This is a genomic window from Endozoicomonas sp. OPT23 (genome assembly GCF_009653635.1).
In the GTDB taxonomy this organism is placed as follows: Bacteria; Pseudomonadota; Gammaproteobacteria; order Pseudomonadales; family Endozoicomonadaceae; genus Endozoicomonas_A.
This window is the reverse complement of sequence record NZ_PPFD01000003.1, coordinates 346,029-461,371: the sequence shown is the minus strand read 5'-3', so window position 1 is coordinate 461,371 and position 115,343 is coordinate 346,029. Positions and strand designations below refer to the sequence as shown.

Sequence of the window (115,343 nt, the reverse complement as noted above, 5' to 3'; positions counted from 1 at the left end):
TTCCGTAAGGAAATGATGCACATCGGTCGTGCTGTCAATCAGTTTGTTACTCGCTATGAAGTGGCTGAATGGAACTCGGAGATGAAAGAGAATTTCGCTTCAGAGTTGTCAGGCATTGGTGAGGTACTGGTCAGAAGGATCGAACACGAAGAGCAGTCACTCTATCCGCTCTACCTTCCTGAGGAAGCTTATGCCTGATTAGCTGTGCTAATCTGCTGTATCCGGCAAACAATAATATTACAAAATGAAAATAATAATTGCTCCTGATTCATATAAGGAGTCTCTTACAGCGATTCAGGTCGCTGACTGTATTGAGCAGGGTTTTCGTCAAGTACTTCCTGATGCTCACTATTTAAAGCTGCCCCTTGCCGATGGAGGTGAGGGCACTGTAGACGCCTTTCTCTATGCCTTGAAGGGAGAAGAACGGTACTCTGTGGTGGCTAATCCTCTCGGTGAACCCGTCGTTGCCAAATGGGGGCTGGTAGATAACGGCCATACCGCAGTTATTGAGATGGCTTCTGCCTCTGGCTTGCAACTGATTCCTCCCCATAGACGAGACATTGCCAGAGCAACCACCTTTGGCACAGGGCAGCTGTTAAAAGAAGCCGTTGAAGCAGGCGTACGAAAAATTATTCTTGGTCTGGGCGGGAGCGCAACCAATGACGGTGGTGCCGGAATGGTTCAGGCGCTGGGTGGTAAACTGCTGAATTATCAGGGGCAGGAACTGGAGCCTGGTGGTGACGCGCTGTCCAATATCGGTCGAATTGATCTTTCCGGCATTGATCCTCGTTTAAAGAAAATTAAATTGATACTGGCTTGCGATGTAAATAGCCCGCTGTGTGGTGTCGATGGAGCCAGTCATGTATTTGGCCCCCAAAAAGGCGCATCAGAAGTGCAGGTTGCAGCGTTGGATGAGGCTTTAGACAGTTTCTGTCGAGTCAGCAGTGAATTGAAACCTGAGATCAATCCTGATTTTCCTGGCATGGGTGCAGCAGGAGGCTCTCCAATAGGACTGTCGTTACTGTTTGATTATGAAATCAGGCCTGGCATTAAAATGCTGCTGGAAACTGTTCAGGCAAAAAGGATGTTTAAATCTGCAGATTTTGTCATTACAGGTGAAGGGCGAATGGATGCCCAGACACTTTCCGGAAAAGCTCCCATCGGCGTTGCCAGGTTGGCACGGTCTGTTCATACCCCTGTGCTGGGTATTGCTGGTTCATTTGGACAGGGGGTAGAAGCATTGCAGGACAGTTTCCTGGGGTTGTACGCCACCGTGTCGGACTCTGTGCCTTTATCTGTGGCTTTGATGCATGCAGAGAAGAATCTGGTGCAGACTTCGGCCAGTGTCGCATCTGCGATCAAACTGGGTTTCGATACCGGTACACCAGCAAATACTTAGGTGTACCGGAAGGTTGAATTCAGCCTTAAAGGCACTATTTATTATTTTGTTCTGTGCAACTGAAGGTCACTGATTTCTACTGAATAGTTTGAGTCAGTGTCATCCCCGTCTGAACTGATCCAAAGCCCCAGTACTTTTTTCTCAGGATCCGGATGCCACTGAAAAGAGACTGCCTTTCCTTCTGCTAATGTGTCCTGAAAGGTTTCCTTCATTAAATCCGACGCTGGATGAGTACGGTCTTTCCCAGCAAGACGGTCGTCAGAATAAACATTAAAAAATGAAATGTGGTCAACACCAGTACCTTTCGGTGCCAGAGCAAAAAGCTGTTTAACCCACTTTGCGGCGATAGCCTTCTGGAAGAAATTCAGGGTCTGCTCACCTTCATAAACCACACCTAGCCTGAATACAAAATCATCATTTCCCTTGCTGCCCTGTAATGGCTTCTCCAGCATAAGCTGCCCGTCCAGCTTCAGCTTCAGTGAAATAGCTTCGAGTGACTGAGGTGAATCAAAAGGATAAATAATCGGACTGGCTGAGTTATCCACTTCAATCAGCATACGGTTATCAGAAAACTCTACCTTGTTAGGTTCCAGACTTGAGTATTCGAGAAGCAGCCAGCGATCCGGGTTGGAGAGAGGTTTCTGTAGTGTGTTGGCCCACGAGTTCGCTACACTTAATGTGAGACAAAGAATGAGTATAACTTTTACTAGGTTGGACATATTTTTCGTCTTTTAACGGTCGCTGTATCAGCTCACATTATCACAGTCATTTACTGAGCGATAAGCCTGCGATATAACCTTTACTGAAACCTGCAATATCTAGGCCCAGAAAGCAGAGCTTGCCCACAGGCTTGTATTGCCTATAGGGTTACAGTATCTTCGCTCGGTTAAATCAACCTGATACAGAGACACCTTTCCATGGCACAGTTCGTGTATACCATGAATCGCGTTAGCAAGGTTGTACCGCCTAAACGCCAGATTCTAAAAGATATTTCCCTGTCCTTTTTCCCCGGCGCCAAAATTGGTGTGCTGGGCTTAAACGGTTCCGGTAAGTCCTCCCTGTTACGCATTATGGCTGGTGTTGACCAGGAGTTTGATGGCGAAGCTCGCCCTCAACCTGAGCTCAATGTTGGCTATCTGCCACAGGAACCGGAGCTGGATCCAACCAAATCCGTACGTGAAATTGTTGAAGAAGCGCTCAGTGAACTTACTGAAGCACAGACCAAACTGGATGCTGTTTATGCAGCCTATGCCGAGCCGGACGCTGACTTCGACAAGCTGGCTGCTGAACAGGCCAAGCTGGAAAACATTATTCAGGCATCTGACGCTCATAACATCGAGCGTAAGCTGGAAGTAGCGGCTGATGCCCTGCGTTTACCAGAATGGGACGCGAATGTTGCCAACCTGTCCGGTGGTGAGCGTCGTCGTGTAGCTCTGTGCCGTCTGTTATTGTCCAACCCTGACATGCTGTTACTGGATGAGCCGACTAACCACCTGGATGCTGAATCCGTTGGCTGGCTGGAACGCTTCCTGCTGGACTATCCAGGCACTGTTGTGGCGATTACCCACGATCGTTACTTCCTGGATAACGCTGCTAACTGGATTCTGGAACTGGACCGTGGCCACGGTATTCCATGGGAAGGTAACTACAGCAACTGGCTGGAACAGAAAGAAGCTCGTTTGGGACAGGAACAGAAGCAACAGGATGCCCATCGCAAAGCGATGAAGCATGAACTGGAATGGGCTCGTTCTAATGCCAAAGGTCGTCAGTCCAAGTCCAAGGCTCGTTTGTCCCGCTTTGAAGAAATGCAGTCCCAGAGTTTCCAGGAACGTAACGAAACCAACGAAATCTACATTCCACCTGGCCCACGTCTGGGCGACAAGGTTCTGGAATTCAATAACGTTTCCAAGGGCTTTGATGGACGACAGTTGATCGAAGACCTGAGCTTCACGATTCCACAAGGTGCTATCGTCGGCATCATTGGTGGTAACGGCGCGGGTAAATCAACACTGTTCAAAATGATCATGGGCACGGAACAACCGGATAGCGGCACCATCGAAAAAGGTGAAACCGTTAAACTGGCTAATGTTCAGCAGCTTCGTGATGAACTGAACGACGACAAGACAGTATGGGAAGCCATTTCCGACGGTCAGGAAATCCTGCGCATCAATGGTTATGAAGTGCCTTCACGTAACTACCTGGGTCGTTTCAACTTTAAAGGTGGCGATCAACAGAAACGTGTAGGACATCTGTCCGGTGGTGAGCGTGGTCGTCTGCAGCTGGCTGCAACCTTGAAGGAAGGCGGTAACGTTCTGCTGCTTGACGAGCCGTCCAACGACCTTGATGTAGAAACCCTGCGTGCACTGGAAGAAGCCATTCTGGCGTTCCCGGGCTGTGCAATGGTGATCTCTCACGACCGTTGGTTCCTCGACCGTGTTGCAACACATATCCTTGCTTACGAAGGTGAGTCCAAGGTGACCTTCTTTGAAGGTAACTACACCGAGTACGAAGCGGATCGTAAAGATCGTCTGGGTGAAGAGGCTGCAGGCCCGCACCGTGTTAAGTACAAGCGTATTGATGCCTGATTTGCTCTAAAAGAGGCACGCAGTAAGCACGCAGTAAGAACAGCTGTACAGTATGAAGGTTTACTGTACAGCTGTGATTTAAACAGTTTGAAACTCAATAGCCACAAGCCAGTCAATACACTGCTTGAGCTACTATCGTAAAAAAAAAGTCAAAGCAGGTTCTTTCTAAAGATCATCTTTATAGACTTCGTCTGATTGAATTTTTTTTAAACTTTCAGGGATACTGAACAGGGGAGAGTATTTAAAGAAGGCAAGGAAAGCAGGGAAATGTTTACTTTGTTCGTCTGATGAAATAAAGACAGCGCTTATGTAAAGGGAAAATATAGTTGTCCAGTATTGATAATCTGAAGAATGTTTTTCCTTGAGAGTGCTGAATATAAAGTAGGCAAGCTGAGGGTTGTACTTCGCAATATGATTAATAATGTCATACTGTACTTCACTATTTTGTTGATTGTAGAAAAAGAGTAGAGATCTTAGGTTGTTTTTTGTTTTGAAATAGAATATTTCATTCGATTGTTCGTAGATTTTTTCTTCATCCATTATATCTTGTATGCGATATGTATAGCCCACCAGACTACCGCTGTAACTCATCAGTCGATAATAGATTAAATCTACAACTTCCAGAGTTCTGGAGAAATTATCGAATTTAAAATTAAAACCTTTTTTCTTCAGGTTTTCTAATTGTTCAGGAGTATGTGTTTCATACAACGCAACTATAATGTCGTCATTAAACCTATATTTATTGACTATTTCTATTGGTAGAGTTTCCAATAAATATGAGAATCTGCATGAATACTCGATACTATCTCTTAAAGCATAGATTGACTGAAGATAAAAATGTAAATCTACAATTGTGTAATCCTTACCGATTTTTTCGCCTATGTCATCATAAGAAATACCAAGGTCTGTAAGTCTCTCTGAAAGAAACTCACTCGATCTTTCTCTGGCGTACAACCCTTCCTGCTCTTCTCTTGTATTAAAGATACCATAGCATTTACTATCATGTCCTGATGCCAAGTGTTCTTCTAGAGTGATTTGAGGGAATGCTTCTGAATTAAGAAATAGTGATGACAGAAGAAAAATGAACGTGTTTTTATTATTTATTTTCATTAGTGATATTTCCTTTTCTAGATTGTTCTGGATTTTTTTAGTTTATTGTCAGTGAACTTACATTTCTTTGATTGGATAATAGTCCTGAATTTTTATTTTTCCAGTAACGTTGTCTTAATGACTGGTTGGGTTCTCATGGTTATATATGGTTGGAATATTTATTAATGTTTGTTTTTTTATAAGTTGGTGCGCGACTTTTTATTAGGTGAATATTTGATTCCTATATTTAAGTCGACTTCTATTGAGAAGCTTCTCGTAATATTTATTTTGGTAATGCATAGAGAGACTTCTGGCTGATGAATAACATCGGTAAAGTTCAGAAAGAGTTATATGATTTAAACAGTAATGCCGAGGGAAGAAATAATCTCGTGATGTTCGATGACTTTCCAAGAATTTCTGGTAATTTATCCACTAAACAGCATTCGAGCCGCAATGGTCAGAGTCAACAGAACAATAACCGGTTTGATTAATCCGGCACCTTTTTTGATAACCAGGTTGGATCCGACTCTTCCGCCAATGAGCTGAGCCATGGCCATAGGGATAGCAACAGCCCAGAACACCTGTCCTGCAAAAACAAAAATAACCATTGAAACAACGTTGGTCGTGAACACAACAGGTTTGGCGTGAGCAGTGGCTTTACGCAGGTTGAAGCCTCGAAGGCTGGAAAAGGACAGTGCCGCAATAGAGCCCATACCCGGCCCAAAGAAACCTCCGTAAAAGCCAATACCAAAGCCACCCAACAGATTGAAAGAGTTTTTACTTAGCCGAGGTTTGCTATCCGTGTCTCCGACTTTTGGCGAGAAAACCGTGTATAACGCAGCGGCTATCAGTAACCATGGCACAATCCGGTTTAGAGAGCCTGCTGAAATCAATTGCAGCAGGCAGGTGCCAAGAACACTGCCTGCAATGGCAAAAACGAGAGCAGATCGTAATGATTTCAGGTCTATATGACCTTTTCGATAAAAGTTGAAGCTGGACGACAATGTACCAAACACCGCCTGAAATTTATTAGTAGCCAGTGCGTTGATAGGCGGAATGCCTGAAGCCAGTAATATTGGCAAAACCAGCAAACCGCCACCGCCAGCAATAGCATTAATCAGCCCTGAGAAAAATCCCAGCAGGCTGAAGAGCAATAAAGTCTCTGCGGTGAAGTCCAATAATCAGCTTCCTTATGTTCCTTAGTGCGTACTCAGTTTATCCAGCAAAGAAGGGTAGCCCCAACCATTTTCACCCTGTAGTACTTGCTCGCCCGTCAGGTACTGATAAAGAGTTGGAGCAAGGGAACCGTTCTGTTCAATAGTCAGTTGTCTTTTATTCTCATTCAATGGGGCGCCCCAGAAACCGATAAAAGCATCCTTTTCCGGATAGCTTTCACCGGCATGACGACCGGGAACTACTGTGTTGTAGCCAATACCTTCAGCCGGGAAAAGGTTGATGGTTCCGGCTCTGTCCTCATCATAAATATGAGCCAACTGGTTGATGGCATCTGGTTTGGGTGAAAACTGTGTGGCCTGTCGCCACTCATCTTCAGTACACCAGCTGTCAGTATCGGTTTCTTTAGCGGCGAGGCATTTTGAAATCAGGGCAGTGTTCCGCATTTTGGTTTTGTGATCAGGGCGTGGCAGATAAAGATTAAACTCTGTCAGTTGTAATAGAGAGGGTTCGTCTGTTGTCAGGGATTGATAAAACGTTCTATCTTCCTTGCGAATAATCAGTTCATCCTGACGTTGGTCACCACGTTTGTTTATCAGTCGCACTGAGCAGGCTGCTGGTGAGCATTCAGATTCACGAACCACAAGGTAATCCAATGTTCCGGCAAGGCTGTCGGCCATGGCTTCAATCATGTCCAGCTCGAAAGTGTCAGGCGCTGACAAAGGCCGCCATTGAGTCAGCTCCTGATACACAGGTTGTGTTGTCCAGCCTTGGGCTGAGTTAAAGAAATCCAGCATATAGTTGCCGCCAGCGGTTGAAGCAACAACGACATCGGTAGCCTTATTACTTAATGGACTGATAGCGTTGGAAATCTTGGGGCCTTCACCTTCATCAGAAGAAATCTTGCGAATTGAAATGGGGTAGGGCAACTCTTCCTGCAAAGATTCAAAGATGATCTTTTCGGGGTTCAGTGTGTAGTAAACAGGACTTAAACCATGGTCGCCCGCCATTCCCCACAGTGTCTGATCATAAATACCCGCGTCTTTGTAAGTCGCTTCCAGTTGACCCAGCCAATAGTCCAGACGGTTTAATTCGCCTGTCGGCATAATGACTTCATCGCTGAAAGGCCCGGTGAAATGAGCAAAGTGGTCAGGCCATGGATTATAGATCAGCACATAATCCGGCATAGACTGAATATCGAGCTCAACCAGTTCTTCCAGTTTTTGTCGTATCAGACTTTTTCTGGTCATCAGGCTGAATATTCTCAAGAAGAATGTATCCTGATAGGCCTTGATATCAGTAATCAGCTCAGCCCTGAGTTCAGTTGCTTTCAACTCATTCTTTGCTCTTTCCTGAAGCTCTCTCAGGCAACGTTTCTCGCCATAGTCTCGCTGGGACTCGCCAAGCCCAAGATTAATCAGGGCGTCATAAGAAACATGAGCGTTCCAGTCGTACTGGGCATTACAGCTAAGGGTTTTCAGGTGGTTAAGTCGATCAAACATGGTTTGAACGTTGTTTTTGACCGCCAGCCTTTCCAGTTGCAGAGCATCGTTACCAAAGAAGTAATAGGCGCGGTCTTCTTCACGATCGACAAAATGGAAGTTTGGGATGCCTGTACCGCCGTTCCCCGATACTTTCGCGCCGGTTTTGATAATGGGCAGATTTCGAACACTGATCGTTGGTGTTGATGAAATACCTACGCTGGCAATACTCTTGCTGTAGTTCTGGTAGAGCTTATGAAAGAAAGGAAGATAGTTTGGGTTCTTATAAGTGCTCTGGTTCAACGAGTCTAAAAATCTCATCTGCTGAATATGCTCAGGTGATGAAGTTTCAATCGATGCTGGTTTGAAGTTTTCTTTCTGTTGGTGTTTATTCCAGGCTGTTGCAATGAAAGGTTTGTTTTGATCAACGAGACCCTCAATTAACCCCTGTTGCAAACCATCCACAGTGATTTGCACAGCTAGCCTGCGCTGCTGCTGTGACGCCAGAAAACGAATTAAACGCTCAGGCTCTTGACTGAAAGTTGTTTTCATCCAGTCAGTCAGCGCTTCTGTTCTTTCTTCCTGATAAACAAACTGTCGCCAGCCTTTAAGCAGGTTATACCGAACAAAATCGATAAGCGTGACGGTAATAGCCTGGATCTTATTATTAGGCAGGTTGCGTTTATCTGGCTCGGCATCTTGCAGAATGGACTCGAGTGAAGATCTGATATCACCTTTATCCATACCGGCGACTGTTTTGCTCAGGGTATCAACGACAATGGGTTGAATGCGGTTGATCAGTTCCAGATCTTTATCACTGCTGGTTAGATAGGAATAGTGACTGGGCAGTGTTTCAAACTTACGCCACTCATCAATTTCAAACAGAGCGTCGTAGACAGTAACCATCGAGGCGATAAATTCACGGTTAATAACCAGCCCCTGATGGTGAGATGTTTGCTTTTGCTCCTTCTCTGTCTCGGGTCTCTTTTCTGAAAGCTGGAACAGGCTATGTTCAAACTCTTTTAATGTTTCCTGGTCATAAACAGTTTGCAGGTAAGCCTTAAAAACATCCTCATCGCTAATGCCTGTGTAACGGTCATAGTAGCTGTAGAGAAAGTAACCGAGAGGAATCGCATAGGCTGGATTAGCCAGTTGAGAGACAACACGTTTCTTGCTGTTCTTATCCAGCGGCAGTGTCAGGATGTAGGCATCGAGAGTGAGACCGGCAACGGTAAAGAGAGCAGTATCCCGGGTCAGCCGTGCTGAATAACCGAGTGTTGAAATCACTTCGTTTTTTAGAATGAGTGAAGCATTAAAGGCTTCACCAACGACTGGAATCTTCTCAATAGCGGCGGTGACAGGCGTTGAGATCAATGCTGTTAGCACGAATGCGCTCAACCCAGAGATGAAAGCGGGCAAGTTCCTTTTGTTTTTCATTATCACAGCCGGTATTCAACAGAGACTGAATTCTTTCAGTGTCTGCTACCGCTTGCAAGCAGGTGACAGCGTTTCAGAGTTGGATGATCAGCTATTAATCAGTTTCTTCAAAGCTACACAGGCTTTACCACTGGCTGATTTTTCCGAGCACTCACGAATCACTTTCTGGGTAAATACATCGTTTTTTATAAACCGTTTGATTTCAGGGTCTTTTCGCCACTGAAACAGGAAATCAATCATCTCTACTTCAGAGTCACTGGCATTAAACGGTGTGGTCGTTTTCAGAAAAGTACAGAGCACCGGGCTAAAACGAATAGACTTATCAAATTTGGTTAATGCCTGTGCGACATCATCCAGATGCTTCTGGCGATCATCAATCATGATGACTTGAGTTGGGTGCTCCAGATAGCCTTGTCGCATCAGGGCAGTAAGGCTTTCACCTTTGCTGTTGCCATGGCTGACCATAACAACTCCATGCTCAATACGAATGCTGCGGTCACTGTCGAGCTCTACTATTCGCAAAGGACCGGTATCGTAGAAGTTGATATTGGCGCGCTTTAATTGTTCCTGAGTGACTGCCGACACAGCCTTGCCTCGAGCGGTCATGCCAATGACCATGATGTTTCTGTCTTTTAGATTATTCAGAACATCAGGCAATTGATCATCGGTCGCTGTTACCGCTACCCGCCGGTATACCGCCTCAAGTATTGGGTCGATGGTTTCTGCTACTTCCTTTTTGGTCTTATCAGGATGTGCTTTCTGTTCCTTGCCCAACAGGTGGTAGAACATGTCTGAACGCCCCAGCAATTGCCCTTTGGGGCTGGTGATGGTGGTGTCATCCAGATCAAGAACAACCAGAAGTTCATCAGGGGATGGGTACTGGGTTGTGGCTTTTTTCAGAAAACTTCCTGTTTTTGAGGTTTCCTGTTGCGGCAGGATTTCTCCATAGGCAACTAGTCCTTGAACCATGGTCATGATTGCGATCCCTGCCAGCAAGATTATTCTATTCATAGCTTTTCTTTACAGCCCTTCTGTATAGCTCGGCTCGGCATTAAAAAAGGTAACTATAGACAAAATTGATTCAAAGATAGTTTATGCTGAAGCACTGGTAGCAACAGAAGAGTGTGCAACTAAACGTTATGGCGTAACCCAGCAGGGTCATGGCGGAATGAAAAGTCCGAAATATTAAATGATTTTTGGCGGGTAAAACATTGCAGTAAGAAGTGTGGGTTGCACCGCCCGACTCGTAACAAAGCAAGTCTCCTTCCTTTTTCCAGTAGCCTCCGTGCTCATCCTGTTGGTAAGTAATAGCTGTGGGAAACATTACGTTCAGATTTCCAAGAGACTGAATCTGCTTGCATGGGTGACGGCTTGGCCTGGAATGATCAGGAGAGAGAAAATAGCCCTTTTCGTCTTTTCTGGTATGGATACCCCACTCAAGATCGCTTCTGCAGATATTGAAATAATACCGATTAGAGGCTGGTCCGCCGGAGATGAATTCATTGAGGGGGACAGTCAACAATAGGTCTGCCAGTTTATTTAACGCTTGATGGTTGTCTTCGATACTGCCATCACTATTGGCGTTAATTGAGATCAGAAGAATCAGGAAAAAACAGGCAGGCCTGAATATAAACATTAGCTTACACCTCAAAAAGAACCGTTCCAGTATAGATTTGAAAACCGGACTGCATCTGACCCTATCATTACGTACAATACGCAGCGAGCAGTCGAGACGAGTGGATTGCGTCAAAGAGAAGCTGCATTACCCATTCTTTATAAAAACAGAAGAACAGAGCAGTCGCATGGAGAAGGACGGTGATCAGTAAACTGGATCAGCAGGCCACAGGTTCCCTGTATCAATCTTTTGCACGTCAGTTAGAAGCGTCAGGATTTCACGGTGATATCGAGCTGGGATACGCCGACAGAACCGTGCTGGCAACGGATAACTCTATTTATCAGGTGCTGCCGGAAGGTGTTCTCTATCCTTCGTCAACAGCCGACCTCAGCCATATTCTCACCCTGTCAGCAAACCCCGAATTTCAAACCATTGTTCTTTCCCCTCGTGGTGGTGGTACCGGAACCAATGGCCAGTCACTGACGTCCGGTTTTATGGTCGACACCAGTCGCCATATGAACAAAATTCTCGAGATCAATGCAGAAGAACGCTGGGCAAGAGTTCAGTCCGGTACAGTTAAAGACCACCTTAATGAGCTGGTGGCCAAAGAAGGTCTATTCTTTGCGCCGGAGCTTTCTACCAGCAACCGTGCAACCGTTGGCGGAATGGTGAACACCGATGCCAGTGGTCAGGGTTCTGTCGTCTACGGCAAGACCCGCCACCATATTCTTGAGCTGACGTCTGTGTTGGCAGACGGCACGGTTTGGCACTCATCACCTGTTTCTGAAAATGACCTTGATAGCTTCTGTGACCGTGATGATCGTATCGGTGAAATCCATAGAACGGTTCGGAATATTCATGATCAGCATCATGAAAAGGTTGCGGAAATATTTCCCAAGCTGAATAGAAACCTGACCGGTTATGACCTTGCCAATATCCGTCGTGATGATGGCCAGTTTGATCTTAATGCCATCCTTTGTGGTTCTGAGGGCACACTGGCGATGCTCAGTGAGATCAAGGTTAACCTGCTGCCTATTCCCAAGACATCTGCTCTGGTACTGGTTTTCTACAGCAGTTTTCAAGAATCCCTTCAGGATGCTCAAACCCTGATGACCGCAGAGCCAGGTTCCATTGAAACAGTGGATTCGAGAGTGCTTGCTCTGGCAAAAGCCGACAGTGTCTGGGAAACCGTTAAGGCGTTCTTCCCTGAGAGTAGCGAAGATGCTGATGGTATTAACTTTGTCGAATTCACTGGCAGCAGTGAAGAAGAGCTGGAGGCGGGTATTGCCCGGCTGACAGCTGTACTGGAACAGGATTCAGAGATAAAACGTTGCGGCTACAGTCGGGTGATGGGGACGGCGAACGTCAAAAAAATCTGGGCAATGCGTAAGCAGGCTGTGGGTCTGCTGGGGAATATGGAAGGTGACGCTCGCCCGATTCCTTTCGTGGAAGACGTAGCGGTTCCACCAGAAAATCTTGCTGCTTTTATAGAGAAATTCAGAGCGCTGCTGGATAAGCATGAATTGTCGTACGGTATGTTCGGCCATGTGGATGCTGGTGTTTTACACGTTCGCCCTGCCATTGATATGAAAGATCCTCAGCAGGAAGTGCTGGTGAGGTCAATCAGTGATGAGGTGGCTGAACTGGCGCGAAACCATGGTGGTGTACTTTGGGGAGAGCACGGTAAAGGTGTGCGCTCGGAATATGCGCCAGACTTCTTTGCCGAACTCTATCCTGTGCTTCAGCAGATAAAGAAAGTCTTCGACCCTCATAACCAGCTGAACCCGGGCAAAATTGCTACGCCTGCCCAGCAGGAACTGCTGAAGATTGACGGAGTTCAAACCCGTGGTCAGCTGGACCGTGATATTGAACGTAATGCGTTTGAAGCGTTCAGCAGTGGCATGTATTGCAACGGTAATGGTGCCTGCTTTAACTACAGCCCGAACAGCGCCATGTGCCCGACCTGGAAAGCCACTCTCGACAGAACCCAGTCGCCAAAAGGCCGTTCCAGCCTGGTTCGTGAATGGTTGCGTCTGCAGACTGCAGCCGGTTCGGATGTTGCGGCAGAAATAAGTAAAACCAGAGAGCATGGCATGTTCTACAACGCCATGGATAAAGTTAGCAACACCGTTGATAAACTCAGAGGCAAGGAAGATTTCAGCCATGAAGTTTATCAGGCACTGGACAGCTGCATGAGTTGTAAGTCCTGCGCCGGGCAGTGTCCGATTCAGGTCAATGTTCCGGATCTGCGTTCCCGTTATTTCGAGCTTTATCACAGTCGATATCTGCGTCCTGCAAAACATCATATTGCCGGTATGCTGGAACCCATATTGCCAGTTCTTGCGAAAGGTAAAGGTGCTTATAACCTGCTGGCTGGCTCAAAGCTGGCTAATAGGGCGATGGCAAAGACAGTTGGCCTGCAGGATCTGCCGAAGATCACCAGTACCTCACCGCTTGATGACAGTTGTCGTGCAGGTGCGGCAGTGGCTTCTGCCAGTCTGCTGTCGGCTATTCCCGAGTCAGAAAAAGACAAAACAGTGGTTATTGTTCAGGACGCTTTTACCAGCTTCTTTGAAACCCCTGTACTGACCGATCTGGTTGAATTGCTGATTCGCCTTGGTTTCCGTCCTTTGGTGGCTCCTTATAAGCCTAATGGCAAGGTACTCCATGTATATGGTTATCTGGGGCGCTTTGAAAAGGTGGCAGAAACCAACGGTCAGGAATTGAGAGCACTGGCTGACAGTGGTGTTGCAATGATGGGTATTGATGCAGCGGTTACTCTGACTTACCGGGATGAGTATCGGGAAGTGATGGGTGAATCTGCACCAGACGTTAAGCTGCTTTCCGAATGGTTTGCCGAGAAGGTTGATGCAATCAGTCAGCAGGGTATTAAGCTGGAAGGTGAGTTCAAACTGCTGGGGCATTGTACTGAAACCACCAATCAGCCAGCGGCTCCATCACAGTGGCAGAAGCTCTATGCTGCCCTTGGTTTAAAGCTGACTTATCAGGCGACAGGTTGCTGTGGTATGGCCGGTATCTATGGCCATGAAAGTCGTAATCAGGAAACCTCGAAGAAGCTCTATGAGATGAGCTGGCAGGAGCATGTAGATATGCCTGAAAACAGCGGCAAGCTGGTGGCTACGGGCTACTCCTGCCGAAGTCAGATCAAACGTTTCAGCGACGGCTATGTGCCACACCCGGTATCCATGCTGGTGAAGCTTTTGAAGGCTGCTTGATGACTGTCTCTGGCTATTAGCTGATCTATACTGCCCTGACATTCCAGCAGGGCAGGTAGTTCAGTGGCACGCCTGAATCATGATTTTTCTCCTCTGAACCAGAGAGTCGGTTTTACGTTCAATACACTTCATGTGTTATTGAAATACTGGCTTGATTGCTGGGACGGTAGTCACCCTTTACTGGATATTGGCTGTGGCAATTGCCTGAATAGTTTGCAGGCTGCTGAAACGGGCGCGAGAGTCATTGCTACAGAGCTGAACCCAAAGGTTATTCCTGAGCTGAAAGAGCAGCACAGGGGCACAGGAATAGAATTCGACTGCTTGCATCTGCCAGAAACGATTCCTTTTAAAGACGAAACTTTCTCAGGGATTCTCTGCGCAGAAGTGTTTCATTTTCTTGATCATGAAGAAGTGCTTGCCAGTATTCAGAGGTTTTATGACCTTCTGATACCGGGAGGAAAAGTCATTCTGACGACAGTCAGTGAAGATCTGTCTTTATTACAACCTGTCGGGTTAAAACAGCTCAGGGTTGCTCAACGGGAGCGGGATGGAAGCTGCATGAAAGCACTGCGTGAGTATCAGGACCTGTTTTGTGCTGCCAGAAACCTTGAGCCAGAAGGTCATCCAGCCTGGGAAATATACGCAGCCCATCTTGATGCTTATCAGCCTGGCTATTTCAATTTCTTTTATCCTGAACAGCTTGCGACTGCTTTTAAACGACAGGGTTTTGACATCGAATTAATAGAACTGGGAGCTGCGAACCACTATCCAATATGGAAGCATGGCCCGCAGGATCAGGTGCGGCTGGTTGCCGGAAAACCTGAGTAGCCTTATTCAGGCACTGATAGCCAGTAGGTTGGATAATTCATCTCGATTATCAACAAGGTCTGCCAGCGTATAACTGTTGAGTACTTCCTGAAAGCTGGACATAGCTTCAGACAATACGCTCTGCAAACGGCAGGCTGGCGATATACGACAAACGGGTTCTTTGCAGTTAACCAGCTTCATGGAAGGTTCAAGCTTACTGATCAGCTCGCCAAGATTGATGTCTTCAGGCTTTCTGCCCAGATGAAAGCCACCGCCTTTACCTCGAATGGTTGTCAGATAACCTTCCTGACCCAGCTTCTGCACGATCTTCATCACATGGTTGCGTGACAGTTCATAGACATCAGTCACTTCCTGAATAGAGAGCAGTCTTTCTTTTGGTTGAAGAGAAGAATAAATCAGGATGCGTAGCGCGTAGTCCGTATGCTTGGTCAGTTTCATTGTTGTGATTCAGTGGTTACTGCAAAGGTGCATATAGAATGCACCTGACTGAACCGGTTTACAAATTCGCAATTCGAGATAGATGTGCGTATTCATGACCGGAAAAGTTCTTTTTGTTATAATATAACGATTTTGAACTGGTGTATGGAGAAGTAACCACTGTGGCCAAGGCAATACCAACAAATCTAATAACCGGCTTTTTGGGATCCGGGAAGACTACAGCCATTCTCCACCTGCTGGCCAACAAACCCGAAAATGAAACCTGGGGAGTACTGGTCAACGAGTTCGGTGAAGTAGGTATTGACGGAGCCATGATGTCCGGCAAAGGGGCTGTGGTCAGGGAGGTTCCCGGTGGCTGCATGTGTTGTGTCGCAGGCTTGCCGATGCAGATTGGCCTGAATATGCTGATAGCCCGCAGCAAACCGGATCGTATTTTGATTGAGCCAACAGGGTTGGGGCATCCTGAGCAGATACTGAACACGCTTACGGGTGAGTACTACGATGAAGCACTCGATCTGCGAGCAAGTATTTGTCTGATCGATCCGAGACAGTTGAGTGACAGTCGCTACCTGGAAAATGATAATTTCAGAGATCAGGCACAGCTGTCTGATGTGCTGGTGGCAAATAAAACAGATCAATGCAGTGAAGAGCACCGTCAGCTTTTTGAAGACTACAGTCGTCAGTTTGAGCAGCAAAAAGCGACAGGTTGGGTACAGCAGGGTGAACTGAATAAAGACTGGTTAAATCTTCCCCGCTTTAAACGACAGGCTCATAACAAGAGTGCCCATAGTCACCATCATTCCATGCCTGAAACTGCACCGTTGACCTTGCCTGAAGGCGAGACATTCGTTCGCAGGGAAAACAAAGGACAGGGGCACTTCAGTTGTGGCTGGTTGTTTGATGAACAAACGGTTTTCTCTTTCGATCGACTGTTTCAGTTATTCAATGGTATCCCAGCTGATCGATTGAAAGCGGTAATCAGAACAGATCAGGGATTGAAAGGGTTTAATGCCCAGAATGGTGTGGTCAGTATTATTGAACTGGATCAGCTGGATGGCAGCCGAATTGAGATTATTGATAAGGAATTGCCGCCCTGGAGTGAGCTGGAGAGCTTGCTTTTGAGTGCTGTTGTTTAATAGCTGAATGATGAAATCAGCTGTTTGTGTCTTTACCTCCAAACAGCTGAGAGTCCAGCTCTTCTATCATCTGTGCTGTTTGATGAACTTCCTGAAAGGTCAGAGCGGAGACGGATGATTTGCCATCATATGTAGCCTCTACTATTTCATTTGCCTCGGCAGAGAAAGCTGCAATGTCGTCTACTATTCCCAGTTGGCTGGCGAACTCGCTGAAAGGTGGGATACAGGTTACCAATACATTAGGAGTTTGTTTGCTCAGGATATCGGATTTAGAGCTGAACCAGTTCATATAAAGGTCCATGGAAGCCGCAACTTTTGTTAGATCGGCTTTTTTAGAAGCCTCTTTCAGTTCTGATAGTTCGGTCTCTGATAAAGAACCGAGTACCTCTTCGATCACAGGTTTTAGTTGACCAGGGATATCATCAGCACCTGCTACGCTCCATTCTGTCGGGTCCTCCGAGAGGGGAGTCGCTGATTTACCCTGCCACATATTGTCTAACACCCCTTTGTGCAAACAGAACATTCCGGCAATCATTCCATCACGATCATTTTCCTTTATGGCTTTCAGGTAGTTGCTGACGAGCGACTTGAGCTGTTCGCGGGATGGTGGGCCTTCCTGTTTGAATTTTGCGATAGCTGCACTGGCTCTGGCAGGTATGGGAGGCTGCTGCTCTTCTACAAAAAGGCTGGGAAGGCGACTTTCTGATAAATCGAGATTTCGTTCAGAAATATGGGTGTCAATAGAATTCACTAGGGCTGCTGGTACAGAAGGAATTCCTCTCTTTGATACGTGGTTTTCATGTCTAAGTCGCTTCTGAATATCAGAGGCCTCTTTGCGAGCTGATTTGTGGTCAAGAATACCAGTACAGGCTGCATCAGCTACTTTCAGGAACACCTTTAGTTTTTCATCATCAGGGTGCTCCCTGCTCAGTATGCGAGCAGAAATAACGGCACCAGCTAGAGAGCTACCAGAGAGATGACTCAGTATTTTTTTCTGATCCTTGGCCTTCAATTGTGACATAGCTTTCTTGACTTGCTGCTGTACAACCTGATCCATTTGCTCATCTGTAATTGGGAAGTCTTTGCAGCAGCTATCAATAGTTTCAATCAGTTTAAAAATACTTTCAGTAATGCATAAGGCGTGGCCGTATTTACTTGGCTGCTCGTCTGGATATCTGTCCAGAACCCGGTCCATAAATCCATTTGCGGCCTTCTTGATTACAGTAAGTTGTTTGTTGTTGAAGAGGTGAGAGGTTTCTACCGTTTTGGGTTTGTCATTTCGTTTCAGAGAGGGCAATTCATGGCTTTCGACGACCCGCACTTTACGGGTACGTATAAGTCTGTCTGCAAAGGCTTTAGGTAAAATCTTACGAACCAGCCACCCTTTAACACCATATTGTTTAATGGCTTCCTGATTAGGGGTGAATGCATGAACCAGAGCGTGCCCTGCTCTGATAAGGCTTGATGGGAATTCCATATTAATTCCTGCCGATGACCTGTCAGATGGTATCGGCCAGAATATCTGGAAAAGAATAGATGGAAGGCCATAAAAAAAGCGGTGCAGCCTCAGGGCTGCACCGCTTTTCTATGTTCTATGAAAGTTCCTGAAAACGATCATTGATCAGGTCATAGGCACGAGAACCAGTGTACCGATAATCACAGTCACCAGACCGGAGAGAACAGGCACAGATGTACGCTTCACAACTTCGAATGGGCTGATCTTACCCATACCGGAAGTGGCCACTACCACGCCGGATACCGGAGAAATGGTACGACCCAGGTTAGACGCCTGCAGCATAGGAATGATCAGGAAAGCAGGGTTCAGGCCCATCTTGCCAGCGAGAGCCGGAGCCAGCTCTACGAATGCATAGAAAGGTGCGTTACCGGAACCGGTAGCAATAGCGGCTGCAACCGTCAGCAGAGTCAGCAGCATCATCAAGGCAAAACCACCGGCACCGGCACTTTCAGCCAGACCGATCAGGTTACCGATAGCGCCAATGGACATCAGGCCCTGAGCAAATACACCGGCAGCAACCAATAGCATTACCACGCCGCGGAAAGCGTCGCCCATGCCTTGATAGCAGGTTTCCAGGTCTTCCAGAGTGGCTTTACCGTCGAAGCGCTTGGTAATGAAATCAACCAGTGCGCCCAGCAGAATAGATGCAACCACGATGGTGTAGATATCAAGCTTCAGGCCTGGAATGGTTTTGCCATTGAACAGAAATACGCCAATGATGGGCAGGAAAGGCAGAACCGCGTAGTAAGCAGGCGCTTTTACTTCGATCTCGGAGATATCCACCTTCTCCATTGGAGAGTTCTCTTTCTTATCGAGATACTTGTTCCAGAAGTAAGCTGCAGCGGCCATTACAACGATGGCGCAGATAGAAACGGGTAGTACGGTTTGAACCGCAAATACATCCAGAGCCATGCCTGCCTTTTCAGCAGCAATAACAACGTCACCGGAGGTTGGTGAAAGAATAATTGCAGCTGGAGATGCACATACGGCAACGGCGGCAGGACGGGAAATACCCATGGCTGTCATCATCGGGAACAGGGTAGCCATCAGCAGTACACCCAGACCAGTTGCAGAGCTTACTGCCAGAGACATCAGACAGGCAATAACGTAAGCCGCAACCAGAAGAACATAAGGTGATTTGATGAACTGCAGTGGTTTGGAGAACTGCTTAACCACAACATTGTTGGCACCAATATGAGACATGTAAGCTGCAAAACCACACAGCAGCATGATCTGCATACCCAGGCCGCCACCACGGTACTTCAGCATGTATTTAACAAATTCGATGGAATCAGTAATGATGTTGCCGGTGGAAGCCACTTTTGATGGCAGTACAGTATGACCCAGTAAACCTGTAGTAATTAACAGAAGAAGACCCGCTGTTAAAAGTACACCTGCAGGCTTGTAGCCCTTGATAATAAAATAACCGACACTAACGGTTACCAGTAACCCGATTAATAGCTCGAGCATGGCTGTCTCCCTGAAATTTAAGATTAAAACCTGAATAACGGGGAGACTATTTTTAGGAGGACTTATTTGAGTTGATGTAAGTCAAGCCATCTAATTGTTATGTGAACTATTTTTTTGGCTATCAGTAGTTATCCCTGAAGGGGTTCGCAAAGGGACGGCTGGAAGAGAAGATATGAAAAGTCATAATTCAACCATGAGCAAAAAATGCGCATGGTAAAAGTTATGACTATAAATGTGTAGACACACGCAGTCGGATATTAAATGGCTGTTTGCCCGGCACAAAGGCGGGCAAACAGCTTCTGAATTCGTGTGCACTGTCTGATTATTTACCGCAGCACTTCTTGTACTTCTTACCACTGCCGCATGGGCAAGGATCGTTACGACCAATCTTGTCGACAGTGATTGGCTCGTTAGGAGTATCCAGAACCGCCTGCCAGCGGGTTTTAATACCTGAGCCGATAGAAGCCAGCTCTCGGGCAACAGAAGGTACGGCAGAAAGCATCTTCTCTATGTTTGGACCGCCTTCTTCCTTGCCTTTCTTCAGCAGATGTTCAGGCTGGGACCAGACACTCAGCAGAATAGTGCAGGCTGTCCAGGACTCTTCCTGATCCTTCATGGTTGGATGTTGGAAGACATCTTCCCAGAAGTTCACCAGCAGGCTGTTGGCTTCGCCAAAACCGTTAGACCATTCTTGCAGCAGAGGGAAAGCATCGTCTGTCGGTGTTTCTGAGTGACATTCTTTTGGCAGAACATCGTTACCCATCTCAACACTCTGTTCAATCAGATCGAACAGGTTGAAGATAGTACGATGAATGTCTTTTTCCTGCTGCTCGGATTCGAACTCGGGCTTTTCACCGAAGATGGCATTCAGCCAGCGGTTCGGTGGTACTGGCTGAGGGGAACCCCAGATACCGAACAGATAACCTTCCACTTCACGGTAAGTCATCTTGCCGTGTTTCTCGAGGGCTTCGGTTAGCAATTTTTTCTGGTAATCATCAAAGCGCCAGTCCGGAATGAAGGAACGGGTCTCTCTCAGTTCCAGTTCCATTTCGATATCTTCAATATCGCCATGGACTTCCAGCTCTACCAGGTCACGGTCGTAGGCTGCACGAATGGCTTCAATACCTTCTTTCGCCTGCAGATCAATCAGACAGCCAACCAGCGCAGTGTTCAGGAAGCTGTCGTCGTCTTCCCGGTCATCCAGCAGCTTGATGAACTCGGCAACGGTCTGTTCTTTAGCGTCTGCATGGTAGCTGGCATTCCAGCGCAGGGATTCCAGCGCCAGATCACGAGAGTCTTCATCGTTTTCGGTGTTACGGGCGATGCTCCACAGCTGTTCAGTGACCAGTGCACCCATGCGACCCAGTACAGCAGGCAGGAAGCCGGATACGGCAAACTGTTCATTGTGCTTGTGCAGCAGGTCAATCATCGGCTCAACAGCGGCTTCAGATTTCAGCACTGCCAGAACACGCCAGGCGTGGATGGGCGACCAGAAGATTTCTGAGTCGTCGTGTTCAAACAGTTTCCAGTCCTGGGACAGTGTTAACAGTTCCGGAATATGGGCTTCGGTAAATTCAAAGCGGCTGTAGTCCGACCACTCCTGCCAATCGCATTCGCCAAGGGTAAGTAATTCTGAAACGGGGGAGGTGTAAGGACTCATGGAGATATCCGGAATGTTCTGTGGATAAAATGGCAGGCATCATAGTAGATCAGCCTTTGCAATCCAACCTGATTAGTAAAGAAGGTGTTTGTCATTCAGCCCTGCTGTGCTGTCTAGCCAGCTTTCGACCTTTGTTGTCGGAGTGCGTTCAATCCCTCACTCTAAAAAACTGACCTGCATCAATTACAGAAGCAGAGAATAGAAAGTACTATGTGCGCCGCCTACTATATATAGTGTTTTGCGTGGGTTTTGATCACTAGGGAAGGTGTGATTCATATTTCCGCAAGCTGTCTCTCTCGCTGGCTCAACCCTCTATTTACTCTTTCTCCGGAGCAGTTCCGATGACCGATATCATCAAACGAGATGGTTCTCGACAGCCTTTCGATTGCTCACGCATTGTCGTGGCAGTCTCAAAGGCACTTAACGATGCCCATATTAAGGATGATGATTTTGCGACATCACTGGCGGATAGGGTAAGCACCTGCTTTTCGAACCGGGAGACCGTGGATATCTATGATGTGCAGGCCATGATTGAAGACCTGCTGATGCGAAGCAATCACAAGGCTGCGGCACGAAAGTACATTGAGTACCGTAATTCCAGAGATATAGAGCGTGAGTCCCGCAATGCTCTCAGTAAGGATATCCTCAGTATTATTAATCAGGATAACGATGACATCCTGAATGAAAATGCTAATAAAGACGGCAAGATTATCCCTACCCAGCGAGATCTGCTTGCCGGTGTTGTTGCCAAACATTACGCCAAGCAGCATATTCTGCCAACGCATATAACCGCAGCCCATGAAAAGGGTGAGATCCATTATCACGATCTCGACTATGCGCCTTTCTTTCCCATGTTTAACTGCATGCTGATTGATATTGAAGGCATGATGACCAATGGTTTTCGTATGGGGAATGCGGAAATTGAAACACCAAAGTCCATTACCACTGCAGCCGCTATTACGGCTCAGATCATCGCCCAGGTATCCAGCCATATATACGGCGGCACCAGTATTAATGAAATTGATCGTATTCATGCGCCTTATGTCACCAAGACGTATCAGAAGCATTTAGCTGAAGGCATGCGCTGGATAGGCGACGAAGAAAAGGCAAAGCAGTATGCCATGGAGCATACCGAGAAAGATTGCTACGACGCTTATCAGGCCCTGGAATACGAAGTTAACACCCTTCACACCGCCAATGGCCAGACACCGTTTGTCACTTTTGGTTTCGGTCTCGGCACCAGTTGGGAAGAACGGCTGGTTCAGAAATCGATTTTCAAAAACCGTATCCATGGTTTGGGAAAGAACCGCAAAACACCGGTGTTTCCAAAGCTGGTGTTTGCCATTCGTAAAGGGGTGAACTTTGCGAAAGAAGACCCTAACTACGATATCAAACAGCTGGCACTGGAATGCGCCAGCAGGCGCATGTATCCCGATATTCTGAACTACGACAAGCTGGTGGAAGTCACCGGCAGCTTTAAAACGCCGATGGGCTGTCGCTCATTCCTTGGCACTTATGAAGAAAACGGCAAGCTGGTTCACGATGGTCGAAACAATCTTGGGGTTGTGTCCCTTAACTTGCCAAGAGTGGCTATTGAAAGCGGCGGAAGTGAAGAAGCTTTCTATGAATTGCTGGATCAACGGCTGGAGCTGGCCAGAGAAGCACTGATGACCCGTATTCAGCGTCTGGACAATGTTCAGGCCAGAGTGGCGCCAATTCTCTATGTTGAAGGCGCCTGCGGTATACGACTGAAGCCGGACGACAAGGTCAGTGACGTATTCAAAAACGGTCGGGCTTCTATCTCGCTGGGATATATTGGTATCCATGAAACTATTCGAGCGCTTTATCAGCAGGGTGATATATACGACTGTGAACTTCTCAGACAGAAAGGTCTTGAGGTGGTTGAGTATCTGAATACAACGGTGAACCGCTGGAAAGAGGAAAGCGGCTACGCCTTCAGTCTTTATTCAACACCCAGTGAAAGTCTTTGCGATCGTTTCTGTCGGCTGGATCAGAATGAATTTGGTGTTATCGATGGAGTGACTGACAAGGGTTACTACACCAACTCTTTCCATCTGGATGTGGAAAAGAAGGTTACGCCTTATGACAAGGTAGACTTTGAGATGGACTACCCGATGTACGCCAGTGGTGGTTTTATCTGTTATGGCGAATATCCGAATATGGTCCATAACTTGAAAGCGCTGGAAAACGTCTGGGACTACACCTACGACAAGGTACCTTACTACGGCACTAATACGCCTAATGACTCCTGCTACAGCTGTGGCTTTGAAGGTGAGTTTCACGCCACTAATAGAGGCTTTGAATGCCCTCAGTGCAAGAACCGTGATTCCGATAAAATGTCAGTGACTCGCAGGGTCTGTGGTTATCTTGGCCAGCCTAACAGCCGACCGTTTATCAAAGGCAAGCAGGAGGAAGTGACCCGCAGGGTTAAGCATTTATAAGAGGAACTTGATTAATACTTTTTACTGGGTGACTTGATGTCGGAAAGTAGATCCTTGGGTGGTCTTTTATAGCCTTCATCTGCAATCATTTGCTGCAACTTTGGATTGGCTTTAACCAGTTCCATATCTTTGTGAGAAAGGCTGTGTGTTGGCCTGGCAAGTCTGTTGTATTCGACATGATGCGTAAGCGGGTCAAGAACTTCCATGACAGGGGCTGATGTGACAGTTAACAAATCAAAGGTGTTCAGGTCTTCAGGCAAATCGAGTTCATCCAGCTGGTGTGTATGGTCAACCCGCACACTGGTTTCATTGCAAATTTCACGCTTGGCATTCTCTTTAAGCTGGTCATGCATGGCTGTCCAGAGGTTGGCTGGGTTACGGAATTTAAGTTCTCTTTCGAGATTTAGTTGTTTTGTCATGGGCTTTGTATTATGCCGTTGGGTGAAGTGCCCTCTTTTTCGGTGGTCTTTGAGATAGCCTTCGCCAGTTACTTCATTCAGGTCGCACATACCGTGAAGTAATGCAGTTAATCCTGACCTGAAGTCCCGGTTGACCCTTAATTCTTCAGGTAAACGCAGTGGCTCAAGTTGTTCATGTTCCTCAAACCTCAAGTCATCTACCATTGGGAATTCACCTTTATTTAATTCAGGGTACTGGCCTCTGGCAAAGGCGGGCATCCTGAAAGAGGTATGCAGGATGTGCTGATATAGCCAGAGGCGGTTGTCTGTTTTATCTGGGGCTTGGTTCAATTGTTCAATAGCTTTGGCAATTTTTTCGGTTGCGGGCCCGGGAAAGATGCTGGAAAAGTGTTTTCTGAAATGCTTAGCTGCTTGCTCAGGAGGGCTTGTAGAATTCAATAGCATTGAGGCATAAGTCAGTAACAAACGTTCCTGTTCACTGAATTGAACATTACAACTGCTTTCCAGCAGCTGACAGTAACTCTCGCAGGAGACAGCCATTCGCATGGCATCTTCAGGTGTTCTTGGGTTTCGAATGTCTTCAGGATTTTTTTTATTTTCAATACAATAGCTGAGCTCATTCAGTGATTGAGGTTTGTAAAAGTATTGATCGAGAAGGTCCTGACAGGTCTGGGTTGGATTCATAGGGTCTCGCACAGGCTGTGCGGGAAGAAACACAGTTTCATAGAGTGCAGGTAAAAGCTGATTCAAACCTCCACGAGCCTCTCTAGAATTGTGCAACATGAATGCTAATTGTTGCTTAAGAGGCATTCTAGACATCAGTATTTCAATGCTGGCTCTATTGATTCCCCAGTGTTTACAAGATTCAATCCAAGCTTGCGTATTCTCTGTCAGTAATTCTGCGAGCATAGGATAGTTGACAAGCTCTTCAGGAAGGATGTCGCTCAATTCTACTATTTCCTGAATACAACCTCTGGACGGGTCATAAACGACCATTGGTAACATAGGGTTGTGGGTTAAATTGTGTAACATTGGCTTTATCGTTTGAATGGCCTCTATTCTTGCCCCCAGGTACCAATAGATGGAGTGATCTTTCTTGAAATCTATAGGTGCAAGGTAGTGAAGGCAGCTTGAAATAGCGTAGGGCGTAATATCCAGAACTACGTGTTCATTGTGGGATTTCATGCTGTCTTTTAATAAATATTGGGCAGTGATTTGTTCTGGTTTTGTCCAGCCAGGGTTTATTTGATCAGCCAGTGGCAGCCAGTTTTTTACCCAGCCTGACCAGCTGTCTTTGTGTGCATTTACTGAGAAATAGGGAGGGCGGCAAGGTGTTTTGTCCAGAGTGGCAAAGTGACTTTCCCGTTCTTTCATAGCTCTGCCAAGCGCAGAAACAGATGCAAATCGACGGCTTCCCCTCCTGACCTCATCATCAGCCATTGCTTCGACTTCGTCTTGGCTCTTTCCTTTAAACTCATTTGACAGAACATTTTTCGGAAATATGGCCGTAGACGTCAATTGCTCGGGCTTAAAGCAGAAAATGACCCCGTCATCTCTATAGAGCATTGTTTTACAGCCTTCAAACAAATGAGTGACTGGCCGGTTAGTCTCCATTGTGGAAACATCATCTTTATCAAGCATTTGTTTTTGAATTCTAACGACTTGCGCCAGAGAGTTTTTCTGATCTTCAGTAGCATCGTTTCCGATACAGCGAACGGGCAGCCCTCTGGATAAATCCCGGAAGTTCTCTCGAATCTCCTGAACATTCTTGTCTTCAGGAGCACACCTCACTACGGTTCCTACAGACAGAGGGGGGGAGCAACCAAATGCTTTTATGACTGGAGCGCTGGGGCGTGTCGGAGAAGCTGATGTTCCCAGATTGAGTGGATTAGGAACGTAATCTCTGACAGGTGGCCGGTTAGGATATGGCTTGTCATTTCGAGGTTCTCTCCAGGGATGAGGGGGCAGGTGTGAATGCCTGTAGCTCTGTGATGCCGAAGGCTGGTTCGTAGTATGTGTCGCCCCTCCAACAGCCCCGCCTGGTTGAGGTCGGTAGTTGGTATTTTTGGAAGCCGTGAGAAGTGATTTACAGCACTGGATCAATTCCTGATTCTCAAGAGTGAGTACTTTTCTTTCGCTTAATAGAAGGTTTGGGAACGGAACCTGATAGTAGTTACATTGCCTTTCAAGATACTTAATAAGTCGAGTTTCGCTTTCAACAAAATCTTGATCTGTGTTGACCAGTCGAACCTCAACTTTTGAGTCTTCTTTCATCCCCACTCGATACTTATACTCGCCTGCAGACATTTTGGTTATGTTCTCGCAAACCGCCCGCAGTGTATTCGAATTGACTGGATCCATGGAAAAACCGCTCAGTATCAAATATATAGAGTTATTTCGCCCGCTGAGCCCCATCCTTCAGAGCCTATAGAGAAATAATGGCTCTTTAGCTTTGTGCTATTTTTTCTATTCCTGAGTTGAGTAGAAAATAGTGATAAACAGGTATAAACGGTTACTGCTTCATTCTGCCGTTATTCTTCTTCTGATAGCCTCTGTGCCATGGTACAGAAGCTCAGACCATGAAGTACCGGAACCTTAAGGTTCGTTCTCTGCTCGCAGGTCTGATAGCAAAATTTTCGATTCTCTTGATAGGGTTGTTTTATAGCGTTAAGCAGGTTTTGGGGATTAACCTGGGGCTCTGTGCTTTGGTCGTTAACCTGATGGTACTCTTTTTAGTAGAATACCTGACCTCTGTTTATTACAGGTTTCAGGCTTTATCCGACCTATGAATTACCTGCAGTATTACCCAATCGATGTTGTGAACGGTGAGGGCACTCGCTGCACTCTGTTTGTCAGCGGCTGTGAACACCTTTGTAAAGGTTGCCATAATTCGTCCAGCTGGGATGCTTCCCAAGGCCACCCGTTTACTGAGAATATGGTCGATCAGATATTGCGGGATTTGTCTGATAGTCGTATTCATCGTGATGGCTTATCTCTTTCTGGTGGAGATCCTTTGTTTCCAGCTAACCTCAGTGACATTCTTCATCTTGTTCAGCGGGTAAAGGCTGAACTGCCGGATAAAAATATCTGGCTCTGGACAGGTTACCTTTTTGAAGATTTGTCCCTGCTTCAGAAAGAAGTCGTTCGCTATGTGGATGTATTGATTGATGGTAAGTATGAGGAAGAGAAAAAAGACCTTTCTTTACCGTGGAGAGGGAGTTCGAATCAGAGGGTAATAAAGCAACCATCATCTCTTACTGGAAATAAGAACTATATCCATTGGGTTGGGCATAAACCGTAGAGAACAAAACTGCGGTAAGAGATGCAATAAGATGCCACTCATAGCCATTGACCAAAGCTTTATATGTACCATGAAAATTGGTTGATGCCTCAAGCTCAACTGAATTGTCACCTCTCTGGAAGCAGCAGAATAAATTCCATGGGGAGGTTTTCTGTTTTTTTCTTTCAGAATCCTGGTCTGGTGAACTCTGAAGGTGATCAGTTGCATTTGGCTCTTTTCTCGCAGGAACAACTGTATAGTAATTGATCTCTCCCTGGTGGTTTATTGATATTGATGTTTGACTACCCCTTCCAGGCGTTATTGTGATGGATGCTGAAAAACCAGACCCTTCTTCAGTTATGTCTAATGTGTAGGTTCCGAGCTGACTTGAAAAGCTTACTAAGGTAAATGAGTTCAGTATTTGCCCTGGTGACTGATGGCTATTGACTGAATAATATTGGGATATGATTAAAGCCATAGCTGCAGTGAAGCCAATGGTAAAAAAAGCAGGTGGATGATTGCTGTGAATTTGAGAGGCGAAAGTGTGGAAGACAGGTGAAGCTTCTATCGAGGTGAATGAACGGGTTTTTTCCCCAACAGAGTACTGAGTCGTTCCACGATCATCAAAAGTAAAAGTAAGTTCTTCTCTTCTTTCAGAATTTTGATCTGAGTCCCTGTAAACAATGTATTTAGGGTCTTTTATTCCATTCGCTGTCAAAAACACTGAATAGACATTCGATGAGAACAGGATGGCTAAACAAAAAAATAACTTTAATTTCATTATTTGTGTAGAAAGTTAATATGTTCATGTGAAAAATAGTAGATAAGATGAATATGTAAAATTTTAAACTGGGCAGTCTTCAGGTGACAACTTGAAACAGCTTCAGACAAAACTCTGGATGAGTACTGCTTCATGGTAGTTATCGTGTGATTTTTTCTGTTTGCACTCCAGAGCCAATGAAATATAACCCCCACTGAGCTATGGTTGGCAGCAATAATAATGCTTGTTTCTCAGGGATAATAAGAAGTCTATGCAAGCTATTCTGGATTCGTTGCTGCCGATATTCTTGCTCATATTTCTGGGCTATACCTTCAAACACCTGCGCTTTCCCGGAGAAGGGTTCTGGGAGCAGGCGGATCGTTTTACCTATTACGCGCTTTTTCCTGCACTGTTTATCTACAAGTTGTCCAATGCCGATCTGCAAGGGTTTGAAGGAACTGCTTTTATCAGCAGCTCTTTACTGGCTGTTGCCATACTGACGACGATTCTTGTTGCTCTCAACAGAGCATGGCTGCACTTTTCAGGAGCTGCTTTCACATCCGTATATCAGGGCGCGCTTCGCTTTAACTCCTATGTTTTCCTTGCACTGGTCAGCTCGCTCTATGGTGATGAAGGTTTGATATTGGCTGCGTTTCTAATTACTTTCTTTGTGCCGATTATCAATATCTGTTGTATCAGTATTTTTTCGATCTATGCGAGTCAGTCAAGTCTGTCTCCCATGTCGTTTATTCGTTCGATTATCAAGAATCCGCTGATTCTTGCCTGCTTTGCAGGGGGAGCCATTAATGTTATAGGTACGGGAATCTGGTCGCCATTAAACCAGACCCTGTCAGTGTTAAGTTCAGCAGCTTTGCCGTTGGGGCTTCTATCGGTAGGGGTGGGCTTACATCTTGATCAAATAAAAGCCGCCAAACTGGAGATTATTATTGCCTGTCTGTTTAAATTATTGCTCTTTCCAGCAGTGATAGCAGGGGTTGCGATGCTTCTGGGTGTCGAAGGAATAGCACTTTCTGTTCTAGTATTGTTTGCTGCACTGCCAACAGCCTCAACATCACATATTCTGTCCAGAGAGTTGGGCGGAGATGTAAGACTGATGTCGGCCATTATTACACTACAGACTGTGATGTCTATGTTTACGCTGATGGCTGTGCTCAGTGTTGCAGTATGAGTGTAAGCACACTTACTTTGAGTATTTAACAGCAGTAATTAGTTAAACAGACTCTTACATTGGAGTAGCACCACCCTGTTGGGACTGTGGAGACTGAACAAGCACAGCAAAGCTGGAAACATTGATTTGTACGACAAACTCACGAAGAAAATCTGTCAGTTGATTTACTGTCATGCTGAAAGACCCAGAATTTGGGCTGTGCAAGTCCACAGAAAACTCTGATGAATCAGAAAAAACGGGTTCTGCGACCAAGAGAGATATCCCTCCTGTCTGTAACTGGGCAGCAAGTGTAAGAGTTTGCCCTTCACCCAGTGCAGAGCCTGCCAGGGCATAGAGTTCTTCGTGAGATGTGTCCGAACGGCCCAGTCTTCTCTGTATTTGAACTTCTGCTCCATGCTCGGTAATGAAATTATCCCACGACTGCCCAACTGATGCATGAGAGTCCTCCTGTTTTAGTGTTGTACTCAGATTTGTCATATGAACCAAGGCGTTTTGAGATTGCGCAGCGGTTTGTACATTAATCTGTTGGGCGATGGTCGTGTATATTGTATTAATCCTTGATATTTGGCGAATAATTCGAGCTGCCTCTTCTGGTGCTATATCCAGTTGCTCAGAAAGTGAAACTATAAAGGATTGAACTGCTTCACTGCCGGTTATTCCGAAAAAGTTCGTCAGTATGCTTAATCGATGTGTAACTGGCACTAACAGTAAACAGTCATTCAGCGTTATCTCAGAGGAATCAGAAGGAGGTGTTGCTGCAGCGATCTCGTCCTCTTCTCTTTCAGTATTAGATTCATACTTTGACTTTACCTCTCCACCCTCGTCACTATCTGGATCAGCAAGACGTAAATCAGGAATACCAAGGTCGCTAACAGAGTCCGAATTTATAGCGCTTCCTTGAAGGTTTACAACAATATCGTATTTTTTACAGTCTCCATTTTGGCACGACCAATGTTCGCCTTTCGGTTTCATCTCTTTGTTGCAGTCGGTGCAATTAGGTTCAGAAAGGGCTGATAGAGAAATTAGAGACAGAATCAGATACAGCCATAAACGACAAAACCTCTGTATTATCTGCATGCTATCCAACCTGTAATCAGATGTATGAGTTTTTACAGGCTAGTACAGACCAACAAAGGCTGCGGCTGATTATCGTCTAAGAATGGCTACCCAGCGTGCAAGATTGACCACACTGGCCAGAGCTGCTGCGACATAGGTGTATGCAGCGGCTTTAAGAACTTCGTTGGCGGCAGGTAGGTGTTCATCAGGCAGGTAGCCTTCCGAAAGGATGGGCAGAGCCTTTTTAAAGCTGGCATCAAGCTCAATGGGCAGGTTAAGAAATTGAACCCAGATAGCAGCCACCATACCACTGATGCCGATAAGAGCAGTCAGCAACATACTGTGAGGCGCCCGTGTCAGCAGAAAAATCAGTGGTGAAATCATTAGAGCGATAGAACTGAACTGCTGAATACTCACAGCCAGACGAATCCTTTTTTCTCTGCGTAAAAAATCAGGGTTGTTTTCCTGATCCTGCAAAGCATGGCTGGTTTCATGTGCAGCTATTGCAACAGCGGCGACGGAACGGCCTTCGTAATGCTGGGGTGAAAGGGAAATCAGCTTTCGGGAAGGGTCATAGTAATCTTCACCCTGCCCGCCTTTCACAACCGTAACACCGCTAAGCTCAAACCTTTCAATTAGATGGTTGGCCAGCTCTCCACCTGTACCGGGCATAGCTTTCAGGTTTGAACCATGTCGATTGAGTGTGCGCTTTACCCAGTACTGAGGAGCCACAACCAGCAGAATGATCAGTAGCCCCAATAGTGCAAAATGCATTTAATCCGTCCTTTTACTTTTTATTATCTGTAGCTGGTTGAATTAAAAAATGGCCTGCTCACGATATACGGCAGCCAGAGCTTTCAGAACCACCAGAATCAGAATCAATCTGGCAGCCCAGTGCATGTTTTTTACGTCTTTCAGAAACTGGATCATTTTTGCTTATTCCCAACAGAACATCTGGAGTATTTATACCATAACCAGACTATTCACTCATGTGGGTAGATGCTCTCTTTACAGTCAGTAGTTCATTCTGACTAGTTCGCCGACGGTAGGTGAATACAGCCATCCTGATGTTTGATAACTATTATTCCAAAACTCTAAATATAAAAATAACAACAGGGAGAGTGCTGTGTCGGCATTTAAAGAACGCACCCTTGAAGGCAAGGTTGCATACGTTGCTGGTGGAACCCGTAGCTTTAATCTGGAGATCGCCAAGCGATTTGCAGAGCAGGGCGCCAAAGTAACAGTAATGAGTCGTACAGTTGACCGTACCGAGTCGGCCGCTCAGGAAATTCGTGACATGGGCGCTGAAGCGCTTGGTCTGCCAGGTGATGTACGCGACTACGATCGTGTTTATGAAACCATGAAAATCACCGCCGAAACCTTTGGTGGCATTGATATCGTGGTGGCTGGTCAGGCTGGTAATTTCTATGCCCCAGCCGTTGGCATGAGTGCCAATGCGTTCAAATCCATTATTGATATTGACCTTCTGGGAACGTTTAACGTATTCAAAGCCTCTTTTGATTTCCTGAGAAAGCCGGGAGCTTCTCTGATGGCGATTACTGCGCCTGAAGCGGTACGCCCTATGCCTTATCAGACTCATGTCTGTTCTGCCAAAGCTGGTGTAAACATGCTCTGTAAAGTACTGGCTATTGAGTGGGGGCCAGAAGGTATCCGCGTTAACGGTATTTCACCTGGTCCGATTGAAGGCTCCTGGGGAATGGAAAATGTCATCCTGAAAAAGCCGGGAATGTACGACGCAATTAAAGAAGGAACACCGTTGAGACGCTGGGGAACCAGTGATGAAATTGCCGATGGTGCACTGTTTCTGGCATCAGAAGCATCCAGCTATATTACCGGCACCATTCTGGATATTGATGGTGGTGTCACCATTCAGACTCTGGAACCGGAATCAGGTACCAAAGCGACCCAAAGCTATGACGAAGACCCTCGCATTCGTGGTGCAGGTCGTGGAGATCGATAAGGTTTTATTGGCTCGCGTTGACAGGTATCAGCTAAGCGACCTATGAAAACAGGCTATAGTTCACAACTGATTTAATCTGCCTATGCTGTTTTCATGCCTACTGAACCTGCCGAAAGGCCGGTAGTTGCCCGAGGTAACTACCGGCATCGTGAATGCTCCAACCTTCTTCTGGATATCGCTGAATTGCTGATGGCTTCCGGCGCTCACACCGAACGGGTGAACCGGAACATTGTCAGAATCGCCAAGGCCCTTGGCTATGATATTCAAGCCTTCTTCTCCTTCTCTGGTGTCACCCTGACACTGACTAATGATCACTGTGATGACTTTGAGCATACGGCCTTTCGGCGTATCAAAGGTTATGGTGTGAATATGAGTGTGGTATCTGCAATCAGTCGTTTGAGCTGGAAAGCAGGTGTTGATGACATGACGCTTATCGAGATTCGCACAGAAGTAGAGCGGATCAGAAGCATTCCCCATTATTCAAAGATCAAGCTGGTCACCATGATCAGCCTGGCTGGCATGGCATTCTGTCGTCTGGCGGGTGGAGAGCCATTGGCAATGCTGTTGGCCGGTGTGGCAACAGCACTGGGCTTCACCACCAGAAATGCACTGCTGCACAGAGGCTACAACCTTGCACTGAGTGTTGGTTCAGCGTCGTTCATTGCCAGCGGTATCAGTGGCATTGGTATTCCACTGGAGATTGGTCAAAGTCCGGAAATAGCAGTAGCCACATCGGTGCTCTTTCTGATCCCGGGCGTTCCTATGATTAATGGCATTATCGATTTGATGCATGGCCATATCACGATTGGTCAGGGGCGAGCCATGCAGGGTGTGGTGATCGCCTTTTCCATCGCCATGGGCATTGTGCTTAGCTCTGGCCTGCTGGGAGTGAATCAATAATGACCTGGATACTGTTTGAAAAATGCCTGTGGGCAGCTCTGGCGGCTATAGGTTTTGCGACACTGTTTACTGCACCTATAAGAGTGTTCTGGGCTACGGCGCTACTGGCCGCTCTGGGATACGGCTTGCGCGGAATCACACTTCATTACGGTGGAGACTTGCTTTCAGGCACTCTGATTGCGTCTTGCACAATGGGTTTGCTGGCCATTCAGATTGCTCACTGGGTTCATACGCCCACCACTGTATTTATGGCTCCGGCTGTAATTCCCATGGTTCCCGGTGTGTTTGCCTATCGCTCGATGATGGGATTAATGGAGCTCAGCCGAGCTCAGGAAGCATCCGCTGATCTTCTGATTCTGGCGGTGGGAAATGGTCTTAACACTATCTTTGTATTATTGGCGCTGGCTATTGGCGTATCGCTGCCATCACTGCTATTCAGAAATCGCAGCGTTAAGGAAATACGGTTTATAAATTCGAGAAAGGGAAGAGTGTAAAGACTGTTCTCCAGCAGCTAGAACTCATTCCCTCAAGCAGAAGGCTATGTAATTACATAGTCTTCTGATGAATCTGCTCGACAGACGCCTTGCTCAAACGAATAAACAGGCACTTGCAGGAAGCTGTGACTTCACCATTGGCTCTGATTTCAGCGGACATAACGATCTTCCGGCCTTCCGACTTTTCCAGCCAGCCAAACAGCTCCAGATCGGTATTGAGCGGCGTCATCTTATGATAACGAATGGATAGTTCGCCGGTTACACCAGGAGTGCCGGTGGTTTTCTGACCTACCCCGAGAAACTGATCAAACAGTGCCGCTACATGGCCGCCGTGCACCGTATAAGGAGGGCCTTCGTAACGCCAGCCCATATTTACTCTGCCATGAACGCCTTTGTCATTAATCCATGTGGTTAGTGGTGCTGCCAGCGGGTTGCATCGGCCCTCAACAGGGCCTAGCTCATATCCACGGTCGTTGAAAGTTTCTTCTTTCAGACCTGAGCCCTCAAAGCGCCCGTTAGTTAAGGGTGTTTCTGCCAGTTTTTCTGCCGCCGCTTCCAGTTGATCGGCTAGCTGGTTAAGAGTGTCTTCCTCAGCGGTACAGATCACAAAGTTTTCAATCATCTTTCGGGCGGCTTCTGCGGCACGACGACGGGCTGCCCAGGTAGGTGATTCCGGCGTTTTCCATTCAGGCTTATCGTAGGGAGCGTTGGAGTCTGACATTTTATTGTTATTCTTCTTGGAGGCATTTTTTTGAGAGTTAGGAATAACTTAAAGAAAGAGCTGTTTAGACGGCATGACCCTAATGGATTAGGGGGCGCTTACGTTAAGTAATTACGTCAGATAATCGTGTTAGGAAACTATGTCAGGAAAGCATGTCAGGAAAGCAGGCCAGGCAATCAGTATGAGCTAACGTCTTGATTGCCTGAGGAGTGGGTGTTCAGCCCATCCAGGGTGTTTCAGGCAGGGAGTCCAGATTTTTGATGTAGCGGTCGCCATCAAATTTGGCATCGTTCTGGATTACATCAACAATCTCTACAGACAGGGCACAGGCGATATATTCCATCGCTTCAGGACGTTCCATGCCAGACATGGTCAGCCTGAACAGGGTTTCCTTCACGCGAGGAGGGTTATTCTCGGTCAGCTGGTTTTCAACAATCTCTATCAGATGCTCTTCGGTGACCAGATCTTCTTCAGACATTACTGCAGGGTGCCTATCCAATAAATGAGCTGTTAATCTTAGCTGGTTATTTCAGCTATTGGCAGTGGCATGGCGGCAGAACCGGCGAATATTCCCGATGATTATTACCTGACCAACTTTCAGTTGTTTCTCGGGTTTGTGGCTGACCAGTATGATGATCTGCTAAATGCTGAAGAGAAGTCTTTTCTGGAGCACTGGTTTTCTCTTGGTGATGAACCTAGAAAACTATACGTAAGGCTGATCAGCCGAAAAGGGCAATTCTTCAGGGCAGACAAACTCAGCTATGAAGAAATTGATCGTCTTGATTTTGCTGCTCAGCAGTTGGCTGATCAAAGGTTGCTTGTTATCAACCCTGCTTTAACGGTTAATGAGCTTGCCGGATTGTTGACTAAGCCCGAGCTGGTAAAACAGTTTCGAACTCATTTAAATGGGCATCAAAGTAAAAAGAAAAGTGAACTGGTATCGATACTTGTTGATCAGAATATCACTGTTCCAGAACTGCCATTTATTGTCTATAAACCGGAATTCACTCTGGAAATTACTAGCTTTAAATTCCTGTTCTTCGGCAATCTCTATCAGAATCTCACCGAGTTTGTATTGAGTGATCTAGGGATTACCCAGTATGAAAAATATCCATTAAATAAGCAGAATCGTTTGTTTAAAAACAGAGAGCAAATGGAAGAAGCTTTGGCGTTGTCTGAAGTGGCAGCCATTGCAGCGGAAGCTGAATATAATCGTGATACGGGAACCTTGATATCTCTGGTTGATGAGATTCCAGCTAAACCAGACCAGTCTTTGATGTTGCGGCGTTACAGCCGGTTGATAAACCGTGTAGCCAGAGAGCTTGAACGACAGCAGAGTTATTCATCAGCGCTTGAACTCTTTCAGCAATCCAGCATGCCGCCGGCCAGAGAAAGAATGGCTCGTATTCTGGATAAGAAAAGTGAGAATCAGGCTGCAATCAGAGTTTGCCAGCAAATAATTGAGCAACCTTTCAGTGATATGGAGTTAGCTTTTGCGCAACGCTTTATCAGCAAGTTCAACGGTGAGAAGCCGAGGCGCAATCGGCGTCAGTATCCTGAAGTTTATATTGCTCTGGCAGAGTCTGACCAAAGAGTTGAACTGATTGCTTTGGATTACTACCAGCAACAGGGCTGGCAGGCATTCTATGCTGAGAACAGTCTGATAAGCGGGTTGGCTGGTCTGTACTTCTGGGACGTTATTTTTGCTGATATCAAAGATGCTTTCTTTCACCCTTTTCAGTCGGCACCTGCCGATTTAATGACTAATGATTTCTATCAAAAAAGAAGTCTGCAAATTAAAGAAAGAATTATTGAAATTAATCAGAACAGTTTTAAATCAAAGGTTATAAAAACATACCGGGACAAACAGGGTATTGCTAACAGACTGGTGCATTGGTCTGTGCTGACTGAAGAGATGATTACTCTAGCCTGTGATTTGATTCCAGAGGAACATTTTAAAGCGGTATTCGGTAAGCTGATGTTTGATATTGCCCATAATCGAACGGGCTTTCCTGACTTGATACTGTTTAAGCCTGAAACAGGTGAGTATCGGTGGTCTGAAGTAAAAGGGCCGGGTGATAAACTGCAGGAAAACCAGAAACGTTGGCTCGACTTCTTTACCGGGAAAGATATTCCTTTTGAAGTATTGTATGTGGAGTGGGGCTGAAGCCAGAGAGGCTTCAGCCCAATGCATAGTTATACTACTTTGACACTATTCTGATTTTGCTTGCGCGCTGGACTGGCATACCGTTTCCAAAGCGGAATACAGATTGTCAGCCGATTGATTCATAGCACCTTGCCTATCAATCCACATAAACCAACTCCCGTCAGCATTGGGGCTTATATAGCCAAGGTTCTGGCCTGCACTGTTCATTACATGATACTGCTGACCATTATCAGACACTTCAGCTGTGCATGACTCCTCTGCTCTTAGGAAAGAGCAGAATAGTACTGTCAGGACTGCGACCAGTTGTAAGTATTTCATTCTTTCACTCCTTAATTTATTTGCAGAACGACAGGGATTTCCTGAATAGTTGCAACACCATCAGCCTGCACTCTTAAGCGGAATGACAGTTTATGAGTACGCGAGTCGTTGAAAATACCTTTATTGAAGGTCACATCAAAACTAATGTTGTCTCCTGGATTCACATTTTTTATGGCAGAACCATTAGGAGATGAAGATGAGTCTGTAGGAACGATGCTATGAATAACTCTGGCAAAGTCGCCATAGGGCTCTAGAGTAACACTGAGGTTTTTGGTGGTGGAATCGAGGGCTGCAGTGACAGCATCAATAATCTCGGCACTGTTTCTTGAGAGTTTGAATGATTGCCCTCCCGTATCAGAAGTTATACTAAGAACGTCGTTAATATCACCGCCCGCCTGCAGACCAAATACCCTGATTCCTTTATTTTTGAGCGTAGTTACAACCTTGCTACGGCCTGTTCCTGGATATTTTGAATCAATGTCTGAGTCATGGAACTCGGCATCAGTAGCAAGGAAAATTACAGGAAGAGCTCCGAGTCTCCAGCCTGTGGCAGGCAGAGCAGTTTGGTAAAGAGCTTCTAGCTGGCTCTCAGGAAAATCATTGCCATTTTTAATAGTCAATGCGTCGAGAGTATCACTGACCTGAGAGCTATCTGAGGTAAGAGGAAGGTCCAGTCTGAATTCATAGTCGTAACTTGACTCTGACAGACTTTCAACGATGGAAGGTCCTGCTTCAGGTGGTTCTTCTGATTCCTCTGGTTCCCCGGGTACATAAGGACCTGCTCCGTATGGAGCTTGAGGAAAGTCACTGAAGCTGGTTATTCCCATGCTGACATTTGTGCCACTGTTACTAAATGCTTCTACCAGACTATTGGCTTTGTCTCGGAATGTTTCAATATCATCGCTGTAACTTCCGGACACATCCACAGTAAACATAATATCGACTTTATCGAAGACTTCGCTTTTTCCAGGAATAGTAATATTAACGGTTTGAGTAATTTGATCTGTGCCGGCAGGGATAGCAACAATAACTGGATCACCTTTTGACAATGTTTCTGAACCTAGGTTGTCAATTGCAGCCTGTACAGCTCCTTCAACATTAAGTCTTGCCCCTTTACCGCTATTTGCGGAAGATTCACTATCGGATAGCGGACGTGTAAATACTGACTCACCGCTTTCCAGTACAACTTTATTTTCAACAGGAAGCGCAGAGCTTCTCAAAAGAGACTTAATAACAGCTGGAGTCAGGTTAGGGTTAACAGATTGCATAAGTGCAATAGTCGCAGACACAAGAGGTGTCGCATATGACGTGCCCTGTTTGACGCCGTTGTAGCCGCTAATGCTTCCTGCCGCAGCAAGGTCAACTTTCCGACCAAAATTTGAGTAAGAAGCTCTTTTAACATCAGTACTAATGGCTGCATCGAAACAACTGCTGGTTGCTTGCCTGTCATCTGTATTCTCTGAGTCAGAAGATAGGGTTCCACCGGAAGTATGTGCAGAAACAACAATCATCTGCGGGCTGTCATACCCTGAAGGCAAACGACTGTTACTCTCAATACTGGTACGACCATTACCAGCACTGGCGACTACAACTGTTCTTGGGTATTTCGATTCGAGTTTGATAAAAAATCTTTCAATTACTCTTTTATATACATCAAACAAGAAGGCTGGGTAGACATTGTCGGTAACAGAGTTTCCATCACACTGGTTTATTCCCTGCTTGTGAATACCCCAGCTCCAATTGAGTACCGATGCACCGGCTTCCAGTTGTTTTTCAGCACTGGAAAGCAAACTGAAAATACCTGAAAAATAACTACTGGTGCCTTGGGTTACAGAAATGTTAGCACCACCGTGGTAGTCAGAAAGAGCACTAAGTAAGCCTGCATTACCAGAGTCCCCTAGTTCTGCCGCTATTAGCCCCGTGACATTGGTTCCATGAACTGATGCTTTATGAGGAGCGTAAATAGTAATGTTTCCGGTTGATGCGTCGCTGTTCAGGTAGCCATCAAAATCAGCACTATTGAAATCAACGCCAGATTCTGAAGCACCTATTGTCATGAAAAAAGGCAGTATTTTATCGTCTGCTAGTGTGGGGCTGACTTTACTGGCATAGAGTTCTGCACCCTCAGTAACCCTGTTGCGATCTCTCTGCTGTCCGAACTGAGCGTCGGTTGACCAGTCAATAGCATCATTACTGACCTCAGTGTCTATAACCACAAAGTCCACAGAGGTATCAGCTTCCAGAGTTTTTATTTGTGCCTGTAAGGATTCAAGGTCATCAGCATTTACTTTTATCTGCCAGCCATTTAGCAGGGCTATTCGGCCAATAACTGAACCATCTATCAGACCTGCAACTCTGTCCGCTTCAGTCTTGCTGTCTTTAGCTGGAGAGAGAACGGCTAATACATAGTCAATAACGACCTTATTACCTTCCTCATCAGCAACGATTTTATTCTGCTTCGGGGCTCTGACCCCAAGATCAGAGACAGAAAACAGAAGGGTGTTAGAGGTTGTTTTGTCCGTCTTTAGAGACAAAGGACCTGATTTGGCATTTTCAGGAACGACGAAAGTTACCTGATTATTTGAAATTTCGGTTGGTGTAATAACTGTCCCGGAAAGGGTCAGGCTTGTAGAGTTAGGGATACTGTCAGCGGCTTTTAGTGTGACAGTGTCACCCACCTGTGCATTTGCGGGCACAACTTCTGTTAGCAGTATAGGAGACAAGGTCTCTGGCTGGTTTCCACTCTGGGGTTGCCCAGATTCTGGAGTTTGCGCGCTACTAGAAGAACCACCGCCACCGTCACACGCTGACAGAAGTGAGGCTAGCATACACGTCAGGAGTGCTTTCCTGATAGGAATCATGTCTTCAACATCCTTGTTGGCAATATTTTATTTTTAAATCATACGACAACGATATATTGTTTAATTATTGTCCTGCAGGACATGATTTTACTAAGATTTACTCCAAAAAACAGTTGATGAATCTGGAAGTAAGGTGATCAATTCGGACGGATCGCTGTGTTGAATTTATGGCAAGTAGCATGGATGTACTAAGTCGATGACTAATTATGTAATCAACTTCATGATTTACCCACTATTGGATTATGCATATGAAACTGGAGTGGATTTTGCTGAGCTGGGTGGTGAGATTGAGTCGATCAGACAGAACCCTGACGAATATACAGAGAGTCCTCTGTTTTGGGGGCTGATAGAGAAAATAGAAAGTAGTTGTAAGGAGGGGAATGCCTCACTGAAGTGTGCTGAAAAAAGAACTCCTGTGTCTTATGGTTTTACCTCTGATATGTTCAAACTAGAGCCTAACATGAAGGAAGCTTACCGATTAGTCTGTAAATATCTGCCTATTAAAACGGATCTTGTTGATTTTGCTATTATTGAAAATGAAAAAAATTGTGAAATCATTCTATTGATAAAGCACGATGAACCTAAAGTGGTGTCCTTTCTGCGTGAGTATATATTTGCTGCAGAGATGCATTTTATAAAAAGTTTAAAGTTATATAATTCACCATTTGAATCTATCCATTACTCACATTCCCTGAAGAAAGGTAGTAGGCGAGAATACTTCGAACGATTCTTCGGCTGCCCCGTATATTTTGATCAACCCCGAACAGCCATAGTTATAAATGATCAGGCCAGATTAATAGGCCCCTATGGCTTCGATACTGGCATTAAACAGTATCTAATTGATAAAGCTGAGCGACAGTTAGCTATCTTTCAGGACGAATTCTTACTGGCACAGAGAGTGAAAAATACTATCAATAGCCTGTTACCAAATGGTCCTGTTAGGCTTGAAACCGTAGCTTTATCTCTAGGGCTGACTGAAAAAACATTACAAAGATCTTTGAGGAAAAATGGTACGGGTTTTACCCAACTCTATAATGGTGTTCGTATGGAGTCTCTGGTTGGTCACATTAATAGAGGTGTGGCCTTCCAGAAAATTGCTTCTCTGCTTGGCTTTAGTGACGCCAGAGCTTTGAATCACTGGTTCAAACAGCAGAAAGGGATGTCACCATCAGAGTATCGTGAGCAACTAAAAATGTAACAGCCAAGTAGCTATTCATCCGAACTGAGAGACTCAACGATATTCTCGATGACGAAAGGAAGTCCCCTTTGTTTATAGGGCAGGGTGATTATTTTTTTGTGATCGAAGACTGCTCTTGTATAGCTATTGAGATCCTGAGGAATATTGTCCGGATCAGTATTGATACTGAGTAGCCAGTGATGGGCGAGCAGATCTGCTGCAGAATTGCCACCTAATAGCCCGGAAACTGCTTGTTCTCGTTGATCTACAGCCGCTTGAGAAATCTTGCCTGCTGCTTTGGCTTCAAGATCTGGTCTCAGCATCGGCAGATCCAAATGAGAGTCGCCCACTGTTACGATTAAAAACCTGCCTGTTTGAAGATGACTCATTTCTATGAGCAGTTGAGTCACAATGCGAAGGCTGGTGCCTTTATTGAGAGTAATGCTTTGGATATAACTCTCTTTAATGACATTGTCAGGTTTTACAACAGCACTGAATACATGGGTCGGGTCAGGCTGTTGCAGATGGTTAGCACTGAATTGAATGGGCGAAGAGATAAGTGGTGTGAGAATGCAGTAGTTCTCACCACTGTTCCACTTGATCGAGGCTCCATCAACATCAACGAGTCCTCGTTGTGTACATGTGTCCTTATGTTTGGGGTGATCTTCACGGTAGAAGCTCATCAGCCCTTCATTGATCTGAGTTATTTGGTGAGTATGTTCATCGTGCTCCAGAGTGAATTCAATATTTAAACCATGACTGCTGATGAGCACATCAGGGCGAGGTATCGCATAGCTGCTTTCTACCGATGAATCATTCGCTTTTTCCTGAAAACTCACCATGGGATTATTGGCGCTAGACCGGGTAGACAGACTTTGTAAATCTATTGGGTAGTTGCTTTGTTTGCCATTCTGTCTCCTGATTTTGGGGATAGAACGACTGGTGTTGTAGATCACAATGAATTTCTCTGAATGACTCGAAGTAAAGTCTGCTAGTTGATTTAACCAATCTTGTTGAAGGTCAGTGGCGGTATGTTGATCCAGAGAGAATAGTTTCTGAATAGTATCAGTGCTGCTGATGAGGCTGTTATCGAGATCAAAAACCAATACCAGTTTTGTACCATCACGACGGTTCAACTGCTGAGAAAGGTTATCAAGGTTGCTCACCATTTTTTGTTTTAATGATTCTGGTGATAGATCATCCAGAATATCCTCTGTAGGCAACTCTTGTTGATCATCCCCACAAGGGTCTTCAGAGGGGATTTCAACTATGGCTTGTTTTTCTTGTGATTCTGGGAGTATGTCTGGAAAGTGAAGCCATTTGGGCGGAGGGCCATAAAGAGAATAAGTAGATAGATTTATTTTATAAAATAAAGGCAATGGGTCGGTTAGTGTATAACCGAGATCAAATAAGCTGCTTTTGGCATTAGGCGTAAGCACAGAGCCAAGAATGAACAACCAGCAAAAAAACAGATTCTTTCTGCCCAACACTTACGACCTTATTTAATAGGAATTAAAATTTGTGTTGAGGTAGCAGTTTAGTAGACAACCTAATAGAGGAAAGAAATAAAAAATAGGCCTGAACAAGCGTTCAGACCTGGATGTTTCTAAGCGTTAGCCAGTTTGCAGATAACGGTTTTCAGTAGATTAATACGAGGTTCAATGGAGCTCAGGTCAAGGTATTCGTCTGAGCTATGGAAGCCGCCACCAATAGGCCCCAAACCGTCCAGAGTGGGTATACCCATAGCTGCTGTCAGGTTAGCGTCGGAACCACCACCAACTTCTTTCCAGTTAATTTCGATGCCAAGCTCATTGCCGGACTCTTCAACCACAGACATTAGATTGACTGTTTTATCTGAAGGTACCATGGCGGGTTTATGAGCGGCTCTGCTAATGGAGACAGTAATATCTTTAGTGAATGGTGTCTCGGTCATGGATTTTAGTTTCTCATCCATGGCCTCGTATTCACGGTTATCCCAGAAGCGGATATCAACGACGATCTTGGCATAATCCGGAACTATGTTGGCACCAGCGCCACCGGAAACAACACCATTATTGAAGGTAGTGCCGGTTTCAAAGTTGGTCAGTTCATTAATCGCCAGCAGCCAATGGGCCATTTCAGTAATAGCACTACGGCCGTTCTCTGGTTCGTTACCGGCATGAGCCGCCTTGCCATGAAACTCAATGTCGTAGCGAGCCATGCCTTTGCGAGCCTTAACCAGAGATCCATCAGCGCGGGCTGCTTCTGCTACCAGAACCTGCTTTGCTTCGCTGGCAACTGATTCCAGCCATCCATGGGAATAGGTAGAACCAATCTCTTCATCCGGATTCATACAGACACAGATGGAAAGTTTATCGAGAACATCTTCATCGATAGCACGCAGAGCGTAGATAACATTCAGCAGGCCGGACTTCATATCGGAAACGCCCGGGCCATATGCGCATTTGTCATCAAAGGTCATTGGTCGTTCAGCGACAGTGCCTTCAGGAAAAACAGTATCCATATGACCGACCATCATCAGGTCAATCTGTTCAGCGTCAGGCTTATTGCGAACTTCCAGACCGCAACCTGCTTCACCCAGGTCGACCTGCTTAATATTCCAGCCCAGTTGCTGATATTTTTCAGTCAGAATCCCGGCAACAGTTTCAATACCGCTTACGGTTAGCGTACCGCAGTCCACATCGATCAAAGGACGAAGCTCGTCCAAATATGCATCCAGTGCAAAATTCATGGGTAACTCCATAAAACAGAAAAGCAGAGAGCCCAGGCTCCCTGCTTATTTGAAAGGGTATCAGACGAGGATGTTCATCAGGAACATGGCAATGAAGGCATTCAAGACAGAGAAGCCGATCATGATAGGGATCAGTTTCGCTTTGGTGCCGACTACGCCAAGAATACGACCAGCGTATTGAATCTGTGAGCCCATCAGGTAGATGGCAGGAGCCAGAATAGCCAGGTGCTCACCAGTCAGGTGCCCGGAATCAAACAGGGAAACAGCAACACCAACAGCACCGCCCATGGACATCCAGGCGCCCATTAACACAGCAGCTGCTTCGCCGGGCAGGCCAACCACAGCCATAACAGGAGCAAACACTGTTCCCATCATATCCAGCAGGCCGGTAATCTTCAGCGCCTTGATAACAACGAAAGCCATCAGAACGTTAGGGACAGTACTGGTAACGGCGATGTTCCAGCCTTTACGGGCACCGGCAACAAATACGTCGGTGATCATTGGTTTTTTAGTAACTTCAGACATTATGCTGCCTCTCCATGTACACCAGTATTTGCTTGTTTCTTTTCAGCCATGGTCAGATAAAGTCGCATCATGTTGGCACCAAAGATTTTCAGTACAAACATCACGATCAGGCAAAGACCAATAGAAGCAGGTACTGCAGCAGAGCCGTCTGTATTGGTCAGCGTGAATAGAATGGCGCCAGAAGAGAAGAAGTTAACAATGGTGGCACCGGCAGAGAACTGGAACATAGTGAAGACATCCGCTTCTTTCTCTTTCAGCTTCCCTTCATCGATAAGCCCTCGCGTCATCGACGCCCCGGCATCGGTAGACTGAAGAGATGCGATAAGAGCAAGACCAGTGTCGCCTGGAATACCCATCAGAGGTTTCAGCAGAGGAGATAGTAGTTTTCGGGCCGCGTTCAGTGCACCGTAGTGTTCCAGCACTTCAATCATGGCCAGTGCGAACATAACGGTAGGAATCAGTGTGAAGGCAAAGATGAAACCGTCACGGGCGCCGCTGCCACCTTTACCACGCATGGTATAGGTGCTGGCTTGTATGCCTTCAGCCGTATCCTTGACAGCATAAACAACTTTACCGAACGAGCCGTTCAGTGTCGTAAAGTCGAAGACACCGTACCATTCAGCGGATTTCATAAAACCGGAAAAGAAGACAATGGCGAAAGCCAGAGCAATATAACTGCCCACAGAGACTTTCCTGTCGTGCAGGGGAGTGCCAGCCATAGTGTATTACCTGAAGTTTTTGATTAAGGGGAAGGTTAAAAAAACAGTGAATACATTAATTATATGAGTGCTTTAAGTGTTGACTTAAATCAACTGCTTTTCCTGCTGTCTCGAGATAGGTGAGGTCTTTGAGGTGCATCAAACTTTTAGCTTTAAACCGCGAGGTATAGCCGAAGTGGAAAGTGTATTAACACTTATTTATTAGAACTATAAAAAAAGCCCCGCTTGAAACAAGCAGGGCTTTTTTAAATATGGCGCACCCGGCGCGATTCGAACGCGCGACCTTACGCTTCGGAGGCGTATACTCTATCCAGCTGAGCTACGGGTGCAAACGACTGGCAGCATGGGCTTCCAGCGGTGGCCAATATTACTGATCAGAACTGATCCTGTCTATGGCTTTTTGTCGGGGTGAAATACACCTCAACGCTTGCTGAAAGGCGAATTTAGCTGCTTCTAGGTAAATGTACGATGTTTTGTGTGCAACACTCAAGTGTTGTCCTCTTTCATCCACTGGCACGGCTTGGAAAGTGCTGTTTTACCTTATTCAACTGTTCTATAATCCGCATGCTTAAGAACAATCGGTTTCATTGCGGTCTGATAATTCAAAAGTCACTGCCTCATTTATTCATTGGGACAATGGGAAGTGACCATAACTGCCAGCACGACTGGCCTGAAGACGCAGTGTGAACCTATTATGAAAAACGAGAAGCTACAGTCTGTTCAGGGTCTGGAGCAGCTTTATTATAAAGGGGATGGCGAGTGTCTCGGGTAACACAACTGCGTTTTATTATGGCCCTGATTGGCGGCCTTTTTTCTGTTATGACTTTTGCTGCGGTAGAGCTGGATGACATCTCCCGACAGGAAGTTGCAGAGCGAATTGCTCCAGTAACCAAGGTTTGCCTGCAGGGTGAAGAGTGCGCCAGCAATGTTGGTGCTGCACCAGTAGCTGCCAGCGGTCCACGCACCGGTGAAGCAGTTTACGGTCAGTTCTGTAGTGCCTGTCACGGTGCCGGTATTCTGGGAGCGCCGAAGAAAGGCGACTCTGCAGCATGGAATGCACGTCTGTCTGAAGCAGGCAGCTTCGATAGTGTTGTAAACAAGGCTATTGCCGGTTTCAACAGCATGCCTCCTCGTGGTACCTGTGGCGATTGTTCCGATGAAGAGTTCAGCAACGCTGTTCAATTCATGAGTGGCCTCAAGTGATACTGAGCCTCGTTTGAGCGTTCAGGCCAGAGGGCTGACAAAGCCTTCTGGCTTCACTGCCAGAATTGAACAGTAAACACCATTCAGAATATTCTCCGCTGTATTTCCCATCAAAACCCCTTGGGCATGTTTGCCTAGCGTACCCATTACAATCAGGTCAACATCCACTTCATTAGCCAGCGTTTGTATTTCGTGGGCTGCGTTACCTTTTAGTAGGTGAATGCTTACTGACCTCTTGTTGCTTTCTATACCAGCATCACTGAGTGTTTGCTCAAGCTTTTCCTGATAGTGCTGGTGAGTACTTTCCTGCAGTTCATAGATTTCGTCTTCAGCAAGAAAGTTGATATCAGACTGCTTGCCAGGAAGGTTCCAGGCACTGGCAATATGCAGCTCGGCATTCTCCTGGCTGCTGAGATAGAGCCCGTGCAGAAGAAGGGTCTGGTTCAGTGCTGCAGCATCACTGTCGGAGTCTCCCACATCGATCGCCACCATGATTCTGCCGGTGTAGTCAGGCAGCTGATCGCGGCAGGCCATCATCAGTAATGGAACCGGGCATTTACGCAGCAGTGCCAGATCGTTGCCGGTCAGCTGATTTCTGTCCAGAACACCACTAGGGTCAGCCAGCTTGATGACCAGATCAACGCCATATTGACTGACCAGTCCGAAGATCATTTGTCTGGGCTTGCCGGCAATAATAAGGGCTTCGGCCTGAATACCCTGTTCCCATGCCTGCTGCTTCAGTGATTCGGACGTTTCCTCAAGCTGTTTTCGCAAGCCTGCTTCAAATTTGGCTTCAAGGGGCAGGAACTGAAGCTTTTTCATCAACTCCAGGCTTTGGTCGAAGATCGCCAGAATCAGCCTGGCCTGATTGTCCTGCGCCAACCGAAAGGCCTGGCTCAGTTCAAGTTCGCTGGTATGGTTCTGGGTGATGACCACCATAATGGTTTTAAAGGCATGCATGGTGAGAACAGAGTCCTGAAAGGCAGTTATAAAGGGATACCGCAAAGTATTGCAGCTGATAAAAAAATTGCCTGAGAAATACTGCTCAACGGCTCTTTTATGCGTCCATACTTTATAGACAGGAATATCGCAGGGATGTGCTGGATGGGAGCAGAAATGGATAGTCTGGGCAATCTGGAGAGTCTGAAAGGTCATACAATTCTGGTTGTTGAAGACAATGATTTCCAGCGATCAGTTGCTCTTCAGGTGCTTCAGTCTCTTGGCATCAAAGACATTCATCAAGCCGCCGACGGCCTTCAGGCCTTAAAGGTGCTTGAGCAGTTCGGTAAGGTGGATGTGGTGATCTGCGACCTGGATATGCCGGGAATGGACGGCATCCAGTTTCTGGGAGAGCTGGCCAAGAATAAACTGGCGGGTGCTGTCATTGTTGCCAGTGCCATGGAAGCATCGCTGATTCGAACCGTGGAGGATCTGGTTCAGGAACATGGGCTTAAACTGCTTGGTACGCTGGCTAAACCTCTGGCAAAAAAGAAACTTCAGGATTTACTTGGTCGGTTTACCGATCTGGAAACTGAAGAATCAACAAGCTTTCCTCAAGACGCCAAAGCCCCGTGGACAGTTAAAGAACTGGACGATGCGCTGAGCCGGAAAGAGTTCACTCTTTATCACCAACCCAAAGTCTCTATGGCAACAGGAGAGCTGGAAGCAACAGAAGTACTCTGTCGTTGGCAACATCCGGAGCATGGGCTGGTTATGCCGGACTCTTTTATTCCTCTGATGGAAGAAAGTGGACAAATTGAAGCGTTGACCGAGCAAGTGATTGAAAAGGCTCTAGTGGCCCTTTGTGACTTTAAGACAAAAGGCATGACCACCAAAATTGGTATTAATCTGTCAGCTATTACATTGAACGACACCTCAATGCCTGATCGGTTATTCAAACAGTTATCCGCTCTTAAACTTTCACCTGAATTGCTGATGCTGGAAATAACCGAGAGCAGTTTGATTGATCAGCCTGCTAAATCTCTCGAGACGTTAGCGCGATTGAAAATGAAAGGTTTTATGCTCTCTATAGACGATTTCGGTACTGGCTACTCCAGTATGAAACAGTTGAACCGAATTCCTTTCTCGGAACTGAAGATTGATCGCTCGTTTGTGGATGGCGCCAGTGAAGATAAAACCAGAAAAGCTATCATTGATGCCAATATTGGCTTGGCTCATACGCTTGGAATGAGGGTTGTCGCTGAAGGTGTTGAACAGGTGGCGGACTGGCATCTTCTGAATGAGTTAGGCTGCGATATTGTTCAGGGCTATTTTGTTGCCAGACCCATGCCAATCAGTGAGCTGTCTGACTGGCTGAGCGATTGGCAACAAAGATTTGAGCAGTTGAATGATTCGCAGCAAAGTGCCTGTGAGTAACAGGTTATTTATTCATCATGATGTGAACGATCATCTGGTCCACCTGCTGCATGGTTTGACTGCCAATCATGCCAAGGTTATCAATGGTCTTTTCTATATCCCGCTCAATAATGCCTTCGTTTTCTGTTACTCGAATACCATCCACCGCCAGCATTGCAGACTTAATAGCCGCTGAAGCCGAGGTAGAAACCTTCATGGAGCAACTGGACTTGGCTCCGTCACAGAAAATGCCCGAGATATCACCCAGCATATTGAAGATGGCGTTCTCAACGGCTTGGAAACCAGTACCTTTTTCTTTGTCATGAAGCAGCCAGGCAATGGCAGCACTGGCACCAGTGCCAGCGGTAGTTGCAGCGCATAAAGCAGATAAAACATTCAGGTGAGACTTAATATGAATGGCGATTAAGTGACTCAGAATCAAGGCTCTGGTGAGTTGTTCAGGTGTAGCCTTTATTTTGTCGGCAACAGCGACCACAGGCATGGTGGCCGCAATCCCCTGATTGCCGCTGCCGGAATTACTCATTGCCGGAAGCATGGCGCCATCCATTCTGGCATCCGAAGCCGCAGAAGAGCGCATAATGGCTGAAACGGATAAGTCATCCGTTAACCAGCCTTTTCCGAGATTGCTCTGCATGGTTCTGCCGATCTGAAGACCGTATTCATTTGCCAGACCTTCATCAGACAGTTGTCGGTTAAGCTCAGCGGCCTGGTTTATAAACTCAATCTTTTCCAGATCAACTGCTGTGGCAAAGCTATAGATATCAGAAACAGTCAGTTCGGGTTCTGGTGCCTGAGTTTCCTGTTCCTGGTTTCTTACTTGTGGCAGTACAACAGGGTGGTCGTTCAGTTCGATCAGTGTCACCGAGGTGTGATGGTCTTTGATAATGACACGTACTTTCTGGTCTCCGGTGTAGGCAACCACCTGACTGAATAACAGTGATTCGGTGTCTGCAACATCAATGGTGACCTGCTGTTGAGCAACCATCTGTTTAGCTTGCTCTACCTGTTCCGGTTGCATAGTTGCGAGTACCTGAAGACCTGCATCAGCATCTCCGGCAATGGCTCCGATCGCTGCAGCGATTGGCAAACCCACTTCACCTGTTCCTGGCACACCAACACCCATACCGTTCTTAAGCAGGTTTGCACTCACGCTGACTTCGAGTCGCTCAGGAGTTTTGCCAAGAAGTCGTGTTGCATGGGCAGCCGCTAATGCTGTGGAAACCGGCTCGGTACAACCAAGTGCTGGAACCACCTTTTGTTGTAATAAGTCGATGTAACTTTGCCAGTGTTTATGCCACATACTGCTACCCTGCCATTGTGTAATTTGCTGAACCTCTTAAGCTGTTTGAAAGTGTATCTAATGATAAATGGAAAAATCTGGTCGTCTGTTATCGAGTTTTTCTGTCTAAAGAGAATATATATTCGACAAATTATTCAAAATTAAGAAATTAATTCTATTAAGCTCTGCGATTTAATAATTATCATGATTTGGTAGTTTACTTATTGAATAGCATTGATCTTATAGCGAGAGTACAGGTATTCGTCTCTGAGCCTGGTTTCTGGCTCGGTTACTTTTGACCACCTATGAAGCAGGTTCAAAGCTCCGTATTCCAGTGAAAATGGCTTTCTGACGATAATAGCCGGATGGTTTGAGTCCATATTCTGTAAAAGGTTTACCCAGCGGGATTGAGGGGCTCTAAGCCAGCCTGCGTGAGTGCTCTTGCTGTGCTGTAAATCGTAACTCTGTCGAAATCCTTGAAGGAAGCCTTCTAAATCATCGCAGTCCTGAATGATCTCCGTAGTGCATGAATTTGCCAGAGGTTCTGAGGACAGGTCGGTAGGCCAGCAATACTCACCACCATTCACCGAAGTTCTGAGTTCTGATTTTGGACAGGAAATGATTGGACTGTTTTCAGTTTGGCCATCGATATATTCCTGTATAGGCAACGAGCTTCCTCCAGCCAGTGTCAGTAACACTGTTTCGGAATAGTCTATGTTCTCTCCTGCCAATGAAATGACTTTGTAATATTCAGGGTTAAGGGTATTTTGCCAGACGACCTCGGTATCAGAAACCAGAAGTTTGCTGATGAAGTGGTAGTTTATAGCTTTAACAGTGATTTTCTGTTGATTTTTAAACTCGGTCAGGCTCTCCTTACTCATGCCCTCTGGCAATACTACTGCCATTCTAATACATGGATATTTACTGAGAGAACTCATGTAGTTATCAAAACTAAATGGCCAGGGTATCGTTGAACTCATAAGCACTGAAGGCCTCAAATCATTAGCCAGAGACTTGGAAAGAATATTATTCAGGGAGTGGGTAAGAGAGGGGGCAGTTAGTTCTGGCGAAGGTATGTAATCCTTAGTTTTTATGTTAAATGGCTCATTTTTGTCATGGGGGCTGATCAGATTCAATCGATAACTGACTGCTCCTGTTTCTTTAACAACCGCAATAAAATCGATAAGCATCGTGCACTGTTTTTGATCGACATTAAATGTGAAATAGTCAGTCGACATCAAACTCTTTTCTGAATCATTTTTATGTAATGAGGTGTATTCAGTAGCGAGGCAAAAGGTACTGAGCAGGGCAACAAGTGCCGAGAGAGAGCGATAGATATTAATTAACATGATCTAACTGTGTCGTGGTAGCAAGTAAACGACACAAGTATAGATCAGGCTTTTTTTATGAAAGGAATAATTGATGTGATGGCGTTTATATAAAAGGCACTTATATAAAAAATAAGGCGACAGAGGCCGCAGTTAGAGTGGCCAGACCATAGTTAAACTGTTTCAGTTTTCGATCATCGGTCAGCAGTTTACCAATAGCTGCTCCGAAAGCTGCCCAGATAGAGACGGAAGGCAGGTTTACCAGTGAGAAAACGACCCCGACAATAACCGCAGACTTTGCAAACTGATCGCCTGGCAGAGCAAAAACAGCCACCGCACTGACAGCCATCATGACGGCTTTAGCATTCACAAACTGAAACAGCGCTGCCTGAATAAACGTCATCGGCTTTAGTTGGCTCTTACCCGTTTCCACTTTGCCTGATGTCGCTATCAGCCAGGCCAGTCTGAGCATATAAACTACGCCTATAAGACGAAGCATTTCCTGAAGAATCGGGAACTGCTCAAACACTTGGTGAAGGCCAAAGGCAACGCAGCAAAACATCACAAAGAAGCCGACGGATATTCCCAGCATATGAGGAATGGTTCGAATAAAACCGAAATTGAGTCCACTACTGGTCAGCATTATATTATTGGGGCCAGGTGTCACACTGGTTGCAAAGGCAAAAGCTACCAGCGGTAGCCAGAGTAATTCCAGATCAAACATATTTAACATCTCAGAAGATATAAATCTCACCTTTCAGGTATAAGGAAGCATAGCCAGCAATTAAAACTCTGTTGTTTTGCATTGTGCATTCCAGTCGGCCTCTGCGGGCTGAAATCTGTTCTGCTATCAAGCTACTACTGTTCAGTTTTGGAGCCCAGTAAGGGACGAGCATAGTGTGTGCTGAGCCGGTAACGGGGTCTTCCTGAATGGCAACTTCTGGGCCGCCAAACCATCTTGAAACAAAATCAGTGTTTGGACGATTACTCTTGGCACTGATGCATATGCCTCGGGCGAGGCCTTTTTCCAGTTTAGTGAAGTCAAGATCGAGATTGATAATTGTCTCTTCATCAGGAGCTACGATCAGAAAATCATCTTGCGAGACCACAACGTCTTCCGGCTCAAAAGGAAGCAGTTCAGCCACTGACTCAGGAAGGTCGGCTGCCTTAATATCCGCTGCTGGGAAGTCGAGCTCAATCTGCCTTCCCTTGAAGCTGACAGTCAGCTCACCAGAAAGGCTATCGAAGACCAGCCTGGAAGAATGATCCCCAAGTTCGTGATGGATCACATAACTGGCCGCTAAGGTCGCATGACCACAAAGTTTGACCTCGGTACCCGGTGTAAACCATCGAATGTGGTAACGCCCCTGACTGCCAACGATAAAGGCTGTTTCTGAAAGGTTGTTTTCCAGAGCAATCTTCTGCATTACCGCATCAGGCAACCACTCTTTAAGGGGGCATACTGCTGCGGGATTGCCACCAAACAGTTCTTTGCTGAAAGCATCAACCTGATAAATAGGAAGGGTTTTCATTGTTACTCCTTTCGTTCTTCTTTTTATACACGGTAAAAGGTCTATTCAAAGACAATTTGAATCCGTTTATTGTTTTTGCCTTTGTTTTCAACCTTGGAAATCCGCACATGGCCAATCTCGGATGTACGGGCAACATGGGTGCCACCACAAGGTTGAAAGTCGGTATCCTGAACCCGAATCATACGAAGCTGGCCTGTTCCCCTGGGAGGTTGGACAGACATGGTTCGTACCAGTTCCGGCTGCTCGTCGAGAATGTTTTCGTCCAGTACTTCGACAGTAACGGGCATATCCTTCCGGATCAGCTCATTCAGCTGGTCTGTCAGTCCTTGCTCATCAGGCAGGGGTATTTCGCCAAGGCTGAAATCAAGGCGGGCCTTCTGGTCAGTGAGAGCGCCACCAGTAACGCCGGCAGGGATCAATGAGCAAAGAAGATGCATACAGGTATGGAAACGCATATGTGAGTAGCGTCTGTCCCAGTCGATAACGAGACTTACCTGATCATCCGCTTTCAGCTCCGGAGCTTCTTTGGCCAGCTCATGAATAATCTGGTTTGTTTCACGGCAACGGCGAGTATTAATGATTTCATACTTCTCTCCGTTACTGCTGGTCAACCAGCCAGAATCTCCCGGCTGGCCGCCGCCGGTGGGATAGAAAATCGTATTTTCCAGCACAACTGTTTTGTCATTTACCAGAATAATGCGAGTAGAAAGCTCTCTTTGATAAGCATCCTGAATGTAGGCAGGCTGATCAGGTGTTGGCTGGCTAGACATAACATTGTCCCCATACAATCATGCTATAAATATTGTTTTTTTAAGATCAGGTTTGAAAATTAGTCTAATTGCTCTGTATATTTGTGCAAAACCTTTATTGTCACCGTGACAATTGTCAGTCAGCGAATAATGATAAATAGAATGATATGAACTGGTCTCCCGATCTTTCCACCTTCAGTGGCCCGAAATATAAAATGCTGGCGGATGCTATCGAGTCTGCCATCGGCGATGGTTCGCTGAACAGTGGTGATCGTCTTCCTACCCATAGAAACCTGGCTGATCAATTGGGCGTCACCATTGGCACCATTACTCGCGGTTACGCTGAAGCAGAACGACGAAGGCTGGTTCACGCCAGAGTCGGCAGTGGCACCTTTGTCATGGGTAAAATTTGGGAAAAAAGAGACTTCAGCGTAAAAGAACAAGCTGACGATCAGTTGATTGATCTCAGTCTCAGCCTGCCTGTTCCTGGCAGACGTGAGCAGATTCTGGCTGGCAGCCTTACGGCTATTTCTGCAGACCCCCAGCGACTGACTCCATTACTGGAATACCTTCCGGAAACAGGTTTGCTTCAGCATCGAGAGGCTATGGTCAACTGGATGCGCTATCACGGAATGGAAGTGAGTCCGGACAACCTCCTGATAACCTCCGGAGGTCAGCATGCGAATATGCTGACGTTGCAGGGGGTACTGAAACCGGGTGATGTTATTGTTTCAGAGAATCTGACCTACCCGGGTTTTATCAATGCTGCACGACAATGGCAGTTGCGCCATATTGGCCTGGAGATGGATGAGCAGGGGGTGATGCCGGAAGCTCTTGAACAGTGTTGCAAGCAGCATCAGCCCAGACTGTTGTATATTACGCCCAACCTGCAGAACCCTACCGCCGGGGTGATGAGCCTAGAACGTCGAAAAGCTATTCTGGCCGTGGCTGCCAGACATAACCTGCTGATTCTGGAAGATGATGTACAGTTTATTCCGCCCGTACAGCGACTGGCTTCATTGTTCAGTCTGGATTCGGAGCGAGTGATTTATACGTCCAGTCTGTCCAAGCATCTGGCTGGTGGGCTCAGGGTTGGCTTTGTTTGTACACCTCCTGATCTGACCATGAAACTGAGGCAGGCCATGCGTAATAACTGCTGGATTGCACCGACACTGATGTCGGAAGTCGCCATGGAGTGGATTGATTCAGGAGAAGCCTGGCAGCTGGTGCAGTGGCAGTGGCAGGAGATAAAGAAGCGTCAGCAGTTATTGAAGGAAGTGCTTGGTCATCTTGAGTTGACCAGTCAGCCCTATGGTTTTCATGCCTGGTTGAAGTTACCGGAACCCTGGCGTGCAGAAACCTTTGTAAAGCAGCTGGAAGCAAAAGGTGTAAAGGTATTGCATTCGGAATTGTTTGCTGTTGGCAGCACCTCAGTTCCACAGGCTGTAAGAATATGCATCAGCAGCCCTGTATCAGAAGATCAGCTAAAGCAGGGTTTGCTTATCATCAGGGAAGTACTGGCTCAGGAGCCAGTCTCTGTCATGAGACCAATGGTTTTATAATGTCGCCTACTTATTTAGAAAAGCACAAACCAGAAAAAATGCGCAACGCTTTCAATATTGGCTTATTTATTGTTGGCTGGTTGTCCTGTGTTCTGTTGCCCGAGAAATGGCCGTATCTCGTTACTCTGATTTTGCTGGGTATTCATTTCCGCTGGATTGGAAACTGGGTGAAAGAGAGAGAGGTGCTTTTTATAACACTGCTTGTGGGTAGCATCATCGACAGTGTTGCGGGAAATCTTGGGTTATTACACTTTCCTGAACTGGCAGAACCCAGTCGTATTCTTCCTGGTTGGCTGGCCTGTATCTGGTTATTACTGGGTACGACTATTCGGCATGGGCTGGCATGGTGTTCATCCCGACTATGGCTTTCAGCGGTTGCTGGAGCAAGTCTTGGAGTGATTCATTACGGTTTGATTAACAACCTGTCTCCGGTTCGCCTTGATCAACCAGAGACAATAACACTGACAATATTTGTAATGATCTGGATGTTGGTATTACCGGTATTACAGATTTTTTCGAAGATCTGGCTGGAAAGATACAAGCGACAGGTCACCGGAATATAAGCTCATTTCGGTTGACCCCTTTTCACGCGGTTGTCATTTTGCAATTATAGAGTGTAATCAGAACAGGATGTTCTGGTTTGTGAGTCATTGCTTGTTTTTGGTGTCCATTAAGTTATGGTGGTTGTCAATACGACTTCCAGTGTATAAATTGCACATCTTTATACGACGAAGCTGCACCTGAATAATAAAAATAAGCATTGACGTATAGCTCGAAGATAGCAGTGGATAGTCAGAGGTTCTCTGATAATCGCCTGTTTTTGAGTTAGGACACAGAATAAAAATAAAGGATTAGTAAGGATGACTGCCACCGCTGCAAAAGTCAGTGCCAGTGATTTTATTCAACAACGCGTTGTTGATGTGAAGTCCTGGTATGATTCCGGATCTCAGGCCATAGATGGTTTGAATGTTCGCAAAATGCCTGCCCGTATAAAGCCTCAGGAATTTATCAAGGCTGAGGGAAAGAAGAAAAATTCCGCACGTTTCTCTCTGATTGTCAGTAAAAACTACAAGCTCTGGTCCATAGATATGGAAATGATGTTCTATTGCCAGCCATGGCTGAGCAATGAAGGTGTCGCCAGTGGTCCCGGGCTAATGTTTTCGGTTATTGATGAGGAAGGAGAGTCTCATCAAATCGAATTTTTGCCTATGACTGACATGGAAGAGCAGGAAACACTAAATGCGCCTCTTTGGTGCAGTTACTGGATTCAGCGACTTCTTAAGCGTCAGTCTATTAAAATCGTTTTTGCCTATCGACAGTTAGTTGCATCGGAAATGGATGACTGAGTAATTATTTAGGCTCAGGTTTCTTTCGATCAGAGCTGCCTATTACTTCTAGCTATTTGTGTTCCTGATCCCTCATCAGGAGCTTTGCCCTGCCTTGCTTCTATGGCGGTTAATGCTAGAGTGCCCTTCTTTTGTACAATTCCTCCGGTGAGTACTTCAATGACTGTGGACATCAATAACGTCAAGCTGACTGAATACAGCCATGGGGCTGGCTGTGGTTGCAAGATTTCTCCGGAAATTCTTGAGGGTATTCTCAAGACCGATCTGGATCTTCCTGATTTTCCCGGTCTGATCGTCGGCAATGCCAGCAAGGACGATGCAGCGGTATTTGATATGGGCAATGGCGAAGGTGTTATCAGTACCACTGACTTCTTTATGCCGATTGTTGATGACCCGTTCGATTTTGGTCGTATTGCGGCGACCAATGCTATCAGCGATATCTATGCCATGGGTGGCTCACCCATGATGGCCATTGCCATTCTGGGCTGGCCAGTGAACATTCTGCCGCCGGAAATTGCCGCGAAGGTTGTTGATGGTGGTCGTCAGGCCTGTGCTGATGCAGGCATTCCATTGGCTGGTGGCCACAGTATTGATGCGCCTGAGCCAATCTTTGGTCTTGCCGTAACGGGTCGTGTACCTCTGGACAACCTGAAGCGAAACGATCAGGCCAGAGCAGGCAGTAAGCTGTTCCTGACCAAACCTCTGGGTGTAGGCATTCTGACGACAGCTCAAAAGAAAAAATTGCTGAAGCCAGAGCATGGCCTGATAGCCAGAGATGCCATGTGTACTCTGAATAAACTTGGCGCTGAACTGGCAAAGGTTTCCGGTATTAGTGCCGTGACGGATGTAACAGGCTTTGGTCTGCTGGGGCACCTGATCGAAGTGTGTGAAGGTAGTAACGTTCAGGCTCATATCCAGATAGATAAACTGCCGAAGTTGCCTCATATGGAAGAATACCGTCAACAGGGCTGTATTCCTGGTGGCACGCACAGAAACTTCTCCAGCTACGGCCATAAGGCTGCAGAGATTACAGAAGAGCAGAAAGAGCTGTTGTGTGACCCTCAGACCAGTGGTGGTTTGCTGGTAGCTGTTGATCCGGAAGCTGTATCAGAGTTTCTGACGATGACCGCACAGCATGGTTTGCAGCTTGAGTGTATTGGTGAGCTGACAGAGCAGAATGGCGAAAAGCTGGTGATGGTTAAGTAAAGAGGATAAGAATAAGCGGATAAGAAAAAGCCCGACTCATTGAGCCGGGCTAAAAAGCGTATCAGATGGGGCGGTTACCGTATTCGCTCGAAGGTTTCTTGGGTGGATCCGACGTAATGTTCGATGGAACTTCTTCGATTTCCCCGCCGGAACTCAGGAATGCTTCAATCTGTGAATTAAGGCTTTCTCTGAGCTTCTTACGAGACTCAACAGTGCGTTGGTCCGCTGGTTCTTCTCGACTTCCCAGAAAACTGATATCTACACCATCAAAACCAGCAGCAGCTTTTTTCGGCGATCTCCGTGCCATAGCTCGATCCTCTTGGATACTGGTCGAAGGAGCATCATGCTCTCTCCAATATGTTACTTTAGTACCGATTTTTTATAGTTATAGTCCAGCGTTTATAAAACGCCAGTTCGGCTTTCTCCTCTATCTCAGTTATTAATAATGAATCGCTATTAATTAACTATTACTTATTGCTCATATCTTCGTCAATCATTGTTTCAGAAGAATGACAGCTCAAGAAAAATTCGAGAACTGTCTGCAAAACGATGAGTAAGTTTTGAAATAATGACGCTCTCGGCAACGACACTATCGGCCATGCATTTGATTCTTAAAGAATCTTTTCACCCTGAATCGTCGCCACAACAGTGCGGCTACCTGCTCTGTTACGGTGTTCTCCGAACCATATACCCTGCCAGGTGCCGAGAGCCAGTCGACCATTTCGGATAGGAATGCTCAGACTGGCACCAAACGCGCTGGATTTTATATGTGCTGGCATGTCGTCACTGCCTTCGAGAGTGTGCAGGAAGTAGTCGGCATTCTCTGGCATGGTTCTGTTGGCCCAGGCTTCCATATCATGGCGAACATCAGGGTCACAGTTCTCGTTTAGAGTGAGTGATGCAGAGGTGTGCTGAACGAACAGATGGCACAGTCCTATCTGATAATCAGCCAGTTCTGGCAGTGATGATTCAATTTCATCCGTTACCAGGTGAAAGCCCCGTCGTTTTGGTGATAGATAAATCTGCTTTTCAAACCAGCTCATGACACATACCTTTAAGCGAGTAATACGAGTAAATGGACATGAGCCTAATGCGTTTTTTATTGCTCGGCTACAGTTTGCTGTTTGCCATGAAGGCATTAGCCTTTCCTCTAAATGAGCCTTTGAACCCTTTTGGTTGTAAGTACGATGATATGACTCGCTTTTACAAAGCCGAGCTGGGCATTCAGAAAGCTAAGATAGAGTTTGAATTCAAACGAATGAAACGTCCTGAAACCAAAGGGTATGTTCGTCAGACTGGAGAGCATCGATACAAAGTGTCAATTGCTGATGGACTTGAGCCTAGTGGCAGACGAGTGACTCTGGCCCATGAACTTGTTCATGTCAGGCAGATGGAAGAAGGCTCCATTGATAAAAAGGAGCTGGAGAAGCATTATCTGGCTCGAAGTTTTGAGCTGGAAGCGTTCAGGCTGAGTCAGATTATGGCAAGGAAATTCTATATGGAACTTAAATGCCAGAAGGTGGAAGAACAAAATGTATTAGAAGAATAATAATTATTGGCTCTTTGGGCTTTCCTGAAGTTTGCGCAGCTGCTCAATATGATGTCCAAGTCGCCAGATAATGAAGAGGCCTGACAGAGTACCTGCTGTTTCAAACATAAGATCTGATTCTTCCATAGGAGCGAAAGCAAGCACAAAGAAAATTGGCAGGGAAAAGACCATTATTCTCATGGTAACGACCCAGCCTATAGAAATAAATCTGGAGATGAAGTCTTGCCCTTGGGGGCCACCATTACAGAGCCAGGCATAGAGAAGGCCAGTCACAGGGATTGCAAACTCGAGATAAAGGAAGATAGTGGTAACCGGATCTTTTTCTATTACAGGGGTTCCAAAGAAGGACAAACTTAAAAGAATCAGCCAGCAAAAACTGTAGATATAAAACTCTCTACCACTGAGTGGTTTCTGGCAGAGTCTCTGCTTCAGCCAATTAATATTCCAGAAGACAACAAACTGCATAATCCTGACCCCATTAAGCTCTAGGGAGTATAGAGTCAGAATCATTGAATTGGTTCAGTCTGAATTATTTGTTGTCTGCGGAGTAGCTGCAGACAGGTACACAGGCTTGAATACACATGACTTCACCTTCCATATGACGGCAGGCTGATGCGCAGCCGTTAAACTGGCCTCCGGTGCTTTCACAGCTGTTCTGTTCCGAGAGTTCGCATTCATTATATTGTTGAATCCAGCGGCCGTTTGGCTGGCTCAGGCAGCTCAGGATTTTTTCAGGGCCGGTAGCCTTGATCTGTGGTGGCAGAGAGCGGGTTACCATCTGAACCTTGATGATTCCGGCTTTATCAAGTTCCATAGCCTGCTGAAGAATCGGGTCAGGTTTCTGGTTACTGCCCTTGAAGACTTTGGTAACCGGAGGTTTTTCAGTAGAATGGCTAGCGCAGCCGGTGAGGAGAATGGCTATAGTCAGGAACATCAGCCGGTAAAGAGAGGTCATACTCATTGCACCTTAAATAATATGGCTTAACAACAACGGAAAATATTATGGCTAAATCAAAGAAAAGTCGCCAGAAAAGTCCGTCAGCTGTCTTAAAGCTAATGGGAGAGCCCATGTTCAGGCAGCGCAGGGAAAGAGACAGAACCAAGTATCGTCGTAAAGAAAAACATGCAGGTCGGGGTAATGCCCGGCTGCATCAGAAAGTACTGGTTTGTTCAAACAGCCCAGTATTTTCTCATGCAGCCTGACATTCTTTTTTCAGGGCAGCTTTTTCAAGGTTTTTTAAGAGCCTTTTCTTCAGAACAGTACCCAACCCAAACCACCGAATATTAATACCATTAAGCCCACCGGTAACTTCCAAACACTAAGTAACATAAAAGCAACCAGAGCAAGAGCAACTTCCTTCGCATCTCTGATGGCCAGGTTCACGACAGGGTCGTAGAAAGCAGCCAGTAAAAGTCCTACCACTGTCGCATTAATACCCTTGATAGCCGCTTTTAGTGAAGGTACTTCCTTAAGGCGATTCCAGAAAGGAAGCGCCGCTGTGAGTAGTAACAGTGAAGGTAGAAAGATACCAGCCAAGGCCACCAGTGCATGAACTAGACTGAACTGCCCCCCGTAAGCACCGCCAAGGAATGGTGCCAGAGTAAACATGGGGCCGGGAACTGCCTGAGCAGCACTGTATCCGGCAATAAAGGCATCAGCATTTACGCCACCGTCATAGACGACTTCGGCCTGAAGCATCGGTAAAACAACATGTCCACCGCCAAAGACCAGAGCTCCCGCTCGATAAAAACTGTCAAACAGTTGCAGGCTGGTGGAGTCGGACAAGCCTGCAAGAACCGGCAGAAGCAGCAGCCATGCCAGGAAAAGTACTAAAGAGAGTATTGCCGAAAAAGTACTTTTAGAATTCTCGACAGGTTTAGTAACAGCCACCTTCTCTTGAAACGTCTCTTGAAACAATAGAAAACCGGCCAGTGCACCCACAGCAATAACCAGTAACTGACTGAATACGGAAGACAGCAATAGCATCGCAGCGGCCGCCAGCAAGGCCATGGTTACTCTTGCTTTATCCGGACAGAGGTTTCGACCCATACCAATCAGGGCGTCTGCTACCACAGCGACCGCAAAAATCTTGATGCCGTGCAGTATCGACGTCAGAACCGGTATATCTGAATAAAGACTGTAGCCATAAGCCAGTAATATCATCAGTAATGCTGATGGCAGAGTGAAGCCCAGAAATGCAGCAATGGCACCGGGCAGCTTTTGCTGCTGGTAACCAATAGCCATTCCTACCTGACTGCTGGCAGGACCAGGTAACATCTGACACAGAGCAACTGTGTCGGCGTAGTCTTCATCGCTAAGCCATTGACGCTTTTCTACAAACTCACGGCGAAAGTAACCGATGTGAGCGGTTGGGCCACCAAAGGAATAGCAGCCCAGAACCAGAAAGCGCCAAAAGATACTGAAAATTGACTGACTCATAGCAATCACTCTCATTCAGCCGCTGGCTGACCTCTGAAGAAGAAACGACGAATTCTGTGTAACCCAAGTTGTGAAACAAGCATACCCGTTAGCATCAAACCACAACCCGCGAGAGCCTTGGCAGAGAGAATCTCATTCAGGAACAGGTAACCTGCAATGACAGCGAACACGGTTTCAAGACTCAGGATGATGGATGCATGAGCGACAGGTGCTGACTTCTGACCAACAATCTGCAACGTATATGCAATGCCTGTGGACATAATGCCTACGTACAGTAACGGTACCGCGGTCGCTTGAATTTGTTCAAAGGTCCAGGTTTCGAAGAGTCCGGCAATAATAAAGCAGAGTACCGAGCTGGCTACGAACTGAATAAAAGCCAGAGCAACAACATTGTGGCGACTGGCCAGTCGGTCAATCAAAATTAAATGCGCAGCCCAGAAGAAGGCACCGAAGACTTCATACATATCACCTTTGTTGATTGACAGATCATCTTCAAGAGTCAGTAGTGCAAGTCCCGGCAGAGCCAGCATAATGCCTGCCCAAGTGTCTCGATTGGTTTTCTGTCTCAGTAATAGCCCAAGAATAGGAACAATTACCAGATAGAGACCTGTGATAAACGCAGCCTTACCTGCTGTCGTATAAACCAGGCCAAGCTGTTGCAGACCGGCACCGGCTGTCAGCAGAACACCCATAGCAATACCACCCATCAAGGTGGCGCCGGAGAAAATAGGGCCGGATCGTCGTTGCCAGATTAGAAGTGGAATCAAGGCAAAGCTGCCGATCAGAAAGCGGACGGCATTAAACGCCCAGGGTTCCATATGGTCCATACCCAGACGCTGGGCAACAAAGGCTGAACCCCAGATCAGGGCTGTGACGACGAGCAGGCCGTCAGCAAAAAAAGTGCGTTGGTTCATTACTTCTCTTGAATTGAATGAGGGGCAATTGAATCCGGATAGGAAGTCAACTGAACCTGGGATTATCGTTTTATTTTTCTTCTGGCATATTAACCATGGTTTTGCGCTGGAACAATGATGAGCAGAATAAAAAGCAAAACAGGTGCAAATCTCCCCTAAGGGGCATAGACAAATTTAAATGTTAAGAAGATAAATGGCATAACAGAATCTACTGATTGTGAGTAACGGGGTCTCTCCAGTAAGCTCGAATCAGTCTTAAATCCAGTGGAGTGAAATGATGGGTCTTGGTGGAATCAGTATCTGGCAGCTGCTTATTGTCCTGCTAATTGTGGTTATGCTATTTGGTACAAAGAAACTGAAGAATCTGGGCGGTGACCTTGGTGGTGCGGTGAAGGGATTTAAGGAAGCCCTGAGCAGTGAAGAAAAGGACGCTCTTGCCAAAGAGAACGCTCAGGAGCAGAGCGTTGCTACAGAACCGATGCAAAAAGAGCAGGAAAAAATTACTCAAAAAGCCTGATAATAGGGTATAAAAGCCGGTCAGCTGCTCTGTTTTTTACTTCGAGGTAGGAAATAACAGCTAAGGTTGTGTATGCCACAAACAAGTACCCAGACATACGAATGCATAAGTTGTTTGCCCGCCTGCTGCGGGCAAACAACAATTTAATATTCGATTGTGTGTGTCTACACACTTGAGAGAAACATTTTCTTCATCTTTATAGAGGAGAATGTCTCACATTTAAAAGGCAGCGAGTAACAACAGGGACCCTTGATGATGTCAACTACTGATCCCGGTGATCAGCAACAGCCACTGGTTCAGCATCTGCTTGAGCTGAGAACCCGCCTGCTTCGCAGCGTTATTGCTGTGCTGGTGATTTTTGCCGGATTATTCTATTTCTCCGGCCCTCTGTATGAGTTTGTTTCAGAGCCGTTGAGGGTTTATCTGCCGGAAGGCACAAGTATGATTGCTACGGACGTAGCTTCGCCGTTTCTGGCTCCTTTCAAACTGACTCTGGTTCTGGCTTTTTTCCTCGGAATTCCGTTTATTCTGCATCAGGTTTGGGCTTTCATTTCTCCCGGACTCTATCGCCATGAAAAGAAGCTGGCTATTCCACTGCTGATTGCCAGTGTGGTGCTGTTCTACTCCGGTATGGTGTTTGCCTACTATGTCGTCTTTCCACTGATCTTCGGGTTCTTCACCAGTACCGGGCCGGAAAGTATCACGGTGATGACCGATATCAGCAGCTATCTGAATTTTATTCTGAAGCTGTTCTTCGCCTTTGGTATGGCTTTTGAGATTCCTGTGGCTACAGTACTTCTGATCTGGTCTGGTGCTACAACAGTGGATTCCATGACGCAGAAACGCCCCTATATCGTGGTAGGCTGCTTTGTATTGGGAATGCTGTTGACACCGCCTGATGTTATTTCACAGACCCTGCTGGCAGGCCCAATGTGGTTGCTGTTTGAAGTAGGTATCTTGTTTGCCCGCTTTACAGGTAAGAAGAGAGTTGAACCGTCAGAGTCTACAGAGCAGTCTGAGTAACTGGGAGTTACCTGTTGGCCTTCAAAGGTGTGTGTTTGAAGGCCACCCATTAACTATTCGTTTCTAGCTGAAGGCCTAGTCTTTTATTCGAAAATAATGACCGATTGTCCTGATATTCTGGCTTTTTAGTGTCTGCTTGTTCTTACGCCTATTGTCCCTCCTATAGTTCTGGGTGAAAGGTTCACTCATGAAAGTGGGCTCAAATTCAGGGAGAGGGAAGGCATGGCTGCTCCAGTTCAAAATATATCAATCCTATCCAGCATGAGGTCGGGCATGCAAACAGGCACTTCAGCTGGTACAACTCTGAGCCGTCTCCCTGGTGAAATTACAGGTGTATTTCTGGGGTCAGCAGTAGGTCTGGTAGGCGGTGCAGGTTGGAAATTGTTGAACCTCCCAAGAAAACCGGAAAATCGCCCACAGAAGAGCCTTTCAGAATATGTAATATCAGCTGGTAAATTTACTGGCAATGCATTGGGAACGGTTACTGCAATTGTAGGGCTTCCAATCTCAATAATTGGAGGTCTGGCTGGCAGCGTGGTTGGAGGGGTATATGGAACCATATCCAGAATCCATGAAGCACTCAGGCCCTCTGAGTGGAAGCTGGAAAACACGTTGGAAACTTCTCTGCCTGAGCTGCCTGAATCATTTGATACTTCAAACGGTATCTGGACACCATTCAGAGAGCATTTTCTGGAAGTGTTGACCAAAATGAGAGAAAACGACTCTTTACCAGAAGATAAAGCGACAAAATTGAATAGGGACCATAACTCTCTACGAAATGAATATTTAAACCTAACTCATAGTATGAGTACCTTTAACGACAGACTTTTTAAATTGGCTGGTTACTGTGATCAGGCAAACAGTGAAAGGGTTTGGGAGGCTAAGCCTTTTTCTAAATTGAAGCCGGCTGGATTAAAAAAGCAGATAGATTCTCATAGAGCCCAGGAAATAACTTATTTGAAGCAAGTGAAAATTACTCTGGATGATATTCAGAAAAGCTTTGAGAAAGGTTTTAGGCCGGTACTTAAAAAAACTCTGGATGCTTCTATTGCCGAACCGATGGTAGCCTATTTCGAGAAAATGCTGGAAAAAATGCATCTACAAGTAGAAGCTGAAACAAAAAAAGTTTCTGAAAAACCAACAACAGTAGAGCGTGTAAAAGATAAAAATAAGGGCGTTAAGCTCCAAGACGGTAGTTGCTATAAAGTAGGTGGTTATATGGACTTTAGGAATGCGCTTACTATTGCAGAGAAATTGATGCTGTATTGCACTGAGTCAGAAATAGGGTATAGCGGTATGATACCTAAAGCAGGAAGTACCGATCAGTCACTCGATATAAAGCCCCAGCCTTTCGATGTAAAATTCAAAGAACAGCTTTTAGATGATAACGACGAAAAAATATGAATGTTGGTGTGATTAGTGACGCCATGATGTTGAATGAAGCTGGCATTTTTAGTCTAAAATCGAAGCCTTGCTATTAAGGGTATTAACAGCAAGGCTTCTGAATCGAGTTAGTCTTGACCCCTGTTTACTGTAGAAAATCCCGCGTACGGTATTATCCAGATAATTTAATGCCACCAGTTTGCTAAACAGTTCAAGCTGGGAGGGTGACAGTTTTACAGAGCACTCCATCAGTCCATGGGCAATCATAGGCTGGCTCTCTCTTGCCTTGCGATCAATCCACTGCCAAATGGAATCCGGTACTTCCTGATCACTTTCAAACCCCAGGTTAATCCACCAGTGATGGGTCTGTAACAAGCGTTCATAGCTGATAGTTGAGATATTACTTAATGCCGATAGGCTTCTGGCCATCTGACGGTTCTGGTAACGGGTGCCGTACTCAAGAATGTCCTTGCGAATAAAGGCAGAGCAGCCGGAATGAGCATCTAGAGCCTTGGTTAGAAAAGCCTGCATACCATCACTGAGGATAACGAATTGGGTGATTTTTCGTAGCTGATAGTTGTCAGGCTGTACCCAGCGTACGGGGTAGTTTTCACTGGCCAGACGCTGAATTTTCTTTTTCAGCTGAGGAGTAATATTGTTGCTGAATACTCTGAAACCGGCAGGGTAACGGAGACGGATAATGTCTAAAGTCAATGGTTCCAGCTCTGCACAGGACACCAGTGGCAATGGGGTTTTTCTGGCGGGTATAAGCGTAATTTCTGCCTGAGCGGAAAGTGAGAGGTGAGTCAGAAAAGAAAAAAGCAGCCCTGCCAGAAAACTACAGTTCAGCTTCTTGCCTATAGTCAGAAATATAAACACAACTTTGTTAAACCGGCAGTGGAACCGTCTGCTTCACAGAGAATAGACTATCAATGGATAATATGACTTTATGGTTGATGTTTCGAAGGCTGGTAAAGCTGTTGTTAAGGCCTTTAACGCTAATAATTATGTTGATGGTTGCAGGAATGACTCTAAAGGGAATGTTCAGCGGGCTGGCAGTTTTTGCTTTGAGCCTTTTATATCTTCTATCCGTAGCCCCGGTATCAACTTTGTTGCTGAAAGGGCTGGAGCGTTATCCCGCTATTCAACCTGAAAGCTGCCCTGAAGCCGATTTCATTGTCCTGCTGGGGGCTGGTCGACCTTACTCAAGCCCTGAGATGGACGAACCGCTGCCAACAGCTCTCAGTCTGGAACGTATTCGCTATGCTGCCATTCTGGCGAAGCGGTGTGAGCTGCCAGTAATGACATCTGGTGGCGGGAAATTTCCTGAAGCTGAAACCATGACCCGGGTTCTTGAACAAGACTATGGCGTAAAAACTAAGTGGGTAGAAAGCAGCAGTAGAACGACCTTTGAGAATGCGGCTAATGCAAGAGAGTTGTTAGGGCGGCAGTTTAACAGGGTGATGGTTGTGACTCACGCCTGGCATATGCCTAGGGCGGTGATGAGCTTCAAGGGTTTGGGTTTTGAGGTGATTCCAGCGCCGACGTCTTTTACCTGGAAGTCTGTTCCGTGGAATTCCCCTGCTTACTGGATTCCAAGCTCCCGACAACTGATGAAAAGTGAACTGGCACTTCATGAATATCTAGGGATTGTCTGGTACTGGGTAACAGGAAAGTTGTCCTGATGCTGGTCGGGTATAAAGGTGAGTTTAGTGAAGCCCGCCTTTTGTTGCATGAAGTGGATCCAGCAAGGTCTTCAACTCTTCTTCTGACAAATCAGTATTTTCTAAAGCCACGTCAAGAACAGGCCTTCCTTCATGGTAGGCTTTCTTGGCGATTTCAGCTGCTTTCATATAACCAATAACCGGATTTAGCGCGGTTACCAGAACAGGGTTGCGGCCAACATGCTCATTGATATGAGCTTCTCTTACCTTAAAGGACTTCACGGCACTGTCAGCCAGAATCATACTGCTGTTGCTTATAAGTGTTACGCTCTGGATAAGGTTATTGGCTATCAGGGGCAGCATGACATTCAGTTGAAAATTTCCTGATTGAGCGGCAATGGTAATGGCTGCATCCAGGCCAATGACCTGCGCAGATGCCATAGTCACGGATTCTGAGATAACCGGATTTACTTTGCCTGGCATGATGCTGGAGCCAGGCTGAATAGCGGGCAGCTCAATCTCGGCAAGTCCAGTCAGTGGACCACTGTTCATCAACCGCAGGTCATTGGCAATTTTCATCAGAGTAGTTGCAAGGCTGCGAAGGCATGAAGAAAACTCTAATGCAGAGGCGGGCATACTTTGGGCAGCAAAAAAATTATCAGCAGGCTTAAAGCAGATCCCTGTATCTTCCTTAAGGTGATGGCAGACCCTGACGGAATAATGAGGGTCGGTATTCGTGCCTGTACCAACCGCTGTGCCTCCTAATGTCAGACGACACAATTTGGTCTGACAATGTTTGATTCGTTTTTTATCTTCTTCAATCAGACTTATCCAGCCACTGATTTCCTGACCAAAAGTCACGGGCATGGCATCCATTAAGTGAGTGCGGCCTGTTTTTACCGTGTTCTGCAGTTCCTTCCTTCGCTTATTCATCACCGCCAATAAATGATTCATGGCCGGAAGTAGCTGTTTGGTGATGAGCATGGCAGAGCTGACATGAATAGCTGAAGGAATCACGTCGTTACTGCTTTGTCCCATATTAACATGGTCATTGGGAGTCAGACTCAGCTCAGGATTGTCCATAAGCGCCACATGACTGATGACTTCATTGACGTTCATATTGCTGCTGGTGCCAGAACCTGTTTGATAAACATCGACAGGAAACTGGTCGGTATACTTTCCGGAGATGATTTGCTCAGAGGCTTCAATAATGGCCTCACTGAAGGGCTTTGAAAGCAGACCGAGCTCATGATTGGTATTCGCTGCTGCTTTTTTTATATGAGCGATGGCCGAGATGAACGATGTCGGTAATGGTTGCCCACTGACAGGAAAGTTATTGATCGCCCGCTGAGTCTGGGCACCATAAAGCGCATCTTTCGGAACAAAGACTTCTCCAAGACTGTCTCGCTCCACTCGCTCTGTATCAGAAGGGGTTGCATTGGTTTTCATGGTGGCTACTTTCCCCAGGCTGTTTTTGTTTCACGGGGCTAAACGCTGCCTAATCATAGACCCTGATTCGGACTATCGGCGGCAGTTAACAAAGAAAAAGAACTGTGAAACTTCCTGACGTACTAATGAGAATTAAGAGTGCTGTGAGAAACAGGATTCGAAAGCGTTGATTACCGGCTCAACAGGTTTGAATAAAAATGTTGTTTAGTGTTTTTGTCTGTTTTTTAACCAGGAATAATTATAAGATACTCATACACTTATAACTATATTGAGTGATTTGCCATGGACGTTCAGGTTGTAGACTACACGGTCGCTGACGCACCAGAAAAGTTTGTTGAGTCTCTGCGTGAGACCGGTTTTGCGGTGTTAACCAACCACCCTATTCAACAGCAGTTGGTTGAATCTATTTACAGCAACTGGCTGGATTTTTTCAACACTGAAGCCAAGCACGACGTTGCTTTTGATCCTGAGAAACAGGATGGCTATTTCTCTCCTGATGTTTCCGAGACCGCCAAAGGTCACACCAAAAAAGACATCAAGGAGTATTACCATATTTATCCTTGGGGTCGCGTACCTGCTGAGCTTGAAGAAGAGATTCGAGGCTATTATCAAAAGGCATCAGGCCTGGCCGGAGAGTTACTGAGCTGGATTGAAGCAAACAGCCCAGAAGAAGTGAAAGCAAAGTTTTCTGAACCTCTGCCCAATATGATTAAAGATACGCCAAACACTTTGCTGCGTGTACTTCACTACCCTCCGTTCACCGGTGAAGAAGAAGCGGGTGCTATCCGCGCCGGTGCTCATGAAGACATCAACCTGATCACTATTCTTCCTGCGGCTAATGAACCGGGCCTGCAGGTTCAGTTGAAGGATGGCAACTGGGCCGATGTTCCATGCAATTTCGGTAATCTGATCATTAACATCGGTGACATGCTGCAGGAAGCATCTGGTGGTTATTTTCCTTCTACCAGTCACAGAGTAATCAACCCAACCGGCGGTGCTCAGGAAAACTCCAGAATGTCTCTGCCTTTGTTCCTGCATCCGCGTTCTGAAGTGCAGCTGTCCGAGCGTCATACTCAGCACAGCTACTTGATGGAGCGTTTGAAAGAGCTGGGTGTTATATGATTATTTGAAGGACAGATCAAGACGACAGTGAAAGATCACTGTCGTCTTGTAAAGACTGCAGCTAGAAAGATCAGAAGAAGACTAAGGAACAGTACTGGCCATGAACCGAAATTCATAAAGGGCGTAGTACCTTCCATCACCATAGCTTTGCCCTTCAGTACTCCTTCCTTAAAGCGTTCAATCCGAGTTACTTCCTGTCCCTTCTCATTGACCAGTGCAGTAATGCCATCATTAGTCGCACGAATCAGGTAACGACCAGTTTCCAGAGATCTCATTCGAGCCATTTGATAGTGCTGGACTGGGCCAATAGATTTACCAAACCAGGTGTCGTTGCTGATGGTGACCAGCAGACCGCTTCCTTTGGCCTGCTTAGCGGCAAAGTCCGGGTAAACCACCTCATAGCAGATATAGCTGGTGATATCGGTACCAGCGGCACTCAGCTTCTTCTGATCGTGGTTCCCCTTGCTGAATGCAGACATGGGCAGATCAAAGAAACTGATCAAGCCTCTAAGTGTTGATTCCAGAGGCACATATTCACCAAAAGGCACCAGCTTCTGTTTGAAGTAGCGACCTTCCGTTGCACCCACACTAAGAATGCCATTGTAGTAGCGCAATTCTTTAGAAACAGACTCAGAAGTGGAAGCAGACGAAGTGTCGTCAACAGGCATGCCAAGAATAAGAGTGCTGTCATTAGCTTTGGTAATGTTGCCCAGTTGCTCGAGTACTCGCACACCGTCACTGTAGAAAAAGGGCAGTGCATTCTCTGGCCATACAATCAGATCTTGCTGCCACTCTGATTGTGTCAGGCCGTAATAGGTGCTGATAGTCTTTTGAATATGGTTAGGGTTCCACTTAAGAGATTGGGAAATATTGCCCTGTACGGCACTGAATGATATTTCCTTTACTGGCTTTGTCCATTGAACTTTATCCAGTGGTAAAGCCGCTAACCAAAGAGCTGCGGTAACTGTCGCCAAAAAGACTGCAGGCTTTTTCTGTTTAGAAACGATAACAGCCGCAATAGCTGTAGCTGCAAGAGCTAATAGAAAACTTAAGCCAAAGACACCAGTGATTGGCGCCCAGCTCTGGAAGGGAGTATCAAGCAGTGCATAACCCTGAAGTAGCCAGGGAAAGCCGGTCAACAGCCAGGTTCGTGTCCATTCAAAAATAACCCAAAGGCCGGTAAAAAGTAGTGCCTGCCGCCAGGGAGTACTGACTTTCAGGATATCTCTTAGCCGACTATAACTGTAAGCCATTGGGGCAATAAGAAAGGCCGATAGAACAAGCACAAACAGAGCGGTAAGCAGCACGGCCAGTATCGGTGGTGCAGAACCAAACTGATGGATGCTGACATAAACCCAGGATACCCCGGTGCCAAACATACCCAAACCAAAGCTCAACCCTTTCAAGGTTGCTGTCTTGACTGTCTCGGTACGAATCAGCAGGAAAAAAGCCGCTGTTATGGGCAGCAATAATGGCCAGAAATCATAAGGTGCAAAGGCCAGAGTTGCCAGAGAGCCTGCAAGAGCAGGCATTAGAAAAGAGAGTACTTTCTTAGGACTCTTCTTAGGACTAGGCATTGTCAGTGGAAGTCCCTTTATTGGTCAGGTGCTGCTGACACGAAGCAGACGTATACGACGACCGTCGGAGTTTAGAACATCAAACCTGAAACCGGACATTTCGACATACTCATTGCGCTTGGGCATATGACCAAACTCCTGCAGTAACAGGCCGCCAATGGTATCGAACTCATCGTCACTGAACTCAGATTCAAAATGCTCGTTAAAATCTTCGATGGGCGTTAAAGCTTTGACAATAAACGACTGTGTTTCATCATTTATTGGCTTGATAAAGCTGTCTTCATCAACGTCGTGTTCGTCTTCAATATCACCAACAATCTGTTCCAGAACGTCTTCAATAGTCACCAGACCGGCAACACCACCAAACTCATCGATAACGATGGCCATATGGTTGCGATTGGTTCGAAACTCTTTGAGCAATACGTTCAGACGCTTACTTTCAGGTATGAAAGTAGCCGGACGCAGGTGGTCCTTGATGTTGAAACGATTCTTCTGGAGGATCAGAGGAAGAAGGTCTTTAGCGAGCAGAATACCGCTTACTTCATCTTTGGTATCACCAATCACCGGAAAGCGGGAGTGAGCAGATTCGATCACCTTGGGCAGAAAGTCTTTTGGCTCCTGATCTTCATCAACGCAGACCATCTGGGAGCGGGGAATCATGATTTCACGCACCTGCATATCAGCTACCTGAACGGCGCCTTCTATGATGCTGAGTGCTTCATGATCAATAATGCCTTTCTCACCTGCTTCATTCAGCAGAGTAAGCAGGTCACTGCGATTTTTGGGGTCCTGAGTAAACAGACCAGCCAGTTTATCTTTCCATGTCGGTGCAGGCGAATCGCCCGAAGCGGTGTCGTCGTTCATTACCTTTGTCTTTCATTGGCAGACTGAAACCAGCCTGCCTGATGGTGATTAAATTTCTTCACGAACCTGATAGGGGTCGTCAAAACCCAGCGTCTGCATGATGGAAGTTTCCAGTGCTTCCATCTCTTCAGCCTCATCGTCCTGAATATGATCATATCCCTGCAGGTGCAGTGTGCCATGTACGATCATATGTGCCCAGTGAGAAGTCAGGGTTTTACCCTGTTCTTTCGCTTCTCTTTCAACAACCGGGGCACAGATAACCAGATCGCCCAGTAGCGGCAGATTAAGTTCTTCCGGCAGGTCAGAAGGAAAAGACAGAACATTAGTCGGCCCTTCTTTCTGACGCCACTGGAAATTGAGCTCTGCACCTTCTTCAAGGTCAACGATTCTCAGGCTGACTTCTGCTTCATCACGATTGCCGCCGACAGCTGCGGCAGCCCAGCATTCAATATCAGACGACTCTGGTAGCTGCTTGCTATCACTGGCTACCTGAATATCAACATGAACCTGTGCGGTCATTATTGAACTCCAGCCTTGTCTTTGTTCTGGTTGGCACGATCAAAGCGGTCATACGCCTGAACGATGCGCTGAACGATAGGGTGACGAACTACGTCTTTGGCACTGAACCAGGTGAAACCAATACCATCGACGTCTTTCAGTACATCGATTGCATGAGCCAGGCCAGACTTGGTGTTACGAGGCAGATCGACCTGAGTGATGTCACCGGTAATAACCGCAGTAGAGCCAAAACCGATACGGGTCAGGAACATTTTCATCTGTTCTGCCGTAGTGTTCTGGGCTTCATCAAGAATGATGTAGGAGTTGTTCAGTGTACGACCACGCATATACGCCAGTGGTGCTACTTCAATGACATTCTTTTCGATCAGCTTGTCGACACGCTCAAAGCCCAGCATCTCATAGAGTGCATCGTAAAGAGGGCGCAGATAAGGGTCGATTTTTTGAGCCAGATCACCAGGAAGGAAGCCCAGCTTCTCGCCAGCTTCTACTGCTGGTCGTACCAGCAGAATACGACGAATTTCTTCATCTTCCAGAGCCTGAACCGCAGCAGCAACCGCCAGATAGGTTTTACCGGTACCGGCAGGGCCAATACCGAAATTGATATCGTTGGTCATTACAGAACGAATATAGTTCTGCTGGTTCTCACCGCGAGGGGTGATTGTACCTTTTCGGGTACGCAGAGTGATCAGCTTGTCACTTTTAGGCTCGTTCACCCATTCAACCGCAGACTCCTGAAGATAAAGATGAACAGTATCAGGCGTCAGTGGCTCAAGCTGACCGGTTTCACGGTACAGACGTTTGATGATTTCAGTAGCTGCCAGAGCATTGCGATCAAGCCCCTTAACGGTGAACTGATTGCCACGATGACGAACATCGACAGACAGGCGCTGTTCAATCTGCTTGAGGTGCTGATTAAACTGTCCACAGAGTTCTGCGAAACGGCTGGGGTCTTCAGGTTCAAGGGAGAACTGGCAGGTTTTATAGACAGCCTGTTGAGGGCTTTCTTGCTGTGGGGCTTCTGTCTGGGTGTTCAAGTGGTAATTTCAGCTCTTACTGCAATCGATAATGTTAAGAATATACGCTGTCTTCAATCTTGCCATGTTTGCTGCGGTTGGCAAGCCTTTAAAGCACAGTTCTGGCAGAGTTTACTCAAGGTTTAGGAAAGTTTTAACAATAAGTTAAACCCTCACATGAGAACGATGGTGTTGGGAGAGCGAGGGATCAGGTTGTTTTTTCAAAGGCCAGGAAGGCCTGCTAGCGAATCTGACCATGGATGGTCAGTTGAGCGGAAAAAACAACCTGATTCCTGCTGACAAACTCAACGGTTAGAGAATATTCTCTAATCCATAAACCAGCTCAGCTTTATCAGCAATATACTCGCTGGCCATTAGAATGCCCGGCATATAGCTGGTGCGCTCAATGGAGTCATGACGGATCGTCATATACTGGCCGTGGCCACCCAGAATCACTTCCTGAGAGGCAACAAAGCCTGGCATACGTACGGCGTGAAGTTTGATGCCTTTATGGTCTCCACCACGGGAGCCTTCGATGTTAGCAACCTGGTCATTAGTGCCAACATTGAACTTCTCACGCTCTTCGGCCATCAGTTCTGCCGTTTTTACAGCCGTACCTGAAGGGAAGTCCACTTTCTGCTCGTGGTGGTATTCAATGATTTCAGCGTATTCGTAATAGCGTGCAGCCTGTTTGGCAAACTGCTGCATCAGCACATTGCCGACGATAAAGTTAGGGGCGATAAAGCAACCCTTACCGGTTTCCTTAACCCAGCCCTTGATGGTTTCAAGGTCTTCAGGCGTAAAGCCGGTTGTACCAACCACAGCGGCAGCGCCGGAGAACAGTGTCTGACGAACCGTTTCCATACGGATTTCAGGGCGGGTGAAGTCAACAACGATATCAGCAGCGTTGTCCTTTACCTCTTTGCCGAGATCATCACCCATGTCGACAGCAGCGGCCAGTTCCAGTTTGCTGTGGTTATTAACAAAATCGACAACGGTCTGTCCCATTTTGCCCTTGGCACCGTTAACCACAACTCTCAAGACTGACATGTTCTGCTCCATTATTAGATCTATAACCGGCAACTTTAACGGATCACTGCAACCTGTCAATCCGAGCTGACAAAAGAGCTGCGAAATTCCCCTGGTGTTATGCCAGTCCAGCACTTGAAACGGCGATGAAAGGACGCAGCTTCGCTAAAACCCAAGCGGCTGGCTATTTCGTTGATAGAGAGACTGTCACTGGTCAGCCAGCGTTTGGCAGTGTCCAGTCTCAGTTCATCCAATAGTTGCTGATAACCGGAGCCAGCATCATGAAGCCTTCTTTGCAGGGTTCTTTCGGTAATGCCTAGCTGCTCGGCCACTCTTTCACGTCTTGGCAAACCCTCAGTAATCATGTTTGTCAGCACTTTTCTGACCTGATTGATGATGGGGTTATCCTGAACCTGTTTTAAAAGCGCAATAGCCTGTTGCTCAAGGGCTGCTGTCAATTGAGGGTCAGGTTGATGCAGTGGAGTGTTCAGAACACTGCTGGAGAATATCAGGGAATTTTTACCCGCATTGAAGACTACCGGAGCTTCAAAAACTTGCTCGTAATGGTTTCTTGTATTTTGGCTGGAACAATCAAACTCCAGCAGAACCTGCTCCGGTCTGGCATTTCTTAAGTCTGCCAGCCTTCTGGAAAAATTCAGCCAGGAACCCAGAACATTGCTGATCATATGAGGACGAACGACAGAATCTGGATACAGGCAGTGCCAGCTCATAATGTGCTGATCACTATTTTGCTCGAAAAAGGTAGTTCCCATATCCCCGACAATGGCTTCGTATTCAGGAACTTTATTAAGCACTTCTTCCAGCGTACGACAGCTCATTGCCATATAGCCAAGCAGGCTGTAAGAGCCAGGCTCTACATAGTTAGCTGACTTCAGACCAAAACAATCATCGTCGACTTGCAGTACCAGCCAGTGAATCAATGACTGGAACTGATTGCCAGAAATACGTGGCACCGAGTTATCCAGTACACCCGGGTCAATATCGCATGCTTGTAAGGCGGTTGAGCTGTCGATGCCATAGTCCAACGCAGCCTGAAGGTACTGACGCACAGCCGCTGATGAAGCAGTCCCGAGCTTGGTGAGACTGTCAGGTTTGTCTTTATTTACCAATGGGTTGTCCTGAAGTGTCACTGACTATTTTTGTCAGTTCATCATACTAAGGTTGCAGCTATATAAAAGTAACGCTGTAACTATAAACAAGAAAAATAAAGGTGAAATCATGGGGCGTCGCTGGAATGGCTGGGGTGATGAGGATTACATCAAGGAAGTATCAGGCCATGGCCGTCAACTGATTCATTCTATTATTGGCACACCAAAGACTCTACCCGATGCCTCTCTGGAATCAGTCATTGATTCTGTACCTGAGAGCAGGCTACCTGAACACAGCCTTATATCAGTAAACGCTGAAGATCGGGTAAGGCACGCCAGAGGCCAGAGCTTTCCCGATTGGCTGGCTATGCGCAGCGGTGACTTCAAAATATTTCCTGATGGCGTTGCCTTTCCGGAATCCAGCAGTCAGGTGCGGGAGCTGCTCGACCTTGCAGAAAAACATGATATTGACGTTATTCCCTATGGTGGCGGCACTTCCGTAGCCGGGCATATTACGCCGGATGTCAGTCAGCGACCGATTCTAACCATTGATATGGGACGAATGAATCAACTGCTGGATATCAACCCGGAAAGTCAGGTTGCCACCTTTGGTGCGGGTACGCCTGGTCCTCAGGTTGAATCTCAGCTACGAGCCAAAGGTTATACCCTTGGACATTATCCGCAGTCGTGGGAACTGTCGACAGTTGGGGGCTGGATTGCATCTAGGTCGAGCGGTCAGCAATCATTAAGATACGGTCGTATTGAGCAGATGTTTGCCGGCGGTCGTCTGGAAACACTAAAAGGTTCGCTTGATATTCCATCTATTCCTGCTTCTTCTGCTGGACCTGATGTTCGTGAAATTGCCATGGGTACGGAAGGCAGGCTGGGTATCTTTACTGAAGTTCAGGTGCGAGTCAGCCGTATGCCAGAGGAAGAGAAGTTCTTCGTCTACTTTATGCCGGACTGGGAAAAGGCCAAAACTGCGGTTAAAGAGCTGGTACAACTTAAAGTGCCCATGTCGATGATGCGGGTTAGTAATGCCAATGAAACCAATGCGCACCTTCACCTTGGTACTAAAGAGAAACAGTATAAGACTCTGGATGCTTTTCTAAAGTTTAGAGGCCTTAAAGAAGGTCGCTGTATGCTGACCTTTGGAGTTACCGGAACCAAATTGCAAAACAAGGCATCACTGAAACAGATTCGCAACACTCTGGGTCAGCACGGTGGTATCGGCGGTTTTATCGCCAATATCATGGGTGAAATCTGGGCCGAAGGTCGCTTCCGTTTTCCTTACCTGCGAGAGTCCTGCTGGCAGGAAGGTATTGCCATCGATACGCTGGAAACCTCTACAGACTGGGAGAATGTTGACCAGTTAATGGTGGATATTGAAGAGTCCCTCCGCACAGCTTTGAAGGATGAAGGTGAGGAAGTGATGGTCTTCACTCACCTGTCACACCTCTATGGTCAGGGTTGCAGTATCTACACGACGTATTTCTTCCGTTGTGCTGATTCCTATGAGCAGACCCTGCAGTGCTGGAAAAAGCTGAAGCTGGCTGCTTCCTCCATTATTGCTAATGCCAGGGCAACAATCTCTCACCAGCACGGTGTCGGCAAGGATCATGCACCTTACCTGAAGGCTGAAAAAGGCAAGCTGGGTATGGAGTTGATCGAAACCATGTTGAGTAAGTTCGATCCAGATAAGCGAATGAATCCGGGAACGCTTCTGCCAAAGGAAGAGAACTGATGAGCTCGGAAGACTGGCAGGCGGGTAAACGTCAGGAGCTGCTGAACAGGCTTGAGCACTGTGTCGATTGTTGGGACGTGATCGTTGTCGGTGGTGGTATAACCGGTGCAGGCATTGCCCGTGAAGCTGTTCGAAAAGGGCTGAAGATCTTGCTAGTTGAACGGCAGGACTTTGCATGGGGTACTTCCAGCCGGTCTTCCAAGATGGTTCATGGTGGCCTTAGATACATCGCAGCCGGTGATATAAAAACCACACTTCATTCAGTCCGTGAAAGAGAAAAGCTGCTGGCAGAAGCACCGGGTTTGGTAGACCCCCTTGGCTTTATGATGAGCCACTATAAAAAGCAGTTTCCCGGACCAAAAGTATTCAATGGTTTGCTCAGTGTTTATGACAGTTTTGCCGGTAAGAAGTATCGCAAGCGCCATTCAATTTCAGAAACCGAGTACCTGACGCCGCTTATTAACAAACAAAACCTGACAGGCTCAACCCAGTTTGCTGATGCCATTACAGACGATTCTCGGCTGGTAATGCGAGTATTACGTGAAGCTCAGAATGAAGGTGCAGATATAGTAAATTATGTATCTGCCAAAACACTGCTTAGAAATGATGAAGCTGTCAGTGGTTGTATTCTGGAAGACCGGGAGACGGGCAGACAGTTTACGGCCAATGCAAAAGTAGTGATCAATGCTACAGGCGCATGGGTTGATGAGCTGCGAGATAAATCTGACCAGGGCAACACTGTTCGCCCGGCCAGAGGTAGCCATATAGTTCTGCCAGCTTGGCGTTTGCCAGTAGCTCAGTCCTACACTGTTGTTCATCCTGAAAATAAACGTCCGGTCTTTATATTCCCCTGGGAAGGGCGCACAGTTATCGGTACCACTGACCTTGACCAGAAAACGCTGGGTGATCAGGAAATAAGTATTTCCGAGGCTGAGTTTAATTATCTATTGAAGGTTCCTGAATTTCTCTTTCCCTCGATCAAGCTCAGTGAAAAGGATGTGATATCAACCTGGGCTGGAGTAAGGCCGTTGATATCCAGCGGTAAGTTGGATCCATCCCGTGAGAAACGGACACACAGTATCTGGGATGATAAAGGGCTGGTCAGTGTCAGTGGTGGCAAACTGACTACGTTTCGTCTGATTGCTCTGGATGTGCTGAATAAAGCTGGAAAGTATTTAAATGGTCCTCAATTTGAAGACAGTGGTGAGCGTATTTTTACAGAAGCCAGTTCTTCTACTTCTTTGCTTAATAACAGCCTTCCTGATTATCTGGTTCGACGGTTACAGGGGCACTATGGACCTGATTTAAAATCGATGCTGGAGCTGGCTGAAGAAAGTGACCTTGAGTGCGTACCTGGCACCCGAACCCTCTGGCTTGAGCTTCGTTGGGCAGCAGCTCAGGAAGCCGTTCTTCATCTCGATGATTTGTTGTTGCGTCGGACTCGAATTGGTCTGTTGGTGAAAGACGGTGGATTGATATTTGAAAATCGGATAAAAGAAATCTGTTGTCGAAATGCAGGCTGGAGTCAGGCTAAATGGCTTGAAGAAAAAGGGCGTTATCAGACAATCTGGCAGACCTATTACAGTCTTCCGGCCGGAAAGAGTCGTAAGCAAACAGAACAATAAAAAGCCAGGACAGACTGGTTTCCAGAGAAAATAAAAACAGGAAAGGCTAATGAGTCAGAAGTCCTATTTGTTGGCCATTGATAATGGAACACAGAGCGTTCGTGTTATTGCCTTTGACTTTAAAGGGCAGGAAGTAGCCAAGGTTAAGATTGATCTGGAAGCGTATTATTCGGATGAACCAGGCTGGGCTGAGCAGGATGCAGATTACTACTGGCAATCATTGCAGGAAGCATTCAAACAACTGTGGCAGTCTGGCAAGGTTCAACCTGAACAGATAGCCGGAGTATCCCTGACCACTCAGCGTTACACCATGATCAATCTGGATGAAAATAAGAAACCATTGCGCCCAGCCATTATCTGGATGGATCAGCGTCGTTTTGAAAGTGAAAATGAGAAAGGCCTTTTAGGCTTGCTGGAAAAGACACCTGTAGCTGGCCCTATCATCAAGGAACTGCGAGCAAAGTCTCGGGATAACTGGCAGGCAAAACATCAGCCGGAGGTCTGGCAGCAGACAAAACACTTTGTAAACCTTTCCGGTTTTTTGACCTACCAGCTGACAGGTGAATTGAAAGACTCTGCCGGATCTATTGTTGGCTACCTGCCCTATGACTATAAGCGTCATCAGTGGGCGAAAAAATACGACATCAAATGGTTACTGCTCTCAGTCACAAGAGAGATGCTGCCTGAACTTGTTCAGCCCGGTGAAACGTTGGGTGAAATCTCTGCGCTGGCATCAGAGCTGACAGGTTTGCCAGAAGGGTTACCTCTCATTGCTGCAGCTTCTGATAAAGCCTGTGAAGTGTTAGGTGCAGGAGCTATTGAGCCTCACGTATGCAGCCTCAGTTTTGGCACCACTGCCACCATCAATATCACTACGCCAAAGTATATTGAGCCTGAGTTTCTTTCTCCGGCCTACACAGCAGCTTTGCCTGAACACTACAACACAGAAGTTATGGTTTATCGTGGCTTCTGGATGGTGAGTTGGTTTAAGGAAGAGTTTGCTCATTATGAGCAGAGAGTAGCCAAGGAAATGGGCGTTGAACCCGAATTTTTGTTTGATGATCTGTTAAATCAGGTTCCTGCCGGTTCGATGGGTTTGATGATGCAACCGTACTGGTCTCCAGGTATTAAACAGCCAGGGCCAGAGGGTAAAGGTTCATTTATTGGTTTTGGTGATGTTCATAAACGAGCTCACGTTTATCGAGCCATTCTGGAAGGTCTTGCCTATGAGCTTCGATGGGGCAAAGAGAAAATAGAAAAGCGAAGTCGTCAGAAAATCACACGACTGAGAGTATCTGGCGGTGGTTCACAGAGTGATGCAGCGATGCAGTTGACTGCAGACATCTTCGGAATGCCTGCTGAAAGGCCACATACCTTTGAAACATCCGGCCTTGGAGCTGCTATCAATTGTGCTGTGGGTCTGGGCATCTATTCAGATTATGCCTCTGCAATAGCGGCAATGACCCATGAAGGTGACGTTTTTGTGCCTGATACGGAAACAGTTGACCTCTACAATCGGCTCTATCGTGAGGTGTACCTGAAAATGTACCGTCGCATGAAACCTCTCTATAAATCGATTCGGGAAATCACTGGTTATCCCAAATAAGAGTCGTTGGTTAGGTGTCTTGTGCGGTTACTGGTTCGTTACTTACTTCTCTTTAATCGAGTGTCCGAAGCAGTTGTAGATGGTTTTTCGGTATGTACTAATAAATTTGTGGGTAAAAACTAGACACAAATCAGTTCTTTCCTGAAAAAATCCCTGTAGATTTCAGCGCCACTAATCAGCCTGACCTTCTGGTCAGGCTCACCTCATTTTCGAAGGTAACTTCGGGCATGAAAAAAAATATAACTACAGGTATCTCTTACATGTCAAAACGACTAACCAGTAAACAGTTTCTATGGGGTAATCTGGTATTCCAGATTATGGTGGGTATTGTTGCCGGTATCTCTCTGGCGCTGGTAGCTCCTGAGCTGGCTATCTCTCTCGGTTTGTTGGGTAGCCTGTTTGTTAAAGCCCTTAAAGCAGTTGCTCCGATTCTGGTGTTTGTTTTGGTGGCATCTGCCATTGCCAGTCAGAAGTCCAACGATGAAAGTCGTATGAAGCCGGTTCTCAAGCTTTACCTGCTGGGTACTCTGTCAGCGTCTGTTGTTGCTGTAGCACTGAGCTTTATGTTCCCAACCCAGCTGACGTTGACTCAGGCAACTATCAGCAACGTTGCTCCACAAGGGATTACAGAGGTTTTGAATAACCTGTTGTTCAATCTGGTAGCAAACCCTGTAACTGCTCTGATGGAAGCTAATTTTATTGGTATTCTTGCCTGGGCTATTGCCTTGGGTATGGCTCTGAGAACCGCTTCTGATAGCACCCGTATTATGGTGAGCGATCTGGCTCACGGTGTGTCCAGCATTGTTCGAATGGTTATCCGTTTTGCGCCAATTGGTATCTTTGGTCTGGTGGCTAATACCATTGCTACTACTGGCCTGAGTGCACTGTTGGCTTACGGTGAGTTGCTGTCGGTTCTACTCGGCGCGATGCTGTTTATGGCACTGGTTGTGAACCCGATGATTGTCTGGACACAGATTCGCAGTAATCCTTATCCTCTGGTGTTCAAATGTCTGCGTGAAAGTGCTGTAACGGCCTTCTTTACCCGCAGTTCTGCAGCGAATATTCCTGTGAACATGGGGCTGTGTAAACGACTGGGTCTGGATGAAGACACTTATTCTGTATCCATTCCACTTGGCGCAACCATCAATATGGCGGGCGCTGCAATCACCATCACTGTGCTGACCATGGCTGCTGCTTACACTATGGGCATTGATGTTGATGTACCAACTGCTTTGCTGCTGAGTGTGGTGGCTGCAGTCTCTGCCTGTGGTGCTTCCGGTGTCGCTGGTGGTTCCCTGCTGCTGATTCCTCTGGCCTGCGGCCTGTTTGGTATTCCGAACGAAGTTGCCATTCAGGTTGTGGCTGTTGGTTTTATCATCGGTGTAGTCCAGGACTCTGCTGAGACCGCATTGAACAGTTCTACAGATGTTCTGTTTACTGCGGCAGCCTGTCTGTCCAGCCATGAGCAGGAAGAGATTGTTGCAGCTGTAGATGCGGCTTAAAACCTTCGAGTTTTAAGTAATGAACAGTCTTGAGCGCTGGATTCGATTATCACCATTGTTGGTGGTAAACGAATCACAATAAAAAAGGCGAGTCAGCTATAACTGACTCGCCTTTTTGTGTTTATGGACTTAACGTCTATCGATTAAGCGACGGCGCCCAGCTCAGAATTCAGCAGAACTCCTCGCAAGCTGTGTGGCAGAGCATCGGCAATCTCAACTTCTGCAAAGCGGCCAATCAGGCGTGGCTCAGCGCACTTGAAGTTAACCACACGGTTACACTCGGTACGACCAGTCAACTCACCTGGATCTTTCTTGGAATAACCAGTTACCAGAATCTTCTGCTTTGAACCTACCAGGCGACGGCTGATCTGCATGGTCTGCTGGTTAATACGATCCTGCAGAATCTTCAGGCGCTGTTTCTTGGTTTCTTCCGTCACATCATCCGGCATATCGGAAGCAGGTGTACCTGGACGTTTACTGTAGATAAAGCTGAAGGAGGCATCGAAGCCGATTTCAGCAATCAGGTTCATGGTGTCCTGGAAGTCTTCATCGGTTTCACCGGGGAAGCCAACGATAAAATCGGAGGAGACACTCATACCTGGACGAATCGCACGGAGTTTGTTGATCTTATCAACATAAATGTCGGTTTTATGTTCACGCTGCATCTCTGCCAGAATACGGTTAGAGCCACTCTGAACGGGAAGGTGCAGATGGCTCACCAGTTCTGGCACATCGGCGTAAACGTTGATCAGGCTCTCGGAGAATTCCAGAGGGTGTGAGGTAGTGAAACGAATACGATCAATACCGTCGATAGCGGAAACGATAGTAATCATTTCTGCCAGATCACAGATAGAACCATCGTCTTTTTCACCGCGATAAGCGTTTACGTTTTGCCCCAGCAGGTTGATCTCGCGAACACCTTTTTCGGCCAGACCGTAACACTCGGCAATAATGTCATCCATCGGGCGGCTGACTTCAGGGCCACGGGTGAAAGGTACGATGCAATAAGTGCAGTACTTGCTGCAGCCTTCCATAATGGAAACAAATGCACTTGGACCATCAACGCTTGGTTCAGGCAGACGGTCGAATTTCTCAATTTCCGGGAAGGTAACGTCAATTACCGGAATATGGTTGCTTTTGGTCGCATCGATCATTTCCGGCAGGCGGTGCAGGGTTTGTGGGCCAAACACTACGTCTACCTGTGGTGCACGCTTACGGATGTCTTCGCCTTCCTGAGAAGCAACGCAACCGCCAACACCGATGATCAGGTCAGGATTATTATCTTTGAGTTTCTTCCAGCGGCCCAGCTGGTGGAACAGCTTTTCCTGAGCTTTTTCTCGTACCGAGCAGGTGTTAACCAGTACAACGTCGGCCTCTTCCGGATTATCGGTAAGCTCCAGAGTGTGTGTCTCTCCGAGCAGGTCGGCCATACGGGCCGAGTCATACTCGTTCATCTGGCAACCGTGAGTCTTGATGTATAGTTTTTTGGTCAGTTCAGACGACAAAACCGGATTCCTGTCTTTGGCAAGAGCATAAGTATAGGGCCCTTGCGCTTGGCTGATGTTTTTACACGGCTGAAAGCACTGGTTCGCCAGTACTCTCAACTACACGCCAAAGATAGCAAATCCCTATGGTGCTGATATGGCGGGTGTTCAATTTCAAACCCGCCATTATACCGGCTGTAATTTCTGGAAGGTAGTGAGCAAATTTTCTGATAATGACTGCTGTAACTACCTCTTGTCAGAATAGTCAGAGTTCGTCACGGTTTGGCTCTGTTCCAGTGGTTGTATTCGGTGTGCCGATATCTGCACTTTCGTACACAAGTTGTAATTTTGCTTTGATGTTTCCCTCTGTATTTTTGAGAACAACTTCCTTAGTAGTATTGGCAGCGCCATTAACGACCCTATGGAAAGTAGTTGCCGCCATTACCTGGTCATCAGTCAATTGATCAAGTGTGTCAAATATATCTTCTTCATCTGGATCTTCCTTCGATGGGGAGTCTATTAATTCCTTTATGGCAGAATGAACGACTGAAGGGTCATACTGATATGCGCCATAGGCTATCTTGATGACACTGAATATTTTCAAAGCTGTGTTGTATATGCTTCGTGTGGACAGGTTCCAGTTTTTCTCGATAAGTGTCAGAGTTACCCGGTCGGCATTAGGCCATTTTATAATCTGTGTATGACCAAAATTAAGCCCCTTTTTGATAACCCACGGCAGTGTGATTAGAACGGGTTTCGCAACTTCTTCATCTCCAAGGAAGTACTGAGCAATCAGCACAATATCAGGCTGTCCAAACCATTCCAGAGTTTCTTTCAAGTCGACTCGATCAACGAAAATTCTGGATGGTAGTTTTACACAGCCAGTGGTGGTTTCGGTGCAGCTGTCTTCTGGTTCTGCTTCAGGCTCGTCGTCAGAAAGTGTTTGCTGGGTATGGTGAGTAAGCAGAATAAAGTCTTTATCAAGGTCTGACCTGTCCAGTACGCTGAACTCACAGCTTTCAGATTCATGACACCGACTGGCAGAAGTGACCAGTACCTGGCCAGATGAGCCAGAGCCCTTCGTTTTTCGAAGAGGAAAGCCAATATAGGGGTCCTCTGTTTTAGCTTTAGAGTGACGAATAAAGCGCATAACCTTCTGGTCTGACCTTTTTCCTGTATCGAAGCAGTCAGCGGCTTCTTCGAGGTGGTCGATTTTACCTTCCAGTACACCAAGGGTTTTGTATGGGACATCCTCGTAATGCTTATGTACTAAATCAACAAGATTATTCAACGGCAGTGCATCATCTTGTAAGTTAGAAGTGTTTGATAACAGATCCTGAAATCCTTCCTGATATTGGCCAAGTTGAAGGTACTGAATAAACGCTTTTCGTTCATTAACATAAGCCTGTAAGCGCTTAGCTGGGGTGTCGTATTGCTGAAAAAAAGCATCACAGGATGGTTTTTCTTCACTAGCCTCGGTTGAGGCAGCCTGTTGAACAGGAAGTAAAGAAAAACAAAGAGACAGTAACAGGGTAAAGCTGTATCGCATGGCATTGTATCGCATGGGACTACCGACATTAGGTAACTGCGGGAGTGTGAATAAATAGATTCGGGTTGGCGCTCTGTCAAAGATAACGAACCCTCTGTTGTATGGATACTGAGCCACTAATCTGACGGGTTATGGTAAGCTGTGCCGCTATTTTTTCTTCTGTCCTGAATTTGCAGGATAATTAAAGTGCAATAATAGCCGCAGCCTCATTCTGGTGTTCTGGCTGTCAACAGCAGGTGTATGGAGTCGATGTCAAAAACGCAGGTCTTTCGAGTTATTTTTCAAAATGAAGGTGAAGTATTTGAAGTCTATGCCCGCCAGATTTTCCAGAGTGAACTCTGGGGTTTTATTGAAGTAGAAGAGTTTGCTTTTGGCGAACGAAGCCAGTTGCTGGTTGATCCCAGTGAAGAAAAGCTGAAGAGCACTTTTGAAGGTGTAAAGCGCAGCTATATTCCTCTGACGTCTATTATTCGTATTGATGAAGTAGAGAAGGAAGGAACTGCCAAGGTCAGCGAAGTAAAGGGCAGTAACATCAAAGCTTTTCCAATGCCGCCTCTGTCTTCCTGATTCCTCCTGAATCAGTGCATTCTGGCCTTCAGCCAGTTGCATGACTCAATCAGGGCATCCTCGGCATCGTGCCAGATCACAGGTTGCCCGGGTTTAGGTTGCACACCCCAGACTGCAGGTCTTGAAGCCGGAGAAGCAATAATTAAACGGCTCTCATTCGGTATCACACCCTGTTCCTTTGCCTGTCTGACCGCTACGGTCATTACTGCCAGTAAACTGTATTGATCTTCAAGGGTTTGCTCCAGTTCAGGCTGAACCTGACTAGGAAGAGCTGTCTGATGGAAGAAGGCAATATCAGGATCGACCATATAATAATGAGCGGCGGTTGATAGAAAACCATGCCCGTCTATGCCGGTAATCAGATAATTATCCGGATTACCGTTCTCCAGTTCTTCCAGAAACCAATTCAAACTCCAGGGGCCGGGAGCACTGACTCTCGACGTGTAGTAGTCACAATTTTCAGGGCGAAACATAAGCTCAGTCAGGTCTTTCGGTAATGGCGGCACTGGTAACCCGGCACCGTGCATGAGCTGGTTGATGTCTGTTATAGGTGACAGAGAGGTACTGGTATGCATGGTATTTTTCCTATCTCAAGCTTGAGAAGCTGGGTTGAGCCTGTTTTGGCGCTGGTGGCACCGAAACAGTCTTGGCCTTAAGAGCTCCTTCCAGAGCATTAAGGTAGGATTGCTGTTTACCGTGTTGTTTCAGGAAATCAGAGGCGCCAAGAGCAGGTTTGGCATCATTTTTCCAGCTAGACCAGTCGTCGATAACCTTACCTTCTTTCTCAAGTTTAATGGCGTGTTGTTTCAATTCTTCAAGGCGTTTAAGAGTAGAGTCGACTTCACTCTTACCAAGTAATCCTGACAGCTTCTGCCGTATATCCTGTTCCTTGATAGCCTGTAACCTTGTAAAGGTTTCACGGTCAATCAGTGCCGGCAGACCCGGCCAGGGAGAGCGCCAGTTACCTTCACTGGCTGCTGTGCTGTTTTTGGCAACGCTGGTATCTCCAGGATAAAAAGACTGGTCGTTATCGATCAGTGAAACATGCCCGGTGTCCGGATTAATCAGGTAGTTGCCTGGGTGTCTGTCTTTCTGCCCACAAAGGCAGTCAAACCATTCTGCTTTAATCAGATCGCTGACAACATTATTGGCGAAACCCGTATTGTTCTTTAGTTTTTCGCTGATGCCACTTTTCGCTGTAGGAAATGCAGTCGTTCCCTTGGCTTCATCCATCATCAAGCCAATCTGACCTTTGTGTGTTGCCAGTTCCATTTTCGGAACCATATTCAGTCCCAGCAATGGCTGCAGGTTTTGAGCTGCAAGATTACGCAGGGCAAACTGTGGGCGACTGGAATCAAGGTAAGCGCCTTTTTTGGTGATTCGCTCGTAACCACTTTTATCAACAGCATCTTCAGCCTTGAAAAGTTTTTTGGTTTCAGCACCGTCATGTTTGTAAGTCAGCTTGGATACGGTGTGAGTCATGCCTTTACCAAACGGTTTGGATGTCTCCAGAGAGCTGTCATCCAGAGTACTAAGATGCTCAACCGTCGCTGGTATCAGCTGATAACCAACCCGCATGAAATCTGTTGCCGTCTGCCAGTTCAGCTTATCGCCAAGGCCATTCGCATCACTCTGCATCATGACCTGGACAACAAGAGAGCGTTCAACACTGAGTTGGCGACGTATATCCTTAAAGGTTTGAATGTCTTCTTTTGAATAATATTGCTGCCCGGTTTTCAGGATAACATCAATGGCACGCATGCCACTTTCAAGGTTATTAACAAAGGTTTTTCCCTGTTCCTCAATGCTTGTGTGAGTGTTGGGCAGAGCGTGAGCAAGGTTGGTTTGATGATTGTTCAGGGCGCTGCTGATCTGTTTCAGGTGGGTTGATTTAAGCTGGGCAACAACTGAATTTATACCTTGGGGAAGCTCTGAGAATTTTCGCTGCTCAATATCCGACTTTTGCTCCAGCTTTTTAACGGTTGCTTCACTGATATGAAAGCGTTCCGTGAACCGTGTTTTTGCAATGTTCAGTCTGGCGGCTTCATCCTGATAGATATGGTTATAAACCGGTGCAGGCTTGGCGTATTGAATAGGAGGAGCTAACTGAGCGGTCAGTTGAGCGGGTGGATGCCAAACCGGAGGTTGACTCGACATTTGTTGATAAAAAACGGGCTGATTAAAGTTAAGTACTCCCAACCCGGGAATCATCATTTGAGAAAGATTGCCTTGATAAGGAACCTGATTAAAGTGATGAAAATTAGGAGCTGGTGCATTGGTTTGCATTCTTGCTTTGGGGTCAGGCGTCCATACCTTTAAGTTAGGGCTGTTTGTCCAGATATGAGTGGTCTGATTTCCCGAGCTGACGGTTGCGTGATATTTATACTGGGGAGGCGCAGGTTTGATGCTGAAGGCATTTATAAGTTTGTTCTTAAGCCTTTTAGATTTACTGATCTTCTGCTCCTCGGGCTGAGGAATCTGCTTGGGGATTGGCTCTTGTTTGGTTACTTTATGACCTGCAAACGAAGCAGGTTTTGCTGTCTCAGGTGCAAATCTGGCTGGTAAAGACTGCGCAGAAGTAATGGGCTTTGTGTGAGAAGAAGGTGGTGTTGGAAGTGACACGGCAGCGTCCCTGCGAACCTGAATGATACCGAAAGTATAGGGACCGTTGGTATCGACTCAGGCTGTCAGGGGGCACCGAAGGCAGGATTTCTGCCAGCCGGTTTATGCAGAGGTTTGTTCTGTATATTTATTCTGGCTTTTCAGTAGCATGAACAGACCACTGCCCAGCAGCAGGTTGCCCAGTGCAATCAGGTAGCGGAACAGGTTTAGCCTTAGATAGCCAGCCAGAGTACCCTCATTGCCAATCACCAGCGCGCCAACAAAGTAGCTGACAAAGGCCGCTATCACCATAGCTTTTGGGCCTGGTTCTATCTGTGCTTTCAGCAAAAGCAGCATGATAATGGCCAGGAAACCGGCAATCTGTAGATCCCGATAGAGGTCACCAAGGCCATACCAGCGGCAGACTTCGAAGGCCAGACAGATGGCAATGACCAGTCGACCCCAGGCGGGCTTGCTCCACTGGTTTCCTGTCAGCACCAGAATCATGGCAGTACCGATTAAAGGTGGAGCCATAAAAGTGGCGGCATTATTCAGAAACCGGTAAACCTCAAACCATGCTTCGGAAAAACCAAAGTTAAGAGTACCTGTAACTCCAGCACCCGCCATCAGCAGAAAACCCAACAGTGCGCCTTTGGAAGCGGTTCGATGAACAACCGCAAAAGACTTCTGCTGAGACATTAGAAAGACTGCAAAGGCGCTGGCTAATGCCAGCACCGCATCTGATAGAGCAAGTGAACTCATAGGCCGGGTCGGTAATACCTTTTAGTGTGTAGGCACACGTCATCGAATAGCTAATTGTCGTTTCCCCGCCGGAGCTGGGTAAACGACGTAGGCATTCGAATGTCTGTGTCTGGTCAGGACGCTGAAAGCAGCTTCTGGAATGCACGACCAGCTGCTTCAATGGTTTGATCTATTTCCTTGTCGCCGTGGGCGTCGGAAATAAAGCCTGCTTCAAAAGCGGACGGCGCCATATAGATATTTTCATCCAGCATGGCGTGGAAGAACTTGCCATAGAATTCAGCATCGCATTCCATTACCTGGTCAAAACGAGTCACGCTTTCCTGTTTGGTAAAGAACAGACCATACATGGCTCCAGCCTGAGAGGTCAGTAGAGGAATACCGGCTTCATCAGCTTTTTGTTTGAAACCAGCCAACAGTTTGGCAACCTTTTCGGTCAGCTCACCGTGCAGACCAGGGCGAGACAGGTTCTTCAGGGTTGCCAGACCAGCAGCCATGGCCAGCGGGTTACCGGACAGTGTACCTGCCTGATAAACCGGCCCCAGCGGCGCCAGGAACTCCATAACATCTTTACGGCCGCCAAAAGCACCAACTGGCAGGCCTCCACCGATGATTTTACCCAGAGTCGTCAGGTCAGGCTTGATGTTGTACTGCGCCTGAGCACCGCCCAGAGAAACACGGAAGCCGGTCATTACTTCATCAAAGATCAGCAGTGAACCGTGCTCGTCGCACACTTCACGCAGGCATTCCAGAAAACCGGGAACCGGGGGAATACAGTTCATATTGCCGGCTACAGGCTCAACAATAATACAGGCGACGTCTGAACCGATTTCAGCAAAGGCCTGCTTTACAGAGTCGATGTCGTTGTACGTCAAAGTGATAGTGCTTTCAGCCAACGCAGCAGGAACGCCGGGAGAGCTGGGTACGCCCAGAGTCAGAGCGCCGGAACCGGCCTTAACCAGCAGGGAGTCTGAATGACCGTGGTAGTTACCTTCAAATTTGACGATCTTGTCACGACCGGTAAAACCACGAGCGAGACGAATAGCACTCATGGTGGCTTCGGTACCGGAACTCACCATGCGCAACAGTTCCATGGATGGGAACAATTCACGTACTTCCAGTGCCAGCTCGGTTTCCAGAGACGTCGGTGCGCCAAAGCTCATCCCCAGCAAAGCCTGTTCACGAACAGCTTCAACCACTTCAGGATGGTTATGCCCTAGGATCATTGGACCCCAGGAACCTACGTAGTCGATCAGCTCATTGCCATCAACGTCCTGAACATAGGCGCCTTCTGCACTTTTGAAGAAGACCGGCTTGCCACCAACACCCTTAAAAGCACGTACGGGTGAGTTAACACCACCGGGAATGACTTTCTGGGCTTCGTTAAATAGATTACTGGAGCGATCGTCAGAACGACTCATGGTTTATTCCTGATCTTCCTGGTCAAACAGTTTGGAAAATTCGCGAGCGCGGGACTCGATGTCTGTGGAGGCAAACAGGTTGTGAACTACCGCAATCATGTCGGTTCCCGCCTCGATCAGCTGTGCCGCATTATCCATGGTAATGCCACCGATGGCTACTACAGGCACTTTAAAGGCTTCTTTGGCAGCAGGCAGCAGGGAAAGTTCAGCAGGCTTGGCGTCAGGCTTAGTGCGGGAAGGGAAGAAACGGCCAAAGGCAATATAGTTGGCACCTTGTTCCACGGCGGTTTGTGCCTGCTCCATGGAACCTTCGCAGCTGATGCCAATAATTGCATAATCGCCTAGTCTCTGGCGCGCTTCAGCAATGGTCTCGTCTTGTTGACCAAGGTGAACGCCATCGGCTTCTACGTCGGCAGCAAGTTCAATATCGTCGTTGATAATGAACAGCGCTTGATAACTGTGGCAGAGTACTCTCAACATGGAAGCCTGACGCAGTCGTTTATCTGCATCCAGACTTTTGTCTCGGTACTGAAGTACTTTCATGCCACCACGAAGAGCGGCTTCCACTGCTTCCAGCAAAATGCGGTCATCAGGAAGCAGTTGGCTGTCGGTGACGCCATATAAACCTTTAAGCATGGATATTCCAGAAGAGTATGGGGTATATGGCGGGAGAGTATATCAGGTTAAATTAAGCAATCGAGAGGTTGGTAAACGCAGGTTTTCTGACCTGAATTTACCAATAGGTATCTATTGAGTGCTAATGCCCCCCGCTGCTTCCATTAGTATCTGAAGGTCGCTATAGCAGGCTTCACCAATAGTTTCTGGAGAGTGTTCTTTTAACCGACTTGATACACACTCTCTAAAAAAACCTAGAGTATTTTGCAGGTTCTTCTTTCCTGTACGTGTAAAACTGTTCGCATCAACCACTAGAGGCCTGATAGCTCCCATGTACTTCTCAGGTTCATCTTTTCTTGCTGCAGTATATGCTTCTTTGGTGGTTAGCAGCTTGTCCAGCATTGTAACGTCATCATTTTCATATTGATCTTGATCAACATGTCTATTTAGATATTTACGTAAGTCACCTTCAAGCATGGTCGTCATACCGTGCAATTGTCCATTAACTTTTATAACTGCTGCTTTCTGGTCATCACTCAGTGTTGCTGCTGTGGTCACCGCTGAGGCCTCAGTGGTAGTTGTTGTAATGGACGTTTCAAAAGCAAGCTCTTCATCCAACCTTTCAGATAAACTAGATAAATTGAGAGATGCTCCAACATCTGTAGTGCTGAGCTTTGTTATAAAGCTGAGACCATCTTCGGGGCCGCTGGTTATATGACGGTACACATGATTTTCAATACTGCTGAGTACATCCTCTTTCTCTTGTAGATTTAGGTTACCGAAAACTGGTAATGACATTTCAACCTGATCAAAAGCAGCTTCTCCTAAAGAAGAGGGTATCGATGTAGCAGAGACTGTATCAGTTCCTGGCTTGAATGAAGCATCAGTGCCTGCTTCGTTTTTTTCAAAAATGCCAGAAGCATCGTTTACTGGAATTTCTTCAGATTCCATTATCTTTTTGGCTTCAGTTTTTAAAGTGTCAAAAGCAGCGTACAAAGCAATTCTATCTTTGAAATAAGTAGATGTTGGGTATTTGGTACTTAGCTCTTTTTGCATCTGCTGTTTAAAATTATCCATGCTCTTCAGATAACAGTCGATCAAGGTGTCTTTCTCATACTCTTCTGTATGCGATAGCATTTGATTTAAACCAGATATGAGCTGCTCAGTTACATCTTTGGTTAATTGATCCTGATTGATGTCTTTTCTTATATCAAGATCAGCAGTGTATAATGAGCCTGCAATTTCCCGAATACGGTCTTTGGTTTGGATCATAATAACTTCAGGAGAGTCCAGTAATTTTTTGGCAACACCTTCAGCTTTAGTTGGATCCATGTAGCCTGATTCGAGTACGCTAGAGTCTTCAATCGCATTGGAAAGAGGTAAGTCACAGTCAGTAGCTTCCTGAATGGCGTACTCTCGTAGTCTTTGGGACACCTGATTTAATGCTTTCGTTTCGTCCGGGTAAGTCCATAGAAAAGTTAGCGCTGGGGTATCAACGGTAACTGCTCTACCGCTGCTGTCTATACCAACACCACTTGCCTCCGGATGGCTGCTTAAGTGTTCAATGCATTGTTTCAATTGACTTGCTGCTGATAGTTGCGCTGCTGAAGCTCCTGCCGGATTCATATAACTACTCCTTGTTTTGTATAACCAAATCACACTTGATTCGAAACTTAGCAGAGCAGAAGAGAGTCAAAAAATTGACCGAAGAAAAGCATTGAAGTGAAATAAAAAAGTATTTTAAAACAATTGGTTAATCGGGAAGGTTTTCTTCCAGCTATCTAATAAAAGACAGCTGGAGGAATAGGAGTATCAAATGGCATCAAGTGCTTCAGATAACTTATGCACAGAAATCACTTTCAATCCTTCAATGGGCTTTCTGGGAGCATTGGCTGCAGGAACAATGGCCCGCTTAAAACCATGCTTGGCCGCCTCCACCAAACGTTCCTGGCCATTGGCCACAGGGCGAATTTCTCCTGCCAGACCAATCTCACCAAAAGCGAACAGATCCTGGGGTAAAGCGGTATTTCTGAGGCTTGAAACCACCGCCAGCAGGCTGGCAAGGTCAGCACTGGTTTCTGTGACTTTTACACCACCGACGACATTAACGAAAACATCCTGATCGCTGGTGAAAATCCCGCCGTGGCGAGTCAGGATAGCCAGCAACATAGCCAGCCGGTTCTGATCCAGCCCAACGGTTACACGTCTGGGGTTGCCCAGTTGTGACTCCACCACCAGAGCCTGTATTTCAACCAGTAATGGCCGCGTACCTTCCCAGAGAACGCTGATGATACTGCCGGAAGTGGGTTCCGGTGTTCGGGACAGGAATATCGCAGAAGGGTTTTTTACTTCCTTCAGGCCTTTTTCTGTCATGGCAAAGATGCCCAGTTCATTCACCTGACCAAAACGATTTTTGGTACAGCGCATCACTCTGAAGCGGGAATCATCGGTATTCCCCAGCATAATCTGGGTATCGATGATGTGCGACAGAGTCATAGGACCTGCAAGGGAGTTGTCTTTTGTGACATGGCCAACAATCAGCAATACGGTGCCTGTCTGTTTGGCAAAACGGGTCAGGAAAGAGGCTGATTCTTTTACCTGTGCCACCCCGCCAGGCGCGGCATCAACACCATTCATGTACATAACCTGAATAGAGTCGATAACGATAATTCCCGGCTCTTCCTGCTCAGCTACTGAAACAATGTTTTCAGCAGAGGTTTCTGCCAGCATCTTCAGGCGATCGGTCGGTAAATCAAGACGTCTTGCACGGGAAGCAATTTGTTGCAGCGACTCCTCTCCGGATACATAAAGCGCATTCATGTCTTTCGCTACATGACAAAGCACCTGAAGTAATACGGTACTTTTACCTGCACCCGGATGACCACCAATGAGTACGGCACTGCCTTTTACAAAGCCACCGCCCAGTACTCTGTCAAACTCAGAACTGCCACTGGAAAAACGGGGTGCTTCAGCAACATCCACTTCATTAAGCGTTTGTAGACCACTTAATGTACCGGCAAAACCCGATCTATTAGTGGCTGCGATAGAAGGAGACGAAGCTGGCCCAAGGTTGACCTCTTTAAAGGTGTTCCATGCTTTGCAGTCAGGACATTGACCCTGCCATTTTGGGGATTCACTGCCGCATTCGGTGCAGACGTAGGCTTTTCTGGATTTGGATTTAGCCATGAAGAGTCAGATAGATGCCTGATATTATTGCTTGGCTTCAGTCTAACAATTTCGTTGCTGAACTCCAGCGAATAGTTGGCCTTTGAGAATGGAGTCAGAGCTTGTCATATAGCTGTTGGCCTTTCCACTGTGCTTCTAAAAACATTTCCCGCCACTTCTCTCGGGTAGTGGGAACGGCCATAAATGTGTCGAAAACCGCAGGAGCAAAGCCATAAAGCATCAGAACGTAGTTTGCTAAAAAGCGAAATGTCCGACCATTTCCATCAAGAAATGGATGCAATACTAAAAACAGTTGAGTGTAGTCGGCAATTGTAATAATCAGCTGGTAGTCATTACTGGCTCCGTATAACGCCTTTTTATAGCGCTTTAATAAATCTGGAAATATGATTTCATTAGACGAATTAAGAAAGTGGAAAGGATAAGCGAGAGATACTTTATCTTCTACCGGGTCGCGGCTTCCAGTCAGAGGTTGTTCAGGGCAACTGTTGCAGAACTCAAGGTGATATGGAAAAGCGATTTCATCTGAATCTTCAACAAATAATGTTGCCAGCAGGAAGCATACATCCACGCTGGTGAGATGAAACTGTTTCTCTTCGGGGTCACTCAAACCTCTCCTTCGTCGATCCTGGTGAAAGGAGGCTACTTTTTTTACGACCCATGGGGGAAGTGTGAATTCAAGTGGTGAAGAGGACGCATTAAGCTGCATTGAAAAAGGGTAGGATATTGTGAGTTCGGGGTTTTGGTAGAGATTCCTGTAAAGTTCAACCAACTGTTCAATTTCAGGTGAAGTAATAGTATTAAGGTCAACCAGCATGAAGGGGAAGGTTGTTGTGTATAAACTACCGCTGCCTTCTTCCCATTCTTTTCTTGAATCAGCCTGCCGGCTATAAGTTTCTGGTGACAGAATACTATTCAGGTGATAAATAAAATCGATTGATAAAGGATCAATCTGCTGGTTTGAAAGTATATTGACTTGCACTGTGTTGAGTTGGTTTCTTAATAAAATCCATCCATATACTAATTCCTCTGCTACGAAATCAGGGTTTTCTTTTGAAAGATGTATATCTGAATGAAATTGATTTCTAGGGTAGAGAACCTTGGCTTTAAACGGCATGTTCGAGTAGTTGATACCAGAAGAAATATTGAAAGTACTCAGTTCCAGAGCTTGGCAGGGGAGTGCCAGGCACAGTACGTTCAGCAGCATGGCTGTGATAAAGGTCGTTAGCTGATTAGCGATGTTTTTAAATAACTGCATTTTGACTAAGAAGATGTTTTTTATTGTGTGCACATCTTGCTCAGACAGCAAAAATTTCGCTTAGTTTGGCATCATTGTACTTATTTCTGGGAGCTAGCTTTAAATCTGGCTGTCTACTAGCTGTAATAGTTGAATCTTCCCATCTGATAAGGCATTACCCTGCAGGCTAAATGACTCAGGCTCTCTTTAAACTGGGCTAATTCAGTTTGAAGCCAGTCCTCCAGATGTACTTGCTGACTATTTTCAAGGGGAGAAAGGTAGATGATGTCACCCTTTCCAAGGTTGAGTGATTCTATGTACTCCATGGTACTGTTCAAGTGCTGAAGGCTATTTTGTTCCTCTCCTGCTCCTACAAGAACCGTTAGACCAGTACTTATTCCAGCCTCTCTCATTTGTTGGACAAGGTCTGTGGTTTTTTCCAGCCGGCTGCTTTTTCCCAGTTTTTTGCGTAAATCGGGAAATCCAGTTTCAAGCCCCAGCACAATCTGCTTCAACCCAAGCTCAGAAAGTTGTTGCCAATCACTGGTTGAACGCTTGGGAATATGATCAGCATCACCAAAACAGCAGATACTCCGTTTAGGGTTCGTATATCGCTGGTTGATCTCCTGAAGAATGACCTCAAAGGTTTTAACCGGAATAGCCAATGCGTTGGCGGCACCGACAAAAATGCCACTTCGACCAGCCAGGCTATCAGGAAAGAGCTGTTTCAGGTTTTTGTAGTGCTCTTCCCGCTGCTCATTGTTTAAAACCTTAAAACGACGGTCTTGATAAAAAGCACAGAAGTCGCACTGATTATTAGGGCACCCTTGAGCCGGTTGCAGTACCAGATTCTGATATCTATCAGGGGGAAGGATGGTTACCGGTTCCGGGTAGCACTGCTGATAAAGTTGTTTTAGCTGTTCATAATCACTGTCGGTGTACTGCAAAGCCTTCTGAACAATATTTCGTACAGTCTCTGGTAAGCGACTATGAGTGTTTAATTGCTGATTAAGCTGTTGCTTTATATCCAGAAGCAGCGACTGACTCTCAATCATAGAAAGAGGCGTTGGTCTTTCTCTGCCTCGTACTACATCACCGTTCAGACAGCGACGATAGAATTGCTCGCCCATACGATACGAGCACCAGAAGCCCTGATTATCGAGCCGAAGTGAAAAGCCACTGTTTTCGTCTGCGACTTTCAGGCCATTAGCCAGTTGTCTGAAGTCCGCTGCATGGGTAGAGCTCAGCATCTATATTTATAAGACTCAGTAATGATTTATGGCTATTGTGCCATGTGTTGATGTTTGGGGTATCCCGACTTGCCGAACCTTTGTGCGACTCTTCTGAGACACCCCTTCTGCGACAAGCATTGCTGAGGAACCTGTTATGAATGAAGTTGTCGAAGAAACTGAGTTTTTTTCAATGCAGTATTAACCGAAGCTGTATTAGAATACCGCCCCAATCGACTTACCAACAGGCAACATACCGAGGGGAAGATCACTAATGTTCAAAAAGGACATGACCATCGCCGGGTTTGATCCGGAACTCAAGGCAGCTATTGATGCAGAGACCCTGCGTCAGGAAGAGCACATTGAACTGATCGCTTCTGAAAACTATACCAGTCCCCGCGTGATGGAAGCTCAGGGTTCTGCCCTGACCAACAAGTATGCCGAAGGCTACCCGGGCAAGCGTTACTATGGCGGTTGTGAACACGTTGACGTTACTGAGCAGCTGGCCATTGATCGTGCCAAGGCGCTGTTCGGTGCCAAGTACGCGAACGTACAGCCACATTCAGGTTCTCAGGCCAACGCTGCTGTTTATATGGCGCTGGTTAAGCCGGGTGACAAGGTTCTGGGTATGAGTCTGGCTCACGGTGGTCACCTGACTCATGGTGCCAGTGTCAGTTTCTCTGGCCGTATCTACGATGCGGTTCAGTACGGCCTGACCGAATCCGGTGAACTGGATTACGAACAGGTTGAAGCCCTGGCTCTGGAACACAAGCCAAAGATGATTGTGGCTGGCTTCTCTGCCTACTCCCGTGTTGTTGACTGGCAGCGTTTCCGCGACATCGCCGACAAGGTTGGTGCTTACCTGTTTGTCGACATGGCTCACGTAGCGGGTTTGATCGCAGCGGGCGTTTATCCTTCTCCGGTCGGTATCGCTGACGTTGTTACTACAACCACTCACAAGACACTGGGCGGTCCTCGTGGTGGTCTGATTCTGGCTAATGACAACGAAGAGCTGAACAAGAAATTCAACTTCGCGGTATTCCCGGAATCTCAAGGTGGACCTCTGTGCCACGTGATTGCAGCCAAGGCCGTTTGCTTCAAGGAAGCCATGTCCGATGAGTTCAAGACTTATCAGCAGCAAGTTGTGAAGAACGCTCAGGCAATGACTGACGTGCTTATGGAGCGTGGGTTCAAGATTGTTTCAGGTGGTACTGACGATCACCTGTTCCTGCTGGATATGATCGGCAAGGAATACACCGGTAAGCAGGCTGAAGAAGTGCTGGGTAAGGCCAACATCACCGTTAACAAGAACGCCGTACCAAACGATCCACGCTCTCCGTTTGTGACCAGTGGTCTGCGTATAGGTACTCCAGCTATTACTCGCCGTGGTTTCAACGAGCAGGACTCTGCTGAACTGGCTGGCTGGATCTGCGATGTTCTGGGCAATATCGATAACGATCAGGTAATCGCTGACGTTAAAGAGAAGGTTCTGGGTATCTGTAAGCGTCTGCCTGTTTACGCATAAGCTATTGCTTATAATTTAGGAGTGACTGTTCTGGTTGCTCCTGATTATTTCTCCTATCTGTTTCCTCGTATGGAACAAAACGCACATTGTAACAGTCTTATTCATACTCTTTGACTTCAGTGCTTTTAGTATGAAAAGAACAATAAGCTCATTATCTACCTGCCTTTGTTTATTTATCCTCTCATTGAATGTTGGTTTCACTGCTGCCAGTGAAGATTTTAAAACCAAACTTTGGGAAATTTCTGATGGTACCAGTGTAAAGGGCTATCTGCTGGGCACATACCCAACACCCGACCTGAATATTCCTGGGCTTGACGAGGTTTTGAATCATAAGGTTGATCGTCTTTTTACGGATTACACTCAAATGAGTGAGGGGGAGGTAGAGTCATTCTTTTTTGGAGTGTGGGATACGCACGGGAGTATTGCTTCTGACCAGCATCTGGTAGATAGGCTGAATAAAGGGCTTGGATATGTTGTTGCAAGCCCAGATGTAAAATTGTGGACGCTGTGGCTGGAGCTTGAACTGAAGCTGAACGGCGCTTGGGGGGATAACTTTCAATCTCAACTCATCAAAAAAGCCGTAGCTTCAAGGCTTGATTTACAAACACTGGAGCACCATTCAGCAATGGTTGAAAGGCTGGATTCACTTTTGGCAGGCCTTTCTGCTATAAAGCAAAAAGCTCTTTTTCATGAACTATTGAATCAGAAAGAAAAGCAGGACAAAGGTCAACTGTCTGTCAATGAACTAGTTAGGCGATATCAGGATGGAAGTTATGCCAGGGAGTACCACACCCCTAATCATGTCCTCTATGGACCGGTTATCTCGAAAATTTTCAGTGCTGCTAACGGAAAATGGCTTGATAGAATGGCTGGTGAGCTGGAAAGTGGCAGAGTTCTTTTTGCCCTTGATGTACGTCACCTCAATGGTGATATGGGGTTAGTCAAATTGCTCAGAAACAAGGGTTATCAGGTCTATCCTTATGGACAGAAACCTGCAGCAACTCAAATTTCTCAAGAGTTTAGAGTTGATGGTTCATTTGGCGAAATTTTTCTGGCAGCTTGCCTTGCAGCTGAGTCTGTCCTGACTGAGTCGGGTTATATCAATTCTGGTAAGTGTCAGGCTATGCACAGTAACCCATGGACGACAGTCACTTTAATAGCAATCCCTCTGGTTATAACACTTGCATCCTGTGCGCATGTTGCTCAGCCATACAACGCTGGTCGTGGTGGCTATCAAAGAAGAATAGGTAGAGTGTACACGCTTGATAATTACCGTTAGCTTGTAGAAGAAGAGAGGGGAGGGTTTTGTAATCTAGCTACATCCGGTTATGATGAGTAGACAATTACACTCAGATTACTAAGCCAATGCACTGCCCATTTTGTAATGCTGTCGATACAAAAGTAATAGACTCCCGCCTGGTGGCAGATGGCAACCAGGTGCGCCGGCGTCGTGAATGCCTGACCTGCAGTGAACGTTTTACCACCTATGAAACCGCTGAACTGTTAATCCCGCGTCTGGTAAAGCGTGATGGTTCCCGTGAACCTTTCAATGAAGAAAAACTTCGTGCCGGTATGACCCGTGCGTTGGAAAAGCGACCTGTAGGTATGGAGCGGGTTGAAGAAGCGATTAACCGTATAAAACATCGACTGAGGGCAACCGGTGAGCGTGAAGTGCAGTCACTGGTGCTGGGTGAAGAGGTGATGCGGGAGCTTCAGGAACTGGATGAGATAGCCTATATCCGCTTTGCTTCGGTCTACAGACACTTCAAGGACTTGAACGAGTTCCGGGAAGAGATCGAACGACTGGAAACGGATAAATAACCAGCCGTAGCTTGGGCTGCAAAGCCCAACACAAACAACACTTACCGTTCTTATATTCTGGTTATACGTTGGGCTTTACGTGTGTAGACACACAACCGAATATTTAATTGCTATTTGCCCGCCGCAGGCGGGCAAATAGCTTATGAATTACTTATGTTATTCAGCCTAAAACATCCACCGCCAGCACACCCATATAACCCGCAAAGCAGGCTAGAATAATAGCGCTTTTGAGCCGGGAAATATTACTGCAGAAAGTCAGCTCTTTTTCACAGGTTGCACTGTTGCCTGTTGTTGTACAACAGTTGTTGCTTCCCATACTGGTGACTACAAAAAAGGCAAAGAGGGCAGTAAGACCTGCCATTACCAGGCCATCTCTCTGAATCACCATCGGGTCGAGTTCCAGACCGCCACTTAGAATTCCCGGAAATGCCAGAACACCCAGCAGGTTAAAGATGTTGGAACCAATAACGGTGGCCATCACCATATCAAATAAACCCTTACGAGCACTGGCCATCACCGCAGCCAGTTCAGGCAGGCTGGTACCAAAGGCAATAACGGTCAGACCAATAATGGTTTCACTGATGCCGTAGGAGCGAGCCAGTTCACTGGCACCCCATACCAGCAGTTTTGAACTACCCAAAAGAACAGCAAGCAATAACAGGGCTTCAACAACTGCACGGCTGGTGGGTATCTTCAGAATAGTGACATCGTCTTCTGGTGAATCATCCCCGCCGGAGTGTTTTGCCAGATAGTAGCAATAGCCGACAAGGGCAACAGCAAGCAGGTAACCATCCATTTGGCTCAGTATACCGTCCAGCATGAGTGCCAGCGCAAAGACAATCACCAGCCCCAGCAGTGGCAGTTCTCTGGTAATAACACGACGGCTTACAGACAGTGGTATCAGAACACCACAGATACCCAGAACCAGACCAATATTGATGATGTTGGAACCAAGCGCATTACCAATGGCAATACCGCCGGCACCGTCTACGGCTGCGACTGAAGAAACCAGTAGTTCGGGAGCTGAGGTACCAAAGGCAACAATGGTCATGCCAATGGTTAGAATGGACATACCCAGGTGGGAAGCTAGGGTGGAAGCGACCTCAATCAGTCGGTCAGCACTCCAGGACAGGGCCACAAAGCCCGCAGCAATAGCAGCAATAAAGGTCAGCGTTTCTATCATGCATTCTTATACCGAGGACTAAAACCGATTCAGCATCGTTGCCCTCATTACCGATACTATTCTTGGAATTCAGGTGGCTTCCCCTCCTGAGCAGCGGGCTATTCTAGAGAGTTGCTGGTAGGGATACCAGCGAGTGAAAACCGAAATCGTTTTTAAACGACTGTTTAATTGTGGCGTAGGCAGCGATATGATTCAGCCTTGAAAACAAAACTAACAACCGGCTGCGAACAAGAATATGTATCCCTTTATCAGACTTTTCTCGACTCTGGTCAAAGCTAAAAGAGCAGAGCGGTTGTCAGCTCAGGCAACAGGTGAAATTAAATTTCGCTGTATGCCATGGGACCTTGATATTTTTATGGAAATGAATAATGGCCGGGTTCTGACGCTCTATGATCTGGGGCGTTTTGATCTTTCGAGCCGTACCGGCCTTGGTGAGGCCCTGAAAGAGAAAGGCTGGGGTTTTGCTGTTGCTGGCAGTACCACCCGTTATCGCAAACGGGTGAAACTGTTTGATGAAATCACCATGTACACCAAGCTGGTCGCTATAGAAGATCGCTGGTTCTACATGAAGCAATCCATGTGGGTTAAAGGCCAGCCTGTTTCATCAGTGCTGCTTCGAACGGCGGTCACCAGTAAGAATGGCATAGTGCCTTCAGCAGAAGTACTTGAATGCATGGGTGTCACTGACTGGAAGCCGGAGCCGGATGGCTGGACCAAAGCATGGATCGACAGTGAAGAAGAACGTCCGTGGCCGCCTACCGTAAAAATCTGATACTCTTCGCTGCAAAGTAAAATAATAAGACGGGCAGCTGAGTTATGGATATCTATCATCTGTTTACCACCATTGTAGAGCTTGGCAGTTTTAACAAAGCGGCAGAAAAGCTGGGTACTACCCAGCCTACGGTCAGCAAAAAGATTGATAAACTGGAAGCTCAGCTTGACACACACCTGTTCAGGAGAAGTACTCGTCACCTTATGCTGACCTCCGCAGGTGAGCAGTTTTACGAACGTTCAAAAGAGATCATCAACCTGGTGGACCTGACGGAGAAGGAAGTTCGCCGTGTTGCCAGTGATGATGACAATATTCTGCGTATAGCTACTTCAGCCTCTATTGCTGATGCTTTTTTACCTGATGTGTTAAGTGAGTTAAAAAAACGACACCCTGATGCCAGCTTTCGACTGGAAGTAGATGCTACTACGCCCGAGTATTACCAGAGAGAGTTTCAGCTGAAATACGACCTGTTTATACGACAGGGAGAGGGTGCTGAAAGCAATATGTCTAGTAGGCGTTTGGCGAATATACCACTCCGCTACTACGCATCACCAGGCTATCTGGAAGAGTTCGGCCATCCTGAGGATATCGATGATCTCCAGAGTAATCATCGCTTTGTTGGCACTCGAATGAATCGCAGTAATCGCTGGGTTGAGAAGATGTCTGCGCCAGCAGAGCATTATCAGATAGAGCATACGCTTCTGACCAATCACAGCACTTCTCTGGTGTCTCATGCCGAAGCAGGGCTTGGCGTTATTCTGGCACCAGAACATCTGGTTAAGAAAGCCGTAGCCCGAGAGACGCTGTTAAAGCTTGATGTGGATGTTGATATCGCCCCTATGCCGGTGTCGGCACTTTATCGTCGAGAGTACATCACACCGCTGGCGCGGGAGTGTCTGGATTTGCTGATCGACAGGATGGCGGAATATCTTTGACTAAATTTCTAGGCTATTGAGTGTATCTACACACTTAAGCCAGAAGACATATGTCAGGGAATAACTGTTGTTAAAGCATCAAAGTTCATTCGTTGTTTCACCTGTAATACATTAGCTACCAAGATCGGGTGACTGCCTTACTCTTCTATGGGGCTGGTCATCTGCCAGATTACAGGTTGGAGAAAAACAACAATGAAACGCCTGCTCAAGCTCGATAAATTCGTGGACTGGATTCAGCCACTCCACGAAATTGCCATTGAAAATACCGGTCTTACCGATTTTGGTGAAGATAAGTCATACCTCACAGGCCTGCGGGTTCTACTGGAGTCCCAAGATCAGTACAGTGATCTGCACAGCCCGCTGCATTACGCACCCAAACTGGTGCATGAACTTGAGCAGCGCCTGAAAGCGGAGCAGGCCTTTAAGAATCGTCCAGAAATTCTGGATATTGAGATCAAGAAGCCACTGGTTATCACTGGCATGGTGCGTACCGGTTCTACCGCATTGCAGTATCTGATGGCTCGTGACCCGAACAGACAACACCTGCAGTATTGGTTAAGTGAACGACCACAGCCTCGCCCGCCTCGTGAAGAGTGGGATGACCACCCTGACTATCAGGCCACCGTTGAACGCATCAACCGCATTTATTCCAACGCACCTGAATCCAAGTCTATGCACTATATGGAAGCCTGGCTGCCGGAAGAGTGCGGGCACCTGATGGCTCAGACCTTTACCGATGAGTACTGGCAGATTTGCTCCAAGGTCCCGCACTACAACGAGTGGTATGAGAAGTGCGATATGGTGCCGACCTACAAGCAGCATAAAAAACTGTTACAGCTGATCAGCGCCAATGAATCTGAAAAACCATGGACACTGAAATACCCGGTTCACCTGAAGCATCTGAAATCCTTCCTGAAAGTGTACCCGGACGCTCAGGTTATCTGGACTCACCGTGACCCGGCTTCTGTGCTGGAGTCCTACACCACTATGAACGCTGTTTCCCGTGGTCTCAGTTGCCGTCCGGAAACCATTGACCGTGACGACCTGTTGAAAGAGCAGATGGAAGTCTGGGCGGATGCTACAGAGCGAGCTTATGACATTCGTAAGCAGTTCCCTGAAGCTCAGTTCTTTGATATGCATTTTACCGACTATATGGCTGACCCTGTCGGTATGGCGAAGAAGGCTTATGACTATTTCGGTATTGACTGGACACCAGACGTTGATCAAGCCCTGAACCAGTGGAATGACGACAACCCGCAGCACAAACATGGTAAGGCGAAGAAAGAGCCTTTATCCCTGACTCACTCTCAGATTAATGAACGCTTTACGCCGTATATCAAACAAAGCGGCGTGTTTATTAAAGAGTGATTAGAACTGTTGCAGTGATGAATTGAATCCATGCGCAGCCGAAAGGCTGCCGGATGAAAAAAGGAATGTCGTTATGAGCTTTCAGTTTCAACGGAAAAGCCAGTCCGAGCGTGAACGGATTCTGCTGGAAAAATCCGAACAGTTTCTGGCCTGTGGTATTCGTAGCACTACGATTCGCCCTGGTTACAACATGATCATGAAGTCTGGTAAGGGTGCACATATCACCGATACCAGTGACAATGAATACATTGATTACCTGTTGGGTTCCGGCCCTATGTTTCTCGGGCATTCACACCCGGCAATGGTCGAGGCGGTCAGAGGCAGAGTTGATCAGGGCACTTCTTTCCTGCTGACCAACGATGTCGCTATAGAGCTGGCTGAAGAGATTGCTCGAGTAGTTCCCTGTGCTGAACAGGTGACTTTCCATAACTCGGGTTCAGAAGCGACCTATTACGCTTTAAGAATGGCACGAGCCTATCGTGGCCGTGACAAGATGCTGAAGTTTGAAGGGGCTTACCATGGTATGCACGACCATGCTCTGATGAGTGCCCAGTTCACCATGGAGCCAGCTGATTTTCCTCAGGCTGTGTCCAATTCAGCGGGTATTCCTCAGCAGACCAGTGGAGACGTATTAATTGCGCCGTTCAACGACATTGAACGTACGGTAGAGTTGATTCGTAAACATGCGGATGAGCTGGCCTGTGTCATGGTTGAACCTATGTGTCGCACCTTTACGCCATTGCCAGGATTCCTTGAAGGGTTGCGCGAAGTGACTCGTGAGCTGGATATTCCACTGATCTTTGATGAAGTGGTTACCGGTTTTCGTCTGGCTCTGGGAGGTGCTCAGGAATACTACGGTGTTGTTCCCGATCTTTGTGCCGGTGCCAAGGCGGTAACAGGTGGTTTGCCGTTTGGTTTTGTCGGAGGTCGCAGGGATATTATGGAGCTGGCTGGAGCTAAAGGTTATGAACAGGGCAACCATGTTCGCCTGACCGGAACCTACAGCGGTAACGTTATTTCTACGTCAGTGGCTCTGGCTCTGATTAAAGAGCTGCAAACCCCAGGTCTTTATGAAGAGGTAAATCGAAAAGGCTTGCGCTTGAAGAATGCGCTGGTGGAAATGCTGGACCACGCTGATATTCCTGCAACTGTGATTGGTGAACCTACCGCTTTTCAGCCTATGTTTACTTCTCAGGAGGTCATTGATCATCGCAGTTATCTGACCATCGACTGGGCTAAAAACTTCCGCTTGATCGAATTGCTGATGGACAGAGGCATTGTGAAGGGCCAGGAGAAGTTCTTTATCTCAACGGCTCATACCGATGATGATATTGATTACACTATTGATGTTTTGAAGGATTCGATGGAGGAACTGAAGAAAGCTACTTTCTGAATTTTTTGCGACAGATAGAAGTGAAACTCAATATTATTTGTTGGGTTTCACTTTGTTCTACCCGGCCTGCAGTGCTCTTGAGTCGAGGCAGGTTGGGTTAAGCGAAACGAAACCCAACACATTCTTGCCATAACATTTGGCTATGCGATCAACTGGCTTTCCAGACACCTTCCGGAATGACATCAATCAACTCTTCAACCGTCTGGTTCCGCTCTGCAACACTGTCAGCGACAACCGTAATGTGCCCCAGTTTACGGGCAGGGCGAGCTTCCTTTCCATAGGAGTGGCGGTAAGCATTACTGATGCCGTCGGCTTTCAGCGAGCTGTCTTCTTCACCAACTACATTGACCATGGCGACTGAAGCATATTTCGCATCAGTGCTGCCAAGCGTTTTACCGCTCAGTGCCAGCATATGGTTTCGGAACTGACTGGCTTCGGTACCTTCTATAGACCAGTGACCTGAGTTATGAACCCGTGGAGCCACTTCATTGGCAACCAGCCCCTGTTCTGTTTCAAACAGCTCAAGAGTCATGGTGCCGACGTAATCAAGGTCATTGGCCAGATCACGAATATAGCGTTTCGCCTGCTCTACTTTCTCTGGAGCCAACTCTGCAACCGGATACAGGGAGTAGCGCAGAATGCCTTCGTGATGAATGTTCTCTGTCATTGGCCAGATATTAATGTTGCCATCACGGTCACGGCTGGCAATAACTGACGTTTCACGCTGAAAAGGCACAAAAGCTTCGGCAATCAGTTCACGATGACCAATGGCTTCCCAGGCAGCTTCGGCATCTTCCGGCTTGCGCAGAACGAATTGCCCTTTGCCGTCATACCCTTCTGTTGTCGTTTTCATCACAATGGGAAGGCCAAGCTTTTCAATGGCCTGATGAACATCGGCAAGAGAATTCACGGCATGAAAATCTGCGGTGGCGATACCGGCAGCACGCAGAGCATTCTTTTCCAGCAGACGGTTCTGAAAAGTTTTCAAAGCTTTAAGGCTGGGGAATACTTTATCCTCAACCGCTTCCATCTGGCTGACAATCTCAGCCGGAATGTTCTCGGTTTCGTAAGAAACAAGGTCAACGCTGTTCATGAAAGCAGTCAGTTTGCTTTCCTCATGGGTGCGAAGGTCATACAGGGAGACTTCCAGGTCGGTAAGGTCCGTAACGCTGGCAGCTAACATCTGGCCTAACTGACCATTTCCCAGGATACCAATTTTCATCGTGGCTCTTCTCAATAGAGTAATGAAATTGTTATGTCTATTTTAGAAACATTAAGTGTGTAGACGCATGCAATCGAATATTAAATTGCTATTCGCCTGCCGCAGGCAGGCAAACAAACAGCTTATGAAAGCGTATGTCTGATTACTCAGCAGTGCGCGGGTCCGGCTCAGCAAGAATAGTGTCTGTCTGGTTAGCGCGGAACTCATCAACGCGTTTCAACAGAGCATCATCGCTGGTGGCCAGAATCTGTGCAGCCAGCAGGCCTGCGTTTTTAGCACCGGCATCACCAATCGCCAGAGTACCAACGGCAACACCACCGGGCATTTGAGCAATAGACAGCAGGGAATCGAGACCGTTTAGTGCGCGGCTTTTTACGGGAACACCGAGAACAGGAAGAGATGTCTGGGAAGCAGCCATGCCAGGCAGATGCGCAGCGCCACCGGCACCGGCAATAATAACCTTGATACCGCGGCTCTGTGCGCTCTTGGCGTAATCGAATAACAGGTCAGGCGTGCGGTGAGCGGAAACGACTTTCACTTCGTAGGCAACGCCCAGATTGTCCAGCATATCAGCCGCATGTTGCATGGTCGGCCAATCGCTTTTCGAGCCCATTATAATTCCAACGGGAGCAGTCATGATGACACCTTATTGTACAGGGAGTAAGCAGTGGACTCCCTTGCTGTTATTAGTGGCGGTGAGTTTATCACAATCTCTTGTAGTGGGCAGGCTGCAGGGGTGATAGCAATTTTAATTTGATCAGAGAGGTGTACTCAAAGCGAGTGACACTATAGTCCTATATCTTCTGAAAGTCTGGATAAAAAATGCAGTCATTGAGAGAGCTTTCAACTTCACCCCGACTGGACTTGAGAGGCAAATAAGAAGTCTGGTATTAATCAAAATAAAGAGTCAGTTATCCACCACTAGTCGGAAAAATAACAGTAATTAATCATGTTGGCTATATTTCTGAATTCCAAACTTTTCCAAGTCAATAGAATTTAAATAATCAAATTGAAAAGTGGGGAAGATAATAAGGCTTATTTTCAATGAAAAATATAAATTTAAGATTAATTGTATCTATTATATGTTGCCTTAGCATCGGGTCTACTTACGGTGATGGGAACTATAATACTGTTTCACGAACTCGATTAAATCAGAATGCTCTCGTAAATAATCCTGAATATTTTATTAATTTCTGGCAATCCCTGGTTTGGGATATAGCCATGCACGATGAAAGTTTTATTGAATTTTTTCCGTCACATACTGAGTCCTATTTCGAGAATACAGAAGATATTCAATGGGGGCTTAAAAAAATTACTAATTGTGGAAAAAGTGAAATAAAGAATAGTGATGAAAAGAAGTGTGCTCAGGAATCACTTGCAGCTATAGCTTATCCGCTTTCATTTGTTCACAAGGGGTTGATCTATCAAACGGGTGATGTTGCTTTTGGGCCAGCATATCGTTTTATAACGAATGGTTGGAAGGAGGCTGCAGGGTCAACGTTATCAGTGGCTTCGTTAATTGCTTCCTATGCAAGCTATATGGGAGTCAATAAGTTTAGGGAATTGACAAAAGGAGATGCCAATAGTTATAGAGTGGGATATGTAACATCAACTCTCTCTCTGTTACCCAAAAAAGTGAAGCAGCAAGGAGAACACTGGCTTGGTGTTCTGGCATTTAAAAAAATCAGTTTAATTCTTTCTGCAACTTTTAAGGCTGCCGCTGCCGGAGGGATAACTGCTACCCAGTATATTGGAAATTTGAGTGGTCAAGCTGCAGCTATTGTTGGAGGCGTTTCCGCATTTAGTGTACTTGGTCGATATATAATGTACCGGCATCTAATGCAGCAGTTTGAATCAGAAGAAGAAGGGTTTATTCAACAGTGGTTTTACAAGGGTGAATACAGCAGTGCTCAAATAAGACAGTATTTTGATTCCTGGTTGAGTATGGAACTCTTTAATCAGATATTGTTAGCAAAGCTTCAGTCTGAAAATATCAAACTTGATATGACAGTGAAGCCCAGTAGAAGTATTAGCACCTTTTATGCCTATGAGTCCGATCACTATGCCAGAGTCAGGCTACCGATTGAGTGTACTAACGATAATGAAAGTTGCCATGCAGGTTTGAATGCATTAACTGATGACCTTTCAAACTCAGGTGAATATATGATCATAGCGTTTACTAATGAAGATCAGGATAAGCGCATTTCAGGAGACAACAGTTACATTATTAATCTATATCCTGACGCTGAAACTGTTTTGATCAGTTTGCCTGGTCAAGCTAGTTTCGGTGTTGCTATGGAAGATCTGCAACAAACGTTATCAGTTTTATATAGAGTGCTTGCCTCAGACAGGGTGGCCTCTTTTTATTAGTAAGCTGCATTTTATCTATAATATTCTTCCTTGGTGATTCTGTACTCTCCTCATCGGCAGTATTCAGGGCTATCATTGCCACTTTGCCCTTATGCTGGAGTGTTCACAGTGTCAACAAACGACCATGAATGGATGGCCAAAGCCCTGCGACTAGCCAGAAAAGGACTTTACTCCACCATGCCCAATCCAAGGGTCGGTTGCGTGATTGTCCGTGATGGCGAGATCGTAGGAAAGGGCTTTCACGAGCGTGCCGGTGAAGGCCACGCTGAAGTCCATGCCCTGAAAATGGCAGGAGACAAAGCAGAAGGCGCAACCGCCTACGTTACCCTTGAACCCTGCAGTTATTTTGGCCGAACGCCTCCCTGTGCTTCCGCATTAATAAAATCAAAGATCTCCCGCGTTGTTGCAGCTATGGAAGACCCGAACCCTTCTGTTTCAGGCCGTGGTATGAAAATGCTCAATGAAGCCGGAATCGAAACACTGAGCGGAGTCCTTGAAGCTGAAGCAAAGGCTCTGAATCCGGGTTTTATCAAACGCATGGAATCCGGTCGCCCTTTTGTCAGAGCCAAACTGGCCATGAGCCTTGATGGCAGAACGGCCATGGCTTCCGGAAAGTCCCAATGGATTACCGGCCCTGATGCCCGCAGTCAGGTTCAGCAAATGAGAGCTGAGAGTTGCGCCATTATTACCGGTGTTGGTTCGATCTTACAGGATGATTCTTCCCTGACTGTTCGTGCTTCAGAACTCGGGTTGGACAATGCGGATGAGATAGCAAAACGCCAGCCGCTGCGAGTGGTACTGGATGCTCATCTTCAGACGCCGACTACTGCAAAAGTGATTTCAGGTAACGGCAGCTGTCTCATCGTCTGTGCTGTGGATGCAGACCACGGAAAGATTCGTATGATCAGAGATGCTGGTGCAGAAGTGCTGCAGATGGATTCCCATGATGGGAAAATCAATATCGAACAACTGCTGGAACATCTGGCTCAGCGGGAAATTAATCAAGTGCTGCTGGAAACCGGCGCGACACTTGCCGGTGCCTTTCTGGAACAGAACCTGATTGATGAATTAGTTGTTTTTATGGCACCTGTGTTGATGGGGTCTTCTGCCCGCCCGTTGCTAAACCTGCCTATTGAGCAAATGTCTGATAAAGTCAGCCTCACGATTAAAGAGGTCAGGTCGGTCGGCAATGACTGGAAGATAACTGCCGTGCCATCTCAGGCAGTGACCAGCGGTTTATGAATTCATAAGTTCTTTGCCCGGCGAAGGCGGGCAAAGAACTTACTGTTCGATTGCAAGTGTCCTTACACTTAAGGAAAAAAGGATTAATGTTTACCGGAATAATCGAAGCGGTTGGCAAGCTGGCAAAGGTTGAAGCCCGTGAAGGCGACCTGCGGCTGACCGTTGATTCAGGCACGCTGGACCTTTCAGATGTTCAGCTGGGTGACAGTATCGCCACCAATGGTGTCTGCCTCACTGTCGTAGAGCTGACCGGCAAAGGTTATGTGGCAGATGTTTCTCTGGAAACACTGGATTATGCAACTCTGGGCTCATTGCCTGTAGGTGCACCATTGAATCTGGAGAAGGCACTGACCCCGACCACTCGACTGGGTGGTCATTTGGTCAGTGGCCATGTGGACGGCAAGGGTACTGTAGTTTCACTGGAACCGTCCGGTCGTTCGACGGTTTACTGGCTTGAAGCACCAAAGTCCCTGGCCAGATACATTGCTCACAAGGGTTCTATCACGATCGATGGTGTCAGCCTGACGGTGAACAAGGTAGAAGGTTGCCGCTTTGCTTTGAACATTGTTCCTCATACCCAGCAGGAAACCATCATAGAGAACTACAGTGCAGGAACTGTGGTGAATCTGGAAGTGGACGTTCTGGCACGCTACCTTGAACGGCTGATGGATCCGTCCCTGAAAGACGATACGATCAAGGAATCAACTCTGACGGCCGGCTTTCTGGCTGAACACGGGTTTATGAAGTGAGTGTGTAGACTTCTCTATTAGTTATTACTCGGCCTGCGGCAGGCTAATAACGTGTGAATGAGTAAGTCTGTATAGTCACTGACTAAGAAAATCAGAATAAACCGCAGTGTTCTTCCAGAGGCTGGTTGAACACTGTAGAATGTGCCGGTTTCGCATGCCGGATGCATCAACATTGAGTGGGGGCACTATGCAGCTTAACTCCATCGAAGAGATTATCGAGGACATTCGTCTCGGTAAGCCCGTTATCCTCATGGATGATGAAGACCGTGAAAATGAGGGCGACCTTATTGTTGCGGCAGAAAAGATTACGCCGGAAATCGTTAACTTTATGGCAAGAGAGGCTCGTGGCCTGCTTTGCCTCACCCTGACCGGTGAACGTTGCGATTTTCTGGGGCTGCCTCCGATGGTAGGAAACGACGACAACGAGTCCGGTTTTGGTACTCCGTTTACTGTTTCCATTGAAGCTGCTGAAGGTGTGACAACAGGTATCTCTGCAGCGGATCGTGCCAAAACGATTCGTGTCGCGGTTGACCCGCTGTCCCGTCCAGGTGACATTGTTCAGCCAGGACACATCTTCCCGCTGCGTGCACAGCCAGGTGGTGTTTTGAGTCGTGCCGGTCATACGGAAGCAGGTTGTGACTTGTCTCGTTTGGCAGGTCTCGCTCCAGCAGCAGCCATCATCGAAATTATGAACGAAGATGGTTCCATGGCTCGTCGCCCTGACCTTGAAGTCTTTGCCAAAGAGCATGACCTCAAGATTGGCACCATTGCTGATCTGATTAACTATCGCATTCTCAATGAGAAGACTATAGAGAAGATTGAAACCCGTACTATTGATACGGATTTCGGTCAGTTTGATCTGACGGCCTATCGTGATTACATCAGTGGCAACACGCATATTGCCCTGAGTAAGGGATACATAACGCCTAACTCGCCCACTATGGTCCGAGTGCATGCAATGGAACCTTTCCGCGATCTGCTGGGCGCTCACCCTGAAAAGGGAAGCAACAGCTGGTCCATGAACAAGGCGCTGGAGAAAATTGCCAAAGAAGGGCGCGGTGTTGCCGTGTTGCTGAATTCTGAGGGCAAGATGGATCTGGGCCATGCTCTGGAACGTTATAACCAGGGCAAGTCAGGCAGCAGCGGTATGTCCGGTGCTTATCTGACCATTGGTACTGGTTCACAGATTCTCCGTGATCTGGGCGTGGGTAAAATGCGTCTACTCAGTTCTCCGGTCAAGTTCGGCGCTTTGTCCGGCTTTGATCTGGAAATTGTTGAATACATCCACAGCGAAGACTGATATCCGGTCTACATGAATGGGTCTGAGAGCATTAATTTGAAGAGAAGCAAAACGGTTTGTTTTGCTTCTTTGCTTAAAGACAACTGTTGTCGTTTTTAAAGTGCTTTTGTTACGGGCATCTGTCTATAACGACATCAGAGACAAGAAGATTTTTTTTGAGGAAACAGCCATGTCTATACAAACCATTGAAGGCTCTCTGCAGGCAAATGGCGGCAAGTACGCAATTGTTGTTGGTCGCTGGAACGCTTTCATCGTAGAAAGTCTGGTGAATGGTGCCGTAGATAGCCTGACTCGCCATGGAATACCGGAAGAAGATATTACTATCGTTCGTTGCCCTGGCGCGTTCGAAATTCCACTGACTGTTAAGAAAGTCGCCAAGACCCAGCGTTTCGACGCTATTATTGCACTGGGTGCAGTTATTCGTGGCGGTACTCCTCACTTTGAGTTTGTTGCCAACGAATGCGTGAAAGGCCTGTCCCAGGTCAACCTGGATCAGGAGATTCCGGTAAGCTTCGGTGTTCTGACCGTAGACACCATCGAGCAGGCTGTCGAACGTGCCGGTACCAAGGCAGGTAATAAGGGTGAAGAGGCTGCCATGGCGGCTTTCGAAATGGTGTCCCTGCTCAAGAAACTGGAGGCCTGAGTTGTCTACTGACAAGCAGGACAAAGGACAGAAATCTGCCCAGCGTCCCAAACCATCTGCCCGTCGTCGTGCACGACAGCTGGCGCTTCAAGCGTTGTACCAGTGGCAGATGTCAAAATCGTCCATTGCCCAGATTGAAATGCAGTTCCGTTCGGATAACGATTTCAGCAAGGTAGACGACGGTTATTTTCATATGCTGCTGACCGGCATTGCCCGTGATGCCAGCAAGCTCGACGACACTATGTCGCCGATTCTTGATCGTCCGCTGACTCAGCTGGATCCGGTTGAAACGGCTGCTCTGCGTATTGGTTGCTATGAGCTGGTTAACCGTGCTGATGTGCCTTACCGTGTTGTTATCAACGAAGCCATTGAGCTGGTAAAGCGTTTCGGTGCCCAGGATTCCCATCGTTATATCAACGGTATTCTGGACAAGCTGGCGCCGCGTATTCGTACTGAAGAAGTGCGGAACTTCCGTCGGAAGTAATGGCTGTTCTGTTTCGAGAGTTTGGCATGCTTTGTCAAACTTTCGGAATGGTCTAAATCGCCAGACTTCAGATTAATCTTTCCGCTCCACTGACCCTCCGTGGTCAGAGTCGCTAAACAGACCATCCCTGGTCTTTGAAAGATTAACCTGAAGCCTGACTTATCTGGCTTCTTCGTAAGCGTTACGATAACTTCATCTATTCCTAACTATTACCTCTCGTATTTATGTCTGAAACTTCATTAGGTGAATTTGATCTGATTCGTGACTTCTTTGATCGCTCCGAGTTGAGGTCAAAGCGTTCTGATGTTGTTGGCATAGGTGATGACTGTGCACTCTTGTCCGTGCCTGAAGGTTTTCAGCTGGCGCAGTCTCTGGATACGCTGGTGGAAGGTGTTCATTTTCCTGTCGACTGCGATCCTTTCTATCTCGGTTATCGCTCCCTTGCTGTGAATCTCAGTGATCTTGCTGCGATGGGTGCGACTCCTCACTCCTTTACCCTTGGTCTTACTCTTCCTGAAGCTGACCCAAAGTGGTTGAAAGCCTTCTCTGATGGTCTGGCAGCTCTCGCTGGTCAGTATGATGCAGGTTTGATTGGTGGTGATACGACTAAAGGGCCACTGACCATTTCTATTCAGGCTCAAGGGTTTGTTAAGAGCGGCAAAGCACTGAGAAGAAACGGAGCCAAGGTCGGTGATCTGATATACGTCAGCGGTAATCTTGGTGATGCCGGAGGAGCTTTGCCGGACGTGCTTGACGGTAAAATACCTGAAACGGCCCAGGATAAATCTTCCGAATACCTGCTTAATCGATATTTCAAACCTTCGCCTCGAGTTGAGTTGGGGCAGTGGCTGGTTGAGAATGGTGCCACCTCTGCACTGGATATTTCTGATGGTGTGCTGGGTGACCTTGGACATATTCTTAAAGCCAGCGGCGTAGGCGCAGAATTAACGATTGCTTACGCTCCTGTGTCCGGTGCTTTGTTAGAAAAGGTTGGTAGTGAACAAGCATTGAAACTGGCACTCACTGGCGGTGACGACTATGAGCTTTGTTTTACCTGGCCAGAAAGCAGGGTTAAGCCTTTAGCTGAAGAACTGGCGGAGATCTGTCAGTTGACCTGCATTGGTCGTATTGTAGAAGGCTCGGGGCTGGTTGATATTGCTACTGGTGAGCCATTGAGCCCTAAAGCTTATCGCCACTTTTGAAGCACTAATGTTAAATCACAAATAAAAGAAACTGTTATTACTATGAATCCGGCAGATAGTGTTTGGAAAAACCCTGTTCATTTTCTTGCCTTTGGTCTAGGCAGTGGTCTTGCACCAAAAGCGCCAGGTACTTTTGGTACTCTGGCAGCCATCCCTTTTTATCTACTGTTCCAGTATCTTCCGCTGTGGAATTTCGGGCTGGTGATTCTGGTCAGTATGGTGCTGGGTGTCTGGTTGTGTGAGCAGACTTCAAAAGATCTTGGTGTACACGATCACCCTGGCATTGTCTGGGATGAATTTGTTGGTTACTGGATTACCATGTTCGCTGCACCAGCAGGTTGGATGTGGGTGATTATTGGCTTTGTTCTGTTCCGCATATTTGATATCTGGAAGCCCTGGCCTATCAGTTTTCTGGATAAAAAAGTCCATGGTGGTC

General features: G+C 46.7%; 103 protein-coding genes and 1 tRNA gene (2 of these 104 cut by a window edge). 47 read left to right on the top strand and 57 right to left on the bottom strand.

The genetic code is table 11. The annotated features are described in order from the left end of the window. Together EOPP23_RS07875 and EOPP23_RS07870 are read left to right on the top strand one after the other, a co-directional pair. Positions 1-198, top strand: partial view of a hemerythrin domain-containing protein gene (locus tag EOPP23_RS07875; RefSeq protein WP_153765411.1) — the final stretch only. It extends 306 nt beyond the left edge of the window; only the last 198 of its 504 coding nucleotides appear in the window; its start codon lies beyond the left edge, outside the window; it ends in the stop codon at positions 196-198. Positions 199-244: 46 nt separating this feature from the next. Then, entirely contained in the window at positions 245-1,399 is a 1,155-nt protein-coding gene (locus EOPP23_RS07870; protein ID WP_153765410.1) for a glycerate kinase, read from the top strand. A 41-nt stretch (positions 1,400-1,440) separates the two neighbouring features. Here EOPP23_RS07870 and EOPP23_RS07865 read toward each other — a convergent pair whose 3' ends face one another. After that, positions 1,441-2,118 (bottom strand): hypothetical protein, encoded by a 678-nt coding sequence (locus tag EOPP23_RS07865; protein WP_153765409.1) that lies wholly within the window; start codon positions 2,116-2,118, stop codon positions 1,441-1,443. Between the two features lie 198 nt (positions 2,119-2,316). Between EOPP23_RS07865 and ettA the strand changes: the two genes are divergently transcribed. Further along, the gene (gene ettA, locus EOPP23_RS07860) at positions 2,317-3,984 is read left to right on the top strand and encodes an energy-dependent translational throttle protein EttA (RefSeq protein WP_153765408.1); all 1,668 of its coding nucleotides are present in this window, start codon (positions 2,317-2,319) and stop codon (positions 3,982-3,984) included. A 165-nt stretch (positions 3,985-4,149) separates the two neighbouring features. Here the strand turns inward: ettA and EOPP23_RS07855 are convergent, their stop codons facing one another. The 5 genes from EOPP23_RS07855 to EOPP23_RS07835 form a co-directional block, all read right to left on the bottom strand. Beyond that, positions 4,150-5,094 (bottom strand): hypothetical protein, encoded by a 945-nt coding sequence (locus tag EOPP23_RS07855; RefSeq protein ID WP_153765407.1) that lies wholly within the window; start codon positions 5,092-5,094, stop codon positions 4,150-4,152. A 404-nt stretch (positions 5,095-5,498) separates the two neighbouring features. Continuing rightward, a complete protein-coding gene (locus tag EOPP23_RS07850; RefSeq protein WP_228550635.1) occupies positions 5,499-6,251 on the bottom strand; it encodes a TSUP family transporter in 753 nt (250 codons plus the stop codon). A 21-nt stretch (positions 6,252-6,272) separates the two neighbouring features. After that, positions 6,273-9,164 carry an alkaline phosphatase family protein gene (locus EOPP23_RS07845; RefSeq protein WP_153765406.1) on the bottom strand — a complete coding sequence of 964 codons (2,892 nt, stop codon included), beginning with the start codon at positions 9,162-9,164 and terminating at the stop codon, positions 6,273-6,275. An 87-nt stretch (positions 9,165-9,251) separates the two neighbouring features. Continuing rightward, positions 9,252-10,175: a DUF2608 domain-containing protein gene (locus tag EOPP23_RS07840; protein ID WP_153765405.1), complete on the bottom strand. Its 924-nt coding sequence runs from the start codon at positions 10,173-10,175 to the stop codon at positions 9,252-9,254. Between the two features lie 70 nt (positions 10,176-10,245). After that, complete coding sequence (locus EOPP23_RS07835; protein ID WP_153765404.1) at positions 10,246-10,800, bottom strand: hypothetical protein; 555 nt, start codon at positions 10,798-10,800, stop codon at positions 10,246-10,248. Positions 10,801-10,979: 179 nt separating this feature from the next. On the opposite strand from EOPP23_RS07835, the gene EOPP23_RS07830 reads away from it, so the two are divergent. Together EOPP23_RS07830 and EOPP23_RS07825 are read left to right on the top strand one after the other, a co-directional pair. Continuing rightward, the gene (locus EOPP23_RS07830) at positions 10,980-14,015 is read left to right on the top strand and encodes an FAD-binding and (Fe-S)-binding domain-containing protein (protein WP_370514709.1); all 3,036 of its coding nucleotides are present in this window, start codon (positions 10,980-10,982) and stop codon (positions 14,013-14,015) included. 63 nt (positions 14,016-14,078) lie between these two features. Next, positions 14,079-14,843 carry a class I SAM-dependent methyltransferase gene (locus EOPP23_RS07825; protein ID WP_153765403.1) on the top strand — a complete coding sequence of 255 codons (765 nt, stop codon included), beginning with the start codon at positions 14,079-14,081 and terminating at the stop codon, positions 14,841-14,843. Positions 14,844-14,849: 6 nt separating this feature from the next. On the opposite strand, the gene EOPP23_RS07820 is transcribed toward EOPP23_RS07825, so the two are convergent. Further along, complete coding sequence (locus tag EOPP23_RS07820) at positions 14,850-15,281, bottom strand: Rrf2 family transcriptional regulator (protein WP_153765402.1); 432 nt, start codon at positions 15,279-15,281, stop codon at positions 14,850-14,852. A gap of 161 nt (positions 15,282-15,442) precedes the next feature. Here EOPP23_RS07820 and EOPP23_RS07815 point away from each other — a divergent pair, with 161 nt between their 5' ends. Further along, positions 15,443-16,417: a GTP-binding protein gene (locus tag EOPP23_RS07815; protein WP_370514708.1), complete on the top strand. Its 975-nt coding sequence runs from the start codon at positions 15,443-15,445 to the stop codon at positions 16,415-16,417. Positions 16,418-16,433: 16 nt separating this feature from the next. Here EOPP23_RS07815 and EOPP23_RS07810 read toward each other — a convergent pair whose 3' ends face one another. The 3 genes from EOPP23_RS07810 to EOPP23_RS07800 all read right to left on the bottom strand — a co-directional run bounded on the left by EOPP23_RS07810 (position 16,434) and on the right by EOPP23_RS07800 (position 21,063). Beyond that, positions 16,434-17,894, bottom strand: coding sequence for a hypothetical protein (locus EOPP23_RS07810; RefSeq protein ID WP_153765400.1), 1,461 nt, complete (start codon positions 17,892-17,894; stop codon positions 16,434-16,436). Between the two features lie 144 nt (positions 17,895-18,038). After that, complete coding sequence (gene dcuC / locus EOPP23_RS07805; protein WP_153765399.1) at positions 18,039-19,403, bottom strand: anaerobic C4-dicarboxylate transporter DcuC; 1,365 nt, start codon at positions 19,401-19,403, stop codon at positions 18,039-18,041. A gap of 322 nt (positions 19,404-19,725) precedes the next feature. Then, positions 19,726-21,063 carry a UPF0149 family protein gene (locus EOPP23_RS07800; protein ID WP_153765398.1) on the bottom strand — a complete coding sequence of 446 codons (1,338 nt, stop codon included), beginning with the start codon at positions 21,061-21,063 and terminating at the stop codon, positions 19,726-19,728. 341 nt (positions 21,064-21,404) lie between these two features. On the opposite strand from EOPP23_RS07800, the gene nrdD reads away from it, so the two are divergent. Continuing rightward, positions 21,405-23,525 (top strand): anaerobic ribonucleoside-triphosphate reductase, encoded by a 2,121-nt coding sequence (gene nrdD / locus EOPP23_RS07795; RefSeq protein ID WP_153765397.1) that lies wholly within the window; start codon positions 21,405-21,407, stop codon positions 23,523-23,525. An 11-nt stretch (positions 23,526-23,536) separates the two neighbouring features. Here the strand turns inward: nrdD and EOPP23_RS07790 are convergent, their stop codons facing one another. Beyond that, positions 23,537-26,251 (bottom strand): hypothetical protein, encoded by a 2,715-nt coding sequence (locus tag EOPP23_RS07790; protein WP_153765396.1) that lies wholly within the window; start codon positions 26,249-26,251, stop codon positions 23,537-23,539. 478 nt (positions 26,252-26,729) lie between these two features. Here EOPP23_RS07790 and nrdG point away from each other — a divergent pair, with 478 nt between their 5' ends. Further along, complete coding sequence (nrdG, locus tag EOPP23_RS07785; RefSeq protein WP_153765395.1) at positions 26,730-27,245, top strand: anaerobic ribonucleoside-triphosphate reductase-activating protein; 516 nt, start codon at positions 26,730-26,732, stop codon at positions 27,243-27,245. Here nrdG and EOPP23_RS07780 read toward each other — a convergent pair. Then, positions 27,199-28,005 (bottom strand): hypothetical protein, encoded by an 807-nt coding sequence (locus EOPP23_RS07780; protein ID WP_153765394.1) that lies wholly within the window; start codon positions 28,003-28,005, stop codon positions 27,199-27,201. The two genes, nrdG and EOPP23_RS07780, sit on opposite strands and share 47 nt — an antisense overlap. Before the next feature lie 250 nt (positions 28,006-28,255). Here EOPP23_RS07780 and EOPP23_RS07775 point away from each other — a divergent pair, with 250 nt between their 5' ends. Then, on the top strand, positions 28,256-29,173 hold the full coding sequence (locus EOPP23_RS07775) for an AEC family transporter (protein WP_153765393.1): 918 nt from the start codon (positions 28,256-28,258) through the stop codon (positions 29,171-29,173). 54 nt (positions 29,174-29,227) lie between these two features. Here EOPP23_RS07775 and EOPP23_RS07770 read toward each other — a convergent pair whose 3' ends face one another. Next, positions 29,228-30,145: a hypothetical protein gene (locus EOPP23_RS07770; RefSeq protein ID WP_153765392.1), complete on the bottom strand. Its 918-nt coding sequence runs from the start codon at positions 30,143-30,145 to the stop codon at positions 29,228-29,230. 174 nt (positions 30,146-30,319) lie between these two features. Then, positions 30,320-31,003 carry a zinc metallopeptidase gene (locus EOPP23_RS07765; protein WP_153765391.1) on the bottom strand — a complete coding sequence of 228 codons (684 nt, stop codon included), beginning with the start codon at positions 31,001-31,003 and terminating at the stop codon, positions 30,320-30,322. Positions 31,004-31,355: 352 nt separating this feature from the next. Between EOPP23_RS07765 and EOPP23_RS07760 the strand changes: the two genes are divergently transcribed. The 3 genes from EOPP23_RS07760 (at position 31,356) to EOPP23_RS07750 (ending at position 33,604) form a co-directional block, all read left to right on the top strand. Then, entirely contained in the window at positions 31,356-32,210 is an 855-nt protein-coding gene (locus tag EOPP23_RS07760) for an SDR family oxidoreductase (protein ID WP_370514707.1), read from the top strand. A 93-nt stretch (positions 32,211-32,303) separates the two neighbouring features. Continuing rightward, positions 32,304-33,110, top strand: coding sequence for a threonine/serine exporter ThrE family protein (locus EOPP23_RS07755; protein WP_153765390.1), 807 nt, complete (start codon positions 32,304-32,306; stop codon positions 33,108-33,110). After that, complete coding sequence (locus EOPP23_RS07750; RefSeq protein WP_153765389.1) at positions 33,110-33,604, top strand: threonine/serine exporter family protein; 495 nt, start codon at positions 33,110-33,112, stop codon at positions 33,602-33,604. Before EOPP23_RS07755 ends, EOPP23_RS07750 begins: the two co-directional genes overlap by 1 nt. Before the next feature lie 52 nt (positions 33,605-33,656). On the opposite strand, the gene EOPP23_RS07745 is transcribed toward EOPP23_RS07750, so the two are convergent. Next, positions 33,657-34,325, bottom strand: a complete 669-nt coding sequence (locus tag EOPP23_RS07745) for a PaaI family thioesterase (RefSeq protein WP_153765388.1) — start codon at positions 34,323-34,325, stop codon at positions 33,657-33,659. Between the two features lie 217 nt (positions 34,326-34,542). After that, positions 34,543-34,803, bottom strand: a complete 261-nt coding sequence (locus tag EOPP23_RS07740) for a hypothetical protein (protein WP_153765387.1) — start codon at positions 34,801-34,803, stop codon at positions 34,543-34,545. A gap of 69 nt (positions 34,804-34,872) precedes the next feature. On the opposite strand from EOPP23_RS07740, the gene EOPP23_RS07735 reads away from it, so the two are divergent. Beyond that, positions 34,873-36,492, top strand: coding sequence for a VRR-NUC domain-containing protein (locus tag EOPP23_RS07735; protein ID WP_153765386.1), 1,620 nt, complete (start codon positions 34,873-34,875; stop codon positions 36,490-36,492). Positions 36,493-36,537: 45 nt separating this feature from the next. Here EOPP23_RS07735 and EOPP23_RS07730 read toward each other — a convergent pair whose 3' ends face one another. Together EOPP23_RS07730 and EOPP23_RS07725 are read right to left on the bottom strand one after the other, a co-directional pair. Continuing rightward, positions 36,538-36,810 (bottom strand): hypothetical protein, encoded by a 273-nt coding sequence (locus tag EOPP23_RS07730; RefSeq protein WP_153765385.1) that lies wholly within the window; start codon positions 36,808-36,810, stop codon positions 36,538-36,540. A gap of 11 nt (positions 36,811-36,821) precedes the next feature. Next, on the bottom strand, positions 36,822-39,506 hold the full coding sequence (locus tag EOPP23_RS07725; protein WP_194842541.1) for a S8 family serine peptidase: 2,685 nt from the start codon (positions 39,504-39,506) through the stop codon (positions 36,822-36,824). Between the two features lie 361 nt (positions 39,507-39,867). Between EOPP23_RS07725 and EOPP23_RS07720 the strand changes: the two genes are divergently transcribed. Further along, complete coding sequence (locus EOPP23_RS07720; RefSeq protein WP_153765383.1) at positions 39,868-40,869, top strand: AraC family transcriptional regulator; 1,002 nt, start codon at positions 39,868-39,870, stop codon at positions 40,867-40,869. 11 nt (positions 40,870-40,880) lie between these two features. Here EOPP23_RS07720 and EOPP23_RS07715 read toward each other — a convergent pair whose 3' ends face one another. The 5 genes from EOPP23_RS07715 to EOPP23_RS07695 form a co-directional block, all read right to left on the bottom strand. Further along, entirely contained in the window at positions 40,881-42,335 is a 1,455-nt protein-coding gene (locus EOPP23_RS07715) for a hypothetical protein (protein ID WP_153765382.1), read from the bottom strand. Positions 42,336-42,454: 119 nt separating this feature from the next. Further along, positions 42,455-43,579, bottom strand: coding sequence for a M20 family metallopeptidase (locus EOPP23_RS07710; RefSeq protein ID WP_153765381.1), 1,125 nt, complete (start codon positions 43,577-43,579; stop codon positions 42,455-42,457). Between the two features lie 60 nt (positions 43,580-43,639). Then, positions 43,640-44,104 carry a YjiG family protein gene (locus tag EOPP23_RS07705; RefSeq protein WP_153765380.1) on the bottom strand — a complete coding sequence of 155 codons (465 nt, stop codon included), beginning with the start codon at positions 44,102-44,104 and terminating at the stop codon, positions 43,640-43,642. Beyond that, positions 44,104-44,823 carry a nucleoside recognition domain-containing protein gene (locus tag EOPP23_RS07700; RefSeq protein ID WP_153765379.1) on the bottom strand — a complete coding sequence of 240 codons (720 nt, stop codon included), beginning with the start codon at positions 44,821-44,823 and terminating at the stop codon, positions 44,104-44,106. The genes EOPP23_RS07705 and EOPP23_RS07700 overlap by 1 nt, the downstream gene beginning before the upstream one ends. Before the next feature lie 252 nt (positions 44,824-45,075). Then, positions 45,076-45,152, bottom strand: a tRNA-Arg gene (locus EOPP23_RS07695). A 430-nt stretch (positions 45,153-45,582) separates the two neighbouring features. On the opposite strand from EOPP23_RS07695, the gene EOPP23_RS07690 reads away from it, so the two are divergent. Beyond that, positions 45,583-46,026 (top strand): cytochrome c5 family protein, encoded by a 444-nt coding sequence (locus EOPP23_RS07690; RefSeq protein ID WP_370514706.1) that lies wholly within the window; start codon positions 45,583-45,585, stop codon positions 46,024-46,026. Positions 46,027-46,047: 21 nt separating this feature from the next. Here EOPP23_RS07690 and EOPP23_RS07685 read toward each other — a convergent pair whose 3' ends face one another. After that, a complete protein-coding gene (locus EOPP23_RS07685; RefSeq protein ID WP_194842539.1) occupies positions 46,048-46,986 on the bottom strand; it encodes a universal stress protein in 939 nt (312 codons plus the stop codon). Positions 46,987-47,142: 156 nt separating this feature from the next. On the opposite strand from EOPP23_RS07685, the gene EOPP23_RS07680 reads away from it, so the two are divergent. After that, positions 47,143-48,402, top strand: a complete 1,260-nt coding sequence (locus EOPP23_RS07680; RefSeq protein ID WP_194842538.1) for an EAL domain-containing protein — start codon at positions 47,143-47,145, stop codon at positions 48,400-48,402. Positions 48,403-48,406: 4 nt separating this feature from the next. On the opposite strand, the gene EOPP23_RS07675 is transcribed toward EOPP23_RS07680, so the two are convergent. The 5 genes from EOPP23_RS07675 to EOPP23_RS07655 form a co-directional block, all read right to left on the bottom strand. Further along, the gene (locus EOPP23_RS07675) at positions 48,407-49,702 is read right to left on the bottom strand and encodes a serine dehydratase subunit alpha family protein (RefSeq protein ID WP_153765376.1); all 1,296 of its coding nucleotides are present in this window, start codon (positions 49,700-49,702) and stop codon (positions 48,407-48,409) included. 200 nt (positions 49,703-49,902) lie between these two features. Then, positions 49,903-51,030 (bottom strand): hypothetical protein, encoded by a 1,128-nt coding sequence (locus EOPP23_RS07670; protein ID WP_153765375.1) that lies wholly within the window; start codon positions 51,028-51,030, stop codon positions 49,903-49,905. Between the two features lie 100 nt (positions 51,031-51,130). Next, a complete protein-coding gene (locus EOPP23_RS07665) occupies positions 51,131-51,733 on the bottom strand; it encodes a LysE family translocator (protein ID WP_153765374.1) in 603 nt (200 codons plus the stop codon). 10 nt (positions 51,734-51,743) lie between these two features. Further along, positions 51,744-52,541, bottom strand: coding sequence for a PhzF family phenazine biosynthesis protein (locus EOPP23_RS07660; RefSeq protein ID WP_153765373.1), 798 nt, complete (start codon positions 52,539-52,541; stop codon positions 51,744-51,746). A gap of 41 nt (positions 52,542-52,582) precedes the next feature. Further along, positions 52,583-53,311, bottom strand: coding sequence for an alanyl-tRNA editing protein (locus EOPP23_RS07655; RefSeq protein ID WP_153765372.1), 729 nt, complete (start codon positions 53,309-53,311; stop codon positions 52,583-52,585). Between the two features lie 146 nt (positions 53,312-53,457). On the opposite strand from EOPP23_RS07655, the gene EOPP23_RS07650 reads away from it, so the two are divergent. The 4 genes from EOPP23_RS07650 (at position 53,458) to selD (ending at position 57,404) form a co-directional block, all read left to right on the top strand. Then, complete coding sequence (locus EOPP23_RS07650; RefSeq protein ID WP_153765371.1) at positions 53,458-54,852, top strand: PLP-dependent aminotransferase family protein; 1,395 nt, start codon at positions 53,458-53,460, stop codon at positions 54,850-54,852. Continuing rightward, positions 54,852-55,415 carry a DUF2878 domain-containing protein gene (locus EOPP23_RS07645; RefSeq protein ID WP_194842537.1) on the top strand — a complete coding sequence of 188 codons (564 nt, stop codon included), beginning with the start codon at positions 54,852-54,854 and terminating at the stop codon, positions 55,413-55,415. Before EOPP23_RS07650 ends, EOPP23_RS07645 begins: the two co-directional genes overlap by 1 nt. A gap of 297 nt (positions 55,416-55,712) precedes the next feature. Next, complete coding sequence (locus EOPP23_RS07640; RefSeq protein WP_153765369.1) at positions 55,713-56,198, top strand: hypothetical protein; 486 nt, start codon at positions 55,713-55,715, stop codon at positions 56,196-56,198. 159 nt (positions 56,199-56,357) lie between these two features. Beyond that, a complete protein-coding gene (gene selD, locus EOPP23_RS07635) occupies positions 56,358-57,404 on the top strand; it encodes a selenide, water dikinase SelD (protein ID WP_153765368.1) in 1,047 nt (348 codons plus the stop codon). A 61-nt stretch (positions 57,405-57,465) separates the two neighbouring features. On the opposite strand, the gene EOPP23_RS07630 is transcribed toward selD, so the two are convergent. After that, a complete protein-coding gene (locus tag EOPP23_RS07630; RefSeq protein ID WP_153765367.1) occupies positions 57,466-57,711 on the bottom strand; it encodes a hypothetical protein in 246 nt (81 codons plus the stop codon). 304 nt (positions 57,712-58,015) lie between these two features. Continuing rightward, entirely contained in the window at positions 58,016-58,447 is a 432-nt protein-coding gene (locus EOPP23_RS07625) for a secondary thiamine-phosphate synthase enzyme YjbQ (RefSeq protein ID WP_153765366.1), read from the bottom strand. A 47-nt stretch (positions 58,448-58,494) separates the two neighbouring features. On the opposite strand from EOPP23_RS07625, the gene EOPP23_RS07620 reads away from it, so the two are divergent. After that, complete coding sequence (locus EOPP23_RS07620; RefSeq protein WP_153765365.1) at positions 58,495-58,953, top strand: hypothetical protein; 459 nt, start codon at positions 58,495-58,497, stop codon at positions 58,951-58,953. A 3-nt stretch (positions 58,954-58,956) separates the two neighbouring features. Here the strand turns inward: EOPP23_RS07620 and EOPP23_RS07615 are convergent, their stop codons facing one another. Both EOPP23_RS07615 and EOPP23_RS07610 read right to left on the bottom strand, forming a co-directional pair. Beyond that, the gene (locus tag EOPP23_RS07615; RefSeq protein WP_153765364.1) at positions 58,957-59,418 is read right to left on the bottom strand and encodes a hypothetical protein; all 462 of its coding nucleotides are present in this window, start codon (positions 59,416-59,418) and stop codon (positions 58,957-58,959) included. 64 nt (positions 59,419-59,482) lie between these two features. Further along, a complete protein-coding gene (locus EOPP23_RS07610; RefSeq protein WP_153765363.1) occupies positions 59,483-59,908 on the bottom strand; it encodes a hypothetical protein in 426 nt (141 codons plus the stop codon). Between the two features lie 47 nt (positions 59,909-59,955). On the opposite strand from EOPP23_RS07610, the gene EOPP23_RS07605 reads away from it, so the two are divergent. Then, positions 59,956-60,156, top strand: a complete 201-nt coding sequence (locus EOPP23_RS07605; protein ID WP_153765362.1) for a hypothetical protein — start codon at positions 59,956-59,958, stop codon at positions 60,154-60,156. A gap of 49 nt (positions 60,157-60,205) precedes the next feature. Here the strand turns inward: EOPP23_RS07605 and chrA are convergent, their stop codons facing one another. Together chrA and EOPP23_RS07595 are read right to left on the bottom strand one after the other, a co-directional pair. Next, positions 60,206-61,393 carry a chromate efflux transporter gene (gene chrA, locus EOPP23_RS07600; protein WP_228550634.1) on the bottom strand — a complete coding sequence of 396 codons (1,188 nt, stop codon included), beginning with the start codon at positions 61,391-61,393 and terminating at the stop codon, positions 60,206-60,208. Positions 61,394-61,404: 11 nt separating this feature from the next. Then, positions 61,405-62,307 carry a DMT family transporter gene (locus EOPP23_RS07595; RefSeq protein WP_153765360.1) on the bottom strand — a complete coding sequence of 301 codons (903 nt, stop codon included), beginning with the start codon at positions 62,305-62,307 and terminating at the stop codon, positions 61,405-61,407. 277 nt (positions 62,308-62,584) lie between these two features. Here EOPP23_RS07595 and tatA point away from each other — a divergent pair, with 277 nt between their 5' ends. From tatA to EOPP23_RS07580, 3 genes are all read left to right on the top strand, one after another. Further along, positions 62,585-62,824, top strand: a complete 240-nt coding sequence (gene tatA, locus EOPP23_RS07590; protein WP_153765908.1) for a Sec-independent protein translocase subunit TatA — start codon at positions 62,585-62,587, stop codon at positions 62,822-62,824. Between the two features lie 255 nt (positions 62,825-63,079). Next, entirely contained in the window at positions 63,080-63,847 is a 768-nt protein-coding gene (gene tatC / locus EOPP23_RS07585) for a twin-arginine translocase subunit TatC (RefSeq protein ID WP_153765907.1), read from the top strand. Between the two features lie 222 nt (positions 63,848-64,069). Then, positions 64,070-65,251: a hypothetical protein gene (locus EOPP23_RS07580; protein WP_153765359.1), complete on the top strand. Its 1,182-nt coding sequence runs from the start codon at positions 64,070-64,072 to the stop codon at positions 65,249-65,251. A gap of 48 nt (positions 65,252-65,299) precedes the next feature. On the opposite strand, the gene EOPP23_RS07575 is transcribed toward EOPP23_RS07580, so the two are convergent. Continuing rightward, positions 65,300-66,109: a hypothetical protein gene (locus EOPP23_RS07575; protein ID WP_153765358.1), complete on the bottom strand. Its 810-nt coding sequence runs from the start codon at positions 66,107-66,109 to the stop codon at positions 65,300-65,302. Positions 66,110-66,162: 53 nt separating this feature from the next. On the opposite strand from EOPP23_RS07575, the gene EOPP23_RS07570 reads away from it, so the two are divergent. Beyond that, entirely contained in the window at positions 66,163-66,915 is a 753-nt protein-coding gene (locus EOPP23_RS07570; RefSeq protein ID WP_153765357.1) for a YdcF family protein, read from the top strand. Between the two features lie 24 nt (positions 66,916-66,939). Here the strand turns inward: EOPP23_RS07570 and EOPP23_RS07565 are convergent, their stop codons facing one another. After that, positions 66,940-68,343, bottom strand: coding sequence for an aspartate ammonia-lyase (locus EOPP23_RS07565; RefSeq protein ID WP_153765356.1), 1,404 nt, complete (start codon positions 68,341-68,343; stop codon positions 66,940-66,942). A gap of 282 nt (positions 68,344-68,625) precedes the next feature. On the opposite strand from EOPP23_RS07565, the gene EOPP23_RS07560 reads away from it, so the two are divergent. Next, positions 68,626-69,465 (top strand): 2OG-Fe(II) oxygenase family protein, encoded by an 840-nt coding sequence (locus tag EOPP23_RS07560; RefSeq protein ID WP_153765355.1) that lies wholly within the window; start codon positions 68,626-68,628, stop codon positions 69,463-69,465. Positions 69,466-69,500: 35 nt separating this feature from the next. Here EOPP23_RS07560 and lnt read toward each other — a convergent pair whose 3' ends face one another. The 6 genes from lnt to EOPP23_RS07530 form a co-directional block, all read right to left on the bottom strand. Next, complete coding sequence (gene lnt / locus EOPP23_RS07555) at positions 69,501-71,042, bottom strand: apolipoprotein N-acyltransferase (protein WP_153765354.1); 1,542 nt, start codon at positions 71,040-71,042, stop codon at positions 69,501-69,503. Between the two features lie 24 nt (positions 71,043-71,066). After that, on the bottom strand, positions 71,067-71,906 hold the full coding sequence (locus EOPP23_RS07550; RefSeq protein ID WP_153765353.1) for an HlyC/CorC family transporter: 840 nt from the start codon (positions 71,904-71,906) through the stop codon (positions 71,067-71,069). A gap of 48 nt (positions 71,907-71,954) precedes the next feature. Continuing rightward, a complete protein-coding gene (gene ybeY / locus EOPP23_RS07545; protein WP_153765352.1) occupies positions 71,955-72,425 on the bottom strand; it encodes an rRNA maturation RNase YbeY in 471 nt (156 codons plus the stop codon). Continuing rightward, complete coding sequence (locus EOPP23_RS07540; RefSeq protein WP_153765351.1) at positions 72,425-73,459, bottom strand: PhoH family protein; 1,035 nt, start codon at positions 73,457-73,459, stop codon at positions 72,425-72,427. The genes ybeY and EOPP23_RS07540 overlap by 1 nt, the downstream gene beginning before the upstream one ends. Positions 73,460-73,750: 291 nt before the next feature. Beyond that, a complete protein-coding gene (gene dapB / locus EOPP23_RS07535; protein ID WP_153765350.1) occupies positions 73,751-74,488 on the bottom strand; it encodes a 4-hydroxy-tetrahydrodipicolinate reductase in 738 nt (245 codons plus the stop codon). Between the two features lie 56 nt (positions 74,489-74,544). Then, positions 74,545-75,597, bottom strand: a complete 1,053-nt coding sequence (locus EOPP23_RS07530) for an AraC family transcriptional regulator (RefSeq protein WP_153765349.1) — start codon at positions 75,595-75,597, stop codon at positions 74,545-74,547. 109 nt (positions 75,598-75,706) lie between these two features. Here EOPP23_RS07530 and EOPP23_RS07525 point away from each other — a divergent pair, with 109 nt between their 5' ends. From EOPP23_RS07525 to sstT, 4 genes are all read left to right on the top strand, one after another. Next, positions 75,707-77,320: an FAD-binding oxidoreductase gene (locus EOPP23_RS07525; RefSeq protein WP_153765348.1), complete on the top strand. Its 1,614-nt coding sequence runs from the start codon at positions 75,707-75,709 to the stop codon at positions 77,318-77,320. Next, complete coding sequence (locus EOPP23_RS07520; protein ID WP_153765347.1) at positions 77,320-78,945, top strand: glycerol-3-phosphate dehydrogenase/oxidase; 1,626 nt, start codon at positions 77,320-77,322, stop codon at positions 78,943-78,945. Before EOPP23_RS07525 ends, EOPP23_RS07520 begins: the two co-directional genes overlap by 1 nt. 49 nt (positions 78,946-78,994) lie before the next feature. Then, the gene (locus EOPP23_RS07515; protein WP_153765346.1) at positions 78,995-80,551 is read left to right on the top strand and encodes an FGGY-family carbohydrate kinase; all 1,557 of its coding nucleotides are present in this window, start codon (positions 78,995-78,997) and stop codon (positions 80,549-80,551) included. A 260-nt stretch (positions 80,552-80,811) separates the two neighbouring features. Then, positions 80,812-82,053 carry a serine/threonine transporter SstT gene (gene sstT / locus EOPP23_RS07510; RefSeq protein WP_153765345.1) on the top strand — a complete coding sequence of 414 codons (1,242 nt, stop codon included), beginning with the start codon at positions 80,812-80,814 and terminating at the stop codon, positions 82,051-82,053. A 143-nt stretch (positions 82,054-82,196) separates the two neighbouring features. Here sstT and miaB read toward each other — a convergent pair whose 3' ends face one another. Further along, complete coding sequence (gene miaB / locus EOPP23_RS07505) at positions 82,197-83,546, bottom strand: tRNA (N6-isopentenyl adenosine(37)-C2)-methylthiotransferase MiaB (protein WP_153765906.1); 1,350 nt, start codon at positions 83,544-83,546, stop codon at positions 82,197-82,199. Positions 83,547-83,802: 256 nt separating this feature from the next. After that, positions 83,803-85,101 (bottom strand): hypothetical protein, encoded by a 1,299-nt coding sequence (locus tag EOPP23_RS07500; RefSeq protein WP_153765344.1) that lies wholly within the window; start codon positions 85,099-85,101, stop codon positions 83,803-83,805. A 234-nt stretch (positions 85,102-85,335) separates the two neighbouring features. On the opposite strand from EOPP23_RS07500, the gene EOPP23_RS07495 reads away from it, so the two are divergent. Next, positions 85,336-85,653 (top strand): DUF1820 family protein, encoded by a 318-nt coding sequence (locus EOPP23_RS07495; protein WP_153765343.1) that lies wholly within the window; start codon positions 85,336-85,338, stop codon positions 85,651-85,653. 11 nt (positions 85,654-85,664) lie between these two features. Here the strand turns inward: EOPP23_RS07495 and EOPP23_RS07490 are convergent, their stop codons facing one another. The 9 genes from EOPP23_RS07490 to EOPP23_RS07450 all read right to left on the bottom strand — a co-directional run bounded on the left by EOPP23_RS07490 (position 85,665) and on the right by EOPP23_RS07450 (position 96,719). Next, positions 85,665-86,228, bottom strand: a complete 564-nt coding sequence (locus EOPP23_RS07490; RefSeq protein WP_153765342.1) for a hypothetical protein — start codon at positions 86,226-86,228, stop codon at positions 85,665-85,667. A gap of 10 nt (positions 86,229-86,238) precedes the next feature. Next, a complete protein-coding gene (locus tag EOPP23_RS07485; RefSeq protein ID WP_153765341.1) occupies positions 86,239-88,275 on the bottom strand; it encodes a hypothetical protein in 2,037 nt (678 codons plus the stop codon). A gap of 102 nt (positions 88,276-88,377) precedes the next feature. Further along, positions 88,378-89,016, bottom strand: coding sequence for a hypothetical protein (locus tag EOPP23_RS07480; RefSeq protein WP_153765340.1), 639 nt, complete (start codon positions 89,014-89,016; stop codon positions 88,378-88,380). Between the two features lie 113 nt (positions 89,017-89,129). Then, positions 89,130-90,434 (bottom strand): glutamate-1-semialdehyde 2,1-aminomutase, encoded by a 1,305-nt coding sequence (gene hemL / locus EOPP23_RS07475; RefSeq protein WP_153765339.1) that lies wholly within the window; start codon positions 90,432-90,434, stop codon positions 89,130-89,132. Between the two features lie 3 nt (positions 90,435-90,437). Further along, positions 90,438-91,070: a thiamine phosphate synthase gene (thiE, locus tag EOPP23_RS07470; RefSeq protein WP_153765338.1), complete on the bottom strand. Its 633-nt coding sequence runs from the start codon at positions 91,068-91,070 to the stop codon at positions 90,438-90,440. A gap of 111 nt (positions 91,071-91,181) precedes the next feature. After that, a complete protein-coding gene (locus EOPP23_RS07465; protein ID WP_153765337.1) occupies positions 91,182-92,675 on the bottom strand; it encodes a hypothetical protein in 1,494 nt (497 codons plus the stop codon). A gap of 186 nt (positions 92,676-92,861) precedes the next feature. After that, positions 92,862-94,235, bottom strand: a complete 1,374-nt coding sequence (gene radA, locus EOPP23_RS07460) for a DNA repair protein RadA (protein WP_153765336.1) — start codon at positions 94,233-94,235, stop codon at positions 92,862-92,864. Between the two features lie 94 nt (positions 94,236-94,329). Further along, positions 94,330-95,541 (bottom strand): Fic family protein, encoded by a 1,212-nt coding sequence (locus EOPP23_RS07455; protein ID WP_153765335.1) that lies wholly within the window; start codon positions 95,539-95,541, stop codon positions 94,330-94,332. A gap of 65 nt (positions 95,542-95,606) precedes the next feature. After that, complete coding sequence (locus EOPP23_RS07450; RefSeq protein WP_153765334.1) at positions 95,607-96,719, bottom strand: radical SAM protein; 1,113 nt, start codon at positions 96,717-96,719, stop codon at positions 95,607-95,609. A 253-nt stretch (positions 96,720-96,972) separates the two neighbouring features. Between EOPP23_RS07450 and glyA the strand changes: the two genes are divergently transcribed. The 3 genes from glyA to nrdR all read left to right on the top strand — a co-directional run bounded on the left by glyA (position 96,973) and on the right by nrdR (position 100,044). Then, positions 96,973-98,223, top strand: a complete 1,251-nt coding sequence (glyA, locus tag EOPP23_RS07445; RefSeq protein ID WP_153765333.1) for a serine hydroxymethyltransferase — start codon at positions 96,973-96,975, stop codon at positions 98,221-98,223. A 130-nt stretch (positions 98,224-98,353) separates the two neighbouring features. Then, positions 98,354-99,502 (top strand): TraB/GumN family protein, encoded by a 1,149-nt coding sequence (locus tag EOPP23_RS07440; RefSeq protein WP_153765332.1) that lies wholly within the window; start codon positions 98,354-98,356, stop codon positions 99,500-99,502. Positions 99,503-99,588: 86 nt separating this feature from the next. Beyond that, entirely contained in the window at positions 99,589-100,044 is a 456-nt protein-coding gene (gene nrdR, locus EOPP23_RS07435) for a transcriptional regulator NrdR (RefSeq protein WP_153765331.1), read from the top strand. A 160-nt stretch (positions 100,045-100,204) separates the two neighbouring features. On the opposite strand, the gene EOPP23_RS07430 is transcribed toward nrdR, so the two are convergent. Next, on the bottom strand, positions 100,205-101,227 hold the full coding sequence (locus EOPP23_RS07430) for a calcium/sodium antiporter (protein ID WP_153765330.1): 1,023 nt from the start codon (positions 101,225-101,227) through the stop codon (positions 100,205-100,207). A 235-nt stretch (positions 101,228-101,462) separates the two neighbouring features. Between EOPP23_RS07430 and EOPP23_RS07425 the strand changes: the two genes are divergently transcribed. The 4 genes from EOPP23_RS07425 to EOPP23_RS07410 all read left to right on the top strand — a co-directional run bounded on the left by EOPP23_RS07425 (position 101,463) and on the right by EOPP23_RS07410 (position 105,695). Beyond that, positions 101,463-101,999 carry an acyl-CoA thioesterase gene (locus EOPP23_RS07425; protein ID WP_153765329.1) on the top strand — a complete coding sequence of 179 codons (537 nt, stop codon included), beginning with the start codon at positions 101,463-101,465 and terminating at the stop codon, positions 101,997-101,999. Between the two features lie 44 nt (positions 102,000-102,043). Then, the gene (locus EOPP23_RS07420; protein ID WP_153765328.1) at positions 102,044-102,934 is read left to right on the top strand and encodes a LysR family transcriptional regulator; all 891 of its coding nucleotides are present in this window, start codon (positions 102,044-102,046) and stop codon (positions 102,932-102,934) included. 192 nt (positions 102,935-103,126) lie between these two features. Next, entirely contained in the window at positions 103,127-104,302 is a 1,176-nt protein-coding gene (locus EOPP23_RS07415; RefSeq protein ID WP_194842534.1) for a sulfotransferase, read from the top strand. Between the two features lie 73 nt (positions 104,303-104,375). Next, complete coding sequence (locus EOPP23_RS07410; protein WP_153765326.1) at positions 104,376-105,695, top strand: aspartate aminotransferase family protein; 1,320 nt, start codon at positions 104,376-104,378, stop codon at positions 105,693-105,695. A 148-nt stretch (positions 105,696-105,843) separates the two neighbouring features. Here the strand turns inward: EOPP23_RS07410 and EOPP23_RS07405 are convergent, their stop codons facing one another. Together EOPP23_RS07405 and purE are read right to left on the bottom strand one after the other, a co-directional pair. Further along, entirely contained in the window at positions 105,844-106,917 is a 1,074-nt protein-coding gene (locus EOPP23_RS07405) for a 5-(carboxyamino)imidazole ribonucleotide synthase (protein ID WP_153765325.1), read from the bottom strand. Between the two features lie 142 nt (positions 106,918-107,059). Next, positions 107,060-107,554 (bottom strand): 5-(carboxyamino)imidazole ribonucleotide mutase, encoded by a 495-nt coding sequence (gene purE / locus EOPP23_RS07400; protein WP_153765324.1) that lies wholly within the window; start codon positions 107,552-107,554, stop codon positions 107,060-107,062. 584 nt (positions 107,555-108,138) lie between these two features. On the opposite strand from purE, the gene EOPP23_RS07395 reads away from it, so the two are divergent. The 8 genes from EOPP23_RS07395 to EOPP23_RS07360 form a co-directional block, all read left to right on the top strand. Next, on the top strand, positions 108,139-109,287 hold the full coding sequence (locus tag EOPP23_RS07395) for a hypothetical protein (protein ID WP_194842533.1): 1,149 nt from the start codon (positions 108,139-108,141) through the stop codon (positions 109,285-109,287). Positions 109,288-109,386: 99 nt separating this feature from the next. After that, positions 109,387-110,529, top strand: coding sequence for a bifunctional diaminohydroxyphosphoribosylaminopyrimidine deaminase/5-amino-6-(5-phosphoribosylamino)uracil reductase RibD (gene ribD / locus EOPP23_RS07390; RefSeq protein WP_370514705.1), 1,143 nt, complete (start codon positions 109,387-109,389; stop codon positions 110,527-110,529). A gap of 86 nt (positions 110,530-110,615) precedes the next feature. Beyond that, positions 110,616-111,278, top strand: coding sequence for a riboflavin synthase (locus EOPP23_RS07385; RefSeq protein WP_153765322.1), 663 nt, complete (start codon positions 110,616-110,618; stop codon positions 111,276-111,278). A gap of 187 nt (positions 111,279-111,465) precedes the next feature. Next, positions 111,466-112,578, top strand: a complete 1,113-nt coding sequence (gene ribBA / locus EOPP23_RS07380) for a bifunctional 3,4-dihydroxy-2-butanone-4-phosphate synthase/GTP cyclohydrolase II (RefSeq protein WP_153765321.1) — start codon at positions 111,466-111,468, stop codon at positions 112,576-112,578. Between the two features lie 169 nt (positions 112,579-112,747). Continuing rightward, positions 112,748-113,221, top strand: a complete 474-nt coding sequence (gene ribE, locus EOPP23_RS07375; RefSeq protein ID WP_153765320.1) for a 6,7-dimethyl-8-ribityllumazine synthase — start codon at positions 112,748-112,750, stop codon at positions 113,219-113,221. Between the two features lies 1 nt (position 113,222). After that, a complete protein-coding gene (gene nusB / locus EOPP23_RS07370; RefSeq protein ID WP_153765319.1) occupies positions 113,223-113,705 on the top strand; it encodes a transcription antitermination factor NusB in 483 nt (160 codons plus the stop codon). 224 nt (positions 113,706-113,929) lie between these two features. Then, positions 113,930-114,907: a thiamine-phosphate kinase gene (gene thiL / locus EOPP23_RS07365; protein ID WP_153765318.1), complete on the top strand. Its 978-nt coding sequence runs from the start codon at positions 113,930-113,932 to the stop codon at positions 114,905-114,907. 42 nt (positions 114,908-114,949) lie between these two features. Continuing rightward, positions 114,950-115,343, top strand: partial view of a phosphatidylglycerophosphatase A gene (locus EOPP23_RS07360; protein ID WP_153765317.1) — the 5' portion only. Its footprint extends 80 nt past the window's final position; 394 of the gene's 474 nt are visible here — the first part of the coding sequence; its start codon is at positions 114,950-114,952; the stop codon falls past the right edge of the window.

Excerpts from the sequence above, each read along its gene's own strand:
- EOPP23_RS07520 (WP_153765347.1), top strand. The coding sequence starts at position 77,320 with ATGAGCTCGGAAGACTGGCAGGCGGGTAAACGTCAGGAGCTGCTGAAC.
- EOPP23_RS07840 (WP_153765405.1), bottom strand. The coding sequence starts at position 10,175 with ATGAATAGAATAATCTTGCTGGCAGGGATCGCAATCATGACCATGGTT.
- EOPP23_RS07415 (WP_194842534.1), top strand. The coding sequence starts at position 103,127 with ATGAAACGCCTGCTCAAGCTCGATAAATTCGTGGACTGGATTCAGCCA.
- dcuC (WP_153765399.1), bottom strand. The coding sequence starts at position 19,403 with ATGCTCGAGCTATTAATCGGGTTACTGGTAACCGTTAGTGTCGGTTAT.
- EOPP23_RS07405 (WP_153765325.1), bottom strand. The coding sequence starts at position 106,917 with ATGAAAATTGGTATCCTGGGAAATGGTCAGTTAGGCCAGATGTTAGCT.
- EOPP23_RS07865 (WP_153765409.1), bottom strand. The coding sequence starts at position 2,118 with ATGTCCAACCTAGTAAAAGTTATACTCATTCTTTGTCTCACATTAAGT.
- selD (WP_153765368.1), top strand. The coding sequence starts at position 56,358 with ATGACTGTGGACATCAATAACGTCAAGCTGACTGAATACAGCCATGGG.
- EOPP23_RS07620 (WP_153765365.1), top strand. The coding sequence starts at position 58,495 with ATGCGTTTTTTATTGCTCGGCTACAGTTTGCTGTTTGCCATGAAGGCA.
- tatA (WP_153765908.1), top strand. The coding sequence starts at position 62,585 with ATGGGTCTTGGTGGAATCAGTATCTGGCAGCTGCTTATTGTCCTGCTA.
- nrdR (WP_153765331.1), top strand. The coding sequence starts at position 99,589 with ATGCACTGCCCATTTTGTAATGCTGTCGATACAAAAGTAATAGACTCC.
- ybeY (WP_153765352.1), bottom strand. The coding sequence starts at position 72,425 with ATGACCGCACAGGTTCATGTTGATATTCAGGTAGCCAGTGATAGCAAG.
- EOPP23_RS07745 (WP_153765388.1), bottom strand. The coding sequence starts at position 34,325 with ATGTCAGACTCCAACGCTCCCTACGATAAGCCTGAATGGAAAACGCCG.
- EOPP23_RS07395 (WP_194842533.1), top strand. The coding sequence starts at position 108,139 with ATGCACGATGAAAGTTTTATTGAATTTTTTCCGTCACATACTGAGTCC.
- EOPP23_RS07685 (WP_194842539.1), bottom strand. The coding sequence starts at position 46,986 with ATGCATGCCTTTAAAACCATTATGGTGGTCATCACCCAGAACCATACC.
- EOPP23_RS07790 (WP_153765396.1), bottom strand. The coding sequence starts at position 26,251 with ATGTCTGCAGGCGAGTATAAGTATCGAGTGGGGATGAAAGAAGACTCA.
- EOPP23_RS07735 (WP_153765386.1), top strand. The coding sequence starts at position 34,873 with ATGGCGGCAGAACCGGCGAATATTCCCGATGATTATTACCTGACCAAC.
- EOPP23_RS07740 (WP_153765387.1), bottom strand. The coding sequence starts at position 34,803 with ATGTCTGAAGAAGATCTGGTCACCGAAGAGCATCTGATAGAGATTGTT.
- EOPP23_RS07525 (WP_153765348.1), top strand. The coding sequence starts at position 75,707 with ATGGGGCGTCGCTGGAATGGCTGGGGTGATGAGGATTACATCAAGGAA.
- hemL (WP_153765339.1), bottom strand. The coding sequence starts at position 90,434 with ATGAGTCGTTCTGACGATCGCTCCAGTAATCTATTTAACGAAGCCCAG.
- purE (WP_153765324.1), bottom strand. The coding sequence starts at position 107,554 with ATGACTGCTCCCGTTGGAATTATAATGGGCTCGAAAAGCGATTGGCCG.
- nrdG (WP_153765395.1), top strand. The coding sequence starts at position 26,730 with ATGAATTACCTGCAGTATTACCCAATCGATGTTGTGAACGGTGAGGGC.
- EOPP23_RS07630 (WP_153765367.1), bottom strand. The coding sequence starts at position 57,711 with ATGGCACGGAGATCGCCGAAAAAAGCTGCTGCTGGTTTTGATGGTGTA.
- EOPP23_RS07645 (WP_194842537.1), top strand. The coding sequence starts at position 54,852 with ATGTCGCCTACTTATTTAGAAAAGCACAAACCAGAAAAAATGCGCAAC.
- EOPP23_RS07490 (WP_153765342.1), bottom strand. The coding sequence starts at position 86,228 with ATGCATACCAGTACCTCTCTGTCACCTATAACAGACATCAACCAGCTC.
- EOPP23_RS07675 (WP_153765376.1), bottom strand. The coding sequence starts at position 49,702 with ATGTGGCATAAACACTGGCAAAGTTACATCGACTTATTACAACAAAAG.
- nrdD (WP_153765397.1), top strand. The coding sequence starts at position 21,405 with ATGACCGATATCATCAAACGAGATGGTTCTCGACAGCCTTTCGATTGC.
- EOPP23_RS07605 (WP_153765362.1), top strand. The coding sequence starts at position 59,956 with ATGGCTAAATCAAAGAAAAGTCGCCAGAAAAGTCCGTCAGCTGTCTTA.
- EOPP23_RS07465 (WP_153765337.1), bottom strand. The coding sequence starts at position 92,675 with ATGAATCCGGCAGGAGCTTCAGCAGCGCAACTATCAGCAGCAAGTCAA.
- dapB (WP_153765350.1), bottom strand. The coding sequence starts at position 74,488 with ATGTCAGTCTTGAGAGTTGTGGTTAACGGTGCCAAGGGCAAAATGGGA.
- sstT (WP_153765345.1), top strand. The coding sequence starts at position 80,812 with ATGTCAAAACGACTAACCAGTAAACAGTTTCTATGGGGTAATCTGGTA.
- EOPP23_RS07500 (WP_153765344.1), bottom strand. The coding sequence starts at position 85,101 with ATGCGATACAATGCCATGCGATACAGCTTTACCCTGTTACTGTCTCTT.
- EOPP23_RS07775 (WP_153765393.1), top strand. The coding sequence starts at position 28,256 with ATGCAAGCTATTCTGGATTCGTTGCTGCCGATATTCTTGCTCATATTT.
- chrA (WP_228550634.1), bottom strand. The coding sequence starts at position 61,393 with ATGAGTCAGTCAATTTTCAGTATCTTTTGGCGCTTTCTGGTTCTGGGC.
- EOPP23_RS07770 (WP_153765392.1), bottom strand. The coding sequence starts at position 30,145 with ATGAAACCGAAAGGCGAACATTGGTCGTGCCAAAATGGAGACTGTAAA.
- EOPP23_RS07680 (WP_194842538.1), top strand. The coding sequence starts at position 47,143 with ATGGATAGTCTGGGCAATCTGGAGAGTCTGAAAGGTCATACAATTCTG.
- EOPP23_RS07640 (WP_153765369.1), top strand. The coding sequence starts at position 55,713 with ATGACTGCCACCGCTGCAAAAGTCAGTGCCAGTGATTTTATTCAACAA.
- EOPP23_RS07385 (WP_153765322.1), top strand. The coding sequence starts at position 110,616 with ATGTTTACCGGAATAATCGAAGCGGTTGGCAAGCTGGCAAAGGTTGAA.
- EOPP23_RS07670 (WP_153765375.1), bottom strand. The coding sequence starts at position 51,030 with ATGTTAATTAATATCTATCGCTCTCTCTCGGCACTTGTTGCCCTGCTC.
- EOPP23_RS07495 (WP_153765343.1), top strand. The coding sequence starts at position 85,336 with ATGTCAAAAACGCAGGTCTTTCGAGTTATTTTTCAAAATGAAGGTGAA.
- glyA (WP_153765333.1), top strand. The coding sequence starts at position 96,973 with ATGTTCAAAAAGGACATGACCATCGCCGGGTTTGATCCGGAACTCAAG.
- EOPP23_RS07580 (WP_153765359.1), top strand. The coding sequence starts at position 64,070 with ATGGCTGCTCCAGTTCAAAATATATCAATCCTATCCAGCATGAGGTCG.
- EOPP23_RS07800 (WP_153765398.1), bottom strand. The coding sequence starts at position 21,063 with ATGAGTCCTTACACCTCCCCCGTTTCAGAATTACTTACCCTTGGCGAA.
- EOPP23_RS07835 (WP_153765404.1), bottom strand. The coding sequence starts at position 10,800 with ATGTTTATATTCAGGCCTGCCTGTTTTTTCCTGATTCTTCTGATCTCA.
- EOPP23_RS07410 (WP_153765326.1), top strand. The coding sequence starts at position 104,376 with ATGAGCTTTCAGTTTCAACGGAAAAGCCAGTCCGAGCGTGAACGGATT.
- EOPP23_RS07560 (WP_153765355.1), top strand. The coding sequence starts at position 68,626 with ATGGACGTTCAGGTTGTAGACTACACGGTCGCTGACGCACCAGAAAAG.
- EOPP23_RS07660 (WP_153765373.1), bottom strand. The coding sequence starts at position 52,541 with ATGAAAACCCTTCCTATTTATCAGGTTGATGCTTTCAGCAAAGAACTG.
- EOPP23_RS07430 (WP_153765330.1), bottom strand. The coding sequence starts at position 101,227 with ATGATAGAAACGCTGACCTTTATTGCTGCTATTGCTGCGGGCTTTGTG.
- EOPP23_RS07665 (WP_153765374.1), bottom strand. The coding sequence starts at position 51,733 with ATGTTTGATCTGGAATTACTCTGGCTACCGCTGGTAGCTTTTGCCTTT.
- EOPP23_RS07755 (WP_153765390.1), top strand. The coding sequence starts at position 32,304 with ATGCCTACTGAACCTGCCGAAAGGCCGGTAGTTGCCCGAGGTAACTAC.
- EOPP23_RS07730 (WP_153765385.1), bottom strand. The coding sequence starts at position 36,810 with ATGAAATACTTACAACTGGTCGCAGTCCTGACAGTACTATTCTGCTCT.
- EOPP23_RS07515 (WP_153765346.1), top strand. The coding sequence starts at position 78,995 with ATGAGTCAGAAGTCCTATTTGTTGGCCATTGATAATGGAACACAGAGC.
- EOPP23_RS07420 (WP_153765328.1), top strand. The coding sequence starts at position 102,044 with ATGGATATCTATCATCTGTTTACCACCATTGTAGAGCTTGGCAGTTTT.
- EOPP23_RS07870 (WP_153765410.1), top strand. The coding sequence starts at position 245 with ATGAAAATAATAATTGCTCCTGATTCATATAAGGAGTCTCTTACAGCG.
- radA (WP_153765336.1), bottom strand. The coding sequence starts at position 94,235 with ATGGCTAAATCCAAATCCAGAAAAGCCTACGTCTGCACCGAATGCGGC.
- EOPP23_RS07480 (WP_153765340.1), bottom strand. The coding sequence starts at position 89,016 with ATGAGTTCACTTGCTCTATCAGATGCGGTGCTGGCATTAGCCAGCGCC.
- EOPP23_RS07780 (WP_153765394.1), bottom strand. The coding sequence starts at position 28,005 with ATGAAATTAAAGTTATTTTTTTGTTTAGCCATCCTGTTCTCATCGAAT.
- EOPP23_RS07845 (WP_153765406.1), bottom strand. The coding sequence starts at position 9,164 with ATGAAAAACAAAAGGAACTTGCCCGCTTTCATCTCTGGGTTGAGCGCA.
- ribBA (WP_153765321.1), top strand. The coding sequence starts at position 111,466 with ATGCAGCTTAACTCCATCGAAGAGATTATCGAGGACATTCGTCTCGGT.
- ettA (WP_153765408.1), top strand. The coding sequence starts at position 2,317 with ATGGCACAGTTCGTGTATACCATGAATCGCGTTAGCAAGGTTGTACCG.
- EOPP23_RS07565 (WP_153765356.1), bottom strand. The coding sequence starts at position 68,343 with ATGAAAACCAATGCAACCCCTTCTGATACAGAGCGAGTGGAGCGAGAC.
- EOPP23_RS07610 (WP_153765363.1), bottom strand. The coding sequence starts at position 59,908 with ATGACCTCTCTTTACCGGCTGATGTTCCTGACTATAGCCATTCTCCTC.
- EOPP23_RS07700 (WP_153765379.1), bottom strand. The coding sequence starts at position 44,823 with ATGGCTGGCACTCCCCTGCACGACAGGAAAGTCTCTGTGGGCAGTTAT.
- EOPP23_RS07450 (WP_153765334.1), bottom strand. The coding sequence starts at position 96,719 with ATGCTGAGCTCTACCCATGCAGCGGACTTCAGACAACTGGCTAATGGC.
- thiL (WP_153765318.1), top strand. The coding sequence starts at position 113,930 with ATGTCTGAAACTTCATTAGGTGAATTTGATCTGATTCGTGACTTCTTT.
- EOPP23_RS07425 (WP_153765329.1), top strand. The coding sequence starts at position 101,463 with ATGTATCCCTTTATCAGACTTTTCTCGACTCTGGTCAAAGCTAAAAGA.
- EOPP23_RS07750 (WP_153765389.1), top strand. The coding sequence starts at position 33,110 with ATGACCTGGATACTGTTTGAAAAATGCCTGTGGGCAGCTCTGGCGGCT.
- EOPP23_RS07440 (WP_153765332.1), top strand. The coding sequence starts at position 98,354 with ATGAAAAGAACAATAAGCTCATTATCTACCTGCCTTTGTTTATTTATC.
- ribE (WP_153765320.1), top strand. The coding sequence starts at position 112,748 with ATGTCTATACAAACCATTGAAGGCTCTCTGCAGGCAAATGGCGGCAAG.
- tatC (WP_153765907.1), top strand. The coding sequence starts at position 63,080 with ATGTCAACTACTGATCCCGGTGATCAGCAACAGCCACTGGTTCAGCAT.
- EOPP23_RS07820 (WP_153765402.1), bottom strand. The coding sequence starts at position 15,281 with ATGAAACTGACCAAGCATACGGACTACGCGCTACGCATCCTGATTTAT.
- EOPP23_RS07595 (WP_153765360.1), bottom strand. The coding sequence starts at position 62,307 with ATGAACCAACGCACTTTTTTTGCTGACGGCCTGCTCGTCGTCACAGCC.
- EOPP23_RS07705 (WP_153765380.1), bottom strand. The coding sequence starts at position 44,104 with ATGTCTGAAGTTACTAAAAAACCAATGATCACCGACGTATTTGTTGCC.
- EOPP23_RS07550 (WP_153765353.1), bottom strand. The coding sequence starts at position 71,906 with ATGAACGACGACACCGCTTCGGGCGATTCGCCTGCACCGACATGGAAA.
- EOPP23_RS07625 (WP_153765366.1), bottom strand. The coding sequence starts at position 58,447 with ATGAGCTGGTTTGAAAAGCAGATTTATCTATCACCAAAACGACGGGGC.
- EOPP23_RS07570 (WP_153765357.1), top strand. The coding sequence starts at position 66,163 with ATGGATAATATGACTTTATGGTTGATGTTTCGAAGGCTGGTAAAGCTG.
- EOPP23_RS07810 (WP_153765400.1), bottom strand. The coding sequence starts at position 17,894 with ATGGAATTCCCATCAAGCCTTATCAGAGCAGGGCACGCTCTGGTTCAT.
- EOPP23_RS07855 (WP_153765407.1), bottom strand. The coding sequence starts at position 5,094 with ATGAAAATAAATAATAAAAACACGTTCATTTTTCTTCTGTCATCACTA.
- EOPP23_RS07615 (WP_153765364.1), bottom strand. The coding sequence starts at position 59,418 with ATGCAGTTTGTTGTCTTCTGGAATATTAATTGGCTGAAGCAGAGACTC.
- EOPP23_RS07710 (WP_153765381.1), bottom strand. The coding sequence starts at position 43,579 with ATGAATTTTGCACTGGATGCATATTTGGACGAGCTTCGTCCTTTGATC.
- EOPP23_RS07765 (WP_153765391.1), bottom strand. The coding sequence starts at position 31,003 with ATGCATTTTGCACTATTGGGGCTACTGATCATTCTGCTGGTTGTGGCT.
- thiE (WP_153765338.1), bottom strand. The coding sequence starts at position 91,070 with ATGCTTAAAGGTTTATATGGCGTCACCGACAGCCAACTGCTTCCTGAT.
- EOPP23_RS07655 (WP_153765372.1), bottom strand. The coding sequence starts at position 53,311 with ATGTCTAGCCAGCCAACACCTGATCAGCCTGCCTACATTCAGGATGCT.
- EOPP23_RS07650 (WP_153765371.1), top strand. The coding sequence starts at position 53,458 with ATGAACTGGTCTCCCGATCTTTCCACCTTCAGTGGCCCGAAATATAAA.
- lnt (WP_153765354.1), bottom strand. The coding sequence starts at position 71,042 with ATGCCTAGTCCTAAGAAGAGTCCTAAGAAAGTACTCTCTTTTCTAATG.
- EOPP23_RS07720 (WP_153765383.1), top strand. The coding sequence starts at position 39,868 with ATGACTAATTATGTAATCAACTTCATGATTTACCCACTATTGGATTAT.